99 protein-coding genes, 1 tRNA gene and 12 pseudogenes (2 of these 112 only partly in view) are annotated in these 114,541 nt (G+C 72.1%); 76 read left to right on the top strand and 36 right to left on the bottom strand.

The window, feature by feature from the left end; translation table 11 throughout:
• The 5 genes from ACEXOX_RS06010 to ACEXOX_RS05990 all read left to right on the top strand — a co-directional run.
• Positions 1–190 carry the final stretch of a hypothetical protein gene (locus ACEXOX_RS06010; RefSeq protein WP_406519402.1) on the top strand. Its footprint begins 443 nt before the window's first position, so 190 of the gene's 633 nt are visible here — the last part of the coding sequence; the start codon falls outside the window, past its left edge; its stop codon occupies positions 188–190.
• An 83-nt stretch (positions 191–273) separates the two neighbouring features.
• Positions 274–546, top strand: coding sequence for a hypothetical protein (locus ACEXOX_RS06005; RefSeq protein WP_406519401.1), 273 nt, complete (start codon positions 274–276; stop codon positions 544–546).
• Positions 546–1,394, top strand: coding sequence for an N-acetylmuramoyl-L-alanine amidase (locus ACEXOX_RS06000; protein ID WP_406526248.1), 849 nt, complete (start codon positions 546–548; stop codon positions 1,392–1,394). The genes ACEXOX_RS06005 and ACEXOX_RS06000 overlap by 1 nt, the downstream gene beginning before the upstream one ends.
• An 11-nt stretch (positions 1,395–1,405) precedes the next feature.
• Positions 1,406–1,651, top strand: coding sequence for a holin (locus ACEXOX_RS05995; RefSeq protein WP_406519400.1), 246 nt, complete (start codon positions 1,406–1,408; stop codon positions 1,649–1,651).
• 4 nt (positions 1,652–1,655) lie between these two features.
• Positions 1,656–2,006, top strand: coding sequence for a hypothetical protein (locus tag ACEXOX_RS05990; protein WP_406519399.1), 351 nt, complete (start codon positions 1,656–1,658; stop codon positions 2,004–2,006).
• On the opposite strand, the gene ACEXOX_RS05985 is transcribed toward ACEXOX_RS05990, so the two are convergent.
• Positions 1,934–2,269 (bottom strand): hypothetical protein, encoded by a 336-nt coding sequence (locus ACEXOX_RS05985; protein WP_406519398.1) that lies wholly within the window; start codon positions 2,267–2,269, stop codon positions 1,934–1,936. The two genes, ACEXOX_RS05990 and ACEXOX_RS05985, sit on opposite strands and share 73 nt — an antisense overlap.
• A gap of 391 nt (positions 2,270–2,660) precedes the next feature.
• On the opposite strand from ACEXOX_RS05985, the gene ACEXOX_RS05980 reads away from it, so the two are divergent.
• Entirely contained in the window at positions 2,661–2,969 is a 309-nt protein-coding gene (locus ACEXOX_RS05980) for a hypothetical protein (RefSeq protein ID WP_406519397.1), read from the top strand.
• A 125-nt stretch (positions 2,970–3,094) separates the two neighbouring features.
• On the top strand, positions 3,095–3,718 hold the full coding sequence (locus tag ACEXOX_RS05975) for a hypothetical protein (RefSeq protein WP_406519396.1): 624 nt from the start codon (positions 3,095–3,097) through the stop codon (positions 3,716–3,718).
• A 134-nt stretch (positions 3,719–3,852) separates the two neighbouring features.
• Here the strand turns inward: ACEXOX_RS05975 and ACEXOX_RS05970 are convergent, their stop codons facing one another.
• A complete protein-coding gene (locus ACEXOX_RS05970) occupies positions 3,853–4,077 on the bottom strand; it encodes a hypothetical protein (RefSeq protein ID WP_406519395.1) in 225 nt (74 codons plus the stop codon).
• Between the two features lie 246 nt (positions 4,078–4,323).
• On the opposite strand from ACEXOX_RS05970, the gene ACEXOX_RS05965 reads away from it, so the two are divergent.
• Positions 4,324–4,728: a DUF6221 family protein gene (locus ACEXOX_RS05965; protein ID WP_406519394.1), complete on the top strand. Its 405-nt coding sequence runs from the start codon at positions 4,324–4,326 to the stop codon at positions 4,726–4,728.
• Here the strand turns inward: ACEXOX_RS05965 and ACEXOX_RS05960 are convergent, their stop codons facing one another.
• From ACEXOX_RS05960 to ACEXOX_RS05950, 3 genes are read right to left on the bottom strand one after another with little or no spacing between them, the layout of a single operon-like run.
• Positions 4,729–4,932: a hypothetical protein gene (locus ACEXOX_RS05960; RefSeq protein WP_406519393.1), complete on the bottom strand. Its 204-nt coding sequence runs from the start codon at positions 4,930–4,932 to the stop codon at positions 4,729–4,731.
• Positions 4,933–4,941: 9 nt separating this feature from the next.
• Entirely contained in the window at positions 4,942–5,091 is a 150-nt protein-coding gene (locus tag ACEXOX_RS05955; RefSeq protein WP_406519392.1) for a hypothetical protein, read from the bottom strand.
• Positions 5,092–5,131: 40 nt separating this feature from the next.
• Positions 5,132–5,398 (bottom strand): GntR family transcriptional regulator, encoded by a 267-nt coding sequence (locus ACEXOX_RS05950; protein ID WP_406519391.1) that lies wholly within the window; start codon positions 5,396–5,398, stop codon positions 5,132–5,134.
• Between the two features lie 150 nt (positions 5,399–5,548).
• On the opposite strand from ACEXOX_RS05950, the gene ACEXOX_RS05945 reads away from it, so the two are divergent.
• The 3 genes from ACEXOX_RS05945 to ACEXOX_RS05935 all read left to right on the top strand — a co-directional run bounded on the left by ACEXOX_RS05945 (position 5,549) and on the right by ACEXOX_RS05935 (position 7,813).
• Positions 5,549–5,977, top strand: coding sequence for a hypothetical protein (locus ACEXOX_RS05945; RefSeq protein WP_406519390.1), 429 nt, complete (start codon positions 5,549–5,551; stop codon positions 5,975–5,977).
• Between the two features lie 223 nt (positions 5,978–6,200).
• The gene (locus tag ACEXOX_RS05940) at positions 6,201–6,443 is read left to right on the top strand and encodes a hypothetical protein (RefSeq protein ID WP_406519389.1); all 243 of its coding nucleotides are present in this window, start codon (positions 6,201–6,203) and stop codon (positions 6,441–6,443) included.
• A 518-nt stretch (positions 6,444–6,961) separates the two neighbouring features.
• Positions 6,962–7,813, top strand: coding sequence for a nucleotidyltransferase domain-containing protein (locus tag ACEXOX_RS05935; protein ID WP_406519388.1), 852 nt, complete (start codon positions 6,962–6,964; stop codon positions 7,811–7,813).
• Here the strand turns inward: ACEXOX_RS05935 and ACEXOX_RS05930 are convergent.
• The 4 genes from ACEXOX_RS05930 to ACEXOX_RS05915 all read right to left on the bottom strand — a co-directional run bounded on the left by ACEXOX_RS05930 (position 7,786) and on the right by ACEXOX_RS05915 (position 10,499).
• A complete protein-coding gene (locus tag ACEXOX_RS05930; protein ID WP_406519387.1) occupies positions 7,786–8,088 on the bottom strand; it encodes a YciI family protein in 303 nt (100 codons plus the stop codon). The genes ACEXOX_RS05935 and ACEXOX_RS05930 overlap by 28 nt on opposite strands.
• Positions 8,089–8,246: 158 nt before the next feature.
• Positions 8,247–8,768, bottom strand: coding sequence for a hypothetical protein (locus tag ACEXOX_RS05925; RefSeq protein WP_406519386.1), 522 nt, complete (start codon positions 8,766–8,768; stop codon positions 8,247–8,249).
• 319 nt (positions 8,769–9,087) lie between these two features.
• Entirely contained in the window at positions 9,088–9,303 is a 216-nt protein-coding gene (locus ACEXOX_RS05920) for a ferredoxin (protein ID WP_406519385.1), read from the bottom strand.
• Between the two features lie 5 nt (positions 9,304–9,308).
• Positions 9,309–10,499, bottom strand: a complete 1,191-nt coding sequence (locus ACEXOX_RS05915) for a cytochrome P450 (protein WP_406519384.1) — start codon at positions 10,497–10,499, stop codon at positions 9,309–9,311.
• Between the two features lie 312 nt (positions 10,500–10,811).
• Here ACEXOX_RS05915 and ACEXOX_RS05910 point away from each other — a divergent pair, with 312 nt between their 5' ends.
• Positions 10,812–11,411, top strand: coding sequence for a TetR family transcriptional regulator (locus tag ACEXOX_RS05910; RefSeq protein WP_406526247.1), 600 nt, complete (start codon positions 10,812–10,814; stop codon positions 11,409–11,411).
• Between the two features lie 146 nt (positions 11,412–11,557).
• Complete coding sequence (locus ACEXOX_RS05905) at positions 11,558–12,286, top strand: endonuclease V (RefSeq protein ID WP_406519383.1); 729 nt, start codon at positions 11,558–11,560, stop codon at positions 12,284–12,286.
• A gap of 78 nt (positions 12,287–12,364) precedes the next feature.
• Here the strand turns inward: ACEXOX_RS05905 and ACEXOX_RS05900 are convergent, their stop codons facing one another.
• Positions 12,365–13,582 carry a saccharopine dehydrogenase family protein gene (locus ACEXOX_RS05900; protein ID WP_406519382.1) on the bottom strand — a complete coding sequence of 406 codons (1,218 nt, stop codon included), beginning with the start codon at positions 13,580–13,582 and terminating at the stop codon, positions 12,365–12,367.
• A gap of 358 nt (positions 13,583–13,940) precedes the next feature.
• Here ACEXOX_RS05900 and ACEXOX_RS05895 point away from each other — a divergent pair, with 358 nt between their 5' ends.
• Positions 13,941–14,915 carry a dihydrodipicolinate synthase family protein gene (locus ACEXOX_RS05895; protein ID WP_406526246.1) on the top strand — a complete coding sequence of 325 codons (975 nt, stop codon included), beginning with the start codon at positions 13,941–13,943 and terminating at the stop codon, positions 14,913–14,915.
• Positions 14,912–16,423 carry a sialate:H+ symport family MFS transporter gene (locus ACEXOX_RS05890; RefSeq protein ID WP_406519381.1) on the top strand — a complete coding sequence of 504 codons (1,512 nt, stop codon included), beginning with the start codon at positions 14,912–14,914 and terminating at the stop codon, positions 16,421–16,423. The genes ACEXOX_RS05895 and ACEXOX_RS05890 overlap by 4 nt, the downstream gene beginning before the upstream one ends.
• Here ACEXOX_RS05890 and ACEXOX_RS05885 read toward each other — a convergent pair.
• Entirely contained in the window at positions 16,408–16,839 is a 432-nt protein-coding gene (locus tag ACEXOX_RS05885) for a protein-tyrosine phosphatase family protein (RefSeq protein ID WP_406526245.1), read from the bottom strand. The two genes, ACEXOX_RS05890 and ACEXOX_RS05885, sit on opposite strands and share 16 nt — an antisense overlap.
• Positions 16,840–16,896: 57 nt before the next feature.
• Positions 16,897–17,634 (bottom strand): MgtC/SapB family protein, encoded by a 738-nt coding sequence (locus tag ACEXOX_RS05880; RefSeq protein ID WP_406519380.1) that lies wholly within the window; start codon positions 17,632–17,634, stop codon positions 16,897–16,899.
• 369 nt (positions 17,635–18,003) lie between these two features.
• Between ACEXOX_RS05880 and ACEXOX_RS05875 the strand changes: the two genes are divergently transcribed.
• The 4 genes from ACEXOX_RS05875 (at position 18,004) to ACEXOX_RS05860 (ending at position 23,979) form a co-directional block, all read left to right on the top strand.
• On the top strand, positions 18,004–19,221 hold the full coding sequence (locus ACEXOX_RS05875; protein ID WP_406519379.1) for a CaiB/BaiF CoA transferase family protein: 1,218 nt from the start codon (positions 18,004–18,006) through the stop codon (positions 19,219–19,221).
• Between the two features lie 58 nt (positions 19,222–19,279).
• Positions 19,280–20,422, top strand: coding sequence for an acyl-CoA dehydrogenase family protein (locus ACEXOX_RS05870; RefSeq protein WP_406526244.1), 1,143 nt, complete (start codon positions 19,280–19,282; stop codon positions 20,420–20,422).
• 118 nt (positions 20,423–20,540) lie between these two features.
• Positions 20,541–21,755 (top strand): acetyl-CoA C-acetyltransferase, encoded by a 1,215-nt coding sequence (locus ACEXOX_RS05865; RefSeq protein ID WP_406519378.1) that lies wholly within the window; start codon positions 20,541–20,543, stop codon positions 21,753–21,755.
• Positions 21,756–21,789: 34 nt separating this feature from the next.
• Positions 21,790–23,979, top strand: coding sequence for a 3-hydroxyacyl-CoA dehydrogenase NAD-binding domain-containing protein (locus tag ACEXOX_RS05860; RefSeq protein ID WP_406519377.1), 2,190 nt, complete (start codon positions 21,790–21,792; stop codon positions 23,977–23,979).
• Positions 23,980–24,134: 155 nt separating this feature from the next.
• On the opposite strand, the gene ACEXOX_RS05855 is transcribed toward ACEXOX_RS05860, so the two are convergent.
• Together ACEXOX_RS05855 and ACEXOX_RS05850 are read right to left on the bottom strand one after the other, a co-directional pair.
• The gene (locus ACEXOX_RS05855) at positions 24,135–25,529 is read right to left on the bottom strand and encodes an ATP-binding protein (RefSeq protein WP_406519376.1); all 1,395 of its coding nucleotides are present in this window, start codon (positions 25,527–25,529) and stop codon (positions 24,135–24,137) included.
• Between the two features lie 89 nt (positions 25,530–25,618).
• Positions 25,619–26,350: a MerR family transcriptional regulator gene (locus tag ACEXOX_RS05850; RefSeq protein WP_406519375.1), complete on the bottom strand. Its 732-nt coding sequence runs from the start codon at positions 26,348–26,350 to the stop codon at positions 25,619–25,621.
• 232 nt (positions 26,351–26,582) lie between these two features.
• Between ACEXOX_RS05850 and ACEXOX_RS05845 the strand changes: the two genes are divergently transcribed.
• Positions 26,583–26,960, top strand: a complete 378-nt coding sequence (locus ACEXOX_RS05845; RefSeq protein WP_406519374.1) for a hypothetical protein — start codon at positions 26,583–26,585, stop codon at positions 26,958–26,960.
• Positions 26,961–27,415: 455 nt separating this feature from the next.
• On the top strand, positions 27,416–28,786 hold the full coding sequence (locus ACEXOX_RS05840) for an amino acid permease (RefSeq protein WP_406519373.1): 1,371 nt from the start codon (positions 27,416–27,418) through the stop codon (positions 28,784–28,786).
• Positions 28,787–28,876: 90 nt separating this feature from the next.
• Here the strand turns inward: ACEXOX_RS05840 and ACEXOX_RS05835 are convergent, their stop codons facing one another.
• From ACEXOX_RS05835 to ACEXOX_RS05825, 3 genes are all read right to left on the bottom strand, one after another.
• Entirely contained in the window at positions 28,877–30,436 is a 1,560-nt protein-coding gene (locus ACEXOX_RS05835) for an MFS transporter (protein ID WP_406519372.1), read from the bottom strand.
• Positions 30,437–30,567: 131 nt separating this feature from the next.
• Complete coding sequence (gene sph, locus ACEXOX_RS05830) at positions 30,568–31,611, bottom strand: sphingomyelin phosphodiesterase (protein ID WP_406519371.1); 1,044 nt, start codon at positions 31,609–31,611, stop codon at positions 30,568–30,570.
• 149 nt (positions 31,612–31,760) lie between these two features.
• Positions 31,761–33,278: a M1 family metallopeptidase gene (locus ACEXOX_RS05825; RefSeq protein ID WP_406519370.1), complete on the bottom strand. Its 1,518-nt coding sequence runs from the start codon at positions 33,276–33,278 to the stop codon at positions 31,761–31,763.
• Positions 33,279–33,524: 246 nt separating this feature from the next.
• Between ACEXOX_RS05825 and ACEXOX_RS05820 the strand changes: the two genes are divergently transcribed.
• The 3 genes and pseudogenes from ACEXOX_RS05820 (at position 33,525) to ACEXOX_RS05810 (ending at position 38,739) form a co-directional block, all read left to right on the top strand.
• Positions 33,525–35,489 carry a Xaa-Pro dipeptidyl-peptidase gene (locus ACEXOX_RS05820; RefSeq protein WP_406519369.1) on the top strand — a complete coding sequence of 655 codons (1,965 nt, stop codon included), beginning with the start codon at positions 33,525–33,527 and terminating at the stop codon, positions 35,487–35,489.
• Between the two features lie 118 nt (positions 35,490–35,607).
• Entirely contained in the window at positions 35,608–36,921 is a 1,314-nt protein-coding gene (locus tag ACEXOX_RS05815; protein WP_406519368.1) for a M14 family metallocarboxypeptidase, read from the top strand.
• 110 nt (positions 36,922–37,031) lie between these two features.
• A pseudogene (locus ACEXOX_RS05810) lies at positions 37,032–38,739 on the top strand (BCCT family transporter).
• Between the two features lie 138 nt (positions 38,740–38,877).
• Here the strand turns inward: ACEXOX_RS05810 and ACEXOX_RS05805 are convergent.
• Entirely contained in the window at positions 38,878–39,843 is a 966-nt protein-coding gene (locus ACEXOX_RS05805; RefSeq protein WP_406519367.1) for an FAD-dependent oxidoreductase, read from the bottom strand.
• A 229-nt stretch (positions 39,844–40,072) separates the two neighbouring features.
• Here ACEXOX_RS05805 and ACEXOX_RS05800 point away from each other — a divergent pair, with 229 nt between their 5' ends.
• The 3 genes from ACEXOX_RS05800 (at position 40,073) to ACEXOX_RS05790 (ending at position 43,974) form a co-directional block, all read left to right on the top strand.
• Complete coding sequence (locus ACEXOX_RS05800; protein WP_406519366.1) at positions 40,073–41,110, top strand: oxidoreductase; 1,038 nt, start codon at positions 40,073–40,075, stop codon at positions 41,108–41,110.
• A gap of 320 nt (positions 41,111–41,430) precedes the next feature.
• Positions 41,431–43,545: an FUSC family protein gene (locus ACEXOX_RS05795; protein ID WP_406519365.1), complete on the top strand. Its 2,115-nt coding sequence runs from the start codon at positions 41,431–41,433 to the stop codon at positions 43,543–43,545.
• 201 nt (positions 43,546–43,746) lie between these two features.
• Positions 43,747–43,974 carry a hypothetical protein gene (locus tag ACEXOX_RS05790; protein ID WP_406519364.1) on the top strand — a complete coding sequence of 76 codons (228 nt, stop codon included), beginning with the start codon at positions 43,747–43,749 and terminating at the stop codon, positions 43,972–43,974.
• Positions 43,975–44,086: 112 nt separating this feature from the next.
• Here the strand turns inward: ACEXOX_RS05790 and ACEXOX_RS05785 are convergent, their stop codons facing one another.
• From ACEXOX_RS05785 to ACEXOX_RS05775, 3 genes and pseudogenes are all read right to left on the bottom strand, one after another.
• Positions 44,087–46,537 (bottom strand): Tex family protein, encoded by a 2,451-nt coding sequence (locus ACEXOX_RS05785; RefSeq protein ID WP_406519363.1) that lies wholly within the window; start codon positions 46,535–46,537, stop codon positions 44,087–44,089.
• Positions 46,538–46,805: 268 nt separating this feature from the next.
• The gene (locus ACEXOX_RS05780; protein WP_406519362.1) at positions 46,806–47,543 is read right to left on the bottom strand and encodes an SAM-dependent methyltransferase; all 738 of its coding nucleotides are present in this window, start codon (positions 47,541–47,543) and stop codon (positions 46,806–46,808) included.
• 123 nt (positions 47,544–47,666) lie between these two features.
• Positions 47,667–48,538, bottom strand: a pseudogene (locus tag ACEXOX_RS05775) (SCO6745 family protein).
• A 146-nt stretch (positions 48,539–48,684) separates the two neighbouring features.
• Between ACEXOX_RS05775 and ACEXOX_RS05770 the strand changes: the two are divergent.
• A pseudogene (locus ACEXOX_RS05770) lies at positions 48,685–48,984 on the top strand (DJ-1/PfpI family protein); the annotation flags it as partial.
• Positions 48,985–49,152: 168 nt separating this feature from the next.
• Entirely contained in the window at positions 49,153–49,791 is a 639-nt protein-coding gene (locus tag ACEXOX_RS05765) for a DJ-1/PfpI family protein (RefSeq protein WP_406519361.1), read from the top strand.
• Positions 49,792–49,880: 89 nt separating this feature from the next.
• On the opposite strand, the gene ACEXOX_RS05760 is transcribed toward ACEXOX_RS05765, so the two are convergent.
• Entirely contained in the window at positions 49,881–51,968 is a 2,088-nt protein-coding gene (locus tag ACEXOX_RS05760) for an AAA family ATPase (RefSeq protein WP_406519360.1), read from the bottom strand.
• Positions 51,969–52,106: 138 nt separating this feature from the next.
• Here ACEXOX_RS05760 and ACEXOX_RS05755 point away from each other — a divergent pair, with 138 nt between their 5' ends.
• Positions 52,107–52,502: a hypothetical protein gene (locus ACEXOX_RS05755; RefSeq protein WP_406519359.1), complete on the top strand. Its 396-nt coding sequence runs from the start codon at positions 52,107–52,109 to the stop codon at positions 52,500–52,502.
• 21 nt (positions 52,503–52,523) lie between these two features.
• On the opposite strand, the gene ACEXOX_RS05750 is transcribed toward ACEXOX_RS05755, so the two are convergent.
• Positions 52,524–53,276 (bottom strand): enoyl-CoA hydratase/isomerase family protein, encoded by a 753-nt coding sequence (locus ACEXOX_RS05750; protein ID WP_406519358.1) that lies wholly within the window; start codon positions 53,274–53,276, stop codon positions 52,524–52,526.
• Positions 53,277–53,331: 55 nt separating this feature from the next.
• On the opposite strand from ACEXOX_RS05750, the gene ACEXOX_RS05745 reads away from it, so the two are divergent.
• From ACEXOX_RS05745 to ACEXOX_RS05730, 4 genes and pseudogenes are all read left to right on the top strand, one after another.
• Positions 53,332–55,011: an ABC-F family ATP-binding cassette domain-containing protein gene (locus tag ACEXOX_RS05745; protein ID WP_406519357.1), complete on the top strand. Its 1,680-nt coding sequence runs from the start codon at positions 53,332–53,334 to the stop codon at positions 55,009–55,011.
• Positions 55,012–55,068: 57 nt separating this feature from the next.
• Positions 55,069–55,142 (top strand) — tRNA-Met (locus ACEXOX_RS05740).
• Positions 55,143–55,315: 173 nt separating this feature from the next.
• A pseudogene (locus ACEXOX_RS05735) lies at positions 55,316–55,983 on the top strand (HdeD family acid-resistance protein).
• Positions 55,984–56,154: 171 nt separating this feature from the next.
• Positions 56,155–56,619, top strand: coding sequence for an ATP-binding protein (locus ACEXOX_RS05730; RefSeq protein WP_406526243.1), 465 nt, complete (start codon positions 56,155–56,157; stop codon positions 56,617–56,619).
• Here ACEXOX_RS05730 and idi read toward each other — a convergent pair.
• Entirely contained in the window at positions 56,594–57,205 is a 612-nt protein-coding gene (gene idi / locus ACEXOX_RS05725) for an isopentenyl-diphosphate Delta-isomerase (protein WP_406519356.1), read from the bottom strand. The two genes, ACEXOX_RS05730 and idi, sit on opposite strands and share 26 nt — an antisense overlap.
• A 56-nt stretch (positions 57,206–57,261) precedes the next feature.
• A pseudogene (locus ACEXOX_RS05720) lies at positions 57,262–58,208 on the bottom strand (cation diffusion facilitator family transporter).
• A 512-nt stretch (positions 58,209–58,720) separates the two neighbouring features.
• On the opposite strand from ACEXOX_RS05720, the gene ACEXOX_RS05715 reads away from it, so the two are divergent.
• From ACEXOX_RS05715 to ACEXOX_RS05700, 4 genes are all read left to right on the top strand, one after another.
• Entirely contained in the window at positions 58,721–58,930 is a 210-nt protein-coding gene (locus tag ACEXOX_RS05715) for a cold-shock protein (protein WP_406519355.1), read from the top strand.
• 321 nt (positions 58,931–59,251) lie between these two features.
• Complete coding sequence (locus ACEXOX_RS05710; protein WP_406519354.1) at positions 59,252–60,673, top strand: DEAD/DEAH box helicase; 1,422 nt, start codon at positions 59,252–59,254, stop codon at positions 60,671–60,673.
• A 46-nt stretch (positions 60,674–60,719) separates the two neighbouring features.
• On the top strand, positions 60,720–61,121 hold the full coding sequence (locus ACEXOX_RS05705) for a hypothetical protein (protein WP_406519353.1): 402 nt from the start codon (positions 60,720–60,722) through the stop codon (positions 61,119–61,121).
• Between the two features lie 50 nt (positions 61,122–61,171).
• Entirely contained in the window at positions 61,172–61,483 is a 312-nt protein-coding gene (locus ACEXOX_RS05700; RefSeq protein WP_406519352.1) for an SCO5918 family protein, read from the top strand.
• 111 nt (positions 61,484–61,594) lie between these two features.
• Here ACEXOX_RS05700 and ACEXOX_RS05695 read toward each other — a convergent pair whose 3' ends face one another.
• Positions 61,595–61,954, bottom strand: coding sequence for a hypothetical protein (locus ACEXOX_RS05695; protein WP_030023841.1), 360 nt, complete (start codon positions 61,952–61,954; stop codon positions 61,595–61,597).
• Between the two features lie 416 nt (positions 61,955–62,370).
• Here ACEXOX_RS05695 and ACEXOX_RS05690 point away from each other — a divergent pair, with 416 nt between their 5' ends.
• The 17 genes and pseudogenes from ACEXOX_RS05690 (at position 62,371) to ACEXOX_RS05610 (ending at position 82,818) form a co-directional block, all read left to right on the top strand.
• Positions 62,371–64,164, top strand: a complete 1,794-nt coding sequence (locus ACEXOX_RS05690; RefSeq protein ID WP_406526242.1) for a DUF5941 domain-containing protein — start codon at positions 62,371–62,373, stop codon at positions 64,162–64,164.
• Positions 64,161–64,910, top strand: coding sequence for a sugar phosphate nucleotidyltransferase (locus ACEXOX_RS05685; RefSeq protein WP_406519351.1), 750 nt, complete (start codon positions 64,161–64,163; stop codon positions 64,908–64,910). The genes ACEXOX_RS05690 and ACEXOX_RS05685 overlap by 4 nt, the downstream gene beginning before the upstream one ends.
• A complete protein-coding gene (locus ACEXOX_RS05680; protein WP_406519350.1) occupies positions 64,898–65,959 on the top strand; it encodes an iron-containing alcohol dehydrogenase family protein in 1,062 nt (353 codons plus the stop codon). Before ACEXOX_RS05685 ends, ACEXOX_RS05680 begins: the two co-directional genes overlap by 13 nt.
• Positions 65,937–66,715 (top strand): annotated as a pseudogene (locus ACEXOX_RS05675) (CDP-alcohol phosphatidyltransferase family protein). The gene ACEXOX_RS05680 and the pseudogene ACEXOX_RS05675 overlap by 23 nt, the downstream one beginning before the upstream one ends.
• A gap of 14 nt (positions 66,716–66,729) precedes the next feature.
• Positions 66,730–67,602 carry a glycosyltransferase family 2 protein gene (locus ACEXOX_RS05670; protein ID WP_406519349.1) on the top strand — a complete coding sequence of 291 codons (873 nt, stop codon included), beginning with the start codon at positions 66,730–66,732 and terminating at the stop codon, positions 67,600–67,602.
• 79 nt (positions 67,603–67,681) lie between these two features.
• Complete coding sequence (locus ACEXOX_RS05665; RefSeq protein WP_030023849.1) at positions 67,682–68,611, top strand: ABC transporter permease; 930 nt, start codon at positions 67,682–67,684, stop codon at positions 68,609–68,611.
• Entirely contained in the window at positions 68,604–69,401 is a 798-nt protein-coding gene (locus ACEXOX_RS05660; RefSeq protein WP_030023851.1) for an ABC transporter ATP-binding protein, read from the top strand. Before ACEXOX_RS05665 ends, ACEXOX_RS05660 begins: the two co-directional genes overlap by 8 nt.
• 424 nt (positions 69,402–69,825) lie before the next feature.
• Positions 69,826–70,770, top strand: a complete 945-nt coding sequence (hpnC, locus tag ACEXOX_RS05655; protein ID WP_406519348.1) for a squalene synthase HpnC — start codon at positions 69,826–69,828, stop codon at positions 70,768–70,770.
• Positions 70,771–70,778: 8 nt separating this feature from the next.
• On the top strand, positions 70,779–71,744 hold the full coding sequence (gene hpnD / locus ACEXOX_RS05650) for a presqualene diphosphate synthase HpnD (RefSeq protein ID WP_406519347.1): 966 nt from the start codon (positions 70,779–70,781) through the stop codon (positions 71,742–71,744).
• A 133-nt stretch (positions 71,745–71,877) separates the two neighbouring features.
• Positions 71,878–73,322, top strand: a pseudogene (gene hpnE, locus ACEXOX_RS05645) (hydroxysqualene dehydroxylase HpnE).
• Complete coding sequence (locus tag ACEXOX_RS05640; RefSeq protein ID WP_406519346.1) at positions 73,319–74,440, top strand: polyprenyl synthetase family protein; 1,122 nt, start codon at positions 73,319–73,321, stop codon at positions 74,438–74,440. Before hpnE ends, ACEXOX_RS05640 begins: the two are co-directional and overlap by 4 nt.
• Positions 74,441–74,564: 124 nt before the next feature.
• Positions 74,565–76,592: a squalene--hopene cyclase gene (shc, locus tag ACEXOX_RS05635; RefSeq protein ID WP_406519345.1), complete on the top strand. Its 2,028-nt coding sequence runs from the start codon at positions 74,565–74,567 to the stop codon at positions 76,590–76,592.
• Entirely contained in the window at positions 76,592–77,281 is a 690-nt protein-coding gene (locus ACEXOX_RS05630; RefSeq protein ID WP_406519344.1) for a 1-hydroxy-2-methyl-2-butenyl 4-diphosphate reductase, read from the top strand. Before shc ends, ACEXOX_RS05630 begins: the two co-directional genes overlap by 1 nt.
• 5 nt (positions 77,282–77,286) lie before the next feature.
• Positions 77,287–78,309: an adenosyl-hopene transferase HpnH gene (gene hpnH / locus ACEXOX_RS05625; protein ID WP_406519343.1), complete on the top strand. Its 1,023-nt coding sequence runs from the start codon at positions 77,287–77,289 to the stop codon at positions 78,307–78,309.
• Positions 78,310–78,313: 4 nt separating this feature from the next.
• Positions 78,314–79,506, top strand: a pseudogene (gene ispG, locus ACEXOX_RS05620) (flavodoxin-dependent (E)-4-hydroxy-3-methylbut-2-enyl-diphosphate synthase).
• 35 nt (positions 79,507–79,541) lie between these two features.
• A complete protein-coding gene (gene dxs / locus ACEXOX_RS05615) occupies positions 79,542–81,422 on the top strand; it encodes a 1-deoxy-D-xylulose-5-phosphate synthase (protein WP_406519342.1) in 1,881 nt (626 codons plus the stop codon).
• Between the two features lie 13 nt (positions 81,423–81,435).
• The gene (locus ACEXOX_RS05610) at positions 81,436–82,818 is read left to right on the top strand and encodes an aspartate aminotransferase family protein (RefSeq protein WP_406519341.1); all 1,383 of its coding nucleotides are present in this window, start codon (positions 81,436–81,438) and stop codon (positions 82,816–82,818) included.
• Here the strand turns inward: ACEXOX_RS05610 and ACEXOX_RS05605 are convergent.
• Entirely contained in the window at positions 82,815–83,489 is a 675-nt protein-coding gene (locus tag ACEXOX_RS05605) for a winged helix-turn-helix domain-containing protein (RefSeq protein ID WP_406519340.1), read from the bottom strand. The genes ACEXOX_RS05610 and ACEXOX_RS05605 overlap by 4 nt on opposite strands.
• 107 nt (positions 83,490–83,596) lie before the next feature.
• Here ACEXOX_RS05605 and def point away from each other — a divergent pair.
• A pseudogene (gene def / locus ACEXOX_RS05600) lies at positions 83,597–84,255 on the top strand (peptide deformylase).
• 48 nt (positions 84,256–84,303) lie between these two features.
• On the opposite strand, the gene ACEXOX_RS05595 reads toward def, so the two are convergent.
• Positions 84,304–85,113: a tyrosine-protein phosphatase gene (locus ACEXOX_RS05595; RefSeq protein ID WP_406519339.1), complete on the bottom strand. Its 810-nt coding sequence runs from the start codon at positions 85,111–85,113 to the stop codon at positions 84,304–84,306.
• Between the two features lie 362 nt (positions 85,114–85,475).
• On the opposite strand from ACEXOX_RS05595, the gene ACEXOX_RS05590 reads away from it, so the two are divergent.
• The gene (locus ACEXOX_RS05590; RefSeq protein WP_406519338.1) at positions 85,476–86,276 is read left to right on the top strand and encodes an SGNH/GDSL hydrolase family protein; all 801 of its coding nucleotides are present in this window, start codon (positions 85,476–85,478) and stop codon (positions 86,274–86,276) included.
• 115 nt (positions 86,277–86,391) lie between these two features.
• On the opposite strand, the gene ACEXOX_RS05585 is transcribed toward ACEXOX_RS05590, so the two are convergent.
• On the bottom strand, positions 86,392–86,880 hold the full coding sequence (locus ACEXOX_RS05585; protein ID WP_406519337.1) for an ATP-binding protein: 489 nt from the start codon (positions 86,878–86,880) through the stop codon (positions 86,392–86,394).
• A gap of 109 nt (positions 86,881–86,989) precedes the next feature.
• On the opposite strand from ACEXOX_RS05585, the pseudogene ACEXOX_RS05580 reads away from it, so the two are divergent.
• The 7 genes and pseudogenes from ACEXOX_RS05580 to ACEXOX_RS05550 all read left to right on the top strand — a co-directional run.
• A pseudogene (locus ACEXOX_RS05580) lies at positions 86,990–87,151 on the top strand (helix-turn-helix domain-containing protein); the annotation flags it as partial.
• Positions 87,134–87,855, top strand: a pseudogene (locus ACEXOX_RS05575) (DUF5753 domain-containing protein). The pseudogenes ACEXOX_RS05580 and ACEXOX_RS05575, both read left to right, overlap by 18 nt.
• A 3-nt stretch (positions 87,856–87,858) precedes the next feature.
• Positions 87,859–88,146 carry a DUF397 domain-containing protein gene (locus ACEXOX_RS05570; RefSeq protein ID WP_030023883.1) on the top strand — a complete coding sequence of 96 codons (288 nt, stop codon included), beginning with the start codon at positions 87,859–87,861 and terminating at the stop codon, positions 88,144–88,146.
• Between the two features lie 26 nt (positions 88,147–88,172).
• Positions 88,173–89,039 carry an SAM-dependent methyltransferase gene (locus ACEXOX_RS05565; protein WP_406526241.1) on the top strand — a complete coding sequence of 289 codons (867 nt, stop codon included), beginning with the start codon at positions 88,173–88,175 and terminating at the stop codon, positions 89,037–89,039.
• A 155-nt stretch (positions 89,040–89,194) separates the two neighbouring features.
• The gene (locus ACEXOX_RS05560) at positions 89,195–90,631 is read left to right on the top strand and encodes an FAD-dependent oxidoreductase (protein WP_406519336.1); all 1,437 of its coding nucleotides are present in this window, start codon (positions 89,195–89,197) and stop codon (positions 90,629–90,631) included.
• Positions 90,632–92,104: 1,473 nt separating this feature from the next.
• Complete coding sequence (locus tag ACEXOX_RS05555) at positions 92,105–93,304, top strand: MBL fold metallo-hydrolase (RefSeq protein ID WP_406519335.1); 1,200 nt, start codon at positions 92,105–92,107, stop codon at positions 93,302–93,304.
• Between the two features lie 192 nt (positions 93,305–93,496).
• Entirely contained in the window at positions 93,497–94,645 is a 1,149-nt protein-coding gene (locus tag ACEXOX_RS05550) for a barstar family protein (RefSeq protein WP_406519334.1), read from the top strand.
• Positions 94,646–94,880: 235 nt separating this feature from the next.
• Here the strand turns inward: ACEXOX_RS05550 and ACEXOX_RS05545 are convergent, their stop codons facing one another.
• The 4 genes and pseudogenes from ACEXOX_RS05545 to ACEXOX_RS05530 form a co-directional block, all read right to left on the bottom strand.
• Positions 94,881–95,321: a hypothetical protein gene (locus ACEXOX_RS05545; RefSeq protein WP_406519333.1), complete on the bottom strand. Its 441-nt coding sequence runs from the start codon at positions 95,319–95,321 to the stop codon at positions 94,881–94,883.
• 18 nt (positions 95,322–95,339) lie between these two features.
• A complete protein-coding gene (locus ACEXOX_RS05540; protein ID WP_406519332.1) occupies positions 95,340–95,696 on the bottom strand; it encodes a hypothetical protein in 357 nt (118 codons plus the stop codon).
• Between the two features lie 51 nt (positions 95,697–95,747).
• Positions 95,748–95,846 (bottom strand): annotated as a pseudogene (locus tag ACEXOX_RS05535) (hypothetical protein); the annotation flags it as partial.
• The gene (locus ACEXOX_RS05530) at positions 95,801–99,304 is read right to left on the bottom strand and encodes a hypothetical protein (RefSeq protein ID WP_406519331.1); all 3,504 of its coding nucleotides are present in this window, start codon (positions 99,302–99,304) and stop codon (positions 95,801–95,803) included. The gene ACEXOX_RS05530 and the pseudogene ACEXOX_RS05535, both read right to left, overlap by 46 nt.
• 345 nt (positions 99,305–99,649) lie before the next feature.
• Between ACEXOX_RS05530 and ACEXOX_RS05525 the strand changes: the two genes are divergently transcribed.
• The 7 genes from ACEXOX_RS05525 to ACEXOX_RS05495 all read left to right on the top strand — a co-directional run bounded on the left by ACEXOX_RS05525 (position 99,650) and on the right by ACEXOX_RS05495 (position 108,812).
• Entirely contained in the window at positions 99,650–100,177 is a 528-nt protein-coding gene (locus tag ACEXOX_RS05525; protein ID WP_406519330.1) for a hypothetical protein, read from the top strand.
• Positions 100,178–100,248: 71 nt separating this feature from the next.
• Positions 100,249–101,847, top strand: coding sequence for a S1 family peptidase (locus ACEXOX_RS05520; protein ID WP_406519329.1), 1,599 nt, complete (start codon positions 100,249–100,251; stop codon positions 101,845–101,847).
• A gap of 191 nt (positions 101,848–102,038) precedes the next feature.
• Positions 102,039–103,910, top strand: coding sequence for a lytic murein transglycosylase (locus tag ACEXOX_RS05515; protein ID WP_406519328.1), 1,872 nt, complete (start codon positions 102,039–102,041; stop codon positions 103,908–103,910).
• A gap of 78 nt (positions 103,911–103,988) precedes the next feature.
• Positions 103,989–105,869, top strand: a complete 1,881-nt coding sequence (locus ACEXOX_RS05510) for a trypsin-like peptidase domain-containing protein (protein ID WP_406519327.1) — start codon at positions 103,989–103,991, stop codon at positions 105,867–105,869.
• Positions 105,870–106,774: 905 nt separating this feature from the next.
• Complete coding sequence (locus ACEXOX_RS05505; protein ID WP_406519326.1) at positions 106,775–107,443, top strand: endonuclease/exonuclease/phosphatase family protein; 669 nt, start codon at positions 106,775–106,777, stop codon at positions 107,441–107,443.
• Positions 107,440–107,562: a hypothetical protein gene (locus tag ACEXOX_RS05500; RefSeq protein WP_406519325.1), complete on the top strand. Its 123-nt coding sequence runs from the start codon at positions 107,440–107,442 to the stop codon at positions 107,560–107,562. The genes ACEXOX_RS05505 and ACEXOX_RS05500 overlap by 4 nt, the downstream gene beginning before the upstream one ends.
• 32 nt (positions 107,563–107,594) lie before the next feature.
• On the top strand, positions 107,595–108,812 hold the full coding sequence (locus ACEXOX_RS05495; protein WP_406519324.1) for a trypsin-like serine protease: 1,218 nt from the start codon (positions 107,595–107,597) through the stop codon (positions 108,810–108,812).
• Here the strand turns inward: ACEXOX_RS05495 and ACEXOX_RS05490 are convergent.
• From ACEXOX_RS05490 to ACEXOX_RS05480, 3 genes are all read right to left on the bottom strand, one after another.
• The gene (locus ACEXOX_RS05490) at positions 108,713–109,249 is read right to left on the bottom strand and encodes a MerR family transcriptional regulator (RefSeq protein ID WP_406519323.1); all 537 of its coding nucleotides are present in this window, start codon (positions 109,247–109,249) and stop codon (positions 108,713–108,715) included. The genes ACEXOX_RS05495 and ACEXOX_RS05490 overlap by 100 nt on opposite strands.
• Positions 109,250–109,311: 62 nt before the next feature.
• On the bottom strand, positions 109,312–109,731 hold the full coding sequence (locus ACEXOX_RS05485) for a nitroreductase family deazaflavin-dependent oxidoreductase (protein WP_406519322.1): 420 nt from the start codon (positions 109,729–109,731) through the stop codon (positions 109,312–109,314).
• Positions 109,728–110,348 (bottom strand): MFS transporter, encoded by a 621-nt coding sequence (locus tag ACEXOX_RS05480; RefSeq protein WP_406519321.1) that lies wholly within the window; start codon positions 110,346–110,348, stop codon positions 109,728–109,730. Before ACEXOX_RS05480 ends, ACEXOX_RS05485 begins: the two co-directional genes overlap by 4 nt.
• Before the next feature lie 396 nt (positions 110,349–110,744).
• Here ACEXOX_RS05480 and ACEXOX_RS05475 point away from each other — a divergent pair, with 396 nt between their 5' ends.
• The 5 genes in view from ACEXOX_RS05475 to ACEXOX_RS05455 are tightly spaced (at most 2 nt apart) and all read left to right on the top strand, a layout consistent with a single transcriptional unit that may run on beyond the window.
• Positions 110,745–112,772 carry an ATP-binding protein gene (locus ACEXOX_RS05475; RefSeq protein ID WP_406519320.1) on the top strand — a complete coding sequence of 676 codons (2,028 nt, stop codon included), beginning with the start codon at positions 110,745–110,747 and terminating at the stop codon, positions 112,770–112,772.
• The gene (locus tag ACEXOX_RS05470) at positions 112,762–113,211 is read left to right on the top strand and encodes a roadblock/LC7 domain-containing protein (RefSeq protein WP_030023972.1); all 450 of its coding nucleotides are present in this window, start codon (positions 112,762–112,764) and stop codon (positions 113,209–113,211) included. Before ACEXOX_RS05475 ends, ACEXOX_RS05470 begins: the two co-directional genes overlap by 11 nt.
• Before the next feature lie 2 nt (positions 113,212–113,213).
• Entirely contained in the window at positions 113,214–113,624 is a 411-nt protein-coding gene (locus tag ACEXOX_RS05465) for a DUF742 domain-containing protein (protein WP_406519319.1), read from the top strand.
• On the top strand, positions 113,602–114,255 hold the full coding sequence (locus ACEXOX_RS05460) for a GTP-binding protein (RefSeq protein ID WP_406519318.1): 654 nt from the start codon (positions 113,602–113,604) through the stop codon (positions 114,253–114,255). Before ACEXOX_RS05465 ends, ACEXOX_RS05460 begins: the two co-directional genes overlap by 23 nt.
• A protein-coding gene (locus ACEXOX_RS05455) for a GAF domain-containing protein (protein WP_406519317.1) crosses the window boundary here: on the top strand, positions 114,252–114,541 show its beginning. 319 nt of this gene lie beyond the right edge of the window; 290 of the gene's 609 nt are visible here — the first part of the coding sequence; its start codon is at positions 114,252–114,254; the stop codon falls past the right edge of the window. The genes ACEXOX_RS05460 and ACEXOX_RS05455 overlap by 4 nt, the downstream gene beginning before the upstream one ends.

The following is a 114,541-nucleotide window of genomic DNA, read 5'->3' as shown; positions in this document are numbered from 1 at the left end:
CGCGGCCCGGCCCGGATCGCTGCGGACCGTGCCCGCCGCCTGCTCCGCGGTCACCTCGGACTCGCTGTCGCTGAAGCTGGACGCGCAGCCGGACGGCCACCTGAAAATCATCGGCACCACGGCCAGCAACGCCACCGAGCGCATCACCCCGCCGTGGATCAGCCTGAACGGCTTGTTCTACAGCCTCTGAGCAGCGCTTTTCTCGGCGCCGCGAAAATCTCCCCGCACTCCACGCCCCGCCGAGCCGGGGCCTTTCTCATGCCCGGAGGCCCCATGGCCCGGTACCGCAAGAAGCCCATCGAGGTCGACGCCGTCCGTTACGACGGCACCAATCGCGACGAGGTCGCCGCCTTCATGGGACAGACCGGCAAGGTCGAGGAGACCAAGCTGCCCGGCCCCGGCCGCGGCGTGCACGACGGCATCGTCATCCACACTCTCGAAGGCGACATGACCGCATCCCCAGGCGACTGGATCATCCGTGGCGTGCAGGGCGAGCACTACCCCTGCAGGTCGGACATCTTCGCCGCGACATACGAGGAGGCATGATGGCCACACCCCTGTCCGCTGCCGCGTTCCTCGCCGCACTCCGGGCTGAGGGCGTCAAGGTCGTCGAGGTCGGCAACTGGCGGACCCACAACCGGAACTCGAAGGGCGCGTGGGGCCCGGTCAACGGCGTCATCATCCACCACACCGTGTCCTCCGGGACCACGTCGTCCGTACAGTTCTGCCGCGACGGCTACAGCAGCCTGCCCGGCCCGCTGTGCCACGGCGTCATCGACAAGGCGGGCGTCGTACACCTCGTCGGCTATGGCCGCGCGAACCACGCCGGCGGCGGCGACCCGCGCGTCCTACAGCAGGTCACCGACGAGTCCTACGGCGCCGCCCCATCCCGCCCGACGAAGGGCAACACGAACGGCACGGACGGCAACAGCAGGTTCTACGGCTTCGAGTGCATCAACCGCGGCGACGGCAAGGACCCCTGGCCAGATGCCCAGCTCGACGCCATCGAGCGCGTCTCGGCCGCCATCTGCCGGGCGCACGGCTGGTCGGCCAAGTCGGCGATCGGCCACCTGGAGTGGTCCGCCGACAAGATCGACCCTCGCGGTTTCACCATGCCCGACATGCGCGCCCGGGTCGCCCGGCGCCTCGCCGGGAAGCCCGGCGGCACACCTACTACTCCCGAGGAGAACGACGTGACACTCAGCGACGAGGATATCCGGCGCATCTGGGCGCACGAGCTGATCAACCCGATCATCAAGGAGGGCGACAACACCCGGCAGGCCGGCACCTACGTGCGCTACGCCGACCACCGCCAGGTCACCCTCCTCGACCGGCTCGACCGCATCGAAGCCCTGCTGAAGAAGCTCACCGACCAGACCAGCACCGACAAGTGAGAGGCTCCGGCATGGCCACTAACGCACCCGTCGAGGCGAAGGTGAAGGCGGCCACCGCCACGACCTTCGTCGCTTCCCTGGTCCTCGCGGTCCTCAACGCCGTCTCCGCCGACAGCACCCTGCTGGACCCGCTGCCCGGCTGGCTGCAGGCCGTCATCGTCGCACTCGTGCCCACCGCGGTCACGTATCTGGCCAGCTGGCAGGCCCGGCACACCCCGCGTCCGGTCCCGAGTGAGCCGCCCGTCCAGGGACTCTGATGCCGTGCCCGACGAGCTGTCTGTGGGCGAACTCGGGCGCGCGGTCGGCGCCTTGCGCCAGGAGATCCAGGCAATGGGGCAGGGCATCAACTCCCGCCTGGACAAGGTCGTGTCCACCGAGGTCTACAGCCTGCAGTCCGCGTACACCGACCAGCGCATCACCGCCCTGAGCCAGGATCTGCAGAAGGCCGAGGACGCGCGGGAGGCGTTGGAGCGGGACTTTGAGCAGTACCGATTGGCGGAACGTGACCGGCGTGAGCGCGAACGGCAGGCGCGCCTCTATCAGATGATCGTGCCTGTGCTGATGGGCCTGATGGCCGCGGCGATCGCGGTGTGGGCGGTGATCGCGAAGTGAGCATCCAGCACAAGACCGCCGGACGGCTGCCGCGCGCCGAATGGCTTGCCGTGGTCACCGCCCTGCTGTTCTTCGGCGGCATGGCCTGGCTCGCCGTACAGGTCGTCGCACTGCACGGCGAGCTGCAGACCGCGAACGGGGCGCGCGACGCCCTCGCGCGGCAGGTCCAGGGGCTCGGCGCGAAACCGATCGCGGGCCCGCCCGGATCGCGCGGCACTGCCGGTCTCGTCGGCCCCCGCGGGCCCCAGGGGAGGCAGGTTCACCCGGACCCACCGGACGGCCGGGAGCCGCAGGAAAGAACGGCACCGACGGCGACGACGGTACGGACGGAGACAGCGCCACCGGAGCACCGGGCCAGCCCGGCGCCGCAGGCAGTCCCGGAGCGGACGGAGCGGATGGTGCCGTCGGCCCGACCGGTCCCGCCGGCATTCCGGGCGAGCCCGGACCGGCCGGACCACAGGGCGAGAAGGGGCAGCAGGGTGAGCCCGGCGAGCGGGGGCCCGCGGGCCCGGCCTGCCCGGACGGCTACAGCCTCCAGCCGCCCGCCGACGACCCCGACGCCCTGATCTGTCGCCGCGACGGGGCCCCGCAGCCCAGCCCGAACCCGACAACCCAGAGCCCGGCTATGGCTCCGGAACAGAAGCGAAGATAACCATGCCCGATCAGCCCGCCCCGCGGCCCGCCGAGCCGCGCGTCGACGAGACCGCGGGGGACATCGCCTCGCTGGTGCGACTGGGCGTCGTCGACCCGCCGCCCGCTCCGTCGCCGCCCGAGCAGCCGCGTCCGCCGCAGCCAGACCCGAGGCCCGCAGAGAACGCGGCCCTCATCGACGCCGCCCTGGCGGACATCGGAGTCGAGAGGACCGCGGCCGACGAGCAGGCCGTCACCGCCCTCGCCCGCCTCGACACGGGCACCGTCGACACCGTCACCCGGTGGATCAAGCACAAGAAGAAGGACAGGTGACCACGCCCCGCCCCTGCTCCGGCAGGCGGCGGGGCATTTTCGTGTCACAAGAGCGTTCCGCACCGTATCCCTTGCCCGCCCGCGTCGGTACGGTGCCGTCACGTCACCAGACACCCGGGGGAACCATGCGCATCACACCCGCTGTCACCGTCCTGGCCGCTGCCTGCCTATCCCTCACTGCCTGTGGCAGCAGCGGGGCTCCCGACGAGAAGGAGGGCAGCACCCCGCCCGCGGCCAGCGCTCCGCCGACGCCGCCAGAGGTCAAGGCGCTGGCGCTGGGCAAGACGGCGCACACCGCCGGGGCGGCCCACCCCGTCGAAGGGGACGGCGGTGGCGTCCTGGACATCACCCCGACCAGCGTTGTGTACGTACCGACCGGCACCGGCCAGACCCCAGTCAACGGGAGCTACGCCGTCGTGGCGTACAAGGCGAAGAGCGCCACCGCGGTCGCCGCGGCCGAGACCGTGCCGGCCGAGAACGCCGGCTGGCAGTGGATCGCACCGGATGGGCAGGCCGTTTCCACCATGGACGGTGACGCCACCAGCGTTACCCCCGACGGATTCCTCGGCTCGGGCGCTGTGGCACTGGGCAGCTACCAGTGGCGCAGCCAGGCGTTCGACCTGACGAAGGCCCAGCACGGCGGACAGCTCGTCTACACCGACGGAGAGGGCAAGACCTACCGCTGGACGATGCCCGCGAAAGACAGCGGGCCCGAGGCGGCGAAGCTGAAGAAGGCGCTCGCCGGGTAGCCAGCGGCACGCCGAAACGGCCGGTGAGGTGGGCTTTAAGTCCCACACCCCGAAGGGCGCTGCGAACGCTCACCGGCCGCGAGCACACCGTAGACCGGGGCGCCGGTCGCTGTCAGCCCCTTGCGCCACACCGTTCACGCGCTGCTGAGGCTCGGCCCGCCGTAGTCGTGCGGCCGGCCGCCGCGCCACTCCACCCATGCCGGGTCGTCGAGCAGGTGCTCGGCGTCGGGCAGCCCGGCCCGCCGCAAGAACTCGGTCACGTCCCGGTCGCTGTGCGCCAACCCGAGGATCGTGCCGTCGACACGCACCCGCCGCCCGCCCGTCGGTGACGGCTCCTGGATGACGATGCGCGCGGCCATGGAACCAGCCTGCGGGAGGGCGGGGCGGGGCGCATCTGCACGGAGCCCGCGAGAGTGCCATCGTTCTGCCAGACTCGGGCCAGGCCCCGTCGCGTTCCCCCGTGCGGCGGGGCCGCCCTCGTTGTCAGTGCCCGCCCGTACCCTCGACTCAACACATTCAATGTGTGCACTCATGCTGGGAGTGCTGCTCGAACCGCCCCGCCGGAACAGCGACCGCGCGGGGCGGACGGCTACCTGGAGGAACCCGTGGACCTGGTGCAGTTCCTGCGCGACCGGCTCGACGAAGACGAGGCGCCGGCGCGCGCTGCCCTGGGCGTCAACGTCCTGGCCAGCATGAAGCGCGGCAAGCCCGCTCCACGGTGGGTGCCCAGCCCGGATGGCGAAGCAGGGATCTGGGACACCAACGGCATCCCCCGGGTGAAGTTCGTGTGGGCGCGCGAGCGGGACCACATCATCCGCCACGACCCGGCCCGCGTCCTCGCCGAGGTCGAAGCCAAGCGGCAGGCCGTCGACCACTACGAGCAGGTGCGGACGCTAACCAAAGACCACGAGGCGTACATCCTCGCGGAGAGTGCAGTCCTTCGCCAGATCCAGTACATGGCCCTGCCCTACGCCGACCACCCGGACTACCGGCAAGAGTGGCGGCCGTAGCTACTCGCCGTCGGGCTCGGGGTGCCGCACCTTGCGCTTCAGCTCTCGCTCGACCTCGTACCGGCTCTCGCCGGTCGCCGCGGCGTGCGTGGTGATGGCGGCCTGAACGGCCTCGGCGGTGTCGGTGGTGAGCGTCCCGGCCTGGATCTCGGCCCAGGCGGCCGTCTCCAGCCTGATCAAATCGTCTGTGAGTTCGATAGCCACTGGCTGATACTACGCGGCCATGGCCAAATCCCCGCGCACCGCCGCCGCCCACGCCTCCAGCAGCGCCTCGTACTCCGCCTGCTCCTCCGGCCACAGCGGACGGTCGGCGCGCGCCGACATGAACGCGCGAATCGCCTCGTTCGCCTCGGTGGCCGTCATGCCGGGGATCTTACGGGCGGGCACTGACAGGCGCCCATCCCTATTCGCCAGTGGGCTGCTCCACGATGAACGTGCCCTTGGCTGGCAGCGTCACCGCGAGCCCGCGGTCCCGCAGCTCCTGGATTGCGCGGCGTGCCGTCCCGACCGCCACCCCGTACTCCTCGGCGAGATCCCGCTCGCCCTGCAGGCGGGCGCCTGGGCGCAGCTCGCCCGACGCGATCCGTCCGGCGATGTGATCGGCCACCTGTACGTACACGTAGACCGGCCGGGACGGATCCACCGGCGGCACCCCATGATCATCAGCCATGGCAGCACCGTAGACCGGCCCTGAGCTGCGCAGACCACCAGGTAGCGGCCTACCGCTCTATACCGCTTCATGAAGCGGTACAGTCATGAAACACCCCCGCGACCGCGCGAACGGCCCGGGGGCACGGACGACCCGAGCAGGCAGGTCATCATGGACGATCGTAGAGTCAGCAGTCTCCAGCCGACAGCGTCGCTTCCCGCCTGGATTCCCCGCGGCGCCGGCCTCAGAGTCATAACGGACATCTCCGCGCTCGACGCCGACGTCGTGTGCGTACCGCGACCAGTCGGCCAGCAGCTCCTCGCCGCACTCGGCCTCGGCTCCGGCGCCGTCATCGAAGACAATCACCGCAGCTGGCCGACGATGACCTGGCTCGTACCGCCCGGCACCGCCGCCGAGCGCCAGTTGCCGCCTTGGGACGGTGCCCGCCCCGACGGGCAGCTGTACGTACCCGGCCTCCAGCAGCGCAGCCAGCGCCTGTTCTGGCGTCTGCACCCCGAGGACCGGCCGCTGCTCACCGACCCCGCCGCGCTGCGCGACCTGATGCCTCGCGGTCCAGGTGGCAGCTCGCACGGCGCGTGACAGATTCACGCGGGGTGTAGATCGAGCGCACCAGGGGACTCGGCTCACACCTGGCGCATATGCCAGAGTGGTCGTTCACTCATCAACAGGTACTCGTTCAGATCTTGCGAGCCGGGCGCGAAGACGCAGCAGCTGGAGACGACACCAGAGAGCTACCACGGGGGCACTGGACAGGATGAGCATTGCAGTCAGAACCACACCGGCGTGTGGCGCGGGGGCGTGCATGACCCGTAGCGCCTACGTACTCAACCTCTACCAATGGGCCGACGGCGACTGCTTCCGGTGCGCCTCCCGCAACGTGCCCACGACGCTCCTGGGGGAGGTGCTCGCGCCTATCGGTGACGTCTACCAGATCAGGGCGTGCCAGACCTGCGTCCTTGAGATGGAAGAGGAGCGCCGCCGCCATGCTCAGCGTCATGGCCTGCCGTACCGTCCGGGCGGCTTGGGCGGGCCCTGCTCGCCGTAGACGTTCCACCCGCCGCCCCCGGCTTCCCGCCGGGGGCGGTTTCGTTGCGTAGACGTGCTGGTGGCGACGCAGTTTTCCAGGGAGCGCGCAGGGAGATCCACAGCGCAGGGAGCATACAGGGAGGTGTAGAAATCTCGCTACGTCTCAACCCATCCCACCTAGTCACCCGTCATCACACCAGGTGGGAGGCGTGTGATGGATGGGGGCGTGCGTAACCCCTGGTGCAGGTCAAACGTGTAGCCAGTTCCAGGGCTTCTGGCTCAACGGGGGGCGCTGGCCCACCCCGGTCCCGTAGCGGCGCGGCCGGCTGCCGGTGCGCAGCGGGCCGTCCGGCTTCCGTCCGGCCGTCCCGCGCGCGGAAAACCGCTGGTCCCGCTCCGGCCACGGCCCGTACGATCGGCCCATGGGCATTTTCGTCTGAGCAGACGGACGTGAGTTCAGAGCCACCGGCCCGGCGAAGGCAGCCGGGCCGGTGGCGTCCGTCCGTATGTCCGTACACCTGCTCAGGAGACACCACCATGCCGCGCACACCCGTCTCGTCCTGCCCCGCCCTCGACCGCCGCGTCGCGCGCCTGCGCGAGCTGGCCGAGGCCGAGCCCCGGCTGGAGGGCGTCCTGCTCTACGGCTCGTGGACCCTCGGTGAGGCCGACGCCCACTCCGACATCGAGGCGTACCTGTACGTCCGCGACGCGCACGCCGACACCTTCGACGGCCGGGACTTCGTCAGCCGTATCGCCCCGCTGAAGCTGGCCTACACCAACATGTACGGCATCCTGGCCGTCGTCTTCGACGACCTGATGCGCGGCGAGTTCCACCTCGTGGCCGCCGGGCCGGGCATCGACGAGGTGCCCACCTGGCGCGGCATGGTCCATCTGCCGGACCCCGGCGCCGCCGTCCTGCTGGACCGCGGCGGACGGCTGACCGCCGCGGCCCGCCGTCTTGCCGACCCCTGCCCGCCCGAGCCGGGCCCGACCGCGCAGCAGCTCACCGACGAGCTCACCAACTGGACGCTGATGCTCGCCCACGTCCTGAAGCGCGGCGAGACGGCCCGCGCACACGCCCTGATGCACTCGGTCGTCGCCCCGCAGCAGCTCCAGCTGTGCCGCCTGCTGCGTGGCTCCACCACACACTGGCTCACCCCCAGCCGCGCTCTGGAACAGGACCTGCCGGCCGCCGACCGCGACCGTTACACGGCGGCCACTGCTCCCGCCGTGCTCCCGGCCGTACGGACGGCGGCGCGGGCCGGCTGGCAGTGGAGCCGGGAACTGGCCGGTGAGGCGGCGGCGCGGTGGGGGACCGAGGTGCCGACCGCGCTGCACGAGGAGATCGGCGTGCTGCTCGCTCAGGAGGGCGGCAGCTGTTCCTTGTAGGGCTCCAGCTCCGGCGCCGTCGTGGTCGCCACGAACTCGGTGATCCGGTAGTCACAGACGCCCGCGATCGTGAAGGGGTCCTCCGCCACGATCCGCTCGGCCGTCGCCCGGTCCGCGACGGACGCGAGGATGACGCCGCCGTCGCGCGGCACCTTGCGTCCGGCGGCCAGGAAGTGCCCGGCCGCGTAGTGCTTCTTCAGCCATGCCACGTGGTCGGGCAGGGCGGCGTCGACGCGCTCCAGCGGCGCGGTGTAGGTCAGCTCAAGTACGAACATGAGTGCCATGGTAGGCAGTGACGATCACCATGCGGCCCGCAGCCCGCAGCCCCGTACGGCCGCCGGATGCTTGAGCCGCTGTGCCCCGCCGGGCCGGGAGGGGGGACCCGGCACGGGCACAGCGGCCCGAAGCGCCGTGGAACAAGGGAGCCGGGCGCTCAGGACTGGTTGTTCTGGCGGCGGCGCAGGAAGTAGGTGCCGCCGACCGCCGCGGTGGCCAGGACCGCGGCACCCGCGACGATCTCCGTGGTGTTGGAGTCCTTGCTGGTGCTGCCGACGCCCGTGTGCACCTTGCCGTGCGGCAGCCTGGCGTCCGTCTTGAAGGTGGTCATCCACTGCTTGCCGTCCGGGCAGTCGCCGTTGACGCCCCAGGACGTGTAGCGGCCCAGGTGATTCGGGCCGCCGGTCAGCTGGGACGCCACCCGGGCGGTACCGCGGTACGTCTTACCGTGCTTGTGGGTGCGGTGGAGCCAGATCGTGCCGCTGCGGAAGCCCTGCGAGGAGGCGGCGATGCGCTGGGCCTTGCCCGTGTCGCAGGTGACGGTGACGGTGACGGATCCGCCGGGACCGACGAGCTTCGGGCTGGTGGTGGCCACCGGCTTGGCGAGCGCGGCGCCGGTCGACAGGCCCAGAGCGGCGATGGTCAGGCCGGAAGCCGCGATGATGCGAGTGGAACGCATGGTTGATCCTCCGGCAGCGCGGAGGCGGCACGGGTGCGCCGCGGTGGATCGGATGGATCCGCGCTGACGCATTTGAGATAAGCCTCGGCGCGCCGTCCCCGCCCGGTGAGGCTTCGTCAGGTATGGTGCCTCCCTCCGGCGTGTCGGCCCGTACCGGTCGGCGTTGCGGCAGGTCATTGCGCCGACACGCGGTCGGCGATCTGCTCGCGCCGGGCGGGGACAGACGGGTGAGGGGTGGCCGCGCCGGCGTAGGCCGTTCGGGGCCGGTGGCGAACCACCCCGCCCGCGAACCGGCCCACCGGCCGTGCCGCCCGTCCCGTCACGGCCGCGGCCCCACCACCGTGTCCCCGTCCTGGATCAGGATCGCCATGGCCGGACAGGAGTCGGCCGCGTCCAGCGCGTCCTCGTTCTCGGCAATCTCCTCTTTCAGCGGCCGGGCGTGCGTCCCGTCCAGGACGAAGACGTCGGGGGCGATGCCGGCGCACATGCCGGACGCCATGCACTGCGACCCGTCGATCGCGACTTTCCAGGTCATCCGGCTCACCACCCCACCGGCATCTCGCGCGGGCCGCGGACCAGCATCTGGTCCTTCCACACCACGTCCCCCGCGAGGCGCAGCCCGGGGAAGCGGGTGATCAGGGCGATCAGCGCCTCCTGGAGCTCCAGCCGGGCCAGCGGCGCGCCGAGGCAGTGGTGCACCCCGTGCCCGAAGCCGAGGTGCTGGTTGCCGTCGCGGGCGATGTCGAGGGTGCCCGGCTCGTCGAACCGCAGCGCGTCACGGTTGGCCGCGCCCACGGCGACCAGGACCGGTTCACCCGCACGGACGAGCGTGCCGCCTATCTCGATGTCCTCGGTGGGGTAGCGGGGGAAGGCCGCGCCGCTGCCCAGCGGTACGAAGCGCAGCAGTTCCTCGACGGCGCTCTTGACGAGCGCGGGTTCCGCGCGAAGCCGTGCCAGTTCGCCGGGGTGGTCCAGGAGCGACAGGACGAAATTGGGGATCTGGGTGGCCGTGGTCTCGTGTCCGGCGACCAGGATGCCGACGCACAGGTCGATCAGCTCCAGCTCGGAGAGCCGGTCGCCGACGTCCCGGGCCTCGATCAGCCGCGTCATGATGTCATCCCGCGGCGTGACGCGGTGATCCTCGATCAACTTCGCCATGTAGGCGCGCAGTTCCTCCCGGTTGGCCTCGAACTCCTCGGCCGTCAGGGAGCTGGTGGACAGCGCCGCGTCGCTCCACGTACGGAACTTGGGCCGGTCCTCCTCGGGCACGCCGAGCATCCGGCAGATGACCGCGACCGGGATGGGCAGGGCGTAGCGGTCCACGAGGTCGACGGGCGGCCCCGCGGCCTCCAGTTCGTCGATCAGCTGGTGGGTCAGCTCCCGCACCCACGGCCGCAGCTTCTCCACCTGATGGACGGTGAACGCCTTGGCGACGAGGGTGCGCAGCCGGGTGTGGTCGGGCGGGTCCATGCTCAGGATCCCGCTGTTGCGCTGGCCTTCGGCCTGCCGCGGTTCGTCGTGGTCGAGCCCTTCCGCGCGGCTGAAGCGCCGGTCGCCGAGGACCAGCCGCGCGTCGGCGTAGCGGGTGGCGAGCCAGGCCGGTTCGCCGTACGCCATCTGTACCCGCAGCAGTCCCGGCTGGTCGCGGATCTGCTCGTAGGTGTCGGACAGGGCCAGTCCGTCGGGTTCGTTGAACGGGTAGGCAAGGGGCATCGTGTCGGCTGTGGTCACCGGGGCCTCCCTCATGTAAGCAGCTGCTTACAAAGTAGAGGGGTGTTCTTGGTACGGTCAACGGCCTTGCGTGATCTCCGGCTTGGCGGGGTGTCGGGCCCCGCGGACGCGAAAAGGGACGAGAGGAGTACGCCGATGGACGGGAACGAGCCGATGGCCGGGCCGGTGCCCGGTACGGACCACGCGCCGGACGTATTCGGTACGGACCACACGCCGGACGTATCCGGTACGGAACCGGCGTCGGACGTACCCGGCCGGGGCCACGCGCCGGCCGTACCCGGCCCGGACCGCGCACCGCACGCACCCGGCCCGGTGCCGGAAACGGGCGGCGCCACCCGACGCCGTGGGGCCCAGGGCACCCGCCTGCTGCTCTTGGAGGCGGCGGCCGCGCTGTTCGCCGAGCGGGGCTACGAGCGGGCGACCGTACGCGACATCGCGGAGCGGGCCGGAGTCAACCAGGCCCTGCTCTTCCGCTACTTCGGGTCGAAGAAGGCCCTGTTCGGCGAGGTGGTGGCGCTCGGCGGCCAGGAGCAGCTGCACAGCACACCGCCCGGCGAGCTGTTCGAGGCGGCGCTGCGCGGCATGCTCGGCCACCGCGGCGCGGACCCGGGGGACCGTGCCCTGGAGACCTTCCTGCGCTCCATCGGCGACAGCGACGAGATCACCACCGCCGTACGGGAGATGGGGGACGACTACGCGCGGGTGCTCGCCACGCTCAGCACCGCCGACGACCGCGGGCTGCGCGCCGACCTCGCCCTGTCGTGGATGCTCGGCATCGGCCTGATGCGGGTGGTCGTCGGCAAGCAGCCGCTGGCCGACGCCGACCCGGACGCCGTCTGCGCGCTGGTCACCGGCGCGCTCGGCACCCTGCTGGAGAGCCTGCCGAGATCGGCGCCGCCGCCGGCCGCGTGACCGGTTCCGGTACGGCACGCCCGCCGGACCCGTTCCAGGTCACCGGCCGGCCGGCCGCAGCTCGCGCCATTCCGGGGCCAGCACCGGCCGCCCCCTCCAGCCCACAGTGACTTTCCCGCCCGCTCGTTCGCTACCGTGGCCCCACCATGACGAACGACGCCGCGATCTCCCTCGATGACGAACTGGCCCACTGGCCCACCGACGAGGCCGGGGCGCTCGCGACCCAGGACCGGCTGCGTGCCCGGGTACGCAGCGCGCAGTCCGGGCCCGAGCCCGGCTTCGCCGGGACGGTCGTCGGGGTGGACGTCGCCTACGACGACGCACACGACCTGGTGGCCGCGGCGGCCGTCGCCCTGGACGGCGTCACCCTCGCGGTCGTGGAGGAGGCCACAGCGGTGGGCCGGGTCTCCTTCCCGTACGTGCCGGGGCTGCTGGCCTTCCGGGAGATCCCCACGGTGGTGGACGCCCTCCGCCGCCTCGGCCGCACGCCCGACCTGGTGGTCTGCGACGGCTACGGACTCGCCCACCCGCGCCGCTTCGGCCTCGCCAGTCACCTCGGCGTGCTCACCGGCCTGCCCACCATCGGGGTCGCCAAGAACCCCTTCACCGCGCGGTACGACCTGCCGGGCGAGGAACGCGGCGCCTCCTCACCCCTGCTCGACGGCACCACCGACGGCTGTGACGAGGTGGTCGGGCGGGCGCTGCGCACACAGAAGGGCGTCAAGCCGGTCTTCGTGTCCGTGGGCCACCGCATCGACCTCGACCGGGCCTGCGCGCACACCCTCCACCTGACGCCCCGCTACCGCATCCCCGAGACGACCCGGGCCGCCGACGCACTGTGCCGGCGCGCCCTGACGGAGGCGCGTGCCGGCTGACGGCCACCGGTCAGGCACCTCGCCGACCTCCTGTCAGGCAGCCCGCCAGCCCCCTGTCGGGCCGCCCGTCAGCCCCCGTCAGTCCGCCCGGCCCGCTCCCGACGTGGATTCGGCGACCACCCGGAACGTGATGCCCGCCCGCCGCAGCCGCCCGGTCAGGGCGTCACCCATCGCGACCGCCGTGGTCACCTGCCCGGACGTCGCGGGCAGGTCGTCGAAGGCCAGGCTCAGCGCCGACTCCGCGAAGATCTTCGCCGTCTCGTCGTAGCCCGGGTCGCCGCCCGAGACCTCCGTCAGGACGCGCCGGCCGCCGCCCTCGCCGACGAACCGCACGGAGAACGTACTGCGCGCCCGGCGCTCCTCGTCCGGCCCCGCGCCCGGGGCCAGCCGCGCCGACAGCCAGCGGCGCGCGGGTGGCACCTGCGCGACCGCGCACGCGGCGCCCGCGCCCAGCACGCCGCCCACGGCGACCGGCAGCCACTTGACGGCGGCGAAGTGACGGTAGGTGAAGTCGGGCCCGTACCGCTCCAGTCCGGCCGCCGAGCGCGCGACCACCTGAGGGTCGAGCGTCGGCAGCGGCACGGCCCACGCCCGTACGACGCCGTCGCGGTACGGCCGTCCGAGTGGCGCCCGTACGGTACGGTCCGCGGGCCGCCCCTCCAGACGCTGCCGGTCGCGGGCGGCGCGCACCATACCGAGCGGACGCGAGGCCGCCGTCAGCGCGGAGGCCAGCGTGCCTCCGGAGACGGAGCCGTTGCTCCGTATGAAGCCGTCGACGCGCAGCGGCACACCGGACGGCAACTGGCCGACGGTGAAGTGCACGCCGAGGTCGGGCGGTACGCAGTCGAAGCCGCAGGCATGCACGAGGCGGGCGCCGGACGCCCGCGCCGCCGCGTCGTAGCGCACGTAGGTCCGGTCGACGAACTCCGCCTCACCGGTCAGGTCGGCGTAGTCCGTACCCGCCTCCGCGCACGCGGCGACCAGCGCGTCCCCGTAACTGAGGTACGGACCGACGGTCGTGGCGAGCACGCGGGTGCTCGCGGCGAGGGTGCGCAGCGAGCCGGGGTCCTCGGTGTCGGCACACAGCAGGGGCAGATCGGCACAGGCCGGATCGGTCCGCGCCAGGTCGTCCCGCAGCCGGTCGAGCTTCCCGCGGTCGCGGCCGGCCAGCGCCCAGCGGCAGCCCTCGGGAGCGTGCCGAGCCAGGTAGGCGGCGGTCAGCCGGCCCACGAATCCGGTGGCGCCGAACAGCACCAGGTCGTGGGGTCGAGCCGCGGTGTCCTGCCGTGCGCCCACGCATGCCTCCGCATCGGTTCCCCGGCCGTGGCGCCAGCCGGTGCGGCGCCACGCTAGGCAGCGGCCGGTCTCCCGTCAACGAGGAGCCCTGCGCAGGCGGTCTTGACACGCCAGGGCGGCTGGTCCACATTCACCCGCACGTCCGCCACCATGGGACGTCCGACGTCCGGAATGTTCCTGGCCGGGCGGCCGTGGCTGTCCCGGATCGCCGCACGGTCCCGATCGGCGGTCACGGTCCCGAGCGGCCGGACGGTCCTGACTGACCGTCACGGTCTTAACCGGCCGCAACGGCGCGGCGCAGCCGCGACGGTCCCGGCCAGGCCGCGCCCCCCGCACGGCACGCGGCACGAGCAGAAAGCTGGTCACCGATGCTCCCTCCCGCGCAGCCCCCGCGCCCCGCCCCGCCCGCCTCCCCACACCGCTCACCGGCGTCGTCCCGCCGCTGTGCACCCCGCTGACCCCGGACGGCCGGGTCGACACCCGCTCACTGGCCGCGCTCGCCACCCGGCTGGCCGGTGCCGGGGTGAGCGGGCTGTTCGTCCTCGGCTCCAGCGGCGAGGCCGCTTTCTTGACCGACGCGCAGCGCCGCACCGTCATCGAGACGGTGGCCGAGGCGGCCGGGGGACGGCTGCCCGTACTGGCCGGGGCCATCGACATGACGACCGCCCGGGTCCTGGACCACGCCCGCGCCGCCCGGAGCCTGGGCGCCGACGCGATCGTGGCCACCGCGCCCTTCTACACCCGCACCCACCCCGCCGAGATCGCCGACCACTTCACCCGGGTACGCGAAGGCGCGGACCTGCCGCTGTTCGCCTACGACATCCCGATGGCCGTGCACACCAAACTGTCCGCCGACACCGTGGTCACGCTCGCCCGGGACGGTGTGCTGGCCGGCCTGAAGGACAGCAGCGGCGAGGACGGGGCGCTGCGACGCCTCCTGGTGCGCGTCCGCACCCAGGTGCCGGACTTCTCCGTACTCACCGGGTCCGAACTGACCGTGGACGGCGCCCTGCTGGCGGGCGCCCACGGCGTCGTCCCCGGCCTCGGCAACGTCGACCCGCACGGCTACGTACGACTCCACGAGCACGCCGCGGCGGGCCGCTGGCGCGAGGCCGCCGCCGAACAGGACCGGCTGGCCGCCCTCTTCGCCCTCACCGACGCGGGCGACCCGGCGGTGATGGGCCGCAACTCCTCCGCCCTGGGCGCCTTCAAGGCGGCCCTGCACCTCCAGGGCGTGATCGACTGTCCGGCCACCGCACCGCCCCAGCTCCCGCTGGACGAGGCCGCCGTCGGCACGGTCCGGCGGTGTCTGGAAGAAGCCGGACTGCTGTGAGGGCGCGCCCCGCGCAGGGCCCCCGGCGCCGGGCGCGGCGCCCGCCCTGGTACCGGCAGGTGACGCCCCGCCAGTGGAAGGCGATGCTGGCGGCCTGGGTGGGCTATCTCCTGGACGGCTTCGACTTCGTCCTGATCACCCTGGTACTGACCGAGATCGCCGACACGTTCGGACTGAGCACGGCCGGTGCGGCCTCCCTGGTGTCCGGCGCGTTCATCACCCGCTGGCTCGGCGGGGCACTCCTCGGCGCGGCGGGCGACCGGTACGGGCGCAAGGCCGCGATGATCGCCAGCATCCTCCTGTACTCCCTCGGCACCTTCGCCTGCGGCTTCGCCTGGGACTACACCAGCCTGTTCGCCGCCCGGCTGGTCATCGGCATGGGCATGGCGGGGGAGTACAGCGCCAGTGCCACGTACGTCCTGGAGAGCTGGCCCGCGCCCTTGCGCAACCGGGCCTCCGGCTTCCTCATATCCGGCTACGCGGGCGGCACGGTCCTGGCCGCCCAGCTGTACCAGTGGGTCGTGCCCCACTGGGGCTGGCGCTGGATGTTCTGGATCGGGGTGCTGCCCGTACTGGTGGCGCTCTGGGTCCGCAGGTCGCTCCCGGAGGCGGGCGACTGGAGCGCCGAGGTGGAAGCGGCCGGAGCGCGTCCTCGCCCCTTCGGTCCGCTGTTCGCCGGACGCGCCAGACGGCGGCTCAACTTCTTGCTCGCGGCGGTCGCGTCCGCCGCTCTCTTCTGCGTCTTCACCCCGGCCGGGGTGGGACACGTTCCCTTGCTCGCGGCGCTCGCCGTGCTCTGCCTGACCGCCTTCGCCGTCCAGCTCGGCGGGCGGCGCGGCTGGGTGCTGTACGTGTCCCTGACGTTCACCGTGTTCTGCGCGTTCCTGTACAGCTGGCCCGTCCAGGCCCTGCTGCCCACCTACCTCAAGACCGAACTGGGGTACGCGCCCGCCCAGGTCGCGGACGTGATGTTCTACGCCGGTTTCGGGGCGATGGCGGGCTGCTGGCTGGCCGGTTTCATGGGGGACCGGTTCGGCACCCGACGCGCGTACGCCGGGACGCTGCTGCTCTCCCTCGGGTTCGTCTTCCCCGTGTTCGCCGTTCAGGACAGCCTCATCGGCCTGGGGGTCCTGCTCTTCGGGCTGCTCGCCCTGAGCCAGGGCATCTCGGGCATCCTGCCCAAGTACCTCGCCGGGCACTTCCCGACCGCGGTCCGCGCGGCGTCGCTCGGCTTCGTCTACAACGTTGGCGCGCTCGGCGGGGCGGTCGCCCCAATGCTCGGCGCCCGGCTCGCCGAGGGCATGTCACTGGGCCGGGCGCTGGCCGTCCTCACCTTCGGGCTGACGCTGGTGGTCATCGTCCTGGTGGGCGGTGACGTACCGGTGCGGCTCGCGCGCCTGCTGCACCGCGGCACGGTGGGGGACCATCTGGTGCCCGCCGGGTCCGGGGCGGATACGGATGCGGGTGCGGGTGCGGCGGGTGGGTCCGGCCGTCAGTGCCCGAAGTGACGTACGTAGCGCCGCTGCCAGGGTGTCTCGACGGCGCGGTGGTCGTAGGAGCCGCGGACGAAGTCCACCGCCTGGGCGGCCGGTACCCCGTCCAGTACGGCGATGCAGGCGAGGGCCGTGCCGGTACGGCCGCGGCCGCCTCCGCAGGCGACCTCGACGCGTTCCGTCTCCGCGCGTTCCCAGACCTCGGCGAAGAGTTCACGTGCCCGGGCGCGGTCGCTCGGCAGCCGGAAGTCGGGCCAGCGCAGCCAGCGCGCCTCCCAGGGGACCTCGGGCGGCTCCTTACCGAGCAGGTACACGGCGAAGTCCGGTGCCGGGCCCGGCGGCAGCGGGCGGCGCAGGCCGCGGCCCCGGACCGTGCGTCCGGAGGGCAGCCGGAGCACCCCCGGGTCGGTGTCCTGCCAGACCGTGCTCACCACGCCGCCTCCCCGGTTCCCTGTCCGCTGTTTCCGGCTGTCACTCCGTACGGTCTGTCACTCCGTACGGTCCGACTCCCGCCCCAGGGACACCCCGCGCACGCCGTCCAGCTCCGTCAGCTGTTCCACGAGCGGGTGCGCCGAGCCCGGGCCCTCCAGCCGGAGCAGCACCTCGGCCGGCACCTGGTCGTCCGAGCCCGTCTCCACCTGGACGTCGGTCACCTGGAAGCCGCTGCTGGTGCACATCTCCAGCATCCGGCCCAGCAGGCCGTGCTGTGCACGGTAGCTCAGGCGCAGTTCGACGCGCTCGATGAACGGCGCACGCCGCCGCCCCGAGAACAGCTTCGGGAACCCGCGGACGACGAGGAAGTGGACCAGGGTCGCGCCCAGGGCCAGCAGGGGCAGGCCGCCGCCGCAGGCCATGCCGATGGCGCAGGTCAGCCAGATCGTCGCGGCGGTCGTCAGGCCCCGTACCGCGTCCTTCTTGACGAAGATCAGGCCGCCGCCGATGAAGCCGATGCCCGAGACGATCTGCGCGGCCACCCGGGACGGGTCCAGCGCGACGCCGTCCGTGCCCAGCAGCGCGTAGAAGCCGTGGACCGACACCTCCATGAAGAGCGCGCTGCCCACACCCACGAGGGTGTGGGTGCGCAGCCCCGCGCTCTTCTGCTGGACCTGCCGCTCCAGCCCGATGAGGGAGGACAGGACCAGCGCCAGCGCCAGTTCGGCGAACTGGCGGAGGCCCTGACCATGGCTGACGTCGAACAACGGGGATGCGAGGTGCGTGTGAGGCATTCGGCCATTGTCCCTCCGTGACCGGCTTACGGGCCGTTGTCAGTGGTCGCCGCTAGCGTGGTTCTCATGGCGACCGGTGACCGGTCGCACGATGACCGGCGGACGGCCGGTCCGGCGCGGGAAGGGGTGGTGGCGATGGTGCGGCGGTCCATATCCGTGTACGGGTCCATCGCCGGTCCCGACGGGGAGCGCGCCGCTGGTGAGGTGACGCGTGAAGGCCCGTGGCGGCGGTGGGAGTTGACCACCACCGCCACGGGCTTTTTCCGTACCGGTCCGTTGCCGTGGGGGCTTGTGGAAAGTGGAACACGTTCTTAACATCGCGAGTGTTACATCAGAAGTGTCACAGTGCTGCGGAGCTCAGGGGGCCCGATGGCAGGGACAGGGAACGGCCCGCTGAGCGGGGTGCGCGTGGTGGAGCTGGCCGGTATCGGGCCCGGCCCGTTCGCCGCGATGCTCCTGGCCGACCTCGGCGCCGACGTGGTGCGCGTCGACCGGCCCGGCGGCTCCGGCCTCGGCGTCGACCCGGCCTACGACCTCACCAACCGCAACAAACGCTCCGTGCTGGTGGACCTGAAGTCCGCCGCGGGCCCCGGCCAGGTGCTGGCCCTCGTGGAGCGCGCCGACATCCTGATCGAGGGGTACCGCCCCGGCGTCGCCGAGCGCCTCGGCATCGGCCCGGACGCCTGCCTGGAGCGCAACCCCCGGCTGGTGTACGGCCGGATGACCGGCTGGGGCCAGCAGGGACCGCTGGCCGGGACCGCCGGACACGACATCGGCTACATCGCCGTCACCGGCGCGCTCGGCATGATCGGCCCGCCCGGAGGCCCGCCCGCCGTCCCCGCCAACCTGCTCGGCGACTACGCGGGCGGCTCCCTCTACCTGGTCGTCGGCGTCCTGGCCGCGCTCCGGCACGCCCAGACCGACGGCGGCCGCGGCCAGGTCGTGGACGCGGCCATCGTCGACGGCACCGCCCACCTCACCGCGATGATCCACGCCATGCTCGCCGCGGGCGGCTGGCAGGACCGCCGCGGCGCCAACCTCCTCGACGGCGCGGCGCCGTTCTACGGCACGTACGAGACCGCCGACGGCGGCCACATGGCGGTCGGCGCCCTGGAGCAGCGCTTCTACGGCGAGTTCGTCCGGCTGCTCGGCATCGAGGACGAGGCGCCCGCCCGCGACGACCTCGCCGCCTGGGAAGATCTGCGGGCCGCCATCGCCGCCCGCTTCAAGACCCGTACCCGTGCGGAGTGGACGGCCGTCTTCGAGGCGTCCGACGCCTGCGTGGCGCCGGTCCTCTCGCTGCGCGAGGCCCCCGGCCATCCGCACCTCGCCGCCCGCGGCACCTTCGCCGACCACGGCGGCATCACCCAGCCCGCACCGGCCCCGCGCTTCTCCGCCACCCCCGGCACGATCCGCCGGCCGCCGGCCCAGCCCGGCGCCGACACCGTCGACGTGGCCCGCGACTGGGACGTCCCGGCGCTCACCGACCGCCGCGACCCGGCGTCCGGGCCAGGCCGCGGGACGGCCTGGCCGGACGGCACCCGGGCCGCCGACGCCGGTTCCGGCCCCTCAAGGGCGGACGGCTGATGGACACACCCCTGACCCACCGCCGGCCCCGAGGAGGCACCCCGCGATGACCGCGCAGCTGGAACGCCGGATCTTCACCGAGGACCACGACGCATTCCGCCGCACCGTACGGACCTTCCTCGACCGGGAGGTCCTGCCGCACTACGACCGGTGGGAGCGGGACGGCATCGTCAGCCGCGACGCCTGGCGCGCGGCGGGCAAGCAGGGCCTGCTGGGCCTGGCCGTCCCCGAGGAGTACGGAGGCGGCGGCAACCCCGACTTCCGCTACGCCGCCGTACTGGCCGAGGAGTTCACCCGGGCCGGCGTCGCCGGGCTCGCGGTCGGCCTGCACAACGACATCGTCGGCCCGTACCTGACCCAGCTCGCCACCGAGGAGCAGAAGCGCCGCTGGCTGCCCGGTTTCTGCAGCGGTGAGACGATCACCGCCATCGCCATGACCGAGCCGGGCGCCGGCTCCGACCTCCAGGGCGTCCGCACCACCGCCGAGGACCGCGGCGACCACTGGCTGCTGAACGGTTCCAAGACGTTCATCTCCAACGGCATCCTCGCCGACCTGGTGATCGTCGTCGCCAAGACCACCCCCGAGGGCGGCGCGCACGGCCTGAGCCTCCTGGTCGTCGAGCGGGACATGCCGGGGTTCGAGCGCGGCCGCAACCTGGACAAGATCGGCCAGAAGGCGCAGGACACCGCCGAGCTGTTCTTCACCGACGTACGGGTGCCCAAGGAGAACCTCCTCGGCGAGCTGAACGGCGCGTTCGTCCACCTGATGACCAATCTGGCGCAGGAGCGGATGGGCATCGCGGTCGCCGGGATCGCCGCCGCCGAGCACCTGCTGGAGATCACCACGCGGTACGTGAAGGAGCGCGAGGCGTTCGGCCGGCCGCTCGCCAAGCTCCAGCACATCCGCTTCGAGGTGGCGGAAATGGCCACCGAGTGCGCCGTCACCCGCGAGTTCCTGGACCGCTGCGTCGTGGACCACTCCGACGGCAAACTCTCCGCCGTGCACGCCTCGATGGCCAAGTGGTGGGCCACCGAACTCCAGAAGCGCGTCGCCGACCGCTGTCTGCAGCTGCACGGCGGGTACGGCTACATGAGCGAGTACCCGGTCGCCAGGGCCTTCACCGACGGCCGTATCCAGACCATTTACGGAGGCACCACCGAGATCATGAAGGAGATCATCGGCCGCTCGATCCTCGGCTGACCGGACCGCCTCCGGCCTCCGCAGCCCGCGCCACGAATCCACCCCCGAACCCGCTCCGGACCTCCCACCCCACACCCCGCCGCTACCCCCGAAACGCCAGCTGGAAAGGCTGCTCACCGTGACTTCCGAAGCGTACGTGTACGACGCGATCCGCACCCCGCGCGGCCGCGGCAAGGCCAACGGCGCGCTGCACGGCACCAAGCCGATCGACCTCGTCGTCGGCCTCATCCACGAGGTGCGCAGCCGCTTCCCCGGCCTCGACCCGGCCGCCGTCGACGACATCGTGCTCGGTGTCGTCGGGCCGGTCGGCGACCAGGGCTCGGACATCGCCCGGATCGCGGCGATCGCCGCCGGGCTGCCCGACACCGTCGCGGGCGTCCAGGAGAACCGCTTCTGTGCCTCCGGCCTCGAAGCGGTCAACATGGCCGCCGCCAAAATCCGCTCCGGCTGGGAGGACCTGGTGCTCGCGGGCGGTGTCGAGTCGATGTCGCGGGTCCCGATGGCCTCCGACGGCGGCGCCTGGTTCGCCGACCCGATGACCAACTTCGACACCGGCTTCGTCCCGCAGGGCATCGGCGCCGACCTCATCGCCACCATCGAGGGCTACTCCCGCCGCGACGTCGACGAGTACGCAGCCCTCTCCCAGGAGCGCGCCGCCGCGGCCTGGAAGGACGGCCGCTTCGCCCGCTCCGTCGTGCCCGTCACCGACCGCAACGGCCTCGTCGTCCTCGACCACGACGAGCACCTGCGGCCCGGCACCACGGCCGACTCGCTGGCCGGCCTCAAGCCGTCCTTCGCCGCCATCGGCGACATGGGCGGCTTCGACGCGGTGGCCCTCCAGAAGTACCACTGGATCGAGAAGATCGACCACGTCCACCACGCGGGCAACGCCTCCGGCATCGTGGACGGCGCCGCGCTGGTCGCCATCGGCTCCCGCGAGGTCGGCGAGCGCTACGGCCTCACCCCGCGCGCCCGCATCGTCTCCGCCGCGGTCTCCGGCTCCGAGCCCACGATCATGCTCACCGGCCCCGCCCCCGCCTCCCGCAAGGCCCTCGCCAAGGCCGGGCTCACCATCGACGACATCGACCTGGTCGAGATCAACGAGGCGTTCGCCGCCGTCGTACTGCGCTTCGTGGCGGACATGGGCCTGTCCCTGGACAAGGTCAACGTCAACGGCGGCGCCATCGCCCTGGGCCACCCCCTCGGCGCCACCGGCGCGATGATCCTGGGCACCCTCGTCGACGAACTGGAGCGCCAGGACAAGCGGTACGGCCTGGCCACCCTCTGTGTCGGCGGCGGCATGGGCATCGCCACCGTCGTCGAGCGCGTCTGACCCTCGTCCGCACCCACCACGGAGTACGCACCCCATGAGTGAATCCACCACCATCCGCTGGGAACAGGACGAGACCGGCGTCGTCACCCTCGTCCTCGACGACCCGGACCAGTCGGCCAACACGATGAACGAGGCCTTCAAGACCTCGCTGACCGCCGTCGCCGACCGCCTGGAGGCCGAGCGGGACACCGTACGCGGCGTCATCTTCACCTCCGCCAAGAAGACCTTCTTCGCCGGCGGCGACCTGCGCGACCTGATCGCCGTCACCCCTGAGCACGCCGAGCGGGCGTTCGAGACGGGCCAGGGCATCAAGCGCGACCTGCGCCGCATCGAAACCCTCGGCAAGCCCGTCGTCGCGGCCATCAACGGCGCGGCTCTCGGCGGCGGTTACGAGCTGGCGCTCGCCTGCCACCACCGCGTCGCCCTCGACACCCGCGCCACCAAGATCGGTCTGCCCGAGGTGACCCTCGGCCTGCTTCCCGCGGCCGGCGGCGTGGTCCGTACGGTCCGGCTGCTGGGCATCGCCGACGCGCTGCTGAAGGTGCTGCTCCAGGGCACCCAGTACAACGCCACGCGCGCCCTGGAGAACGGCCTGATCCACGAGGTCGCGGCCACGCCCGAGGAGCTGACCGGGAAGGCGCGCGCGTTCATCGACGCCAACCCCGAGGCCCAGCAGCCCTGGGACGTCAAGGGCTACAAGATCCCCGGCGGGACCCCGGCCCACCCGAAGTTCGCCGCCAACCTCCCCGCCTTCCCGGCCAACCTGAAGAAACAGCTGAACGGCGCCCCCTACCCGGCCCCGCGCAACATCCTCGCGGCAGCCGTCGAGGGCTCCCAGGTCGACTTCGAGACCGCGCAGACCATCGAGGCGCGGTACTTCGTCGAGCTGGTCACCGGCCAGGTCTCCAAGAACATGATCCAGGCGTTCTTCTTCGACCTCCAGGCCGTCAACTCCGGCGCCAACCGCCCCAAGGACATCGCGCCGCGCACGGTCGAGAAGGTCGCCGTCCTCGGCGCCGGCATGATGGGCGCCGGCATCGCGTACTCCTGCGCCAGGGCCGGGATCGAGGTCGTCCTCAAGGACGTCTCCCTGGAGGCGGCCGAGAAGGGCAAGGCGTATTCGGCGGGCCTGCTCGCCAAGGCGCTGAGCCGCGGCCGGACCACCGAGGCCAAGCGCGACGAGCTGCTCGCCCGCATCACCCCCACCGCCGACCCGCAGGACCTGGCCGGCTGCGACGCCGTCATCGAGGCGGTCTTCGAGGACACCGCCCTCAAGCACAAGGTGTTCCAGGAGATCCAGCACATCGTCGCCCCCGATGCGCTGCTGTGTTCCAACACCTCCACGCTGCCCATCACGGGCCTCGCCGAAGGCGTCGAGCGGGCGGCCGACTTCATCGGTCTGCACTTCTTCTCGCCGGTCGACAAGATGCCGCTGGTGGAGATCATCAAGGGTGGGCGGACCGGCGACGAGGCGCTGGCCCGCGCCTTCGACCTGGTACGCCAGATCCGCAAGACCCCCATCGTCGTCAACGACTCGCGCGGCTTCTTCACCTCCCGCGTCATCGGCCACTTCATCAACGAGGGCGTGGCGATGGTCGGCGAGGGCGTCGAGCCGGCCTCCGTGGAGCAGGCCGCGGCCCAGGCGGGCTACCCGGCCAAGGTGCTCTCCCTGATGGACGAGCTGACCCTCACCCTCCCGCGCAAGATCCGCGACGAGACCCGGCGGGCGGCCGAGGCGGCCGGCGGCACCTGGCCGGAGCACCCGGCCGACACCGTCATCGACCGCATGGTGGACGAGTTCGGGCGGCCGGGCCGCAGCGGCGGCGGAGGCTTCTACGAGTACGGCGAGGACGGCAGGCGGGGCGGCCTGTGGCCGGGCCTGCGCGAGCACTTCACCCAGGCCGGCACCGAGATCCCCTTCCGCGACATGCAGGAGCGGATGCTGTTCGCCGAGGCGCTGGACACCGTGCGGTGTTTCGAGGAGGGCGTGCTCACCTCCGTCGCGGATGCCAACATCGGCTCCATCCTGGGCATCGGCTTCCCCGGCTGGACCGGCGGCGTCATCCAGTACATCAACGGCTACGAGGGCGGCCTGCCCGGGTTCGTCGCCCGCGCCCGCGAGCTCCAGGCGGCGTACGGGGAGCGGTTCGCGCCGTCCGCGCTGCTGCTGGAGAAGGCGGCGAAGGGGAGAAGTTCAGCGACGCGTGAGACGCGTGGGACGTGAGACGCGTGGTGGTGCGGGCGGCCCGGGGCCGGTCCGCACCACCACGGACCCGGCCGGTCGGTCCCACCCGGCCGGTCGGACCTGCCCGGCCGTCAGCCCCGCCTAACTGATCGGCCCTGGCTGATCGGACCCGCCCGCCCGGCCGCTCAGTCCCGTCAGTCCCGTCTGAGGCGCCACGCCGCACGGGAACCGGCCCGGTCCGGCACCGGCTCGATCTGCCCGGCGTCCCGCAGCCGGTGGAAGACCCGCTTCATCCGGTTCTCGGAGGCGATACCGGTGATCCGGCGCGCGATCCGGTTGGGGATCTCCGGGTTGGACCGCAGGTACTGGAGCACCAGTTCCTCGGGCCGGGCCAGCGGCGTGTGCTCCAGCACCACGACGAACGCGTTGTCCTCCACGAAGAACCGCGGCTCCCTGAGCTTCGCCGCCTTCATCGTGCTCAGTACGGTGTCCAGCCCCTCGCCGATGTCCTTGTTCGGCGGGTCCGGGTACTTGTTCAGCAGCCGCACGATCGTCGGGTTGCGCGCGAAGCGGTCCGTGAACAGGGTGTCCGGCGTCATGTGGCCGGGCAGCCGGCCCGGACTGCGGACCTCCACCCGGTTGTCGAAGACCGAGATCAGGATGTCGTCGGAGAGGTTGTAGTCCCGGTGGATCACCGCGTTGACGATGATCTCCTTCAGCGCCTCCGGCGGATAGGCCATCGGCGACAGGGCGCCGTCCGGGCCCAGCACCGGCACCGACTGGATGATCCGGGTGACCGCCGCCAGCGTCCGGTCGATCAGCAGCCGGGCCGGCCCGTCCACCGTCGTCGGCGCCGACTTCAGGTGCCGGCGGTCGGGGACCTGCTCCCCGGTCTCGTACCGGGCGATCTTCACCGAGCACTTCTTCGGTACGACGACGGGCGGCTCGGCGGCGAACAGGACGGCGCCGGCCACGGTCGCCGGCGATCCGCCGCGGTCCACCAGGCGCTGGCGGCGCAGGAACCGTTCGGCGGAGGTGCTCGGGCTGTACCGGCCGAGGAAGACGTGCAGTTCGTCCTCGTCCCGCAACTCCTCCAGGGTGTAGTCGCGCAGCAACTGGTCCTCGTAGGAACGGGCGCCCTTGGACAGCGACAGATCGGTGATCTGCGTCCCCTTCAGGCGCCGTGACTGGGCGCCCCTGCGCTGCGGCACCTCGCCGCGCGCCGTCCGGTGCACGTCCGGGCTCTTGTGGACCGTGACCAGGCAGGCCCAGCCCAGCTCCGGGTGCCCGTCCACCCGCAGGAACTCGATGTCGTACGGAACCGGCGGCTCCACCTGGTCGACCATGGCCTGCTGGACGAAGTTGGCGTCCTCCAACGAGGCGAAGCCGCGCCACCGCGCCAGCCCGCGCCCGCTGCGCGGATCCTCGATGCCGACGATGAACTCCCCGCCCTCGGCGTTGGCCAGGGCGGCCGCGATGACCTGCACGACCGCCCCGCCGGCGCGGCCGCTCTTGAACTCCCAGAAGTGGCTCTCCTGCCGGGCGAGAATGTCCGCCGCCTCGGCCCGGGAAATGCTGCGCCCCTCCACCCACGGCCTCGTCTCGCTCGTCGGGCTGTGCCGCACCGCCGGTCACCCCCGCCGGACCGGTACCCACGTCATGCCCGCCGGGCGCGGGATCACTCCTCGGCGTAGGTCGCCCGCAGCTCCTCGCGCATCGACCGCTGGAAGGCCGTGACCAGCGCCTGCACCACCATCGGCTGCATGTGCGCGGAGAGCGACTTCATGGACTCCACCTGCTCGGGGTCCGACTCGCGTGCGCGGTAGGGGCCCCAGACCTCGTCATGGAAGAGCCGGGTCAGCTCGCGCGCCGCTGAGCGCGTGTGCTCCTGCACGACAGTACGGGCGGCGAGCAGCGTCTCCAGCGCCACCGGTACGTCCAGCAGCCGGATGCCCAGGTGGAGGACGGCCGGGTCGACCCGGAACGCGTCGGGGTCCCCGGTGCGCTCCAGGACGTCCATCGCCGCCAGCCGGCCGATGTCGTCCTCGCTCAGCGCTCGGCCCGCGCGGCGCTCCAGCTGGGCCCGGGTCGCCTCCTCGGCGGAGTCCGGCGACCAGGAGGCCACCAGCGCGCGGTGGATGGCGAGGTCGTGGGCGCTGAGGTCGTCGGGCAGCCGGGCCAGGTAGCGCTCGATGGCGGCCAGCGTCATGCCGTGGTGCTGGAGTTCCTCGATCAGGGCGAGCCGGGAGAGGTGGGCGGCGCCGTACCGGCCGACGCGGCGCGGGCCGATCGCGGGCGGGGGCAGTAGCCCCCGGGTGCTGTAGAAACGGACGGTGCGCACGGTCACGCCCGCGCGGGCGGCCAACTCGTCGACGGTGAGTGTCGGTTCTTCCCCGGCCCCGGTGGCCATGGCGCGCCTCACTTCCCTCGCTGCGTCCGCGCGGGTGCCCGCGCCCCCTGCGCCCGCCGCGTCCGTGCCGCGGCCGACCGTGTTCAACAGTATTGCTGTCTCACCGGCCTTGTGAAACCTTCCGGGGCCTGGCGGGAGTGAGGTGCGCGGGTGGGTGACCGTGCGCGGTGGACCGCGGGTCTGCACGCTTTGGGGCGGACACGCGTCTCCACGGTCCTGGGATCATGGGCGCATGTCCCGCCTGCCCATTGAGCGCCGTCCGCTGACCGTGTCCGAGCGAGCCGTGCTGGAGCACATCCTCGCCGCCGACTTCGCCGGAGCGTACGAGTTGCGTGGCCAGCTGGACCGGACGGATGTCGTGGCCCGCTGGGGGCCCGGATCGGTGAGCGTCGACCTGCGGGTCCGGGAACCGGTGCGGTGCGCGGCCATGCCCTCCGAGCTGGTGCCCGTCGACGCGCACGTCCACGACCGGTACGGCGAGTACCTCGGTGAACTGCTGGTGTGGACCGACAAGGGCGCCAGCCTGGCAGCGCTGGAGTACGCCTGGATCACGGACGAGATGCCGGAGTCTCTGCCGTCCACGGACCAGGTGCTGGTCACGGTGCGCTGACCCGCCTGCTCCCCGGCGGCGCCCTCCCGGCGCCTGCGCCGCGCTCTCGACTCGGCGGCGGTTTCCAGCCAGCGCAGACCGGAACGCGACGGTGCGCGTCGCTCTCCTGAGTGAGGAGTGATGACCGGAGCGTGGCGGAATGCGGGGCTCATCGACGTGACCCCGACAAGCCATTCCGGTCATAACCGGACGGATTATTGATGGCTCATACATGCTGTGATCCAGCACACAGACGAGGGGGCGGCTCTGGGGGAAGGTGTGCCGTCGGCCGGACTCGCGTGACCCGTGGGACCGGTGACGGCTCCATCGCCTGCCCGAAAGCGAGATGAACCAGCTGTGAGCACGGAAACCGTCCAGGAAGACGCCCACAGGCCACCGGACGGGGGAAGGCCTCGACCGCCCAGGACGCGGGAGACGCCGGATACAGCAAGGGCCTCAAGGGCCGGCACATCAACATGATCGCGATCGGCGGGGCGATCGGCACCGGCCTGTTCCTGGGCGCCGGCGGCCGGCTCGCCTCCGCCGGACCCGCGCTCGCCGTCGCGTACGCGGTCTGCGGCCTGTTCGCGTTCTTCGTCGTACGGGCCCTGGGTGAACTGGTGCTGCACCGCCCGTCCTCGGGCTCCTTCGTCTCGTACGCGCGGGAGTTCCTGGGGGAGAAGGGCGCCTACGTCGCGGGCTGGATGTACGTCGTCAACTGGTCCACGACCGGTATCGCCGACATCACCGCGATCGCCCTCTACACCCACTACTGGAGCCTGTTCACCGACGTACCGCAGTGGGCCATGGCGCTGATCGCGCTCGCGGTGGTGCTGGCCGTCAACCTCATCTCGGTGAAGATCTTCGGCGAGATGGAGTTCTGGTTCGCGATCATCAAGGTCGCGGCCCTGGTCGTCTTCATGTTCATCGGCATCTTCCTGCTGACCACCCAGCACCCGGTGGGCGGCGAGACGCCCGGCCTGAACCTGATCACCGACCACGGCGGCTTCTTCCCCAGCGGCCTGCTGCCCGTGGTGGTCGTGCTCCAGGGCGTGGTCTTCGCCTACTCCGCCGTCGAACTGGTCGGCGTCACCGCGGGCGAGACCAGCGAGCCGGAGAAGGTCGTGCCCAAGGCCGTGAACTCGATCATGTGGCGGGTCGGTGTCTTCTACGTCGGCTCGGTCATCCTGCTCGCGCTGCTGCTGCCGTGGAACAAGTACACCGGCTCCGAGAGTCCCTTCGTGACCGTACTGTCCAACGTGGGCGTACCGGCCGCGGGCGACGTGATGAACCTCGTGGTGCTCACCGCCGCGATGTCCAGCCTGAACTCCGGCCTGTACTCGACCGGCCGCATCCTGCGCTCGATGTCGATGGCGGGCTCGGCGCCGAAGTTCGCCGCCCTGATGAACCGCAACCAGGTGCCGTACGGCGGCATCATGCTCACCTCGGCGGTGTGCGTGCTGGGCGTCGGCCTCAACTACCTGGTGCCGGGCAAGGCGTTCGAGATCGTGCTGAACATCGCGGCGCTCGGCATCATCAGCACCTGGTGCACGATCATGCTCTGTCACATGGTCTTCGTCCGGCGCTCCCGCGCGGGCCTGGTCGACCGCCCCCGCTTCCAGCTGCCGGGCACGCCCGTCACCGACATCGTGACCATCGTCTTCCTGCTGGGCGTCGTCGTCCTGATGGCCTTCGACAGCGAGGGCGTGGGGCAGCAGACCGTGATGCTGGTGCCGGTCATCGGCGCCGCGCTGTTCGGCGGCTGGTTCGCGGTCCGCGGCCGGGTGAGCCGGATCGCGGCCGAACGCGAGGCGGCGGCCGGCCGGGCGACGCTCGACAAGGGGTGACCGCGAGTCCGTAGAACACGGTGAAGGGCGGTCGCGCGCAAGCCGCGCGACCGCCCTTCACCAAGCGGACGATTCAGCCGCCTGCCCCTCTCACCGCTCGTCCGTCCCTCTCGCCGCTTCCGCGGCCTTGTCGAGTCCGGCCCGCGCGCTGCGGTCGGCGGCCCGCCGGATCACGGTCGTCAGCACCGTGACCACACAGGTTAGGGCGACCGAGACCACCGTGGTCCACATGGCGGCACGCGCGTACCCGGCGGCGGTCGGCGCGCTGCCGGCCAGGGCGAAGAAGGCCGCGCCGATGACCGCGACACCGGCGGCCCCGCCGAACTGCTGGGCGGTGGTGAGGACCCCGGCGCCGATCCCGGCCCGCTGCGCGGGCACCCGCACCAGCGAGGCGCCGATCAGCTGCGGGAAGGTGAGCCCGTTGCCCACCCCGGCCACCGCCATCGTGACCACGACCCAGGGCAGCGCCCCGCGGTCCGGCAGGAAGTGGAGCACGAGGGTGAGCGCCGTCAGGCCGGCCACCGTGACGACGCTGCCCAGTTGCAGTATGCGCAGGCCGAAGCGCTGCACCAGCGGACGGCTGAGCAGCGAGCTGGCCGCGAAGCAGACGCCGGTCGGCGCGAAGGCCAGCCCGGCCCCGAAGGGCCCCAGCCCGAAACCGCCCTGGAGCAGCAGCGTCAGGGTGAACATCACGCTCGCCCAGTACGCCATGAAGGCCGCCCCCGTCACCACCCCGGCGAGGTAGGACCCCTCACGGAACAGTGTGAGGTCCAGGACGGGCGCACCGCCCCGGGCGGCCAGGGACCGTTGCCAGAACACCGTGGCCGCGCCCACCGGCAGGGAGGCCGCCAGACAGAGCCAGGTCCAGACCGGCCAGCCGGCGGTCCGGCCCATGGCGAGCGGTACGAGCACCAGGCCCAGCGTCAGCGCCACGCCGCCCGCGCCGGCCAGGTCCAGCCGGGCCCGGCGCCCGGAGCGCACCGAGGGCAGGAACCGCAGGGCCAGCAGGGCCGCGACCACGCCGATCGGCACATTGATCAGGAACAGCACCCGCCAGCCGAGTCCGAGGATGTCGGCGTCCAGCATCAGTCCGCCGAGCACCTGCCCGGCGACCGAGGCCGTGCCGCCGGCGACGCCGTACCAGGCCATCGCCCGGCCTCGGGCGTGCACCGGGAACGTGGCGGTGATCGTGGCGAGCACCTGCGGCACCATCACGGCCCCGGCGAAGCCCTGGAGGAGGCGGGCGCCGACCAGCTGGGCCGGGCTCACCGCGATGCCGCACAGCAGCGAGGTGACGGCGAAGGCGATCAGCCCGACGATGAACGTACGCCGGTGCCCGAAGAGGTCACCGAGCCGGCCGCCAGTGATCATGCCGCTGGCGTACGCGAAGGCGTAGCCGCCGACGATCAGTTCGAGGGCGGCGGGCCCGGCGTGCAGGTCCTTCTCGAACGAGGGGGCGGCGACATTGACGACGAAGAAGTCGAACTGCGCCATGAACCACGCGGACAGCAGGACGGCGAGCAGCGGTCCCGGACGCGGGGCGACGGCGGTCGTGGGGAGGGCCGCGCGGAAGCGGCCCGTGGATCGGCTGATAACTCGGTCACGACAGCATCCTGGACCCCCGGTGTCCAGGAAGGCAAGTGGCGCCAAGGTTCTTTGCCCCTTACATAAGGTCCGCTCGCGCGGGGTCCGCTTGTACGAGGTCCGCTCGCGCGAGGACCAGTTGCCCGAAGTCCGCCCGCCGACCCGCCATGAAGGACCGCCCCGGCCGGAGCCCCGGCCTACTTCGAACGCTGAGCGGCCACCACGGGGTAGTGGTCCGAGAGGTTCGTGTACGTGTAGTCCTTGCCCCAGCTCGACACCGTCCAGGGGGCGGACCGCTCCGCGACGACCTCGTTGGACCAGCCGGCGGGCCGGGCGTGGCCGCGGCGGTGCAGGACGTGGTCCAGGTCCTCGCGCGGGTCGTCCGGGTAGCGGTACGCCGCGACGGAGTTCTCCCGGGTGTCGAAGGAGTACGGGTGTCCGGTGCGCGCGTCGGCCGCCACGAGACCGGCGTCGGTCAGCAGGGAGGCGAATTCGGGGCTGCGCTTGTCCACGTTCAAGTCCCCGGCGACCATGACCTGTTCGTCCGCCGGGATGTGCTTCGCGTCCAGGAAGGCGTCGATCTCCTTGAACTGCTTCGCCCGGACCGCCGCCGCTTCGCCCGCCTTGCAGCCCGGGTCGGTCGACTGGGCGTGGGTGCCGACCACGTGCACCGTGGTACCGCGGACGTTCAGCACCGCATAGGCGAAGCCCTTGTTGGACCAGTAGTCGGCACCGCAGGCGTCCTTGAACACGTACTGTTCCTTGCGGAGCAACGGCCACTTGCTCAGCAGGGTGACCCCGCCGTCCTCCGGAGTGGCGGCCGAATAGGCGCCGCCGGTGGCGTCCCAGCCGCTCTTGCCACGCCCGACCACCGGCGTCTGGTGCGGATACTGGGCCGCCGCAGCCGACTTGAGCGCGTCGGAGGACGTGTTGTCGAAGGCTTCCTGGAGGACGACGACGTCCTGGCCTCGGAAGAACCCGGCGGCGGGAATCGCCTTGGCCCGGTGGTCCTGGCCCCAGACGGGGTAGAGGCTCTTGCTCATCAGGAAGACGTTGTACGAGAGCACGTTCACCGCAGGCACCGCAGGCACCGCAGGCACCGCGGCCGCGGGCCGGGCCGCCGGCGGCTGGGCGGCCGACGCCGCGGGGGCCATGGCGCAGCACGCCGTGACGGCCGTTCCGGCGGCCAGTGCCGTGGCGAGGGCGGCGGTGAGCGGACGGTGTGGCGGACGGTGCGGCATACGGACTCCTGGTGGCGTGCGGCGGATGACCCGCCGAACATCGAACCAGGCGCACTTACTTCTGAGTAACTATTGGGTGGCGCGGAGATGGAGGGGACGTGGCACGTGCGGCGGGGCCCGGCGCACACCGCGCCGGGCCCCGCTCCACGTCAGTGCTGGTGACCGTGGTCGTGGTCGTGCACGGTGTTCGTGGCCTGGATCGACTTCCAGGACTTCGGCTGCGCCGGTGCCTTGGCCGGGGCGGTCGACCGGGCGCCGAACGCCTTCTTCGCCGCCGGGGCCGCGGGCTTGGACGGCTGGAAGAGCCAGGTGTCGAACAGTCCGGCGAGCGGCTTGCCGGTCTTGCGCTCGGCGTACGTCACGAAGTCCTGTACCGAGGCGTTGCCGTACTTCTTGTCGGTGGGCCAGGACTTCAGGAGCCCGAAGAACGCCCGGTCGCCGACCTCGTTGCGCAGGGCCTGCAAGGTGAGCGCGCCCCGGTCGTACACGGCGCCGTGGAACTGGTTGTCCGGGCCCGGGTCGCCCGGCTTGACCTTCCAGAACGGGTCGTCGGCCGGGTGCTGGGCGTACACGTAGTCGGCCAGCTCCTGACCGGTGCCCTCACCCTCCTTCTCCGACCACAGCCACTGGCTGTAGCGGGCGAAGCCCTCGTTGACCCAGACGTCCTTCCAGTCCTTGACCGAGACGCTGTCGCCGTACCACTGGTGCGCGATCTCGTGCACCACCACGGAGACGTTGGTGCCGTTGGCGAACGCCTCCTTGCCGTAGAACGGGCGGGTCTGCGTCTCCAGCGCGTACCCGGCCTTGACGTTGGGGACGTAGCCGCCGACGGAGTTGAACGGGTACGGGCCGAAGACCGACTCCAGCCACTCCGTGACCTCGGTGGTGCGCTCGATGCTCGCGCGCGCCGAGCCCTCGTACGAACCGAGGTCCTTGCTCACGGCGTTGATCACCGGCAGACCGCTGGCCGTGGTGTCCTTGGTGACGTCGAACTTGCCGACCGCCAGCGTGGTCAGGTACGGCGCCTGCGGCTTGTCCGAACGCCAGTTGTAGCGCGTCCAGCCGAGCTTGGAGGTCTGCGACAGCAGGACGCCGTTGCTGAGCGCCTGGTTGCCGTCCGGCACCGAGACCGAGATGTCGTACGTCGCCTTGTCGGTCGGGTGGTCGTTGCTCGGGAACCACCACACGGCGGAGTCCGGCTCCTGCGCGATCACCCCGCCGTCCGGCGTGCGGTGCCAGGCGGAGTAGCCGTCGATCTTCAGCTCGGACGGCTTGCCCGCGTAGCGCACGACGACGCTGATGTCCTTGCCCTTGGGCAGCGGCGTGGCCGGCGTGATCTCCAGTTCGTGCTTGCCGGAGGTGGCGAAGGACGCCTTCTTGCCGTTGACGCGTATCTCGCTGACCTTCAGGCCGAAGTCGAGATTGAAGCGGTTCAGGTCCTGGGTGGTCTTGGCGAGCAGCGTCGCCGTGCCCTCCAGCAGGTCCGTCTTCGGCTGGTACTTCAGCCGCAGGTCGTAGTGGGAGACGTCGTACCCGCCGTTGCCGCTCTCGGGGTAGTAGGAGTCGCCCGCGCCCGGAGCGCCGGGTGCGTAACTGGCCGCGGAAGCCGGGATCGCCAGCAGCAGGCTGAGGGCGGCCGCACCCGGAACGATGAGTCTGTGACGCACGAAATCCTCCAGCTTGTCAGGGGAGGTGGGCCTGGTGGGCCCAACAGATCCTCAGATGTTCAGACCTTATGTACCGGGGGCCCGCCCGTCATGTCCATGGCCGCATCTGACACATGACCGACATCAGGACGTCACAGGTCGCTCCTGCTCACCGTGCGGCACGGCACCCCGCGGACACCGCTCCGTTCCCGCCCGCCACCCCGCGCACTCTTACGCACAGGAGTTCCCCCGCGCTACCGTCCGCCCGTGACCCCTAGCGCGCGGTTCCCCCGCATCCCCTGGAAAGCGCTCGTGGCGGCGGTGGCCGTCGCCCTGTTGACCACGCTCACCGGCCCGGCGTCCGCCGCCCAGGCATCCTCCGGTGGCTCCAGACCCGTGTACTCCTACGACCGCGCGATACGCGAATCGGTCTGGGTGGACACGAGAATCGACGGCGACTCGGACGGACGCACCGACCGGGTCGCCGTCGACATCGTGCGGCCGCGCGAACCCGCGCAGCAGGGCCGCCGGGTCCCCGTGATCATGGACGCCAGCCCCTACTACTCCTGCTGCGGACGTGGCAACGAGAGCCAGAAGAAGACCTACGACAGCGCCGGACGGCCCGTGCAGTTCCCGCTGTTCTACGACAACTACTTCGTGCCGCGCGGCTATGCGGCGGTCCTGGTCGATCTGGCGGGCACCAACCGCTCGGACGGCTGCGTGGACGTCGGCGGACGCTCCGACATCCAGTCCGCGCGCGCCGTCGTCGACTGGCTCAACGGCCGGGGACGCGCCTACGACTCCCGTACCGGCGGCAAACGCGTCACCGCCGGCTGGTCGAACGGCAACACCGGCATGATCGGCAAGAGCTGGGACGGCACCATCGCCAACGGCGTCGCCGCCACCGGCGTCGAAGGCCTGAAGACCATCGTGCCCATCGCCGCCATCTCCTCCTGGTACGACTACTACTTCGCCAAGGGCGCCCCGCTGTACGGCTCGGGCCCCGACCGGCTGGCCGACTACGTCAACAGCCCCGAAGCGCGCCTGCGCTGCGACGCCGTGCAGAAGAAACTCGCCGAGGGCGCCCCGCGCACCGGCGACTGGACCCGGCTGTGGACCGAACGCGACTACGTCAAGGACGCGGAGAACGTCACCGCCAGCGTCTTCGCCGTCCACGGCATGCAGGACCTCAACGTCCGCACCAAGCACTTCGGCCAGTGGTGGGACGCGCTCGCCGACAACGGCGTCGAGCGCAAGGTCTGGCTCTCCCAGACCGGCCACGTCGACCCGTTCGACTTCCGCCGGTCCGCCTGGGTGCCCACCCTGCACCGCTGGTTCGACCACTACCTGATGGGCTACGACAACGGCATCGACGACGAGCCGATGGCCGACATCGAACGCGCCCCCGACCGGTGGACCACCGACCGCGTCTGGCCCGCCGCCGGAACCTCGGCCACCACCGTACGGCCGCGCAACGGCAACGCCCCGGGCGTCGGCGACCTCGGCACCCGGCGCGCGCCGCACGGCGCCACCGAGACCTTCACCGACGACCCGCGCCTGAACGAGGAGGACTGGTCCGCGCAGATCGACACCTCCACCCCCGCGAAGGCCGGATTCACCACCAAGCCCCTCGCCAAGCCGCTGCGCCTGTCCGGCTCCGGCAAGGTGACCGTCACGGCCACCCCCAGCACCAGCACCGCCCACCTCTCCGCCGTGCTGGTGGACCTCGGGCCCGACACCATCCGCAACTACGGCGCGGCGGGCGAGGGCATCACCACCCTCGCCGACCGCACCTGCTGGGGCGCGAGCACCACCGGTGACAGTGCCTGCTTCAAGGAGACGAAGGCCGACACGGTGAACGTCGGCCACACCGTCTTCAGCCGCGGCTGGGCCGACCTGGGCAACTGGGCCGACCCGGGCAAGGGCCGCCCGCTGACGCCCGGCAAGCCCTACACGATCACCCTCGACCTGGCCGCGAGCGACCACGTCGTCCCCGCCGGGCACCGGCTCGCCCTGATCATCGCCGGGACGGACGCCGGCCTGATCGACCCGCCGTCCACGACTCCGCGCCTGACCCTCGACCTCGCCCGCACCGCCGCCCGCCTGCCCGTCGTCGGCGGTGGCAAGGCGCTGGCCGCGGCCACTGCGGGGACCGGCGCGGCGCGGATCGCACCGGCGCCGAGGCACGGCGTGGAACCGTCCGTACCGAGCCGCATACCGCAAGCGCGCTGACACGACTACGGGGCCGGGCCGTCATGGTCCGGCCCCTTCGTCTCCGTACGTGTGCGTCCGTACCCGGCAGTACCCCTCCACCGTTCGCCCCACCGTCCGACACCGGAGGCACCCCCTCGTGACATCCCTCTCCCGCGGCCTCGCCTTCGGGGCGCTGGCCGGCGCGCTCACCGCGACCCTGCTGGCCGCACCGCCCGCCGGGGCGTCCGGCCCGGACCTGCCCCGCACCGGCTTCGAGACCAGCAAGGGCGCCCGCTGGACCACGCAGCCGGAGGAGCAGGACTTCCTGACCGCCGTGGACCGGGCGAGCGACCGCGTCCGTACGGACCGGATCGGCACCACCGCCCAGGGCCGCCCGCTCCAGCTCATACGCATCGGCGCACCGGCCCCGAAGAGCGCGGCCGACGTGCGACGCGGCAACGCGGTGCTGCTGATCTGCTCACAGCACGGCGACGAGCCGTCCGGCCGCGAGGCGTGTCTGTCCACCGTCCGCGACCTCGCCTTCGCCGGGGACCGGGCCACCCGTCGCTTCCTGGAACGCACGAGTGTGCTGGTCGTGCCGACCGCCAATCCGGACGGCCGGGCCGCCGACACCCGCGGCAACTCCGACGGCGTGGACATCAACCGCGACCATCTCGCCCTGAAGACCGCCGAGGCCCGGGCGCTGGCCGCCGTGCAGCGCGACTACCGCCCGGATGTCGTCTACGACCTGCACGAGTACGGGCCCACCGTGCCCTACTACATGAAGGACCTGCTCTCCCTGTGGCCCCGCAACCTCAACACCGCCCGCGCGGTGCACCGGGAGTCCACCGTCCTGTCCGAGAAGTACGTACGCCCCGAAGCCGCCGGTGCCGGCTTCAGCACCGGCATCTACGGCATCTGGACCGACCCGGAGACCGGCGACCCGGTCAAGCAGGTGGCCGGTGACGGCCAGGAGCGCATCCTGCGCAACACCGCCGGGGTGAAGAACTCCGTCGGGCTGCTCGTGGAGACCCGGGTCGACGCGCTGACCGACGCCGAGAAGGCCGACCCGGCGCTGAACAACCGCCGCCGGGTCGCCTCCCAAAGCGCCGCGCTTGACGGGCTCTTCGCTTTCGTCGGTGCGCGTCGGAGCCGGATCGAGTCCGCCACGGCCCGCGCCCGGCTGGCCGGTTACGCCGACCGGGGGCCGGTCTACCTCGGCGGCGCGGACAACGAACCGCCCGCCGCCGGGAAGATCCTGGGCGACCCGCCGTGCGCGTACCGCCTCGACGCCCGGCAGTACGACCGGTTCAAGGACGAACTCGCCCTGCACGGCGTGTCGTCGTACCGGACCGGCACGGGCGGCGCCGTGGTCCCGCTGCGCCAGCCGCTGCGCGCCCTCGTCCCGCTGCTGCTGGACGGCCGGGCCGATCATCACCTTACGGCCGCGACTCCGCTCAAGGGCTGCTGAACGGGTTCCACCGTGTGGTAGGGGGTAACGGGTAGGGAAAAACTGGCCCATTGAAAGGTCGACACGTGTCGGAAACAGACCAGGACACGGGCGGCGGGGGAGGTGCGACGGTGGAGGCGGAACTCCCCGGCGCACCGCACCGCACCGGCCCTCCGCAGACCGACCGCGTGGTCTTCGGCGTCACGGCGCTGCTCACCCTCGCCTTCATCGTCTGGGGCGCCACCTCCACCGAGTCGCTCAAGAGCGCCTCGACGACGATGCTGAACTGGATCATCGAGAACGGCGGCTGGGCCTTCGTGCTCTCCGCCTCCGGCTTCGTGGTCTTCGCCATCTGGCTGGCCGTGAGCAAGTACGGACGGATCACACTGGGGAAGGAGGGGAGGAGCCGGAGTTCCGTACGGTGTCCTGGGTCGCGATGATGTTCAGCGCGGGCATGGGCATCGGCCTGATGTTCTACGGCGTCAGCGAGCCGCTGGGGCACTTCGCCACCCCGCCCCCGGGCACCGACCCCAAGGACGCCGCGCAGGCCATGGACACCGCGCTGGCCACCACCCTGTTCCACTGGACCCTGCACCCGTGGGCGATCTACGCGGTCGTGGGGCTGGCCATCGCGTACAGCTGCTTCCGGCGGGGGAGAAGGCAGACCATAAGCGCGGTGTTCACCCCGTTGATCGGCAAGCGCCGGGCGAACGGCTGGGGCGGCCAGGTCATCGACATCCTCGCCATCTTCGCCACCCTCTTCGGCTCCGCCGCGTCCCTGGGGCTCGGCGCGCTGCAGATCGGCAGCGGCATCAAGGTGCTCGGCTGGATGGACAAGGTCAGCACCACCCTGCTCGTCGTCGTCATCGCGGTGCTGACCGTGGCCTTCGTCCTGTCGGCGGTCTCCGGCATCGCCCGCGGCGTCCAGATGCTGTCCAACATCAACATGGTGCTGGCGCTGATCCTGGCCGTCTTCCTCTTCGTCGTCGGGCCGACCATCCTCATCCTGAACATGCTGCCGACCTCCATCGGCACCCTCATCGGCGAACTGCCGCAGCTCGCCGGCCGTACGGAGGCCAGCAGCGGCGACCAGGTCGGTGACTGGCTGCGCGGCTGGACCGTCTTCTACTGGGCGTGGTGGATCTCCTGGACGCCGTTCGTGGGCATGTTCATCGCCCGCATCAGCCGCGGGCGCACGATCCGGCAGTTCATCGGCGGGGTGATCCTCGTGCCGAGCGTGGTGAGCCTGCTGTGGTTCGCGGTGTTCGGCAGCTCGGCGATGCACCTCCAGGACGGCAAGAAGCTCTCCGGCGAGACCACGCCCGAGGGGCAGCTCTTCGACGTGCTGCACCAGTACCCGGTAGCCACCGTCACCAGCATCCTGGTCATGATCCTGGTCGGGATCTTCTTCGTCTCCGGCGCCGACGCCGCGTCCATCGTGATGGGCACCCTCTCGCAGAAGGGCTCCTTCGAACCGACCCGGCTCGTGGTGGTCTTCTGGGGCGTGGTCACCGGCGCGGTCGCCGCGATCATGCTGCTGATCGGCGGCGGGTCGGACGACGCGCTCACCGGACTACGGGATCTGACGATCCTCGTCGCGGCGCCCTTCACCCTGGTGATGATCGCGATGTGCTGGGCGCTGATGAAGGACCTGCGCCACGACCCGCTGATCGTCCGCGGGCAGAAGGGGAGGAAGTCGTCGGACTGGCCGTCATCGCGGGCCACGAGCGCTACGACGGCGACTTCGAGATCCGCATCGGGCCGGGCAACGGCAACGACACCGCGCCGTCCGGAACGGCCTCCGCGGCGGCCCCGGCCTCCGAGGAGGGCAAGCCGTAGCATCCGCCGCGCGGGAGCGGGCACGGGAGAGAGCACCTGGCCCCGCCGCGCGGAAGCGGGCACCGGGGAGGGCAAGCACTGCCCCCGCCGCGCGCGAGTGAGTACCGGGGGAGGGCCGGCGGGAGACCGGCCCTCCCTTCACGCCGTCCCGCCGCCCGCCAGCCGTACCACTTCCTCCGCGCACCCCCACGCCACCGTCACACCCGCACCGCCGTGCCCGTAGTTGTGCACGCACAGCGCGCCGCCCGGCAGCCGCTCCGCCTCCAGCCGTACGGCGGTACGCCCCGGACGCAGGCCCACCCGGTGCGCCAGGACACGGGCGTGCGCCAGCTTCGGGTGGACGCGCGCGCAGCGCTCCACGATCGCGCGGGCGGTCGCCGGGTCCGGCTCCCGCGACCAGGCGCCCTCGCGTGCCGTGCCGCCGAGGACCACCCCGTACGGCTGCGGCAGGATGTACGTCGTGCTCTCGGCGTGCGCGTCGGCCGACCCGAACCACTCCTCGACGCCCGGGTTCTCCACGATCACCAGCTGTCCCTGCACGGGCTGCACCGCCAGGTCCGGTACCAGCTCGCGGGCGCCCAGCCCGGAGCAGTTGACGACCGTGCCGGCCTCCCGCCCCGCCTCCGCGAGCGAGGTGAACGGCCGCCGCTGCACCGCGCCGCCCGCCTGCGCCAACCGCCGTTCCAGGTACCGCAGATGGGACGGCATGTCGACCAGCGGTGTGGTCGCGCGCCAGCCCGCGCCCCAGCCCGGCGGCAGTTCGTCCGGCGTGGCCCGCCGCAGCCCCGGCACCGCCGCGTGCCAGCCGTCCGGCTCCGCGTCCCCGGCGTCGGCCATCGTGCCGGTCACCAGCCGCACGCCGGTCTCCGTCGGGCGCGCCGCCAGCTCGGTGAGCCGGTGGAAGGAGTGCAGCGACCAGGCCACCGCCCGCTCCTCGGGCCGTACCCGGTAGGGCCAGCACAGGCCGCCCGCGACCGCGGAGGTGGTGTCCCGGGCCGGGTCACGGCTGACGACCCGCACCGCGCGCCCGCGCTCCGCCAGCCTGACGGCGGCCGTCAGGCCGATCACCCCGCCGCCGATCACGATCACATCGCTCGTCGTCATGCCTGGACGCTATCCGCTGCGCCCGCCGGGGGCGACGGGTGCGGCGGGGCGGCCGGGATGCGGAACGGCCGTCGTCGCCCGGCCGCCCGCCGGGACGCGGACGGTGGCCGTCATCCGGAACGGCGGCAGCGGCATCCGGGACCGCGGCAGCGGTATCCGGAACGGTCCCCTCCCCGTCAATTGCCCGGCGCCGGGCTCTGATCGGCGGTTACGTGGGGATACTCAGGACATGTCTGCGCACTACGCGACTTTCGGACTGGCGCCCGCGACGCGCGCCGGAGCAGTACTGTCCAACGGTGCGTACGAGGTCCACCGCGACTTCTGGGACTTCATCGTCGACGGCAGACCGCTCCTGCTGCGCCTGGCCGACCTCGACGCGGTCTCCCCGCTCGCCGCCGACCTCGGCCCATCCCTGTTCACCGCGCACGTGCGGCGGCTGCTCCTGGAGGAGGACGCCCCGCTCGCCGACGGGCGCTACGTCCTCTACGGCTGCCCGGAGTGCGAGGGACTGGAGTGCGGCGCGGTGACCGCCGTCATCGAGCGCGACGGCCCGGACGTCGTCTGGCGCGACTTCGCCTGGCAGACGGGACACACCGCGGACCTGCGGCGCGACGGCTATCCGGGCATCGGCCCGTTCCGCTTCCACGGGGCGCAGTACCGGGCCGCGCTGGAACACCTGCTGTCCGACGCCGGCCCGGAGCGCGGCGCGGCGGCCTCCCGGCGGGTCCTGCTGGTCGGCCGGCGGGTCGCGCTGCCCGCCCGGCTGGCCGCGGCCCTGCGCGGCACCGGCATCGGCGCGGAGATCACCCGGGACGCGGCGGGCGCCTCGCCGGACGAGTTGCGTTCGTACGGGGCGGTGGCCTTCGGCAGCGCGGTGGGGGAGGCGGAGCGGGCCGCCGTGCGCGCCGCGTTCGCGGCCGCGGGCTCCTCGGCGGTCTTCGTGGACCTGCCGGTGCCGGTCGTCCCGCTGCTCGTCGCCCGCATCGAGCAGGCGCTGGACCGGTGTCCGCAGGACCAGCGGCGCCTGCTGCGGCTGGCCGCGGTCCGCGGCGAGGTCACGGTCGAGACCGCGGTGCCGTGCCGGATCGGCATCACCGCGTACCGCGTGGACCGCCTGTCGCGGACGCGGACGGCGGAGCTGTTCGCCGGGCAGATCGAGGCGGGCACGCACCGGCTGGCGGTGGACGCGCGGGCGACGAGGGGGACGGCGTACGTCGTCGCCCGGACGAGCGGAAGCGTGCTGGTCGCGCCGGTGACGGGGGAGTAGGCGGGGAGCGGACGGGAAAGCGGGCGAGGCGGCCGGCGGGGTACGGGTCCGGTACGGCTGAATGTGATCTTGACATCCCCGTAACCCGCACGTCCCGGTGCGTACGAAGAGGACCTTAAGCTGGATGTCAGCACCGTCGGCCGATGACGCCCCTCGGACATTCCGCCCCGCACCCGTCCCGGGTACTCCGTGTGCCCCACCCTCCGTAAGCCCCTCTGCTCGTCCCTCTGCCCGTCCTTCTGTCGGGCAGTACGTACCGCTCTGCGCGGGTACGTACCTCTATGCCCGCCGCTCTCGTCATCCGCCGTTCAAGGAGGCCCATGCCCCGCGCTCCGCGCGCCGTGCCCACCTGGCTCGCCCACCCCCTGCGCTGGCAGCGGCTGCCCGTGCCCTGGGCCGCCGTGGTCCGTGGAGCCCTGTGCGCGGGCCCGCTGCTCGCCGCGGGCGTGGCCACCGGCCACCCGGCCGCCGGAGTGCTGGCCGGCCTCGGCTCCATGCTCGCGGGCGTCAACGACCGCCCCGGCACCCGCCGCCGCGGCGTCGTGCACATCGGCCTGCCCGCCCTCGCGTCGTCCTTCGGCATGCTGATGGGCGCCACACTCCAGACCGTCGGCGCGGGCTGGTGGGTGGTCCCCGCGCTGTTCGCCGTGGGCTTCGTCTCGGGCGCGGGCAGCGTCGCCGGGCCGGTGCGCTCCAACGCGGGCATGCAGATGCTGGCCAGCACCGTCCTCGGCGCGGGCATGCCGCTGTCCGGCGCCCCGTGGCTCAAGGCCCTCTACCTCCTGGCCGGCTGCCTGTGGCTGCTCCTGCTGCGGCTGGTCTTCCACCCGCCCCGCCCGGTCGGCGGGCCGCTCAGCGGTGAGCGGGCGGCCGTCGCCACCGTCTTCGACGCGCTCGCGGACGCGCTGGAGGCCGTCGGCGGGCCCGGCGCCGAAGCGGCCCGGCGCCGCCTCACCGCCGCCCTCGACCGGGCCGACGAGGCCCTGCGGCTGCGCCGCCTGCTGCGCCGCCGCCCCCGCGCGGACGAACGGCTGCTCGCCGAGCGGCTGGCCGCCGGCACCGCGCTGTGCGAGGCCAGCGTCGCGCTGCTGTGGGAGGCCCAGCCGCTGCCGGACCGGGTCGCCGAGGGCCCGCGCCGCTTCGCCGAAGCGCTGCGCACCGGCCGGCCGCCGGGCCGGCTCGCCGCGCCGGAGACCAGCTCCCCGGCGCGCGGCGCCTTCGACCGCGCCCTCCTGGACGCCGCGGTGGTCTTCGCCCGTACGGAACCGCTGGACGCCGCCGGGGCCGACGGCGGGCCCGCGGCGATCTCCGGAGCCGTACCCGTGCGGACGGAGACGGGGACGGGGACGGGGACGGGGACGGAGACCGATACGGGGACGGATGGGCAGGCCGAGACGCAGCCGAGGGACGAAGAGCGCGGCACGCCCACCACGGAACGGCCCGCGCCCCGCCGCCCCTCCCTGCGCGACCGGACGCGCACGCTCATCGCCCCCCGCGCCCGGCCCGGCCGGAGCCTCCTCGGGCCGGCCGGCCGCGACTACGGCCTGCGGGTCGGCCTGTGCATCGCCGTGAGCGCGGCGGCGGCCCTCGCGCTCCGCGCCGACCACTGGTACTGGCTGCCCGCCACCGTCACCTTCCTCGTCAAGCCCGACCTGGGCCCGCTGTTCTCCCGTACGGTCAACCGCTTCGCCGGGACCGTCGCGGGCGTGCTCGTCTTCGCGGCGGCGGGGACGCTGCTGGACGGCTGGTGGTGGCCCGCGCTCATCGCCGGCGCGGGCGGCGCGCTGCTGCCGTTCGCCACCCGCCACTTCGCGCTGCAGACCGTCGCGATCACCCTGATGGTGCTGTCGTTCGTGCACGTCAGCGGCGACCCGCAGGCCGCCCTGGAGCGGATCGTGGACACCTCGGCCGCCTGCGGCATCGTGCTCGTCGTCGGCCACCTGCCGCGGCTCGCCGACCCCCGGCGCCGCGTCGGACACCGGGTCACCGCCGCGCTGCGCACCACCGGCGCGTACCTGGGCGAGGTGCTCAGGACCGAACCGGGGCACGACCGGGGCGAGCGGCTGGTACTGCGCCGGGAGGCCTACCGGGCGCTCGGCGAGGCCCGCGCGGCGGCCGAGACCGCGGCCGCCGAACTCGTCGCGGCGCGCGGCCGCAACCCCGACTGGCTCACGGTCGTCACCGCCGCCGAACGCATCGTCGACGCGGCGACCGCCTGCGCCGTACGGCTCGACCACGGCGCCCGCCGCCCGACCCGGCAGGAGGCACACCGGCTCTCCGAGGCGCTCACCGCGATGGCGGACGCGCTGGAGGACCCGGGCCGCCCCGGCCCGCCCGCGCTCGCGGCGCAGATCCCGCCCGTACCGGGCTGCGCGACGCTGACGGACGTGGCCGCCGAGCTGGAACGGATGCGCGGCTTCGCGGGCGCGGCCTGAAACGGTACGGCCTGAGACGGTACGGCCTGAGACGGCGCCCAGCGGGTAGGCGTGCCGCCGACGGGCGCCGGTACGGCCGCCGCCACCCGCTTGGCACGCCGGGCATGCCGACGTCGCCGGGCCGGTGCCCTACTGGAGGAGCCGGGCGCCACCGCCGCGGCGCCACCGAACCGTCGATTCCAGCGTGAGCCGGGAGCCAGCATGGGTGACATGTCGAAGAACCGCCCCGAACGGGAGCGCAGGGCACAGCGCGCGGCGCAGGAGAGCGCCCCCGCCGCACCGGACCGCGGTGCCGGGGAGGCCGCCGGCATCGGGGAGAGCTACCTGTCGCAGGAGGACGGCCGCTGGGTCAGCCACGTCGGGAAGCCGGAGACCGGAAGGCCCCGCAAGGGCCCCGGCCCGGTACCGCGTACGGACACGCCCGAGTGACCTGAAAGCCTGAGTGCTCCGAGCGCCCGAGTGACCTGAAAACGAGTGACCTGAACGCCCGTGCGGCCGGTACCGGCCTGAACCGGTACCGGCCGCACGCTGCTCAGCTTGCTCAGCGCCCGCCGCGCTCCTTGCCCAGGAGGCCGGCCCGGCGCAGGGCGTCGGCCATGGCGCCGTTCGCCGGGGCCGCGTCGCGCGAGCCGCCGCGGCGCTCGTTGCCGCCCTGGCGCTGCCGCGGGGTGCCGCCGCGCCGCTGCTGGCCGTCCCGGTCGCCGCGGCCTTCCCGGCCGTCGCGCCGGCCGTCGCGCGGGGCGCCCGTACGCTGTCCGCCGTCGGTCGCGCCGCCGCCCTTGCCGGGCTCGTCGTCGAGGCGCAGCGTCAGCGAGATCCGCTTGCGCGGGATGTCCACGTCCAGCACCTTCACGCGCACGATGTCGCCCGGCTTGACCACGTCGCGCGGGTCCTTGACGAAGGTCTTGGACATCGCGGAGACGTGCACCAGACCGTCCTGGTGGACGCCGATGTCGACGAAGGCGCCGAAGGCGGCGACGTTGGTGACCACGCCCTCCAGAAGCATCCCGGGTTGCAGGTCGCCGATCTTTTCCACGCCCTCCTTGAAGGTGGCCGTCTTGAAGACCGGGCGCGGGTCGCGGCCCGGCTTCTCCAGCTCCTGGAGGATGTCGGTGACGGTCGGCAGCCCGAAGGAGTCGTCCACGAAGTCGGCCGGCTTCAACGCGCGCAGCACCGCCGTGTTGCCGATCAGCGAGGACACCTCGCCGCCCGCCGTCTTCACCATCCGGCGCACCACCGGGTACGCCTCCGGGTGCACGCTGGACGCGTCGAGCGGGTCCTCGCCGTCGCGGATGCGCAGGAAGCCCGCGCACTGCTCGTACGCCTTCGGGCCGAGCCGCGCCACGTCCTTGAGGGTCTTGCGGGCGCGGAACGGGCCGTTGGCGTCGCGGTGCGCGACGATGTTCTCGGCCAGCCCGGAGCTGATGCCGGACACCCGCGACAGCAGTGGCGCCGAGGCGGTGTTGACGTCCACACCGACACCGTTCACACAGTCCTCGACCACCGCGTCCAGCGACCGCGACAGCTTCACCTCGGACAGGTCGTGCTGGTACTGGCCGACCCCGATCGACTTGGGGTCGATCTTGACCAGTTCGGCCAGCGGGTCCTGGAGGCGGCGCGCGATCGAGACCGCGCCGCGCAGCGACACGTCCAGCTCCGGCAGCTCCTGCGAGGCGAACGCGGAGGCGGAGTACACCGAAGCGCCCGCCTCGGAGACCATCACCTTGGTCAGCTTCAGCTCGGGCTGCGCCGCGATCAGGTCGGCGGCCAGCTTGTCCGTCTCGCGGGACGCGGTGCCGTTGCCGATGGCGATCAGCTCGACGTCGTGCTCCCGGGCCAGCCGCGCCAGCGTGGCCAGCGACTGGTCCCACTTCTGCTGCGGGACGTGCGGGTAGATCGTCTCCGTCGCCGCCACCTTGCCGGTCGCGTCCACGACGGCGACCTTCACGCCCGTACGGAAGCCGGGGTCCAGGCCCATCGTGGCGCGGGTGCCGGCCGGCGCCGCCAGCAGCAGGTCGCGCAGGTTGGACGCGAAGACCCGTACCGCCTCGTCCTCGGCGGCCTGCCGAAGCCGCAGCCGCAGATCGATGCCGAGGTGCACCAGGACGCGAGTGCGCCAGGCCCAGCGCACGGTGTCCTTGAGCCACTTGTCGGCGGGACGGCCGCGGTCGGTGATGCCGAACTTGTGGGCGATGGACTGCTCGTACGCCGTGGTGCCCTCGACCGGCTCGGTCTCCGGCTCCAGCGCGAGGTCGAGGATCTCCTCCTTCTCGCCGCGCAGCATCGCCAGGATCCGGTGCGACGGCAGCGCGGTGAAGGGCTCCGCGAAGTCGAAGTAGTCGGCGAACTTGGCACCCGCCTCCTCCTTGCCCTCCCGCACCTTCGCGGCGACCTGACCCCGCGTCCACATCCGCTCGCGCAGCTCGCCGATCAGGTCGGCGTCCTCGCTGAACCGCTCGGTGAGGATGGCCCGCGCGCCCTCCAGGGCGGCGGCCGGGTCGGCGACGCCCTTGTCCGCGTCCACGAACGCCGCGGCGGCCGCGGCGGGCTCCACCGACGGGTCCTCCAGCAGGCCGTCCGCCAGCGGTTCGAGACCCGCCTCGCGCGCGATCTGCGCCTTGGTGCGCCGCTTGGGCTTGTACGGCAGGTAGATGTCCTCCAGGCGGGCCTTGGACTCCGCGCCGCGGATCTGCGCCTCCAGCGCGGCGTCCAGCTTGCCCTGCGACCGGACGGACTCCAGGATCGCGGTACGCCGCTCCTCCAGCTCCCGCAGGTAGCGCAGCCGTTCCTCCAACGCGCGCAGCTGCGCGTCGTCGAGCATTTCGGTTGCTTCCTTGCGGTACCGGGCGATGAAGGGCACGGTCGAGCCGCCGTCGAGCAGTTCGACCGCGGCCTTCACCTGCCGCTCCCTGACGCCGAGCTCGTCGGCGATCCTCGCTTCGATGGATCCGATGGTCCCGGACGCCCCGTTGGCCTCGGTGGATGCCGTCACGTTGTTTCCTGCCCCGCCTTCCAGCGTTTGCTTGAGCCTGCATTGTGCAGGTTGGCGGGCTTCACTGTCGCGCGACCCGGGCCGCCGCGGCGAGGTGTGAGAAGCCGCACGCACGGGGGAGCGGTCCGTACGGGACGTGTGGATACGTACGGGACGGGCGGGGCGGGACGTACCGCATACCGGGCGCCGGCGGGCCGTCCGGAAGGACTCGGCGGCCGGGCGTGTCCGCGCGTGCGGGGCCGGCTACCGGCCGTCGGCCAGCGGTCGGTCAGCCGTCGGTACGGCGCAGCACCAGACTGACGAAGCCCCAACTGTCCCGGTAGGCGCGCAGCCACTCCGTACGGTGGGCGTCGGCCGTCGCGAGCGCCTCGGCACGGTCGGGGCCGTCGGGCTGGTCCAGTGCCCACGAGGCCAGCGATCCGGTCCAGGACCACTCGTAGTCGTCCAGTTCCCGGCGGGTGCTGACGTGCCCGTGGACGGGGGTCCACCCGGCGGCGGCGACGCGTTCCAGAGTGGTCGGCAGGTCGGCGAAGTCCCCGAGCATCCCGACGGCCTCCGGGGACGGCGTACGCTCCCAGAACCCGTCACCGGCCAGGACCCGGCCGCCGGGAGCCAGGTGTCGCCGCGCCGCGGCCAGGGTGGGCAGCAGGCCGCCGAAGGCGTGTGCGGCCCCGACGCTGAGCACCAGGCCGAACGGGTGCGGGGAGCGGAAGTCCGTGACGTCCTCGGCGTGCAGGACGAGCCGGTCCGCGACACCCCGCCCGACCGCGGCCGCACGGGCGTGAGCCAGGGCTTCCGTGGCGACGTCCACGCCCTCGGCCCGCAGCTCCGGCCACCGGGCCAGCGCGCGGAGCAGCCACTCCCCGCCCCCGCACCCGAGGTCGAGCACGCGCTCGTCGCCGCGCGGCAGGCCGTGTCCGAGCAACTGCCGCACCGACTCGTCGTCGAGCGGCGCCGCGATCGGGTGGCCGGTGTGGGCGATCCGGGAGATCCGTTGACGGTCCATCGGCGCAGCCTGGCAGCGGCGGCCCGTCCCGCGCACCTCGTTTTCCGTGCGCGGGACGCCGTACGGGCCCACGGCGGTGGCGGAGCAACTGCCGTACGGTTCCCGTGCGTCGGGCCGGGCGGCTCAGCGCTTGCCGAAAAGTTCCTTGGGGAACGCGCCCGCCGCCATCGCGGCCTGAGTGAAGCCGGCGGCCAGCTCGGTGAGCCGGGCCACGTCGGCCGCGCCCAGGTGCTCGTACGGCGCCAGGTCCAGCCGGTCCGTGGTGTCCTCCAGGTCCGCGCGCAGCTTGGCGCCCGCCTCGGTCAGCGCGCCCGCCGCGTCCAGGATGCCGCGCCCGCGCAGCCCTCCTCGGCCGCCTCCCACTGCTCCAGCGACCAGCCGCGGGTCGCCAGGAGCCACGAGCGGTCCGCGCCGCGGTCGGTGGCGGTGTGCGTCACCAGCGCCTCCAGGCCGTTCAGCCCGGCGTTCAGCAGCGCCACCAGGTGGCCGTCGCCGCGGTGCTCACGCAGCAGCGTCGCCGCGTGCCAGTAGGCGAGGTGCGGGGCCTCGGGGACCGGGAGGTCGGCGTGCGCGGCGTACAGCGGCCGGGCGTGGCGGGTGCAGCCCTCGGTGGCGCGCAGCGCCAGCCGGGCCGCCTCGGCCATCTCCGGCGACTCCACCACGGCGTCGCCGAGCAGCCGCCGCAGCGTGCTGTCGACCGCCCGCAGTCGCGCGGCCAGCACCTCGGCGGGCGGCACGACGGACCAGACCTGCGGTATGTGCTGGGCGACCAGGTCGTACGCGAAGTTGTAGAAGGTCGCGGTGACGGTGCCGGGGCCCACCGCGCCCATGGCCGCCGCGCGGCTGGCGAAGTAGGCGGCGCCGCGGTCCTCGACGCCGACGGCCGCGAGTTCGGCCGGCAGGTCCGGCGAGAAGTAGACGGTCGAGTGCAGCGGGTTGACGACGTGGTGACAGCGCCGGCCGGCGCGCTCGGGGAGCGAGGTCGTGGAGGTCATGCCCGCAGATTACCGACCCGTTGGTATGGAGGGGAGGGCAGGCCCGACGGCGCGCCGGTCCGGCACCGCTTCCGGCGGCCGCCGATGGCCGTGAAGGTGGGTTGTTCGACATTGCCGTCATCCCCGCACCCGCCCAGGATGGGCCCATGGAACAGCGCGATGTGCTGGTCGTCCTCTTCGAAGGCGGGCAGAGCCTCGATGTCATCGGCCCCCTGGAGGTCTTCACGGGAGCCGCCCTGCGCGCACCCGGCGCGTACCCGGTCCGTACCGCCTCGCCCGACGGCACCCCGGTCCGTACGTCCAGCGGACTGACCGTGACCCCCGGCCTCCGGCTGTCCGACGCCACACCGCCGCACACCCTCCTCGTGCCCGGCGGCCGGGGCACCCGGGCGCCCGACCCCCGGCTCGTCTACTGGCTGCGCGCGAACGCCCCGCAGGCGATGCGCCGCGCGTTCACCCGCCCGCTGGGCGCCGCCCCCGCCGAATACCGCCGCCGCTTCCGGCCCGCCTCCCCGCCACCGTTCGGCTGACCGGCCCGGCTGCTGTCCGCCGAGGCTCCCCCGCAACGCATGCGTCTCATGCGTCCAATGCATCGAATATGTCGAAAGGCCCCCATGCAGATCGCGATCCTCCTCTACGACCGCTTCACCGCCCTCGACGCCGTCGGCCCGTACGAGGCCCTCAGCCGCATCCCGGGCGCCGAGACCGTCCTTGTCGCCGAGCGCGCCGGAGAGCACCGCAACGACACCGGCACCCTCGCCCTGACCGCCGACGCGGTCCTGTCCGACGTCACCGCCCCGGACGTGCTCGTCGTGCCCGGCGGCCCCGGCCAGGCCGCGCTGATGGACGACGGCCCGCTGCACGACTGGATCCGCGCCGTGGACACCCGCACCACCTGGACCACCTCCGTCTGCACCGGCTCGCTGATCCTCGCCGCCACCGGGCTCCTCAAGGGCCGCCGCGCCACCTCCCACTGGCTCGCGCTGGACCAGCTGCCGTCCCACGGCGCCGCACCGACCGGCGAACGCGTCGTCTTCGACGGCAAGTACGTGACCGCCGCGGGTGTCTCCTCCGGCATCGACATGGGCCTCGCGCTGGCGGGCCGGATCGCCGGTGACACCTGCGCGCAGGCCATCCAGCTCGGCATCGAGTACGACCCGCGGCCGCCGTACGACGCGGGCTCGCCGGAGAAGGCCCCGGCCGGGGTCACGGCGGCGATGCGGGCCCGGAGCCGGTTCGTCCTGGAGGGCTGACGCGCCCGGCAGGCGGCCGTATTCCTCAAAGGTTGTGCGCATCAGGAGTCGTACGCATCAGAGGCCGTACGCCGCGAGGGCCGTGCGCCTCAAGAACCGGCCGCCCCGCCACCCTCCAGCTCCTCCTGCCACAGCAGTTCCGTCAGCCGGCCGATCCCGGCCGCCAGATGCCGCCGGTACGTCGTCATCGGCAGCCGCAGCCGCAGCAGCTCCGCGGCGCGCGCCTGGGTGCCGGCCGGGCGCAGATACGTGTGGTGCAGCGCCCGGAACGCCCGGCGGTCCGGCGGCGACTCCTCCAGCGCTGCCGCCGCCGAGCGGATCGCTTCCCGCAGGGCCGCCACCCGCTCCCGCGCGCCCGTCCCGTCCGCCGCGCACCGCCCGGCCACCAGCCGCGTCTCCAGCAGCGGCGAGTCCCGCAGCCCGTCCGGCCGTGCGAACTCGCGCAGCGCGTCCCGTACGGCCGCCGCGAACGCCTCCCGGTCCAGCACCCGCAAGGGGGCCGACGGTACGGGCGGGGCCACGGCGAACGGGTCCCCGGACCGCTCCCGCTCGGTCAGCATCGCCAGCCACGCCAGCCCCGGCACCCGCCGCCAGTCGTGCACGAACATCCCGAACCGGCGCCCGCCGGACGTGAAGTCCGCCGCGGGCAGCCGGGCGAAGTCCATGTACGCGCAGTCCGGCTCCCAGAACTCCGGGTCGGCGAACGGCAGCAGCGTCACGGCGGGCTGGCGGCCGGTGAGGTAGTGGTGCGTCAGGCGCAGCGTGATCAGCGTCTGCACGGGGGAGACGTCCTGGTACTCGTCGCGGCTCATCCAGAACCGGACCAGCAACGCCGTCTCGTCGCCGCGCAGTTCACCGTACGTGTCCAGCCAGCGGCAGGCGGCCCGTACCGCCGGGTCCTCCGGCGCGCCCGGCGGGGGAGCGCCGCCCAGCTCGATCAGCGTGTAGAAACCCGCCGCCACCCCGTCCGGACCGCGCACGGTGTACGTCTCGGCCTCCGGACGCCGCGACCACTCGTGCACCAGCCGCGCCGCCTCGATCCCCTCGTGGATCGCGGCGACCGTGCACGCCTCCACCAGCTCGCCCCCGGTGACCGGCCCCGGCGAGACGGTCAGCCGGTCCAGCCAGGCCGCTCCCGCCGCCCCGCGCGCCACCGGCTCCAGCAGCGGACCGACGACCGGGCTGTCCCGGTGCAGGTAAGCGAAGTCCGCGAGCACCGCCTGCTGCCGCCCCCGCTCGTCCTCCCGCGTGAACAGCCGCTGGTAGTACGCGCTGGCCCGGCGGTGCAGCGTCGCCCTGCGCTCCGGGTCGCGCCAGCGCAGCTCCGCGTCCAGAGCGTCCCGTACCAGGTCGTGCGGATGCACCCCACGGGCCCCGCTCTCCACGGCGGACAGCCCGCACAGCCAGTCGAAGTACGGCCGGGCGTCGGGCACGTCCAGCAGCGCGGCCAGCAACGGCTCGGTCGTCGAGAGCACCTGCGAGGACGCTTCCAGCGCCGTACGGTGCAGCGGCGTGGGCACCGCTTCCAGCAGGCTGGCCAGCAGCGCCCGCACGACCTGCGGCGACGGCTCGGGCCCGGCCGCCTCGCCGCCGAGCGCGGCGACGTCCGCCACCAGCGCGAGCGCCAGCGGGTGCCCGCGGGTGAAGGCCAGCCCCTGCTCCTGCACGGCGGGCGGGACACCGCGCCGGGTCAGCAGCTCCCGGCTGTCCGCCTCGTCCAGTACGTCGAGCGGCAGCAGGCGCAGCAGCCCCTGCCAGGCCGGGTCCAGACGCCAGGACATCGGCGGCGCCGTCCGGCAGGCCAGCGCGACCAGCGCGTCGGCGGGCAGCCGGGGCAGCAGCTCACGGTGCACGGTCTCGCGCGCGGTCCGCGCGTCGTCCAGGCCGTCGATCAGCAGCACCAGATCCGGCCGGTCCGGAATGCGCTCCGCCAGCTCCTCCTCGTAGGAGCGCACCCCGGACGCCTCCAGCTGGACGACGGACCGCCCGGCGCGCCCGGCGAGCCGCGCGAAGTGGTGCAGCAGCGTGGTCTTCCCGATGCCGCCGGGGCCGTGCACGTACACCACCGCGCCGCGCCCGGCCGCCAGCAGCTCGCGGAAGGCCGCGGTCTCGGCACGGCGGCCGACGAAGCCCTCTTCGCGCGCCGTCGCGAGCCGGTCGCTCAACCGGTCGGTCACCCGTCAAGTATGTCGCCGAGGTGGCCGGAACGGACCCGCGTCGGACAGGAAACGGACATCCGACGGGCTGCCATCCGGCCGGCCCCCGCCCGTAGCTTCCTGGTGTCGGTCCATCCGGCGACTCGGGGGCGAAAGCAGATGAACCGCAGGATCACCGCTGTCATGGGAACGGTGTGCGTCGGGGCCGCGGCCGCCGGGCTGGCCCTGTCGGCCGACGGCCCGGCCGCCGCCGCGCGGTTCCACGACGGCACGCTGCACCCGGGGGAGCAGCGGTGCGTGCAGCAGTCCGCCCAGCACAAGGTACGGGCGGACGGCAAGGCCACCGGCCAGGGCGCGAAGTTCACGCTCCAGTACCAGGGCGCGACCGTACCGGGCACCGGCTCGCCCGGCCTGGTTACCGCGCACGGCGCTGAGCTGCGCGACACCTGGGCCGGCTGGCCGGGCGCGGGCGGCTACACCGCCTGCGTCACCAACAACGGCACGGCCGACACGAACGTGCGTCTGACGCTCACGACGGACGGCGAGGTGGGATGACCCGTCTCCCCGTGGCCCGTGTCACCGCGCCGTCCAGGTGAAACGCGGCGTCCGGCGTTCGAGGAAAGCGGCGACACCCTCCGCGGTGTCGCCGCTTTCACCTGCCTGCGCCTCCCAGTGGGCCACCCGCTCCGCGTCGGCGGGCCCGTCCGCGAACTCCTTCGCCGCGGCCTGCGTCAGCTGCGACCGGCTCGCCAGTACGGCGGTGAAGTCCGCCACCCGCTTGTCCAGCTCACCCTCGGGCAGCACCTCGTCCAGCAGCCCGGTCCGCAGCGCCCGCGCACAGTCGATCAACTCGCCCGAGAACAGCAGGAACTTGGCGGCCGACGGGCCCACCAGGCGCACCAGCCGCCGGGTCGCGGAGGCCGGGTAGACGATCCCCAGCTTCGCGGGCGTCACCCCGAACAGGGCGCCCTCCTCCGCGAACCGCAGGTCGCACGCGGCCGCCAGCTGGCAGCCGCCGCCCACGCAGTACCCGCGTATCGCCGCCAGCGTCGGCTTCGGGAACGCCGCGAGCGCTTCTTCCGCGGCCGTCGCCAGCCCCTTCCCCGCCCCCGCAGACCCGCGCAGCGACCCGATGTCCGCACCGGCGCAGAACGTGCCGCCCGCCCCGGTCAGCACCAGCACCCGTACGGCACGGTCCGCCGCCAGCCGCTCCAGCAGCGGCGGCAGCTCTCGCCACATCTCCGTCGTCATGGCGTTGCGCTTGGCGGGGTGGCTGAGGGTGACGGTCGCTGTGCCGCCGCTGACGTGGGTGACGATGCCCGGTTCCATGCCCCGGATATTAGAGCGACGGCCCAGCGGCGGGCCCGATACGATCAGCGGCCTGATGTCTGCAACCGCCGCCACCCTCGTCGCCAAGTCCCTCGCCGCCGGCCACGGCGAGCGCGTCCTGTTCTCCGGCCTCGACCTGGTCGTCGCCCCCGGGGACGTGATCGGCCTGGTCGGCGCCAACGGCGCCGGCAAGTCCACCCTGCTGCGCCTGCTGGCCGGGCTCGACACCCCGGAGGAGGGCCGGCTGACCCTCAGCCCGCCCACCGCCACCGTCGGCCACCTCCCGCAGGAGCCGGACCGGAACGGTGGGGGCACCTCCCAGACGGAGTCTGGGGGAGAGTCCGTACGCGCCTTCCTCGGCCGCCGCACCGGCGTCACGGCCGCCCAGGCCGCCCTGGACGCCGCCACCGAAGCCCTGGTCGAGGAACGGCCGGGCGCCGACGACGCGTACGCCACCGCCCTGGAGCGCTGGCTCTCGCTCGGCGCCGCCGACCTCGACGAACGCGCCGCGGAGACCGCCGGACAGCTCGGCCTGGCCGTCGGCCTCGACCAGCCGATGACCTCCCTGTCCGGCGGCCAGGCCGCCCGCGCCTCCCTCGCCTCACTGCTGCTCTCCCGCTACGACGTCTTCCTGCTGGACGAGCCCACCAACGACCTCGACCTGGACGGCCTGGCCCGGCTGGAGGAATTCGTCACCGGCCTGCGCGCCGGCACGGTCCTGGTCAGCCACGACCGCGAGTTCCTGACCCGCACGGTCAGCCGCGTCGTCGAACTGGACCACGCGCAGCAGCAGGTCAACACCTACGGCGGTGGCTACGCCGCGTACCTGGAGGAGCGCGAGCGGGCCCGGCGCCACGCCCGCGAGGAGTACGAGGAGTACGCGGACACCAGGACGGGCCTCGAAGCGCGCGCCCACACCCAGCGCAGCTGGATGGAGAAGGGCGTCAAGAACGCCCGGCGCAAGGCCACCGACAACGACAAGATCGGCCGCAAGTTCCGCGCCGAGTCCACCGAGAAGCAGGCCGCCAAGGCCAAGCAGACCCAGCGCATGATCGAGCGCCTGGAGGTGGTCGAGGAGCCGCGCAAGGAGTGGGAACTGCGCATGGAGATCGCCGCCGCGCCCCGCGCGGGCGCGGTCGTGGCCACCCTGCGCGGTGCCGAGGTGCGGCGCGGGGACTTCCGCTTCGGCCCGGTGGACCTCCAGATCGACTGGGCCGACCGGGTCGCCGTCACCGGCCCCAACGGCTCCGGCAAGTCCACCCTCCTCGCCGCCCTGCTGGGCCGGCTGCCGCTGGACGCCGGACACGCCGCGCTGGGCCCCGGCGTCGTCGTCGGCGAGGTCGACCAGGCCCGCGGCGCCTTCCTCGGCGACGAACCGCTGGCGGAGGCCTTCCGTACGGCCGTACCGGAGATGTCCCCGGCCGACGTACGGACCCTGCTCGCCAAGTTCGGGCTCAAGGCGGCCCACGTACTGCGGCCCGCCTCGACGCTCTCCCCGGGCGAGCGGACCCGCGCCGCCCTCGCCCTCCTCCAGGGCCGCGGCGTCAACCTGCTGGTCCTGGACGAGCCGACCAACCACCTCGACCTGCCGGCGATCGAACAGCTGGAGTCCGCGCTCGCCTCCTACCGGGGCACGCTGCTGTTGGTCACCCACGACCGCCGGATGCTGGAGGCGGTGGACACCGGCCGGCGCATCGAGGTCGAGGGCGGGCGGATCACGGAGCGCGTCGGGTAGGGGCGGCGCCCGGCGATTTGGCGTACGGCCCGGCGCCCCGTAGTGTGGGCATCACGACGCGGGGTGGAGCAGCTCGGTAGCTCGCTGGGCTCATAACCCAGAGGTCGCAGGTTCAAATCCTGTCCCCGCTACTTCCGCAGCAGGCCCGGTGCTTTCCACAAGCACCGGGCCCGCTGTCGTGTGTGTGCTGCCGTCGGGCTGCTGTCGTGCGTGTACTGCCGCCGGGCCTGCTGTCGTGCGTGCGCTGCCGTCCGGCCTCGAAAGAGGTATACCGGGACAAAGGCGTCCGTGAGGAGGGACCGTGATGCTCGGCAGAAGCAGATCCTCGAAGACCTCGGCGGCCGCGCCGCCGCCGGGGACGCAGGCGGCGGGGGAGCTGAAGCGCAGCTTCGGGCTGCTGGCGGTGCTCGGTGCGATCCTGGTGGTCGCCGGTCTGGTGGGCCTCGTGTACGTCGGTTTCGCGACGCTCACCTCGATGCTGCTCTTCGGATGGCTGCTGCTGATCGGCGGCGTGGTCGGGCTGCTGCACGCGATCCAGTCGCGGGGCACCAGCTTCTTCTGGCTCGCGGTGATCGTGGCGGCGTTGAACATCGCCGCGGGGGTGGTCGTCATCCGGCAGCCGGAGGTGGCCGCGGCGGGCCTGACGATGTTCGCGGCGCTGCTGTTCCTTACCGGCGGGGTCTTCCGGCTGGCCGGCGGTGCGGTCGTGCGGGGGCCGCAGTTCGGCTGGACGCTGGTGCAGGGGCCTTCGGCATCCTGCTGGGTGTGCTGGTGCTCGGCGACTGGCCGCACAGCAGCCGGTACGTGATCGGCTGCTTCTTCTCCCTCGCCCTGCTCTTCGACGGGCTGGGGCTGATCGCGATGGGCGTCGGGGGGCGGCGGATCGTCGGTATGGTGGCGGGCGGGCGCGGCCCGGGGACGGGTGCACCGGACGCCACCGGGCGCCCACCGGCCTCTTCCGGCAATCCTTGAACAGGCAACAAAAAGGTCAGGGTCGGTCGCAGGTCTGATCGCCGATTACGGATTCGGTCAGAAGGCGTCGATAGAGGCTGACTTGTGTTCAGCGGGCCGGTCCTGACCAGCTCACGACCAACACTCGGAGGGTGAGGACGCCTTCCGGCCCCCGGCCGAACCCCCGAGGAGCTGACCGCCGCGCGCGCATACGAAGGTGTCTGGCGCTTCACCGCACCGACACTGGAGTCGTCGGTGCCCCAGGCACGCCACGCGGTACGGGACCTGCTCGCCCGGCAGGGCGCGCCCGCGGCCGGCGAGACCCTGGACGCCCTGCTGCTGATCGTCTCCGAACTGGCCACCAACGCCGTGCAGCACGCCGCGCTGCTCTCCCCCGAGATCACCGTCGAGGTCACGGTCGGCGCCGACTGGGTCCGGGTCGCCGTGGAGGACGACCACCCGTACCGCCCCAAGGCCGTCGAGGCGAACGAGAGCGACGTCGGCGGGCGCGGCCTGTGGCTGGTCAAGATGCTCACGGCCGAGGCGGGCGGCAAGTGCGACGTCGAGCACACGGCGAGCGGCGGCAAGGCGGTCTGGGCCGAACTGCCGCTCGCCCCGCCGGCGGGCGGGCCTACCAGCCCGCCGCCGGTCCGGTGAGTTCCCGTACGGCGGGCCGGGCCGCGTCCAGCACGGTCATGAACCACGCCGAGAACGGCGCCCGCTCGTGCCGCTCGGCCAGCTCCTGAGGCGTCACGAACGCGATCTCGCCGACCTCCTCGGGGTCCGGCTCCGGCACGGCCTGCACCAGCCCCACGAACAGGTGGTTGTACTCCTGCTCGACCAGGCCGGACTCCGGGTCCGGATGGTTGTAGCGGACCGTACCGGCCTCGCCGAGCAGCGCCGGGGCGACCCCCAGCTCCTCGGCGGTGCGCCGGGCCGCCGCGGCGAACGGCGTCTCACCGGGGTACGGGTGGCCGCAGCAGGTGTTGGACCAGACGCCGGGGGAGTGGTACTTGCCCAGGGCCCGGCGCTGGAGCAGCAGACGCCCCCGGTCGTCGAAGAGGAAGACCGAGAACGCCCGGTGCAGCAGGCCGGGCGGCTGGTGGGCGGCGAGCTTCTCCTCGGTGCCGATCGTCGTGCCGTCCTCGTCGACAAGCTCCAGCAAGATCGGTTCGGCGGCGCCCTCCGATGGGTTCACCGCCGTGGTCCCGGCGGTCTGTCCGTTGGCAGGTGTGATCGGCATGCCCATCCTTGTCGTCGGTCTCCTCGCTGCTCAAGTCTGCCCTAGCCGCGCCCGCATCATGGGCACAGTCGCGCCTCGTGCACCGCGAGACCGCCCGGCTCCAGCTGGAAGGTGCAGTGCCCGACGTCGAAGTGCCCGCTCAGGCAGCCGCGCAGGGCGTGCAGCATCCTCTCCTGGCCCGCGGTGTCCAGCACGTCCGGTGCGACGACCACGTGGGCCGAGAGCACCGGCATCCCGGACGTGATCGTCCAGGCGTGCAGATCGTGGACGTCCTCGACGCCCGGCAGCGCCAGCAGATGTGCCCGTACCTCTGTCATGTCCACTCCCTTGGGGGCGGACTCCAGCAGCACGTCCAGGGACTCGCGGAAGAGCTTCCAGGTACGCGGCACGATCATCAGTCCGATCACGACGGACGCGATCGGGTCGGCCGCCGCCCAGCCCGTGACCGTGACCAGCAGGGCCGCCACGACGACCGCCACCGACCCCAGCGCGTCCGCCGCCACCTCCAGGAACGCGCCGCGCACATTGAGGCTGTCGCGCTGCCCGCGCATCAGCAGGGACAGCGACACCAGGTTCGCCACCAGGCCGACGGCGCCGACGACCATCGCCGTACCGCCCTCGATCCCGACCGGCTCGAAGAACCGCGGCACGGCCGTGACCAGCACGTACCCGCCGACGCCGAACAGCAGCAGGGCGTTGGCCACCGCGGCGAGGATCTCGGCGCGGGCGAGACCGAAGGTGCGCTGCGGCGACGGCGGCCGGTTCGCGCAGCGGATCGCGATCAGCGCCATCGTCAGGCCCACCACGTCCGTGGCCATGTGGCCCGCGTCGGCGAGCAGCGCCAGCGAGCCGGTGACCGCACTGCCGATGATCTCGGCGACCATCACGGTCGAGGTCAGCGCCAGCGCCCCGCGCAGCCGGCCGCGGTACGCCGCGGCCGCCGTGCCGCCCCCGCACCGCCCGCGGCCGGCCGGCCGGATCCGTGATCGTGCCCTGCGCCCATGCCGTACGTCTCCCGTCCGAGATGCCGCCTGAACACCGCCCGGCCGAAACCGTCGGCTCTAGCAGTGAACTACGGGTGGGGGTATGTGGCAACGCGAAGCTGAACACCGTTGTCGCTACTCTGACCTGCGGGTTTTCGCCTGCCGCTGCCGCTGGGAATACGTCCTTGCCGGATCGGTTTCCGTGAGGTCTTCCGCACGCTCACCATCACCGCATTCACCGTGCGCCGTCACTTGCTATCTATTACGGCCGGATGAGGGTTTGGCGTGCCGCGTGAGGAGTGTTTCTGCCGACGCAAGTACAGTGCCGTCAGAAGCCGGACGCGCGCCGTTCCCGCGTGCTAGTGTCGATCTCAGTTGCAGTCGTGGTTCCCAAAAACTTCACCGCTTGCGCCGTTGTTCAGCTACGGCAAGCGTTTTGATTTCCGGATGCTCTCCGGGCGGGGCATCATCGCGGCGACCCGGTGTCCGTGGATCGCGGGTGCCGGCGTACTGCCCCACGAGGAGGCATGGCATGGCGTCCGGCACTGTGAAGTGGTTCAACGCGGCCAAGGGTTTCGGCTTCATCGAGCAGGACGGCGAAGGCGCCGACGTGTTCGCCCACTTCTCGAACATCGCCGCCGAAGGCTTCCGTGAGCTGCTCGAGGGCCAGCGGGTCACGTTCGACATCGCACCGAGCCAGAAGGGCCCGACGGCCGAGAACATCGTTCCCGCCCGACGCTGACGCACACTTCGAAGCCGGGGCCCGCATCCATCGGGGTGCGGGCCTCAGCCGCAGGCATTTCCCTCAGTGATGCCACCGGTGGGACAAAAATCGCCCCCCAGCTCTTCTCCGAAGGTGTACGCCTTTCCCGGGCCGCACCTGTCGACGTCCGGGATCTCGCGCCCATATGACGTCACCAATTTAATTTTCTGCACCTGTATCGAATTCACTGCATGACAGCTTCGCTGTTGCATTACATTTCGGCCCGTTCTTGCGATCCCCCGCGCTGTACTTCCGCTGCGGGAATTCCTTGATACGTGCCGTATCAAGGAAGGTTCCCCGATGAACCCCACACGTACGAACGACCGCACCTCCCGCCCCCGCCGCATCGGCGGCCACGGTCGGCGGACCGCCGCGCCCTCGGGCGAGTTCGCCCTGCCGAAGACGGTCACTCCCGCACTGCCCGCGGTCGAGACGTTCGCCGACCTCGACATGCCCGCCCAGCTGCTGGCCGCGCTGACCGCGCAGGGTGTGACCGTCCCGTTCCCGATCCAGGGTGCGACCCTGCCCGACACTCTCGCGGGCCGCGACGCCCTGGGACGCGGGCGCACCGGATCCGGCAAGACCCTCGCCTTCGGCCTGGCCCTGCTGGCCCGCACCGCCGGCCGGCGCGCCGAGCCCCGCCGGCCGCTGGCCCTGGTCCTCGTCCCGACGCGTGAGCTGGCCCAGCAGGTGACCGACGCGCTCGCCCCCTACGCCCGCTCGGTGCAGCTGCGCCTGGCCACCGTCGTCGGCGGAGTGTCGCTCGGCAGGCAGGCCAACGCGCTGCGGGGCGGCGCCGAAGTCGTCGTCGCCACGCCGGGCCGGCTCAAGGACCTCATCGACCGCGGTGACTGCGGGCTCGACCAGGTCGCGACCACCGTCCTGGACGAGGCCGACCAGATGGCCGACATGGGCTTCATGCCCCAGGTCACCGCGCTCTTGGACCAGGTCCGCCCCGAAGGCCAGCGGATGCTGTTCTCCGCCACCCTCGACCGCAACGTCGACCTTCTGGTCCGCCGCTACCTCACCGACCCGGTCGTCCACTCCGTCGACCCGTCCGCCGGTGCGGTCACCACGATGGAGCACCACGTACTGCACGTGCAGGGCGCGGACAAGAACCGTACGACCACCGAGATCGCGGCCCGCGACGGCCGGGTGATCATGTTCCTGGACACCAAGCACGCCGTCGACAAGCTCACCACGCACCTGCTGAACAGCGGGGTACGGGCAGCCGCACTGCACGGCGGCAAGACCCAGCCCCAGCGCACCCGGACCCTGACCCAGTTCAAGAGCGGGCACGTCACCGTGCTCGTCGCCACGAACGTCGCCGCCCGCGGCATCCATGTCGACAACCTCGATCTGGTCGTCAACATCGACCCGCCGACCGACCACAAGGACTACCTCCACCGCGGCGGCCGCACCGCGCGGGCCGGCGAGTCGGGCAGGGTCGTCACCCTCGTCACCCCCGACCAGCGCCGCGGCATGAGCCGTATCATGACCGCCGCCGGGATCGTGCCCCGGACCACCCGGATCCATCTCGGCGAAGAAGAGCTGAGCCGGATCACCGGTGCCCAGGCGCCCTCCGGCATCCCCGTCACGATCACCGCGCCGGTGACCGGGCGACGCAAGCGCAGCGCACCCTCACGGGGCCGGCGCAGCCCTGCCTCGGCTGCCCTGCGCGGGTCGACGCGGCGGACCTCCTTCGACGCGGCGGCGGCCTAGGAACCTCATGATCAGGAAACTGGCCCATCACTGTAGGAGGCACCTTTTGACGCTGGTCCGGATGCAGCCCCGCTCGACGAACGTCACTCCCGCACACCAGACCGCGGCAGACGCCATGGACGCAGGCGCACTGCAGGCCTGCGACGACATGACCATCGAAGTCGCTCTGTCCGTCATGGCCGGCGCCCGCACCGGGCACCTGGTCGTCTGCGACATCGACGGCCTGCGCACCCAACTGGTCACCCGGGCCCAGCTCACCGCGGTCCGTCACAGTCCCGCGTACACCGACCGGATCCGACTGCGCGACATCTTCGGCGGTGGGCCGCTCACCTCACCCGTGGCCACGGTCGCCGAAGCCGAGCACGCGGTGCCGGGCCGTCGGCTCGCCGCGGTGCGGGTCGCCGAAGACCAGGGCAGCGTTCGGGGCGTCCTCGCTCTTGCCCACTGAACCGCCTCACCGGCGGTGGAATCATCCCCTTCTTCTCCCTGTGAGGCATCATGCGCTGTGTCATCGCCCGCTTCCCGTTCGACCTCACCAAGAGCGGTGTCCTGGAATCCATGAAGGGCGTCAAGCCCGAACAGGTCATCGGTGAGTCCGTGATCATCGGCCGCCGCACCTACCCGGTCAAGCAGGTCGGTCAGGTCATCACGCGCCAGGACCGCCGCGATTTCAGCGTTGGTGAAGTTGTCCGGGCCATGACTCGGCTCGGCTTCACCTGTTCCGACCTCCCCCAGGCCGCCGCGCCCAAGGTTGGCCTCACCCCGTTCCAGCGGGCTTCCGCGGAGCTCGGCGCCCCTGCCGCCGTCTGACCGGCGGGCAGACGCGAGCCGCCACCGGAACAGCGGTGAGGGTCCGGCCGGCAGGTGCCGGCCGGACCCTCACCGAGTGCCGTGCGGTCCGTCAGCGCGCGGCGTCGTACCTCACTGGTCGGAGTAGCTGAAGTCGCCCACGGTCCACGCGCTGACGTCATCGATCGCCACGCGGTACATCCCGCCTGTCTCCGGGATCCCCACCGTGCCCTGCAGAATCCGCGCCACATGGAAGTGCAGATGCGTGGGGGCCTTTTCCTCACACGTCGTGGCGGTGAAGGCGGCAGAGAACTCGTGGAGACGGGCCGAGTCCGTCAGGACCTCGGACACCCGTTGCCTCCAGACGGCTTCGGGAGCCAGCCGCCCCGTGATGACAGCACCACCGGCTACCACAGTCAGAATCATCTGGTTGCTCTGCCCGGACTCCACCAGGGCCGCGACATCGACAAGCAGCTCATCAGGCTTCGACATGAGGAACGATTCTAATCAACGCCGCTCGGTCCGCCTGATCGGCGGGGCTGGTGCGACGTACATGATCGAGCTCGTGGACGAGGACGGCGCGGATGTCGCCCGCCTCCGCCCACCCCCACCCTCCTCCAACAATCCCCCCACACAGGACCAGCCCTGCCATATCCGGCACGGCATCCGGGTGTCAGTTGTTCCCGGGTGCGTTGATCCACCATGATGATCGCGGCAGGCGCAGCCCGCGGTCACTCGATCGTGCGGTGAATGCGCGGTGAACGGCCGCATCCGGCGATCCGATAGCCTCTGCCGACGTGCCCACCCGCCCCTGGGGGCCCAGGTGTGCCACGCCTGCTGCCCGGGTAGTCCGTATCGAATGCGGACCGACCGGCGCGGCCTCGCCAGCTTTCAAGGAGTGAGTTCGTCTGTCGACCGCCATCCTCACCGGTCCGCCGGTCGCCGGGTCGCCGCTCGAAGCCGCCCTGCGCTCGCTGGGTTTCGACGTCCGTACGGCGGACGGTGCCGCGGCCGTGGCCGACGCGCTCGCCGCGGTCCCGGCCGACGAACGCGTCGCCGTGGTCGACCCCCGTTTCGTGGGTCACCTGCACAGCCTCCGGCTGGCGCTGACCGACCCGCGCTTCCCGGCCGCCGCGGTGCCGGGCGCCGTCACCGCGCAGCCCGAGGCACGCGCCGCGCTCCAGCGCGCCGCCACCGCGGTCCCCGCCGGGCCCGGCACCCGCTACCGCGTGGACGTCCTGCCGGACGCGCTCGCCGAGACCCTGGAGGCCGGGGACGCCGCGTTGCAGCGCGTCGAACTGGGCAGCCTGGTCGCCACCGTCCCGCTGACGCCCGCGGAGCGCGCCACGGCCGAGGAGGCCGTCGCCGCCGTCGACGACGAGGCCGTACGGCTGCGTACCGCGGTCAAGGCCCGCGACGGGTTCTTCACCACCTTCTGCATCAGCCCGTACTCCCGCTACATCGCCCGCTGGTGCGCGCGCCGCGGCCTGACCCCCAACCAGGTCACCACGGCGTCGCTGCTCACCGCGGTGATCGCGGCGGGCTGCGCGGCCACCGGCAGCCGCGGCGGCTTCATCGCCGCCGGACTGCTCCTGATCTTCTCCTTCGTCCTGGACTGTGCCGACGGGCAGCTCGCCCGCTACTCGCTCCAGTACTCGACGATGGGTGCCTGGCTCGACGCGACCTTCGACCGCGCGAAGGAGTACGCGTACTACGCGGGTCTCGCGCTCGGCGCGGCGCGCGGCGGCGACGATGTGTGGGCGCTGGCTCTGGGGGCGATGGTCCTCCAGACCTGCCGGCATGTCGTCGACTTCTCCTTCAACGAGGCGAACCACGACGCCACCGGCAACACCAGTCCCACCGCGGCCCTGTCCGACCGGCTCGACAGCGTCGGCTGGACGGTCTGGGTGCGCCGGATGATCGTGCTGCCCATCGGCGAGCGCTGGGCCATGATCGCCGTACTGACCGCCTTCACCACCCCGCGCATCGTCTTCTACGCGCTGCTCGTCGGCTGCGCCCTGGCCGCCTGCTACACCACGGCGGGCCGGGTGCTGCGCTCGCTGACGCGGCGCGCGCGGCGGACCGACCGGGCGGCGGCCGCACTCGCCGACCTCGCGGACTCCGGGCCCCTTGCCGCGCTGTTCGCCCGGGGCGGCACCGGCGGTGCCTTCACCGCCCCCGTGCTGGCCTTGCTCGGCGCCGGCTGCCTGCTGACCTGGGTGATCTTCCAGGACGAGCCGGTGACGTGGACGACCGTGGTCGTCGCGGTCATCTACGCCCTCTTCTCCGGCCAGGCCGTCGCCCGCCCCCTCAAGGGCCCGCTCGACTGGCTCGTGCCGCCGCTGTTCCGTGTGGGCGAATACGTCGCCATCCTGGTGGTGGCGGCCCGCTCCGACGCCGACCAGGCGCTGCCCGCGGCGTTCGGCCTGGTGGCGGCGGTCGCCTACCATCACTACGACACCGTCTACCGCATCCGCGTCGGCACGGGGGCCCCGCCGCGTTGGCTGGTGCGGGCGGCCGGCGGGCACGAGGGGCGCACACTGCTCGTCGTCCTCCTGGCGGCTCTGCTGCACGGCTCAGGTTTCACAATCGCGCTGACGGTCCTGGCACTGGTTTTGGCGCTGCTGGTGCTCGTGGAGAGCATCCGCTTCTGGGTGTCCTCCGGAGCACCCGCCGTACACGATGAAGGAGAACCCGCATGATCGGCCTCGTGCTGGCCGCCGGCGCCGGACGGCGTCTGCGTCCCTACACCGACACCCTGCCCAAGGCACTGGTGCCGGTGGACCCCGCGGGAGAAGGGTCCACGACCATCCTGGACCTGACGCTCGGCAACTTCGCCGAGATCGGCCTGACCGAGGTCGCGATCATCGTCGGCTACCGCAAGGAGGCCGTGTACGAGCGCAAGGCGGCGCTGGAGGCGAAGTACGGCCTCAAGCTCACGCTGATCGACAACGACAAGGCCGAGGAGTGGAACAACGCCTACTCCCTGTGGTGCGGCCGGGACGCGATCAAGCACGACGTGATCCTCGCCAACGGTGACACCGTGCACCCGGTCTCCGTCGAGCGGACGCTGCTCGCCGCCCGTGGCGAAGGCCGGAAGATCATCATGGCGCTGGACACGGTCAAGCAGCTCGCCGACGAGGAGATGAAGGTCGTCGTCGACCCCGACAAGGGCGCCCGGAAGATCACGAAGCTGATGGACCCCGCCGAGGCCACCGGTGAGTACATCGGCGTGACCCTCATCGAGGGCTCGGCCGCCGAGGAACTCGCGGACGCGCTGAAGACCACCTTCGAGCGCGACCCCGACCTGTACTACGAGGACGGCTACCAGGAGCTGGTCAACCGCGGCTTCAAGATCGACGTGGCACCGATCGGCGAGGTCGCGTGGGTCGAGATCGACAACCACGACGACCTCGCGAAGGGCCGTGAGATCGCATGCCGGTACTGACCCGCCTCATTCCGTCCCCGGTCGTCGTCGACATCAGCGCCGGCGCACTGGACGACCTGGCGGGCCTGCTGGCCGATCAGCGCATCTCCGCGTCCGGGAAGCTCGCCGTCGCGATCAGCGGCGGCTCGGGCGCCCGGCTGCGGGAGCGGCTGGCCCCCGCGCTGCCCGGCGCCGACTGGTACGAGGTCGGCGGCGGCACGCTGGACGAAGCGATCAAGCTCGGCGACGCCATGAAGAAGGGCCACTACGACGCGGTCGTGGGCCTCGGCGGCGGCAAGATCATCGACTGTGCGAAGTACGCGGCGGCCCGGATCGGCCTGCCGCTGGTCGCCGTCGCGACGAACCTGTCGCACGACGGCCTGTGCTCGCCGGTGGCCACCCTGGACAACGACGCGGGCCGCGGTTCGTACGGCGTGCCCAACCCGATCGCCGTGGTGATCGACCTCGACGTCATCCGCGAGGCCCCGGTCCGCTTCGTCCGGTCCGGCATCGGCGACGCCATCTCCAACATCTCCGCCGTCGCGGACTGGGAGCTGTCGCACCGCGAGACCGGCGAGGACATCGACGGACTGGCCGCCGCCATGGCACGCCAGGCCGGCCAGGCCGTGCTGCGCCACCCCGGCGGCGTCGGCGACGACGGCTTCCTCCAGGTGCTGGCCGAGGGCCTGGTCCTGACCGGCATCTCGATGTCCGTGGCCGGCGACAGCCGCCCGGCCTCCGGCGCCTGCCACGAGATCAACCACGCCTTCGACCTTCTCTTCCCCAAGCGGGCGGCGAGCCACGGCGAGCAGTGCGGCCTCGGCGCCGCCTTCGCCACGCACCTGCGCGGGGACCAGGAGACCTGCGGGCTGATGATCGAGGTGCTGCGGCGGCACGGCCTGCCGGTGACGCCCGGCGAGATCGGCTTCAGCGACGAAGAGTTCGTCGAGGCCGTCGCCTACGCGCCGCGGACCCGCCCCGGCCGCTACACGATCCTCGAACACCTCGACCTGTCCACCGACCAGATCAGGGACGCATACGCCGACTATGCACAAGCCGTCCGTAGCTGAACTCCGCCCGGTCGTGCACCCCGCGGGTGTCAAGGACCGGCGCAGCGGTGAGCACTGGGCCGGTCGCCTGTACATGCGGGAGATCTCGCTGCGCTGCGACCGGTACCTGGTGAACACCAGGATCACGCCGAACCAGCTGACCTATGTGATGACCCTCTTCGGCGTCCTCGCGGCCCCGGCCCTGCTGGTGCCCGGGATCTGGGGGCCGTCCTCGGGGTGCTGATGGTCCAGCTCTACCTGCTGCTCGACTGTGTCGACGGCGAGGTGGCCCGCTGGAAGAAGCAGTTCTCGCTCGGCGGGGTGTACCTGGACCGGGTCGGGGCCTACCTCACCGACGCCGCCGTACTCGTCGGCTTCGGGCTGCGCGCCGCCGACCTGTGGGGCTCCGGACGGATCGACTGGCTGTGGGCCTTCCTGGGCACCCTGGCCGCCCTCGGCGCGATCCTGATCAAGGCCGAGACCGACCTGGTCGGCGTCGCCCGCCACCAGGGCGGACTGCCGCCGGTCAAGGAAGCGGCGTCCGAGCCGCGCTCGTCCGGCATGGCGCTGGCCCGCAAGGCCGCCGCCGCGCTCAAGTTCCACCGGCTGATCCTCGGCATCGAGGCGTCGCTGGTGATCCTGGTCCTGGCGATCGTGGACGCGGCCCGGGGCGATCTGTTCTTCTCGCGGCTCGGCGTCGCGGTGATGGCCGGTATCGCGCTCCTCCAGACGCTGCTCCACCTGGTGTCCATCCTCGCCTCCAGCAGGCTCAAGTGACGGGGGCGCGAGCGATGAAGGTCGGCGCTGTCGTCCTGACCATGGGCAACCGCCCCGAGGAGCTGCGCGCCCTGCTCGACTCGGTCGCCAAGCAGCACGGCGACCCGGTCGAGGTGGTGGTCGTCGGCAACGGTTCGCCGCTGCCGGCCCTGCCCGAGGGCGTACGGACCGTGGAGCTGCCGGAGAACGTCGGCATCCCCGCCGGGCGCAACGTCGGCATCGAGGCGTTCGGACCGGGCGGCAGCGAGGTGGACGTGCTGCTGTTCCTGGACGACGACGGGCTGCTGGAACGGGCGGACACCGCCGAACAGTGCCGCGAGGCGTTCGCCCGCGACCAGAAGCTCGGCATCATCAGCTTCCGCATCGCGGACCCGGATACGGGGGAGACGCAGCGTCGGCACGTGCCGCGGCTGCGCGCCTCCGACCCGCTGCGGTCCTCCCGGGTCACCACCTTCCTGGGCGGCGCCAACGCGGTCCGTACGAAGGTCTTCGCAGAGGTCGGCGGGCTGCCCGACGACTTCTTCTACGCCCATGAGGAGACCGATCTGGCCTGGCGGGCCCTGGACGCGGGCTGGATGATCGACTACCGGGCGGACATGGTGCTGCTGCACCCCACGCACGCCCCCAGCCGGCACGCGGTCTACCACCGTATGGTGGCCCGCAACCGGGTCTGGCTGGCCCGCCGAAACCTTCCGGCCCCGCTGGTTCCGGTCTATCTCGGTGTCTGGTTCCTGCTCACCCTGGCCCGGCGGCCCTCGCGGCCCGCGCTGCGTGCCTGGCTGGGCGGCTTCAAGGAGGGCTGGGCCACGTCCGGTGGTCCCCGGCGCCCCATGAAGTGGCGTACCGTGTGGCGCCTGACCCGGCTGGGCCGCCCTCCCGTCATCTGACAAGCTCGGATCTGAGAGCATCAGGCGCGAACCCGGGGCACGGCCCCGGCAGCGCACCTTGAGGACGAAAGTGTCAACAGTGAGCGAGACTACGCACGACAGTGCGGTCGCCATGAGTGCCCCGCCATCATCCGACGACGGGCTGTCCCGTGCCGAGCTGGCCCGCAAGTACGGGCTCACGCAGAGCGGGGCGCGGCCCAGCCTGCCGGAGTACGTGCGGCAGCTGTGGGACCGGCGGCACTTCATCCGCGCCTTCTCCAGCGCGAAGCTGACCGCGCAATACAGCCAGGCGAAGCTGGGCCAGGTGTGGCAGGTGGTGACGCCCCTGCTGAACGCGCTCGTCTACTACCTCATCTTCGGCCTGCTGATCGGCACCAGCCGCGGCGTCGAGGACTACGTGCCCTTCCTGGTCACCGGCGTCTTCATCTTCACCTTCACGCAGAGCTCGGTGATGGCCGGCACCCGCGCGGTCTCCGGCAACCTGGGACTGGTGCGCGCCCTGCACTTCCCGCGCGCCTGCCTGCCCATCTCGTTCTGCCTGATGCAGCTCCAGCAGCTGCTGTTCTCGATGGGTGTGCTGGTTCTCATCCTGCTGGGGTACGGGCAGGTGCCCACCTGGTCGTGGCTGCTGGCGATCCCGGCGCTGGTACTCCAGTTCGTCTTCAACACCGGACTGGCCATGGTCATGGCCCGCCTCGGCAGCAAGACGCCCGACCTGGCGCAGCTGATGCCGTTCATCATGCGGACGTGGATGTACGCGTCCGGCGTGATGTTCAGCATCGACGTGATCCTCAAGGAGAAGGCGGTCCCCGCCTTCGTGCACGTCCTGCTGGACTGCAACCCGGCCGTGGTCTTCATCGACCTGATGCGTTTCGCGCTGATCGACAGCTTCACGTCGGACAAGCTGCCCCCGCACGTGTGGCCGCTGGCCGTCGGCTGGGCGCTGGTGATGGGCGTCGTCGGCTTCGTGTACTTCTGGAAGGCTGAGGAGCGGTACGGCCGTGGCTGAGCAAGAGGACGCCGTACAGACGGCGGACGGGAACCGCGTCCCCACCGTGATCGCGGACGACCTGCACATCGTGTACCGGGTGTACGGCACCGGAGCGGGCAAGGGCAGCGCCACCGCGGCCCTGAACCGCATCATCCGCCGCAAGCCCTCCGGCGGGGTGCGCGAGGTGCACGCGGTCAAGGGCGTCAGCTTCACCGCCTACCGCGGCGAGTCGATCGGCCTGATCGGCTCGAACGGCTCCGGCAAGTCGACCCTGCTCAAGGCCGTCGCCGGCCTGCTGCCCGCGGAGCGCGGCCGGGTCTACTCGCACGGCCAGCCGTCGCTGCTGGGCGTGAACGCGGCCCTGATGAACGACCTGACCGGCGAGAAGAACGTCGTGCTCGGCGGGCTGGCGATGGGCATGTCCCGCGAGCAGGTGCGTGAGCGCTACCAGGGGATCGTCGACTTCTCGGGCATCAACGAGAAGGGCGACTTCATCTCGCTGCCGATGCGGACGTACTCGTCCGGCATGGCGGCCCGGCTGCGCTTCTCCATCGCGGCGGCCAAGGACCACGACGTCCTGATGATCGACGAGGCGCTGGCGACGGGTGACCGGGCGTTCCAGAAGCGCTCCGAGGCCCGCATCCGCGAGCTGCGCAAGGAGGCCGGTACGGTCTTCCTGGTCAGCCACAACAACAAGTCGATCAGGGACACCTGCGACCGGGTGCTGTGGCTGGAGCGGGGCGAGCTGCTGATGGACGGCCCGACCGACGAAGTGATCAAGGCGTATGAGAAGGAGTCGGGCAAGTAGCCCGCAGCGCGCTGTGCGGCCCCCGCGAGTCCGGCTCGCGGGGGCCGTTGGTCGTCGCGGGCCGGGCGCGGAAGGCCGTGCGCCGGTCCGGAGATCGTCAACAACTGGTCAACTCGGCCGGTTACAGGAACAGTTCACGGCGGATGGATGTTGACCGGATCGTTGCTTCGAGGTTCGGTACCCCCTCGGACGCCGGAGAGATGTACGGCGTAAGCTGTACGGGTACTGAACAGCACAAGTGGCACAAGTCGGGCAGAGCGTACCCGTCCTGGCGACCGGGAGTCGGATCGGGTGGGTCGCGCCATGCGGCGTGTCCGAAATGGGATGTTTTGGCTTGGCGGTGTAGAACGGGAGGCGTGACGGCAATGGCTACTGGAACTCTCCGGCTCCGAAACGCGCCGGGCAGCCTCCGGTGAGCCGAGGGATGGCACGGGCACGCGACGTCCTGGCCCGGCCCCGGACGCCGGGCGGCGGCCGGGACGACGCGCAGTCGCGCACCGTCACGGACCAGGCCGCGCACGAGAACTTCCCGGTGGCGCCGTTCTTCCTGCCGCGCGCCTGGCGCCGGGACCTGATGGCCGTCTACGGCTTCGCCCGCCTCGTGGACGACATCGGCGACGGCGACCTGGCGCCCGGCGGCGGTGACGCGGCCCGGCTCGGACTGGACCCCGAGCGGGACGCGGAGGACACCCTCGCCCTGCTCGACGCGCTGGAGGCGGACCTGTACCGCGTCTTCAGCGACCGCGCCCCCGGACCACTGCACCCCCTGATGCGCCGCCTCGGCCCCACCGTGCGCCGCTGCGGCCTGACCCCCGAGCCCTTCCTCGGCCTGATCGAGGCCAACCGGCAGGACCAGCGGGTCGGCCGCTACGCGACCTACGGCGACCTGCTCGCCTACTGCGAGCTGTCCGCCAATCCCGTCGGCCGGCTCGTCCTGGGCATCACCGGCACCGCCAGTCCGGAGCGCGTCCGGCGCTCGGACGCGGTCTGCACCGCGCTGCAGATCGTCGAGCACCTCCAGGACGTCGCCGAGGACCTGGGCCGGGACCGGGTCTACCTCCCCGGCGAGGACATGAAACACTTCGGCGTCACCGAGGCGGATCTGGCCGCTTCGACAGGGAGCGCACCGGTACGCGCGCTGATCGCGTACGAGGCGGAACGCGCTCGTGAACTGCTGAATGAAGGCACCCCGCTGGTGGGTAGCGTCCACGGCAGGCTCAAGCTGCTGCTCGCCGGCTTCGTCGGCGGCGGACGCGCCGCACTCCGGGCGGTCGCGGCCGCCGACCACGACGTACTCCCTGGACCGCCCAAGCCGACCAAGCTCAGCCTGCTGCGCGAGGTGGGGGCGACATTGCGAAGAGAGGGGTGAGTCGGACCGTGGAGGACTTCGCACACGCGTCCGCGCCGGTGCTCGCTGCATACCGCTACTGCGAGGCCGTGACCGGGCAGCAGGCACGTAACTTCGCCTACGGCATCCGGCTGTTGCCGGCCGACAAGCGGCAGGCCATGTCGGCGCTCTACGCCTTCTCGCGCCGCGTCGACGACATCGGCGACGGCCCGCTGGCGGACGGCGCCAAGCAGCAGCGGCTGGAGGAGACCCGGGCCCTGCTCGCCCGTATCAAGGACGGCGCGGTCGACGAGGACGACACCGACCCGGTGGCGGTCGCGCTGTCCGACGCCGCCCGGCGCTTCCCGATCCCGCTCGGCGGACTCGACGAGCTGATCGACGGCGTCCTGATGGACGTACGCGGCGAGACGTACGAGACCTGGGACGACCTGAAGGTCTACTGCCGCTGCGTCGCGGGGGCGATCGGACGGCTCTCCCTGGGAGTGTTCGGCACCGTACCCGGCGCACCGGACACCGCACGCGCCGCCGAGTACGCCGATACGCTCGGGCTGGCGCTGCAACTGACCAATATCCTGAGAGACGTTCGCGAGGACGCCGGAAACGGCCGTACGTATCTTCCTTCCGACGACCTCGCCAAGTTCGGCTGCTCGGTGGGCTTCCACAGTCCGGTACCACCGCCCGGCGCGGACTTCACCGGACTGGTCCACTTCGAAGTCAGGCGTGCCCGTGCCCTGTTCGACCAGGGTTTCCGGCTGTTGCCGATGCTCGACCGGCGCAGCGGGGCCTGCGTCGCCGCCATGGCCGGCATCTACCACCGCCTCCTGTCGCGGATCGCGGCCGACCCGGAGGCCGTGCTGCGCGGCCGGGTCTCGCTGCCCGGCCGGGAGAAGGCGTTCGTGGCGGTGCGCGGCCTGTCGGGTTTCGACGCGCGGGCGATCGGCCGCCGGCAGGCGGCCCGGGCGGCGGGACGGCCGCCCGTGAGGAGGCGCGGATGACGGTCCGGGAGACGGGCCGGGCCGGCGAGCCCTGCTCAGGGCCCGTACGGCGGGCGAAGCGGTGGGCAACCCTCCGCCGGGCCGCTGCGTCCCTGACGACAGTATTCAGGGAGGGCGCATGACATCGGGACCGATGGGGCCCGACCGGCACGATGCACAGGAAGCAGGCCGTCCCGATGGGGCGGCTGCGGTGGTCATTGGGGGCGGTCTGGCCGGCATCACGGCGGCGCTGGCGCTGGCCGACGCCGGACTGCGGGTCACCCTCGTCGAGGGCCGGCCCAGGCTGGGCGGCCTGGTCTTCTCCTTCCGCCGCGAGTCCGCGGCGGGGGAGCTGACCGTCGACAACGGGCAGCACGTCTATCTGCGCTGCTGCACCGCGTACGACTGGTTCCTCGACCGGGTGGGGGCCGCGCCCTGGTGCCCCTCCAGGACCGGATGGACGTCCCGGTGCTGGACGCCGACGGCCTGCGGCTGGGGCGGCTGCGGCGTACGGCCCTGCCCGTGCCGCTGCACCTGGCGAAGAGCCTGGCCATGTACCCGCACCTGTCGCTCGCCGAGCGGGCGAACGTGGGCCGCGCGGCGCTGGCCCTGAAGAAGCTCGACCCCGAGGACCCCGCGCTGGACGGCGTCGACTTCGCCTCCTGGCTGGCCCGGCACGGCCAGTCGCCGCGCGCGGTCGAGGCGCTGTGGGACCTGGTCGGCGTCGCGACGCTCAACGCGCGGGCCGGTGACGCGTCGCTGGGTCTGGCCGCCAAGGTCTTCAAGACGGGGCTGCTCTCCGACAACGGCGCCGCCGACATCGGCTGGTCACGGGTGCCGCTGGGCGAGGTGCACGACACGCTCGCGCGCGAGGCCCTGGAGAAGGCGGGCGTCCGCGTCGAGCTGCGCACCCGCGCGAGCGCCCTGGCCCGTGCCGAGGACGGCACCTGGCAGGTGACGGTGGAGAACGGCCCGCACGGCCGCGAGCAGCTGACTGCCAAAACGGTCGTGCTGGCCCTGCCGCAGCGCGAGACGCACGGCCTGCTGCCCGAAGGCACCCTCGACGGCCAGGACCGGCTGCTGGACATCGGCACGGCGCCGATCCTGAATCTGCACGTCATCTACGACCGTCCCGTGTTGAAGCAGCCTTTTTTCGCGGCCCTCGGCTCGCCGGTGCAGTGGGTCTTCGACCGTACGGAGGCCTCCGGCCTCGCCGCGCTGCCCGGCGGGGCCCGCAGCCAGTACCTGGCCGTGTCGCAGTCCGCCGCGCAGGACGACATCGACCGGCCGGTGGCCGAGCTGCGCGCACGCTATCTGCCGGAGCTGGAACGGCTGTTGCCCGCCGCGCGCGGCGCCGGCGTCCGCGACTTCTTCGTCACCCGCGAACGCACCGCGACGTTCGCCCCCACCCCGGGCGTCGGCCGGCTGCGGCCCGCCGCCCGTACCCAGACCCCCGGCCTGTACCTGGCCGGTGCGTGGACCGCCACCGGGTGGCCCGCGACCATGGAAAGCGCTGTTCGCAGCGGCCTCGGCGCCGTTCGCGAGGCACTCACCGAACTCGGCTTCCCCCAGGGCCAGTTGCCCCAGGAGGTGGCATGACCACGAGTACGAGCGCTCGCACGAGCACGAGCACCGGAAACAGAGGAGAAACCGTGAATCCGGCTTCCCCAGCTATCGACACCGAGAGCGTCACCGCGCTGCTGGAGCGCGGGCGGCAGCTCGCCACTCCCGTGCTGCGTGCCGCCGTGGACCGGCTCGCGCCTCCCATGGACACCGTCGCCGCGTACCACTTCGGCTGGATCGACGCCGCGGGCCGGCCCGCGACCGGGGACGGCGGCAAGGCCGTACGCCCCGCGCTCGCGCTGCTGTCTGCCCAGGCCGCCGGACAGCCGCCGGAGGTCGGCGTGCCCGGCGCCGTCGCCGTGGAACTGGTCCACAACTTCTCGCTGCTGCACGACGACCTGATGGACGGCGACGAGCAGCGCCGCCACCGCGACACGGTGTGGAAGGTGCACGGCCCGGCGCAGGCGATCCTCGTCGGCGACGCGCTGTTCGCCCTCGCCAACGAAATACTGCTGGAACTGGGCACCGTCGAGGCCGGCCGCGCCACCCGCCGCCTCACGACCGCCACCCGCAAGCTCATCGACGGCCAGGCCCAGGACATCTCCTACGAGCACCGCGAGCGGGTCACCGTCGAGGAGTGCCTGGAGATGGAGGGCAACAAGACGGGCGCGCTGCTCGCCTGCGCCGTCTCCATCGGCGCCGTCCTCGGCGGCGCCGACGACCGTACCGCCGACATCCTGGAGCGGTACGGCTACCACCTCGGCCTCGCCTTCCAGGCCGTCGACGACCTGCTGGGCATCTGGGGCGACCCGGAGGCCACCGGCAAGCAGACCTGGAGCGACCTGCGGCAGCGCAAGAAGTCACTGCCGGTCGTCGCCGCCCTGGCGGCCGACAACCCGGCCGCCGAGCGGCTCGCCGGGATCCTCGCGGCGGACGCGAAGAAGAGCGAGGACGAGATCGCCGACTTCACCGAGGAGGAGTTCGCCTCCCGCGCGGCCCTCATCGAAGAGGCCGGCGGCCGCGAGTGGACCTCCCAGGAGGCCCGCCGCCAGCACACCACCGCCATCGCCGCACTGGACGAGGTGGACATGCCCGCACCGGTCCGCGCGCAGTTCGTCGCGCTCGCGGACTTCGTCGTCGTACGAGAGAGATGATCACTATCGAACCGATCTAGTTCGCAGTCGCCGGCCGGTGCCTTCCCCGCTCCGACGCGGGCCCGGCGCCGGCTGACGGAATCCCTGAGCACGCTTCACAGAGTTCACTGCCGAAGGGGAAACCATGCCAGCGACGACCGACGGAAGCACCGGGGCGCTGCCGCCCCGTGCCCCCTCGGCCGGCGAGACCACCGCCGAGACCACCGCAGAGAACACCGAGAACGGCCCGGCCGCCACCACGGACACGGCCGCCACCGCCCGCCGCGCCGCGGCCCGCGCCACCGAGTACCTGCTGTCCGTGCAGGACGACGCGGGCTGGTGGAAGGGCGACCTGGAAACCAATGTGACCATGGACGCCGAGGACCTGCTGCTGCGGCAGTTCCTGGGCATCGGCGACCGGCACACCACCGAGGCCGCCGCCCGCCACCTCCGCGCCGAGCAGCGCGCGGACGGCACCTGGGCCACCTTCTACCGAGGGCCCGGCGATCTGTCCGCCACCATCGAGGCGTACGTCGCCCTGCGGCTGGCCGGCGACGCGCCGGACGCCGTCCACATGGCCCGGGCCGCCACCTGGATCCGCGAGCACGGCGGCATCGCCGCCTCCCGCGTCTTCACCCGCATCTGGCTGGCGCTGTTCGGCTGGTGGAAGTGGTCGGACCTGCCCGAACTGCCGCCCGAGCTGATCTACTTCCCGAAGTGGTTCCCGCTCAACATCTACGACTTCGCGTGCTGGGCGCGGCAGACGATCGTGGCACTGACGATCGTCTCGGCCCTGCGTCCGGTACGGCCCGCGCCGTTCGCCCTGGACGAGCTGCACACCGACCCGGCCCGCCCGAACCCGCCGCGGCCGCTCGCCCCCGTCGCGAGCTGGGACGGGATCTTCCAGCGGCTGGACAAGGGCCTGCACGGGTACCGCAAGGTGGCCGTCCGGAGGCTCCGCCGCTCGGCGATGAAGGCCGCGGCGAGCTGGATCGTCGAACGCCAGGAGAACGACGGCTGCTGGGGCGGCATCCAGCCGCCGGCCGTCTACTCGATCATCGCGCTGCATCTGCTGGGGTACGACCTGGAGCACCCGGTGCTGCGCGAGGGCCTGAAGTCGCTCGACCGTTTCGCCGTGTGGCGCGAGGACGCGGACGGCGCGCCCGTCCGCATGATCGAGGCGTGCCAGTCCCCGGTCTGGGACACCTGCCTCGCCGCCATCGCGCTCGCCGACGCCGGGCTCCCCGCCGACCATCCGCAGCTGGTCAAGGCGGCCGAATGGATGCTCGCCGAGCAGATCCGCCGGCCGGGTGACTGGAGCGTCCGCAGGCCGCAACTCCCGTCCGGAGGCTGGGCGTTCGAGTTCGAGAACGACAACTACCCGGACATCGACGACACCGCCGAAGTCGTCCTCGCGCTGCGCCGCATCCAGTACCCGGACCCGGAGCGGGCCGACGCAGCAGTGCGGCGGGCCGTGCGCTGGAGCCTGGGCATGCAGTCCAAGAACGGGGCCTGGGGTGCCTTCGACGCCGACAACACCAGCCCGTTCCCCAACCGGCTGCCGTTCTGCGACTTCGGCGAGGTGATCGACCCGCCGTCGTCCGACGTCACCGCGCACGTCGTGGAGATGGCCGCCGACCTCGGCATGACGCACGACCCGCGGGTACGGCGCGGCATCCGCTGGCTGCTGGCCGAACAGGAGCCGGACGGCTCGTGGTTCGGCCGCTGGGGCACCAACTACATCTACGGCACCGGCTCGGTGCTCCCGGCGCTGGCCGCCGCCGGCATCCCTGCCTCGCACCCCGCGGTCCGCCGCGCCGTGCGCTGGCTGGAACGCGTCCAGAACGAGGACGGCGGCTGGGGCGAGGACCAGCGCTCCTACCAGGACAAGGCGTGGGCGGGGCGCGGCGAGTCGACCGCCTCGCAGACCGCGTGGGCGCTGATGGCGCTGCTCGCGGCGGGCGAGCGGGAGAGCGCGGCGGTCGAGCGCGGGGTGGCCTGGCTGGCCGCGACGCAGCGCGCCGACGGTTCCTGGGACGAGCCGTACTTCACCGGTACGGGTTTCCCCTGGGACTTCTCGATCAACTATCACCTGTACCGGCAGGTCTTCCCGCTGACGGCCCTCGGCCGTTACGTCAACGGCGGACCGGCCGGCGCGTCCCAGGGGGCTTGATGCGCAGGTCGCGCAGCGCAGCCGCCGCCCACGGCGGCCAGGCGGCCGGGCCGCAGGGCCAGCCGCCGCTGCTGGTCGCCTGCGCGCTCGGTATCGAGCGGCTCGCGCTGCGCGGCGGCGACCGCGGCGGCGCGAGCGCGCCCGCCGTGATGCTGCGTACGGGCATGGGCCCGCGCGCGGCGTCGGACGCCGTCACGCACGCGCTGCGCGACGGTTCCGTCACGGCCCGGGCGCCGGTCGTCGCCACCGGCTTCTGCGCCGGTCTCGTCCCCGGGATGCTGCCGGGGGACGTGGTCGTCGCGGAGTCGGCCCGCGGCCATCTGCCCGGCGCGCCGGATGTCGCCTGTTCCGACAACGGTCCGCTGCTGCGGGCCCTGAAGGAGCGCGGCGTGACGGTGCACACCGGCCTGCTGCGCGGCTCCGACCACGTCGTACGCGGCGCGGAGCGGGCCGGGCTGCGGGCCGGGGGCGCCGTCGCGGTGGACATGGAGTCCGCCGCGACGCTGGCGGCCGCGACGCGGGACGGCGAGCGTCCGGTTGCGGCCGTCCGGGTGATCGTGGACGCTCCAGAACATGAACTTGTCCGAATCGGCACTTTACGCGGTGGAATGTCGGCCTTTCGTGTGCTGCGCTCCATCCTTCCTGTCTTCTTCGAATGGCACCGTTCTTTGCTGCTCCCCAGGAGGTGAGCCAGATGGCCATGCCGCTCCGTCAGTCCATCAGGGTCGGTACGTATCTCTTTGAACAGAAAGTGCGCAAGCGGGAGAAGTTCCCGCTCATCGTGGAGCTGGAACCTCTTTTCGCCTGCAACCTCAAGTGCGAGGGCTGCGGAAAGATCCAGCATCCGGCCGGTGTGCTCAAACAGCGGATGCCGGTCGCGCAGGCGGTCGGCGCGGTGCTGGAGTCCGGCGCGCCGATGGTCTCCATCGCGGGCGGCGAGCCCCTGATGCACCCGCAGATCGACGAGATCGTGCGGCAGTTGGTGGCCAAGCGGAAGTACGTCTTCCTGTGCACCAACGCCATGCTGCTGCGCAAGAAGATGGACAAGTTCACGCCCTCGCGTTACTTCGCCTTCGCGGTGCACATCGACGGGATGCGCGAGCGGCACGACGAGTCGGTGGCCAAGGAGGGCGTCTTCGACGAGGCGGTGGAGGCGATCAAGGAGGCCAAGCGGCGCGGCTTCCGGGTCACCACCAACTCCACCTTCTTCAACACCGACACCCCGCAGACCATCATCGAGGTGCTCGACTTCCTCAACGACGACCTCCAGGTCGACGAGATGATGCTCTCGCCCGCCTACGCCTACGAGAAGGCCCCCGACCAGGAGCACTTCCTCGGCGTCGAGCAGACCAGGGAACTGTTCAAGAAGGCCTTCGCGGGCGGCAACCGGCGCCGCTGGCGGCTCAACCACAGTCCGCTGTTCCTGGACTTCCTGGAAGGCAAGGCGGACTTCCCCTGCACGGCCTGGGCGATCCCCAACTACTCGCTCTTCGGCTGGCAGCGCCCCTGCTACCTGATGAGCGACGGGTACGTCCCCACGTACCGGCAGCTGATCGAGGAGACCGACTGGGACAAGTACGGCCGCGGCAAGGACCCGCGCTGCGCCAACTGCATGGCGCACTGCGGCTACGAGCCCACCGCCGTCCTCGCGACGATGGGCTCCCTCAAGGAGTCCCTGCGCGCCGCCCGTGAGACCGTCGCGGGAAACCGCGGGTGACGTGATGGGTACCGGAGAGCCTCCCGGAGGCACCGCCTCCGGGACCGCCGTCGCCCTGGGCCTCCCCGAGGTGCCGGCCCGGCCGCTGGCGCAGCGGCGCGTCTCGCGCCGTATCCAGGTCGGGCCGGTGCCGGTGGGCGGCGGCGCCCCCGTATCGGTGCAGTCGATGACCACGACGAACACCTCCGACATCGGCGCGACGCTCCAGCAGATCGCCGAGCTGACCGCGTCCGGCTGCCAGATCGTCCGGGTCGCCTGCCCGACCCAGGACGACGCCGACGCGCTGCCGGTCATCGCGAAGAAGTCGCAGATCCCGGTGATCGCGGACATCCACTTCCAGCCGAAGTACGTGTTCGCCGCGATCGACGCGGGCTGCGCCGCGGTCCGGGTCAACCCGGGCAACATCCGGCAGTTCGACAACCGGGTGAAGGAGATCGCCAAGGCGGCCTCCGACGCCGGGGTGCCGATCCGGATCGGCGTGAACGCCGGGTCGCTGGACAGGCGGCTGCTGGAGAAGTACGGGAAGGCCACGCCCGAGGCGCTGGTGGAGTCGGCGCTGTGGGAGTGCTCGCTGTTCGAGGAGCACGGCTTCCGGGACATCAAGATCTCGGTCAAGCACAACGACCCGGTGGTCATGGTCAACGCGTACCGCCGGCTCGCCGCGCAGTGCGACTACCCGCTGCACCTGGGCGTGACCGAGGCCGGCCCGGCGTTCCAGGGCACGATCAAGTCGGCGGTGGCCTTCGGGGCGCTGCTGAGCGAGGGCATCGGCGACACGATCCGGGTGTCGCTGTCGGCGCCGCCGGCCGAGGAGGTCAAGGTCGGCCTCCAGATCCTGGAGTCGCTGAACCTGCGCCCGCGCCGCCTGGAGATCGTCTCCTGCCCGTCCTGCGGCCGTGCCCAGGTGGACGTCTACAAGCTCGCCGACGAGGTGACCGCGGGCCTGGAGGGCATGGAGGTGCCGCTGCGCGTCGCGGTCATGGGCTGCGTCGTCAACGGGCCGGGGAGGCCCGCGAGGCCGACCTGGGGGTCGCCTCCGGCAACGGCAAGGGCCAGATCTTCGTCAAGGGCGAAGTGATCGCCACCGTACCCGAATCGAAGATCGTCGAGACCCTGATCGAAGAGGCCATGAAGATCGCCGCAGGTATGGCGGCCGAAGGAGTGGTGCCCGGCACCCCCGACGTCACCGTCAGCTGAACCCGCAGAGCTGTACCCATGGAGGGGGACCGAGCATGTCGATGCTGGAACAGATCCGCGACCCGCACGACCTCAAGGAGATTCCCGGGGAAGCCCTCGGCGCACTCGCCGAGGAGATCAGGCAGTTCCTCGTGCACGCGGTGGCGCGGACCGGCGGCCACCTCGGGCCCAACCTGGGCGTGGTGGAACTGACCATCGCCCTGCACCGGGTCTTCGACTCGCCCGCCGACCGCATCCTGTGGGACACCGGACACCAGTCGTACGTGCACAAGCTCCTGACCGGCCGCCAGGACTTCTCCAAGCTGCGCGGCAAGGGCGGACTGTCCGGCTACCCGTCCCGCGAGGAGTCCGACCACGACGTCATCGAGAACTCGCACGCCTCCACCGTCCTGGGCTGGGCCGACGGCCTGGCCAAGGCCAACCAGGTGCGCGGCCGCGCCGACCACGTCGTGGCCGTCATCGGCGACGGCGCGCTGACCGGCGGCATGGCCTGGGAAGCGCTCAACAACATCGCCGCCGCCAGGGACCGCCCCCTCATCATCGTCGTCAACGACAACGAGCGCTCCTACGCGCCCACCATCGGCGGCCTCGCCGACCACCTCGCCACCCTGCGCACCACCGACGGCTACGAGCGCTTCCTCGCCTGGGGCAAGGAGATCGTGCAGCGGGCCCCCGTCGTGGGCCGCCCGCTGTACGAATCGCTGCACGGCGCCAAGAAGGGCTTCAAGGACGCCTTCGCGCCGCAGGGCATGTTCGAGGACCTGGGCCTGAAGTACGTCGGCCCGATCGACGGCCACGACATCGCCGCCGTCGAGTCCGCGCTGCGCCGAGCCGCCCGCTTCCACGGTCCCGTCCTGGTCCACTGCCGTACCGAGAAGGGCCGCGGCTACCGGCCCGCTCTGGAGGACGAGGCGGACCGCTTCCACACCGTCGGCGCCATGGACCCGCTGACCTGCGCCCCCGTCGCGCCGCCCGGCCCGCCGTCGTGGACCTCGGTCTTCGGCGACGAGATGGTCAAGATCGGCGAGGAGCGCCCGGACGTCGTCGCGATCACCGCGGCGATGCTCCAGCCCGTCGGCCTCGGCAAGTTCGCCGCCGCCTTCCCCGACCGTACGTGGGACGTGGGCATCGCCGAGCAGCACGCGGCGACCTCGGCGGCGGGCCTGGCCACCGGCGGCCTGCACCCGGTCTTCGCGGTGTACGCGACCTTCCTCAACCGGGCCTTCGACCAGGTCCTCATGGATGTCGCGCTGCACAAGTGCGGCGTCACCTTCGTCCTCGACCGGGCCGGGGTGACCGGCACCGACGGGCCGAGCCACAACGGCATGTGGGACATGTCGATCCTCGGCGTCGTCCCGGGCCTGCGGATCGCCGCGCCGCGCGACGCCGACCAGCTCCGCGCCCAGCTGCGGGAAGCGATCGACGTGGACGACGCGCCGACCGTGCTGCGCTTCCCGAAGGAGTCGGTGGGCGAGCCCGTACCGGCGCTGGAGCGGATCGGCGGGGTGGACGTGCTGCGCCGTGGCGAGCGGGAGGACGTCCTGCTCGTCTCGGTCGGCGTGCTGGCCCCGGTCTGCCTGGAGGCGGCGGACCTGCTGGCGGAGCGCGGCACCGGCGTCACGGTCGTCGACCCGCGCTGGGTCAAGCCCGTGGACCCCGCGCTCGTCCGGCTGGCCGCGACGCACGCCGCGGTGGCCGTCGTGGAGGACAACAGCCGCAACGGGGGAGTGGGGTCGGCGGTCGGCCAGGCGCTGCGCGACGCGGACGTGGACGTACCGCTGCGGACCTTCGGCATCCCCGAGCAGTTCCTGGCGCACGCCAAGCGCGGCGAGGTGCTCGCCGACATCGGGCTCACCCCGGCCGAGATCGCCGGCCGGATCAGTGCCTCCCTGGCCCGTAAGGAGAACGACGCGTGACGGAGAACGGTTCGTGACCGGATTCGACCTGACCAAGCTGCTCGCCGAACGCGGCGCCGAGCGCTACGACCTGCACGCCAGGTACGTCAACCACCAACTGCCGCGGATGCTGCACACCATCGGCTTCGACAAGGTCTACGAACGGGCCGAGGGCGCCTACTTCTGGGACGCGGACGGCCGGGACTACCTCGACATGCTGGCCGGCTTCGGCGTGATGGGCCTCGGCCGGCACCACCCGGTCGTCCGGCAGGCCCTGCACGACGTCCTCGACGCCCAGCTCGCCGACCTCACCCGCTTCGACTGCCAGCCGCTGCCCGGCCTGCTCGCCGAGAAACTGCTGTCCCACACACCCCACCTGGACCGCGCCTTCTTCGGCAACAGCGGTACGGAAGCCGTCGAGACCGCCCTGAAGTTCGCCCGCTACGCCACCGGGAAACCCCGCGTCCTGTACTGCGCCCACGCCTTCCACGGCCTGACCACCGGCTCCCTGTCGGTCAACGGCGAGGACGGCTTCCGCGACGGTTTCGCGCCGCTGCTGCCGGACACCGGCATCGAGATGGGCGACCTGGACGCGCTGGAACGGGAGCTGCGGCGCGGCGACGTGGCGGCCTTCATCGTCGAGCCGATCCAGGGCAAGGGCGTCCACCCCACACCTCCCGGCTTCCTGCGGGCCGCACAGGAACTGCTGCACCGGCACAAGGCACTGCTGATCGCCGACGAGGTGCAGACCGGCCTGGGCCGCACCGGCGACTTCTTCGCCTACCAGCACGAGGACGGCGTGGAACCGGACCTGGTGTGCGTGGCCAAGGCGCTCTCCGGCGGCTACGTCCCGGTCGGCGCGACCCTCGGCAAGGACTGGATCTTCAAGAAGGTCTACTCCTCCATGGACCGCGTCCTCGTCCACTCCGCCAGCTTCGGCGCCAACGCCCAGGCGATGGCCGCCGGCCTGGCGGTCCTCACGGTCATGGAGGACGAACAGACCGTCGCCAACGCCCGCCACACCGGCGACCTGCTCCGTACGAAGCTGGCCGCCCTCGTCGACCGGTACGAGCTGCTGCACGACGTCCGCGGCCGCGGCCTGATGATCGGCATCGAGTTCGGCCGCCCCAAGTCCCTGAGACTGCGCGGCCACTGGACCATGCTCCAGGCAGCCCGCAAGGGCCTGTTCGCCCAGATGGTCGTGGTCCCGCTGCTCCAGCGCCACCGCATCCTCACCCAGGTCTCCGGCGACCACCTGGAGGTCATCAAGCTGATCCCGCCCCTGATCATCGGGGAGCGGGAGGTGGACCGGTTCGTGACGGCGTTCACGGAGGTGATGGACGACGCGCACCAGGGCGGCGGCCTGATGTGGGACTTCGGCCGGACGCTGATGAAGCAGGCGCTCCAGGCGCGTTAACGCGGACGCTTCGGGGCCTCGGTCAGCAGGGGGAACAGCCTGGTGACCGCGGCCACCGCGGCCGTACCCGCCGGGCGGGCGGCGGGTTCCCGGTTCCGTTCGCGGTACGGGGCCAGCAGGGCGCGGACGGCGGCGGCGAGTTCGGCCGTCTCCGCCGGGGTCAGGTGGACCACTTCGCTGAACGACGGGTCGTGCCGCCACTCGGGCGGTGCCTGGTCCCGGTGGGCCAGCCAGTGCTGGTAACTCTCGTCCTCCAGGTTGCGGGCGAGGACGTCGAAGCGCTCCGGGGCGGCTTGCCCGGCCGGGCCGGTCTGCTGGGCCTGCCCGGCCTGCCCGGCCTGTTCGAGCTCTTCGGGCTCCCGGGCCTCTCCGGGCCGCTCGTTCCGTCCCGCCGGTCCGGACGGGGTGTCCCAGCGGAGCCGCCACGGCCGGGCCCGTCCGCCGGTGTGCGGCACCTCCTCGATGAGGCCGTGCCGGGCGAGCTGGCGCAGGTGGAAGGAGCAGAGGCCGGAGCTGTGGCCCAGGCGGGCGGCGGCCTGTGTGGACGTGACGGTGCCGGCCTCGGCGAGCAGGTCCAGCAGGGCGATGCGTACGGGATGGTCCGGGAGTGACCGCCGGGCGCGGTGCGTCGGCGGTCCGGGGGAAGCCGCTCGGGGTTCTTCGTCGCTCACTTTGCAAAGGGTGCTACTTTGCAAAGCGTTCGGTCAAGCTGACCTGCCGACCGGCCGGGGATTCCGCCCCGGCCCTCCCAGGCATGCGCGGAAGGCGTTGATACTTCATGACTGTCGGTTTCGGTGACACCCCGCAGGACCGCCGGGTACGGGTGCAGGGCGAGCCCGTGGACGCGTACCCCGGCTCGCGCCGGAGGTGGAGCGGGGAGCGGTGCGCCGCATCACCGTGGTCGGCGAGGAGGTGCTGCACCGCCCGTGCCGGGAGGTCACCCGCTTCGGCACACCGGAGCTCGCCCGCCTGATCGACGACATGTTCGCCACCAACCAGGTGGCGGAGGGGGCGGGACTCGCCGCCAACCAGGTCGGCGTGGATCTCCGGCTGTTCGTGTGGGACATGATGGACGACTGGGGCGTGCGTCACGTCGGGCACATCGCCAACCCGGTCCTGGACGAGGTGCCGGCCGAGCACCGCAGGCTGGTCGAGGAGCCCGAAGGGTGTCTGTCCGTGCCCGGCCCCTACCGGGTCGTGCCCCGCCTGGACCGCGCCGTCGTGCGCGGCCGCGACAAGGACGGCAATCCCCTGGTGATCGAGGGCAGGGGGTACTTCGCCCGGTGTCTGCAACACGAGACGGACCACCTGCGCGGCCACCTCTACCTGGACCGGCTCGCCGCCCGGGAGCGCAAGACGGCGCTGCGGGAGATGGCGGAGGCCAAGGAGGAGAAGTTCGCCCGGCGTGCCGAGATGGCGGCACGCCTGGGCAAGTGACCACGCGGGTGGCCGGCCGCAGGAGGCGCGCGGCCGGCCGTGGGCGGCTCAGTCCTCCAGGAGCTGGAAGCGCAGCCGCTCGCGGGTCTCGGGGGACAGCCCCAGGCCCTCGCTGAAGTACGCCTCCGTCGAGCCCCAGGTCGTCTCGATGGCGTCGAGGGCCGCGGAAAGGTACTCGGCGCGGGCGTCGAAGAGCGGCGCCAGCAGCTCCATGACCTCGGGGGACATGCCCACCGCAGAGGTGTCGGAGCGGCGCACCTTGTACCGGCGGTGCGCGGCGTTGGACTCCAGGTAGTCGGCCTCGACGGCCTCCGGCTCGACACCGACCGCGAGCAGCGTCACGGCGACGGACAGGCCCGCCCGGTCCTTGCCGGCGGCGCAGTGCATGAGCGCGGGGACGCTGTCCTCGGCGAGCGCGTGCAGGACGCGGCTGTGGTCGGCGGTGCGGGTGGTGATGATGTGGCGGTAGGTCTGCGCCATCCGGCCCGCCGCCTTGCCGTCGCCCAGCGCCGTACGCAGGTGGCCCAGCTCGCCGTCGCGCACCATCGCCCAGAACTCGGCACCGTCGGCCGGGTCGGTCAGCGGGATGTTGACGTTCCGTACGCCGGGCAGCGCGACGTCGGGGCCCTCCAGCTTGATGTCGGCGGCGTTGCGGAAGTCGAAGACCGTGTGCAGCCCGAGACCGGCGAGGAAGGCGGCGTCCGCCTCGGTGGCCGCCGCCAGGTGCCCGCTGCGGAACAGCCGGCCCGTGCGCACCCGGCGCCCGTCCACGGTCGGCAACCCGCCCACGTCACGGAAGTTGCGTACCTCCGCGAGTTCGGCGTCGGTCGACGGGACCTCCGGGGTCTGCTGCGTCACGGGCGCTCCTCGGGATCGGTCGCCGACGCTGCTCGTCGACGAGGCGGGCCACTTCGACGATACGACATCGGTGCAGCCCGCAATCAGGCCGGTGACGGCCGGTTCCGCGGCGGTGCCGGAGCGGTGCGCGCGGCGCGCTCGCGGAGCGGGTGGCAGCTCCCTCCCCGCTCCCTCGCCGCTGCCTCCCCGTCCCCCGTCGTGCGGCCGCGCACACACCCCGACAAACGACCGAAAAAAGCCGTTTATCCTCCTCGATTTCTATTCCAACTTGATCAGAATTTGACCGGGTGGCATTAATCACCCCACGTCAACCCCTGGTTACGGTGGCGTAAGTCACTTCCCGGGGTGAAGTATGTCCTGACGTGGCAGACGATTCGAAGAAGATGAGCAGTGGCGCACTTGGCGCCATCGGGTCGTACGCAGCCGTCGGCGACAGCTTCACCGAAGGAGTCGGGGATCCCGGCCGTGACGGGGCGTACATCGGCTGGGCGGACCGGCTGGCGGTCCTGCTGTCGGACCGGCGCGCGGAGGGCGAGTTCCGCTACGCCAACCTCGCGGTCCGCGGACGCCTGCTGGACCAGATCGTGGAGGAACAGGTGCCGCGGGCCAAGGAGCTGGCCCCCGACCTGGTGACGTTCTGCGCCGGCGGCAACGACATCCTGCGGCCGGGCTCGGACCCGGACGCGGTGGCCGAGCGGTACGAGGCGGCCGTCGCCGACCTGCGGGAGGAGGTCGGGACCGTGCTGCTGTGCACCGGGTTCGACACCCGTGGCATGCCGGTGCTGCGGCATCTGCGCGGCAAGATCGCGACGTACACCGCGCACGTCCGGGCGATCGCCGACCGGCACGACTGCCCGGTCCTGGACCTGTGGTCGCTGAAGTCCGTGCAGGACCGGCGGGCCTGGGGCGACGACCGGCTGCACCTGTCGCCCGACGGGCACACCCGGGTGGCGCTGCGCGCCGCGCAGGTGCTGGGCCTCGACGTCCCGGCCGACCCGGACCAGGCGTGGCCGCCGGAGGCCGAGCGCACCGCGGCCGAGGCGCGCCGCGACAACATCCAGTGGGCGCGGGAGCATCTGGTGCCGTGGATCGGCCGCCGGCTGCGCGGCGAGTCCTCCGGTGATCACGTGGAGCCGAAGCGGCCGGATCTGCTCCCGCTGTAGCGGCAGCGGAAGCCGTGGAAGGGGAAGCGGCAGCCGCTGCGTCGGCAGCGCAAGCCGCGGGAAGAGAAGCGCCCGTGCCACACCGCCGCCCGCCGTTCAGGCGCGGGCGGCGGTTTCAGTGTGCGGTGGCGGGTCCGTAGGAAAGGTCGGCCCAGACAGTGCGGCCGCGGCCGGACGGGTCGGGGCGCACGCCCCAGCTCTCGGAGAGGGCGCCCACCAGGAACAGGCCCCGGCCGCACTCCTTGTCCACGCTGCCGGGCTGGACGTGCGGTGCCGAGTCGCCCCGGCCCTGATCGGTGATCTCCAGGCGCAGCAAGGCGCCGACGACCATCAGTTCGCAGTCGACCTTTTCGCTGTCGGTGTGCCGTACGGCGTTGGTGAACAGCTCCGACACCACCAACTCGGCGTCGTCACAGACCTGTTCTGCCGCGCCCCACTCGTGCAGCACGGCGATCACGCGTCTGCGCGCCTCCGGTACGGAGGTACGGCGGGCCGGCAAGTGGAACGCGTCCCGGAGACGCTCGGCGACGAAGCCGCCACAGCGCCCTAACGAAGGAGCGTTGTTGGAGGAAGCCACTCCGCAACTATGTGCGATGTTGGTCACCGATGGCAAGGATCAATGTGTAATTTGCAGAATCGCAAGCGCAGTCTGTTCGGTGTGCTGACGGCATGACACACTGCTGATCACTCATGTCTGTGGGAGGGGATCAGAAGTGGCGGAAGCACGGTCGGGTGGCGCACCGACCGTCCTGCGGGTGGTGCTCGGCAAGAGGCTGCAGGACCTGCGCGAGAAGGCGGGGCTGTCCTACGAGCAGGCGGCCGCCGCGCTCGATGTCACGCACGCCACCGTACGGCGCATGGAGAAGGCCGAGGTCGGCCTCAAGATCCCGTACGTGGAGAAGCTGCTGGCGACCTACGGCGTCACCGGCAAGGAAGAGATCGACGGCTTCCTCAAGCTCGCGCGCGAGGCCAACCGGCCCGGCTGGTGGCACAACTACCGCGACGTGCTGCCCGAGTGGTTCAGCGCCTACGTGAGCCTGGAGAGCGAGGCGAACCTCATCCGCGGCTACCAGCCCCACTACGTACCGGGGCTGCTGCAGACCGAGGAGTACGCCCACGCCGTGCTGCGCGCCGGTATGCCGCACGCGGCGCGGGAGGAGATCGACCGCGCGGTCGCGCTGCGCCTGGAGCGGCAGTCGCTGCTCACCCGCCCCGACGCGCCCATGCTCTGGGTGGTCATGGACGAGACGGTCTTCCGGCGCCCGATCGGCGGCCCGCGGGTGATGCGCGAACAGATCGCCCGCCTCGCCGAGGCCACCGCCCTGCCCAACGTCCGGCTGCAGATCATCCCGTTCGCCGCCGGACCGCACCCTCGATGTACGGGCCGTTCCACATCTTCCGCTTCCCGATTCCGGAACTGCCCGACATCGCGTACGCGGAGAACCTGGTGGGCGCCGTCTATTTCGACCAGCGCGACGACGTCTCGCAGTTCCTGGAGGCACTGGACCGGATGTGCGCGCAAGCCGCGCCGGCCCAGACCACCGAGGCCCTTCTGGGCGGCTTTCGCAAGGAGATCTGAACCATGGATCGCATACGCATCTACAACGGCATGCCCGCCACCGAGCTGGGCAGCGACGGCTGGCACAAGCCGTGGAGCGGCGGCAACGGCGGCGAGTGCGTCGAGGCGCTGCGACTGGGCGACGGACGGGTGGCGCTGCGCCAGTCCACCGACCCGGGCGGCCCGGCCCTGATCTACACCCACCGTGAGATCAAGAGCTTCATCGAGGGCGCGAAGGCCGGCGCCGCCGACTTCCTGCTCACCGCCGCGCCGTGCGGCTGCGGCTGCGGAACCGACCGGAGGACGGCGTGACGGAAACGGAGTTCTCCCGGGCCGTGATGGGCTCGTGGGACGAGGACGGCTCGCAGGGGCTGCAGGACGCGGCGGCCTTCAAGGCCGAGGAGATCGACACCAGCAAGCCGCACCCGGCCCGGATGTACGACTACTACCTGGACGGCCGGGACAACTACGAGGTCGACCGGGAAGCCGCGCAGCGCGTCATCGAGGCGCACCCGCAGGTGCGGCTGAGCGCCCGCGCCAACCGGGCGTTCCTGCACCGCGCGGTGCGCGAGGTGGTCGCCGGCGGCATCCGGCAGATCATCGACATCGGTACGGGCATCCCCACCTCGCCCAACACCCACGAGGTGGCCCGGGAGACGGCGCCCGGCGTACGGGTCGTCTACGTGGACAACGACCCGATCGTCGCCACGCACGCCGGGGCACGGCTGACGACCGCCGAGGACTTGGGTTTCGTCCTGGCCGACGTGCGCGACCCGCAGGCGATCCTCGACCACCCGACGGTGCGCGAACTGATCGACTTCGACCAGCCGGTGGCCCTGCTGCTGGTGGCCGTCCTGCACTTCGTCCGCGACGACGAGGGCCCGGCGGGGATCGTCGCCACCCTGGCCCGCGCGCTGCCCGCCGGCAGCGTGCTCGTCCTGTCGCACGCCACGGGCGAGCCGTACGAGGCGTACGAACAGGGCCGTACGGACGAACGGGCGCGGGATGGCGTGCTGGACGTCTACAAGAACGCGACCGCCACCCTGAACCTGCGGACCAGGAGCGAGATCGAGCCGCTTTTCGGACCGTTCGCGCTGGTGGAGCCGGGCGTGGTGCGGGTGCCGCTGTGGCGCCCGGACGGTCCGGCCCCGGGCCCGGCGGAGCTGAACGACATCATCTTCTACGGCGGGGTGGGCCGGAAGTAGGGACGCCCCGCCGCCGCCGTCGCGCGTCCAAGTGCGCAGGGGGTGATTGACAGCACCGCCCGGCGGTCCGAGGGTGAGAGTCCGTGCGAGACCGGTGGTGCGAGAGCCGCCCACCACACCTGAAGGGCCGCCCTGGCGGCAGGACGGGGGCAGCGGTGGAAGAGACCACCGGAACGGCTGGGGAGCGGCACGCGGTCGTCATCGGCGGCGGGCTCGCCGGAATGCTCGCGGTCACCGCCCTGCTCGGGCACGTGGACACCGTCACCGTCGTCGAACGCGACCGGTACCCCGAGGGACACGCCTTCCGTAAGGGCGTACCACAGGCCCGTCATCTGCACGTCTTCCTCAGCGGCGGTCTGCGGGCACTGGAGGAGCTGCTGCCCGGCACGGGCCAGGCGTTCACCGACGCCGGGGCCCGCACCCTCTACCCGCCGAGCGACCTGGTCACCCGTACCTCCGTGGGCTGGCAGCACCGCTTCGAAGAACGCCGCCACGGGTGCCTGTCGGTCACCCGCCCGGTTATCGACGGCGTCGTAAGGACCCGCGTGCTGCGGGCGGCAGCCGCGTCGGCGACCCGCCTGGAGGTGCTGGAGGCGACCGAGGCGGTCGGCCTGACCGGCGACGCGGGGCGGGTCACGGGAGTACGGGTACGGGTCCGGTCGGGCGGCGACCGCACCGGCGAAGCGGGCCCGGCCGAGCGGACCGTTCCCGCCGCGCTCGTCGTCGACGCCTCCGGGCGCAGTTCCAAGGCCCCGCAGTGGTTCGCCGAACTGGGCCGCCCCGCGCCACGCCAGGAGACCGTGGACGCCGGCATCGCCTACGCGACCCGGATGTTCCGCCCCACCGGCCCGGCCGGCGCCCCGGACATGGGCATCAACATCCCCGGCTGGCCCGGGAGTCCGCGCGGCGCGGTGTACGTACCGGTCGAGGACGGCACCTGGCTGCTGACCGCCGCGGGGGTGCGCGGCCACCACCCGCCCACCGACGACCAGGGCTTCGCCGACTTCACCGCCACGATCGGCGACCCGTACATCCACGGCCTGCTGCCGCACACCGAACCGGTCTCGCCCGTCTACGGCTTCCGTGACACCGCCAACCGCCGCCGGCACTACGAACGGCCCGGCGCCGTCCCCGAAGGCTTCGTCGTCGTCGGCGACGCCCACTGCACCTTCAACCCGATCTACGGGCAGGGCATGTCGATCGCCGCGCTGGACGCCCTGGCGCTGCGCCGCACCCTGGACACCGGGGGCGGCCTGCGGCCGGGGCTCGCGCGGCGGGCACAGCGCGCGGTGGCCCGCGCCACCGAGCCCGCCTGGATGATCGCCATCGGCGCCGACCGGCCGTACGCGAGTGGCGCGGACGCCCGCTCGGGCCTGGGTGAGCGGCTGATGTCCTGGTACGTGCAGCGGCTCATCCTCCGCTCCGTCGTCGACCCCGTCCTCGGCGCCGCGTTCCGCGACGTCTCCTGTCTGACCGTGCCGCCGTCCCGTCTGATGGCCCCGCGCACGGTGCTGCGGACCGTCCTGCTACCGCTCCGGCCCGGCGCCGACGCCCCGCCGACGGGCGTCGTACCGCTGCAACGGGCGGCCTGACGGCCCGTCAGGAGACCGCCGGGCGGCGGATCACTTTCCCCGCCCGGCAGGAACAGGCTGACCGCGCCGGTGGCCAGGGGAGCGAGGATGCCGAACGCCGGGGCCAGCACCTTCGGCAGCGAGACGTCCAGGCGCAGGAAAGCCACCAGCCGCGCCCGGCGCTCGATCCACTCCTCGGTCAGCTCGTCGGCCTCCGGGATACGGACCGTCGCCTCGACCAGCCGCCCGGCGACCGACCGCCACAACACCACGACCGGCAGGAAGACCAGCGCGAACATCACGCTGAAGAAGGCGCCGTAGAGCAGCACGGAGGACGCCGGGAAGCTCCTCTCGGGCACGCCGTACGTCAGCAGCGCGTTGCGCAGCGCGCCCGCGTCGACGACCGCGGTCGAGATGATCAGGCTGCCGCCGGTCAGGAAACGCACCGCGTCCCGCCAGCCGCGGTGCAGCTCCCGCAGCGCCCCCACCGGCGCCAGGACGTCCGGTTCGGTGGGCAGCCGGCGGCTCAGCCGCAGCAGCCGTACCTGGACGTCCCACAGCCCCACCGCGCCCGGCGCCGCCGCCAGCATTCCCAGGACGAGCAGCAGCGGAATGCGCCACGCCAGCCCGTCGAGCGGTACGGGCACGCTGCCGGGCGGCGTGAAGAAACGCAGGATGCCGAAGACGGCGCCCAGCAGCATGACGGCCCCCGCCACCAGCACCGCCACGGCCCGGGGCGCCGGCCGGTCGATCGGATGGCGCCAGCGCCGGTGCAGCGCGTACGACATCACGTACGCCACCGCCGCGTACAGCGCGATCGAGGCACCGACCAGGGCGCTCCACAGGTCGAACTCCAGGAGCGAGGTGAAAGCGCGTGCCTCCGGCGACTCGGCGGCACCGAACCGCCCGACGAGACCGGTGCCGAGCGCGGCGACGGCCAGCAGGCCGAGCGTGACCGTCAGGGGTACGGCCACCAGGCGCACCCCGGCCGGGACAGGTGCGGGGCGGCGCGCGCGACGGGCGGGGGAGGTCGGCCGGGGACAGTTCGGGCGGAGGCGGGCCGGTGGCCGGCAGGTCGTCCGCAGGCAGGGTGGGCGGCGCCGGGGCTTTGCCCTTCGTATCCGTATCCGTACCGGGGCAAGCCGCGGCCCCCGGCTGTCCCGCCACCCCCTGCGGCGGTAACGGTGCCGTGCCGTCCGCTGTCCCGCCGCCGAGGGGCGTACCGCCCGGGGCGTCTTCGCGTTCCGGTGGCTGCCCAGGCGGCAGCGTCTGGCTCATGCCACGACGGTAGGGCCGCGCGGCCCGTCATGGAATGCCGGGAGCGGCCGAGTGGTTCGGTATGCGCGGGGAACACGTGTCGTGTCCGGGCGCCGTGGTCTCCGCGGCGGAGGCCAGGGGCCCGGACGCCGGCGTGCCGGAACCCGTCAGCCCGGCGGTCCGTTCACCGCACGGCGACTCGTTGACAGCGCTACCGCTCCGATCCATGGAGGTGCCGTGCCCGGCTCTCGACCCCGCAGTGAGTCCTCGTCCGTCCCGCGTCCCGCAGAGCGGTTCGGGCTGCGCCGTCCCGCCGTCTTCGGCGCATGGCCCACGGGGGAGCGGCTGGCACGGATACAGAGATCACCGCAGTTCGCCGACGGCCAGTTCCGCAACCCCGTACCGACCCGGCAGATGGCGCAGGGCAGCGGGCTGGCCATGGCCCGCCGGCAACTGAGCCGCGAAGGCCGGCTGCGCCGTGCGCCGGTCGGCCGCATCCCCGTGCACCGGCCCACCGCGGCGGACTGGGGCGAGCCGCCCGCCTCCGGGCTGCGGCTGACGTGGTTCGGGCATTCGAGTGTGCTCGCCGAGATCGACGGACACCGGGTGCTGTTCGACCCGGTCTGGGGCGAGCGCTGCTCGCCGTTCACCTGGGCGGGCCCCCGGCGCCTGCACCCCGTACCGCTCCCGCTCCGGGACCTGGACCCGGTCGACGCCGTGGTGATCTCGCACGACCACTACGACCACCTGGACATGCCGACGGTCAAGGCCCTGATCCGTACCGGCACCCGCTTCGTCGTACCGCTCGGCATCGGCGCCGACCTCGAACTGTGGGGCGTGCCCGAGGAGCGCATCACCGAACTGGACTGGCACGAGTCGGCGGCCGTCGGCGGCCTGACGCTCACCGCGACGCCCGCGCAGCACTTCTGCGGCCGCGGGCTGCGCGGCCCGCAGCACACCCTGTGGGCGTCCTGGGTGGTGGCCGGTCCCGACCACCGTGTCTTCCACAGCGGCGACACCGGCTACTTCCCCGGCTTCGCCGACATCGGCGCCGAACACGGCCCGTTCGACGCGACGATGATCCAGATAGGCGCGTACAGCGAGTTCTGGCCGGATGTGCACATGACACCGGAGGAGGGGCTGCGCGCCCACGCCGACCTGTCCGGGGGCACCTCGTCGGGCACCCTGCTGCCGATCCACTGGGGCACGTTCAACCTCGCCCCGCACCCGTGGTCCGAGCCGGTGGAACGGACGGTCGCGGCAGCGCGCGCGGCCGGCGCGAAGGTGGCGGCGCCCCTGCCCGGCAAGCCCTTCGAACCGGCCGACGAGCAGATCGTGGACCCGTGGTGGCGGGCCGTGGCCCTGCCGCCGGTGCACGGGTGGCCGTCATGGCCCGCCGGGGCCTCGTCGGCCGATGCTTTCGAGGTGGTGCGGTAAGGGGGCGATATGGGTGGCGCCGTAATGCCGGCGCGGTAAGGCGAACGCGATAATCGGCGGCCGGCACGAGGGTGAATTCATCCGCCCGGCAGTCTGAAGTCGCCCGCTTTGGCAGTGTGATTCCTCCTGCACCGGCAGTGCTTCAATGGAGTTTCACCGATGGGTTCTGCCGTTCGCGGTTCAGGAGGAAGTATGCAGGTCGAGGACGGCCGCTGGAGCTGGGAACGCGGTTTCCCGTTGCGGTATCTTCTGGCGGCCGACGGTGGCGAACAGGTGTGGAGCCGATGCGCCGACGCCGAGGGGCTGTTCGCCGATCCGGTGCCTGCTCCGAGGGAACGGCTGACCTTTCTCGGCTGTGACCCGGCCGGACCGCTGCGGAACGCCGTCGAGCAGCCCGCGGGGGCGGTGGTCCGGCTGGGCGAGCTCTGCCTTGAGGTCGGGAACGAGAAGCGTCCGTTGGAGTGGTGGGGACTGAACGACGCGGACGTCGTCGACCGGCGCCCCAGCGGCAGCGACCCCGCCCTGGTCGACGTCGTCATCGAGGCCGGGGTGGAGGAGCCGGAGGAGGGGCGCGCCGAGCTGACCGGGCAGCGGCGGTTCGAGCTGTTCGAAAAGGACTCCCTCGGCACCTGCGAGGGAGTCGAGGGCCTGTACGTCGAACGGTACGGGGCGCCGGAGCAGCCGATGACGCTGATCGGCTGCGAGCCCACCGAACGGCTGCGGGCCGTGCTGGACGCGCCGGAGCCGGGGGCAGCCGCCGAGCTGTGGGCCCTGGACCGCTCCGGCCGCCCGATGACGTCCCGGATCCTGGCGCTGGAGGCCGGCGAGGTGCGCCCGTCCGTCCTCGGGGGCGACCTGCTCGACATCACGCTCACCGGCGGTGTCGACGATCCGCCCCCGCTCCTGGCCGGGCCGGTCTGGGAGGCCTGGTACGAGGGGGTGCCGGACGCGCTCAACGAGTGGGCCCGGTTCACGACCGAGGGCCGACACGAGTGGCTCAAGATCGCCTTCCGGAACCGGTCCAGGGGACGCGCCGACGAGTCGGGCGGCACCTACCACGTCGACGGCACACACGTCACGGACGGCTACGGACTGCACTGCGCCCTGGGCGAGGCGTTCCACGGTCCCGGCGGGTACTACGGCATGGACTGGCAGTCGTTCAACGACTGTCTCGGCGGCGGGGTCGGTGTGGTACCGCCCTTCACGCTGGTCTGGCACGACGCGGAGACCGCCCGCCGCGCACTGGCCGGGGCCGTGGAAGACCTTGAGGGAGGGCCCACCTACTTCGAGGAGATCGTGCAACGCCTCGAAGGGTACGGCGTCGTGGTCGAACTCCGATAGAACGACGGAGGGCCTTGCCGAGGGGAACTCGGCAAGACCCTCCGCTTCAGTCGGGGGAGGCGGTGTCAGCAGGTCTCACCCGGCCTGAGATCCGGCGTGCCCCCGTATGCCAACCGGAACGGCTGGCTCCGGAGACGTGGACCGTGACTCTGTCGCGCGTGTCTTGCGCTCGGTGAGGAATCATCGCCATGGCGTGGCCCCGCCGGCTCGGTGAGCCGGCGGGGCCCGCTGATGTTCAGGAAGACAGCGCCTGCCGCGCTACGGCGTTGTCCTCGTCCGGGAGCAGTCTCGACAACTCGTCGAAGAACGCCAGCCCGGCACGACGAACGGCGGTCAGAAACTCTTCCGACGCGGCGCTCGCCTTCCTGATTTCCTTGCCGACGGTGGCCGTGACCAGAATCCGGGAGCCCTCTTTTCGGAAAGAGAGTTTGATCGGCTGGTCCGGGAAATACGTTTCCGCGTAACCCGTCGACTGCACCTTCGGCACCATGTCGGAGATGTAGCACCAGAGGTCGTCGATGTAGTCCCACTCGTCCTGGCCGATGAGCTTTTGCCCGTAGACGGACAGCTCAAGGGCGCCCTCGACGTAGTCGGGGTCGGACGGCACCACGTCACAGTCACTCGCCCGTACGAAGGTGCCGTCCGGGACTCTGAAGAACGATTCGATGTCCACCACTGGTCTGAACTCCTGTTTCTACTCGTAGACAGGGTAGAGCTGGCCTACCCGGCCGCCCTTCTTCATGCCGAGCGTGTACTTGACACCGTTGACCGTGCCCGTGACCTGGTACTTGTGCTTGATGCCATTCTGAAGCAGGGTGACCCGGTTCTGATTCATGACCTCGCCGACCACGTGCTTGAGGTCGTCGACGGACAGCTTCGGGTCAAGGAACGACTGCTCCTTCTTGACGGAACCGTCCCAGTACTTGGGGTGGTGGCGCTTGAGGATGTGCTCCATGCCCTTCTTGTCGAGCTGGAACTCGTTGTCGCCGTACCGGAACCGCTTGGTGGTCCAGTCCCGCAGCGGGACAGGACACCCTCCCTTGTTGTGCACCAGGACCGCGGTCGAGCCGACCCGGACGTAGAAGGTGTGGATACCGCCGACCGTGAGGTTGAAGACACGCTGGGAAGCAGTCCAGGTGCGCGTGTTCGTGACCTCTACGTTTGAACCGTCCTCGGTACGCAGCAGCGCGCCCTTGCGAATGTCCCCGGCCTTGACCCAGGTGCCCAGGTTCTCGACCCAGAGGGGTGCCCGTCGGTCGCGTCGATGGTGCCGGTGGCGTTGCCCCGGGGACCGTCGGTGTCGATCGTCAGCTCGACCAGGTGCTTGGTGCCGTCGCCGACGATGACCTGTTCGACCGGCCGTGCTCCGCGCGCACCCGTCTCGGGGTCTGCGGCAAGGACCTGGTCACCCTTGTTGATGTCCTTGATGGCCTTGGCGGAGCCGTCAGCCATCACGACCGGTGTCTCGGGGGTGAAACTGTTGACCGGGCAGAATTTCGGGAGCCTGCCCTTCTTGCTGAAGGCAGCGTTCCAGAACTTCTTGCCCCACTTGGACAGCTTCGAGCCGGACTTGGCCGTGCCGACGCCGGGGACCATGCCGGCGCAGGACGCCGCAGCGTCGGCGACCTGGCCGTCCTTGGCGTACCAGCCGCAGTTGACGCCATTGGAAATGGTGCCCACCGGGCCGGGAATGGCGCCGCCGAGGTCGGCGGCGAAGTGCCCGAGGTCGGACCAGTTCAGGTCGTCCTCGTTGTCCGCCTCGGCCCGCTGCCGGAGGATCTCGTTGATCCTTTCCTGCCGTTCCCGGGCCTCCTTGTCCCGACGCTTGGCCTCCTCTTCAGCCTTCTTCTTCTGCTCGGCGATCTCCTTGGCCCCATCAGCGGCCTCCTGGGCCGCCTCGGAGTCCTTGCCCGCCTGGAGCGCGGACGCGCGCGCGTCGTTGGCAGCCGTCCAGGCCGAGTCGGCCGAGCCCCGGGCCATCGCAGCCGACGCCTCGGCACGGGCGGCGGAGTTGGACGCGTCCAGGGCAGCGCGCTTGGCGTCGGCCTCGGCAGCACGAGCCTTCCTGGCGGACTCGGCGGCCTGCCGGGCCGATGCCTCGGCCCGCTGAGCCGATTTCTTGGCGTCGTCCGCGTACTGCCGGGCCTGGCCTGCCGCCTTCTTGGCCTCTGCCGCGGCCTTGTCGGCCTCCGCAGCCGCGTTCTTCGCCCGCAGCGCGTACTCGTTGGCCTTGTGGGCGTTTTCCCGCGCCGTGGCGGCCACCCCGTCCGCCTCAGCGATGAGCCGCTCGATCTGCGCGTTGTGCGTAGCGGCCAGGCTGTCCTTGCGCTGGGCCATGTACTGACCCGCCTCGATGAAGGTGTGCAACAGTTGCGGCGGCCCCTCCAGAGCGATCTGGGCGGCGGCCTTGACCTCCGGACCGCCGTTGCTCAGGAGCTGCAGGGCCTGGATCCGCTCGTCCGCCGCCTGGGCGGTGTACTGGCCCTGGTGCAGGAAGGCCAGCAGCTTTTCGGGAGAACCGTCGTTGAGTGCGGCCTTGGCGGCCTCCTTCACCTGCGTGTCGCCGGTGCTGTTCAGCCGCAGTGTCTGGATGCGGTACTCGGCCGACGCCACCTGGTGCTGCCCGGTGCTCAGGAAGTCGCTGACTGCCTTGGCATCGCCCTGGAGCGCCTTCTCGGCACCCTGCTTGACGGCTTCGGATATGCCCTCGTCCGTCAGGCGTTCCGTGCGGAAGCGTTCGTCCTGCTCGAGAGCCTTCTTGTGGCCCGACTGTACGTACTTGCGCACCTCGTCGTCCGAGCCGGCCAGGGCGACCTCGGCGGCTGCCTGGCTCCAGGGGCCACCGGCCTCCATGACACGCAGGGCGACCTTGCGGCCCTTGGCGGCTGTGTCCTTGAGCGCGCTGCCGGCCTCGGCGGCCTCGGTGGCCAGGCGGTCGGCCTCGGCGTTGAGGTCCTTGAACTCCTTCAGCGTGGCGGCTTCGACGGCCTTGCGCTGATCGTCCTCGTCCTTGAGGTCCTTGGCCTTCGCAATTGCGGCGGCCGTACGGGACTTGAGCTCCTCTTCCTCGGTCTGCCGCACCAGCGCGTGGGTCTTGCGCGCCTGCGCCACGGCGTTGGTGGCCTCGGTGGCGGAGTCCTTGGCAGCCTTGGCGTGGTTCGCTGCCTTCTCGGCCTGCTTGTTGGCTTCCCCTGCGTGCTTGGCCGCGTCCTCGGCAGCGGCCGCGGCGTTGTTGGCATGTTTGGCAGCCGACCTGGCCGCGTTGCGTGACGCATACGCCTCACTCGCCGCCTGCTTCGCCAGGGCCGAGGAGCGGTTGGCCGCACGGGTGGCCTCGGCTGCGTGGCGGCGGGCCTGCGCCGCGGCGGCACGGGCTTCACCGGAATGGGCTCCGGCCGCGTCCGCGAAACCGCTCGCCTCGCTCGCCGCGGATGCCGCGGCGTCCGCGTTACGGCCGGCGCTCAGCGCCGCACCAGCGGCCTTGCTCGCTTCGTCCGAGGCGATTCCTGCCTGATCGGCGGCGTCGGCCGCCTTTTCGGCACCCTTGGCGGCGTCACGGGCCTGTTCAGCGGCCTCACGCGCGGCGGAGGCCTGGGAGGCGTCCCCCGCCGCGGCCGCGGCGGCGTTCTGGGCCCGGGAAGCGGCATTGGCCGCACCGGCCGCGGCGGCCGCGGCCTGGGAGGCGGCGTGTGCCGCGACACGAGCCGCGTTGTTGGCGGCGCGCGCGGCGCTGATCGCCTGCTGCGCGGCCAGCGCCGCAGACTTGGCCGCCTTCGCGGCGCGGCCGGCGGCGCTGGCCGCCTTCAACGAGTCCTTGCGTGCGGCCTCGGTCTCCCGCTTGGCCTCTTCCGCGGCCTCCTTGGCCAGCTTCGACGCCTCGATCGCGCGCTCGGAGGCCACCTTGGCGGCATCCGTTTCCCGCTTGGCCCGAGCGCCCGCTTCCTTGGCCTGCTGCGCCAGTTGCTCGACGGTCGCGCGTTCCTGGTCCCGGTCACGGGCGACGTACTGGCCGACCTCCAGGAACTCCTTGTAATCTTCGGCGGACCCCTCAAGGGCAGCCTTCGCGGCTTCCTTGGCCGCTGGGCCGCCGGTGCTCAGAATCTGCAGGATCTGGACCCGGTTGTCCGCCTTTTCCGCGGAGTAACGGGTCGTGTCCAGGAACTCGCGTACGTCGTCGGGCGTGCCGTTCAGTGCCGTCTTGGCGGCCTCCTGGATGTACCGCCCGCCCGTGCTGATCGCTTGCTGGGCCTCGATGCGCTGGTCTGTCTGAAGCGGCTTCTCCCAGCCGTCCTTCAGGAAGTTCCGCAGCGTTTCCGGATTGTCGGCCGACAGTGCCTGGGTGGCTGCGCCCCGCACATTGACGCCGCCCAAGGAGACGATCTGCAAGGCTTCGATGCGGTCGTCCTTGGCTTCAAGGAGAACCTGCTCCTTGTCCAGGAAATGCTGGACGTCCTCGTCGGTACCCAACAGGGCGGCTTCCGCAGCCGCCTTGACACCTGGCCCGCCCTCCTGCCACAACTTGACGATGCGGCCGCGAGGGGAATCCGGGATGGGATCGAGATCCTGATCCTCTGGCCATACGTCTGATTCTTCCGTCGCAAACGCGGGACTCGTCCCGACTGCCCCGCGACGATCGTCAGTGACAGCGCGGTCGCGCATACAGCGCGTATACCGAGCCGCCACTTTCCTCTCGCTCTCACTACACAACCCTTCAGGTTGTTCACGCGTTGCCGGCTTTCGGCGCGGTGAGCATAACGGCGTCGGAAACGTCGGATCTCTCTCGGGCGGTTGCCGGGGGTACGTCGGCGGTGCCGTCTCGGCCGCTGGTCAGTTCTGGTGGGCCGCGATGATGTGGGGAGCGAAGTCGGATTTGTGATCGCTTCGTTACCTATGGGTCGTAAATGGTTGGTCGGGATGTTCAGGTGATAAGTTCACGGCTGCTCTTTAATGGATTTCTCATGTGGCCGTCGTGCGGCGCCGCATGCCCCTCGGAAGGAACCCCTGGTGATAGTTAGCGCCCGCAAGAGGCTGGTCGTCGGCGTCGTCGGTGCCGTCACGAGCATCGCAGCGGTCTCCGCACTCGCCACGGCCCAGGCCGCTCCGCGCCCCGCGAGCGCCGGTGTGCAGCAGGCAGCGGCAGATGAAATGCCCTTCGCCGTCGAGGACTTCGGCTACCCGGGCGCGGACAAGATCCTGGCCGAGAAGGGCCTCAAGCTCCTCAAGGGTGACGGTCACATCCTTCTGACCGAGTGCTCCGGCGACTGGAAGATCAAGGTCGAGGCCAACAAGGCGTTCGACACCGTCTTCTACTGCTTCAAGGTGACCGGCAAGAAGGGGAACCTCACCATGGAGGTACCCGATGTGAGCGGTATCTGGACCGAGAAGCAGGTCGTCAAGGCCACCCTCACCTCTGAGGGTAAGAAGCAGACCGTCGTCACCAATGACGGCCCGAACCAGGTGAAGACGGTCGGTGTTGCCGATGTCCCCTCGGGCGGTAAGAAGGCTGACCTTCTTGAGCTTCGCGTCGGCTGATCGAGCGTTCCCAGACTGCCGCTGATCAACAGCGGCAGCCGACAATGACCACGGGGTTTGAGAAAAGGGATATGTACAACAGACGTGCCCGCGCCGGATGGCTCGCGGGAATACTCACCACCACTCTCGCGGCCGGCGTGCTGACCAGCGCCACCGCCCACGCTGTCGCGAATGCGTCCGTCGCCTCCGGCGATTACGCGTTCACCGCCAAGCTCGACATCGGTGACGGCAAGCGCAGTTGCTCCGGCGCGCTGGTCGACAAGCAGTGGCTGCTCACCGCGGCGAGCTGCTTCGCCGCCGACCCGGCCAAGGCGCCGCAGGTCGCCGAGGGCAAGCCCGCTTGGCCGACGACGGCCACCGTCGGCCGCACCGACCTGACCGGGTCGGGAGGCAGCGAGGTCCAGGTCGACGAACTGGTGCCGTACCAGGGCCGGGACCTGGTGATGGCCAAGCTCGCCAAGCCGGTCGCCGGCGTCACTCCCGTGACGATCGGCACCACGGCCCCGGTGGCGGGGGAGCAGTTGAAGGTTGCCGGGTTCGGCCGGACGGCGACCGCGTGGGTACCGACCAAGCTGCGTGCGAGCTCCTTCACCGTCGGTACGGTCCAAGACGGGAAGCTGGGCATCACCGGCAAGAACACGGCGGTGTGCAAGGGCGACACCGGCGGGCCGGCGGTGCGTGAGGCGGGCGGCCGCCTGGAGCTGGTGGGCATCAACAGTACGTCCTGGCAGGGCGGTTGCTTCGGCACGGATCCGGCGGAGACCCGCACGGACGCCGTGGACTCCCGGGTGGACGACCTGAACGACTGGGTCAGCAAGGTCCGTTACCGCAGCGTCTTCCCCAACGCGCCGTGGGGCAAGGCCACGCACGTCGCGTCGGGCTACTTCACCGGCGGTTCGGCCGGCGGCACCCGGCACATGGACCTGATCGTGCGCTGGACCGACGCCGAGATGACCCTCTACCAGGGCGGTGACGACAAGGACGCCAAGCACCCCTTCGTCGCCGAGTACCGGCTGGCCGCTCCGAACACCCCCAAGAAGAAGAGCACCTGGGACTACGCCCGGCAGATCACCGGGGCCGGCTTCGGCAACGGCTCGGACGGCCTGGTGGTGCGCTGGGTCGACGGCGAGGTGACGCAGTACACCCACGTGGACAAGAACGGTTTCCACGGGGAGAAGATGCTGGCCAAGAGCGCGGACTGGACCAAGGCCGCGCAGATCACCGCGGGGCGCTACACCGCCAACGCGCAGCGCGACGACCTGCTGGTCGTCTGGAACGACGGCCACGTCACGCTCCACCCCGACCTGGACACCAACGGCGTGAAGCCGGCGGCCCAGAAGGTCCTGGTCAAGGCGAACACCACGTGGCCGCACGCCACGCAGATCACCTCGGGCGAGTTCACCGGCAAGAAGACCGCGGACCTGCTGGTGCGCTGGTCCGACGGTGAGGCCACCATCTACCCGGGCATCAACACCGCCGGCCTGCACGGAGAGATCCAGATCCGCCCGGCCAAGTCGCCGTGGACCGGCGCGACCGTGGTCGGCGCGGGTGCCTTCGTGGCCAACGACCGGCCCAACGACGTCATCGTGCGCTGGGCCGACCAGTCCCTCGGCATCTACCCGGGCGTGGACGCCCAGGGGACGCACGGCGAGGTCAAGCTCGTCGGCTGAGGCACACCTCACCGCAGTCCGGCCGGCCGTCGTATCCGAGGGCCGGCCGGACCGCTGCCAGGGCCGCGGCCGCACGGCCGGTCTCCCGGCCCCGGTCGGGGCGTCCCGCTCCCACCGGTGCCCCTTCACGAGCCGGTGTCCACGACACCGCGCTCCTCGTACTTCTCCGCACGCCAAGGACCTGCCCGCCCGTGAAACCGTTCCCCACCCTGCCCACTCTGGTCGCGCGCCGGGTGCGTCAGAGCCTGTGTGCCTGCGCCCTGGCCGCCAGCCTCAGTGCCGCGGCGACACTCAGCCCTCTGGAGGCCGCCGGCCCCTCGCGCGCCGACGCCCGCCAGGCCGACGCCGGCCCGGGCAGCCCGCAGTCCCGGCACCGCGGCGACCCCGCCCTCGACCTGCCCAACCTCCTGCGGGACGGTCAGGGCAAGGAGCCCGACGCGGGAGACGCCGGTAAGGCGTCGCCGGGCACCGCGGGTATCCCTGCTACGGCGTTGGCTGCGTATCGCAGGGCGGAGGGGGTGGTGCGGGGGAGTCAGCCGTCGTGTCGTCTGCCGTGGCAGTTGGTGGCGGGGATCGGGCGGGTGGAGTCGGTGCATGCGTCTGGTTACGGGTTGCGTGGTGACGGTTCGACGGCGCGGCCGATTCGGGGGCCGCGGCTGGACGGGGTGGAGTTCGCGTTGGTCCGGGACACCGATGGGGGGCGGTGGGACGGGGATGCGGTGTTCGACCGTGCGGTGGGGCCGATGCAGTTCATTCCGTCGACGTGGGGGAGCTGGGGCGCGGACGGTAATGGTGACGGGGTCAAGGATCCGAACAACATCTTCGATGCCGCGTTGGGCACGGCCCGTTATCTGTGTGCGGGGGACCGTGATCTGAGCCGGGCTGCTGATCTCGACCGGGCGATTTTGAGTTACAACAATTCCCGTGCGTATGTGAATGCCGTACGCAAGTGGATGGACACCTATCGCGAGTCGGAGGTCGCGGAGACGCCGGACGACGCTCCCGCCACACCGCACCGGCCCGACCCGGCGGAGAGGGCATCCGACGTACGCCGGGCGCTCCGGCCCACCCGTACCGGCCAGCCGGCTCAACCGGACCGGAACCGGCCGCAGTCCCAGGTCTCCGGTGGCTCCAGTAACTCCGGCGGCTCCGGTAGCTCCGGCGGCTCCGGGGCGTCGAAGGGTGTTCCGTCGGGCCAGGAGACCGGCACCGAAGGCCGCCCGGTGGCACCCCACCGCCCGCCGCGCAAGCCGGAACCGGACCCGGTACCCGAGCCGGTCACGGACCACCACACCGTCGTACGGCTGGAGAGCCTCGGCGACCGGCACCTGGAGGCCGAAGCCGGTACGGCCGTCGGCCGGCAGCCGCAGGTCCGGGCCCTCGACGCGCACGGCCACCCCGTGCCCGGCGCCCGGGTCACGTTCCGCGGTACCGGTGTGCGGCCGGCGGGGGAGGCCGCCACCGTGACGGTGACGGCGGACCGGGAAGGCATCGCCACCGCCCCCGTCCTCCAGCCCGTCGACCGCCCCGGACGTTTCACGCTCACCGCGACGGCGCCCGGCGGCAGCGCGGCTGTCGACTTCACCGTCACCGTCCGGCCGCCCTCCTACCGTCTGGAGCTGTGGGACCCGGACCACCAGGATCATCACGACCACCAGGACCCGCAGCGCCCGCCGCTGTCGCTGCCTCCGCAGGCGGGTCCGGACAGCCTCCTCTCCGAGCTGCCGTCCGTGCGGGTCACCCGGAACGGCCGGCCCGCCGCCGGGCTGCGCGTCGCCGTGACCGCGCTGGCCGCCGCCAAGGACGAGAAGCCGGCACCCGCTCCCGACGGGCCGTCCTTCCGGGACGAGCACGACCGACCGGTGCGTTCCCTGCTGCTGCCTCCTGCGGACGCCGAGGGCCGTATCGCCCTGCCGCCCCTGCACACCGGGCCGCGTCCAGGCTCCTACATCCTGCGCCTGGCCATTCAGCCCGAAGACGCCCCGGCCGCTCCGTCCGGCAATGTCCTGGACCTTCCGCTGACGGTCACACCGGCACCGTCCACCGGGCCGCGCATTCCCTGACAGCCCTTCTGAATTCCCTGTCCGTACGCTGCTCGGCCGGATCGCCGGCCGAGCCCGCTTCTTCGCAAAGAGCACTCCATGAGACGCACATTCTGGCTGCGCGCCACCACCCTCGGCGTGGCTTCCCTGACCCTGGCCGGCCCCGGCATCTCCGCCGCGGCCGCCGTCGGCGCCACCCCGGCGCCCGCGGACCGCTCACCCGCCGTTTCCGCGGCCGCGCCGGACACGGCGCAGCCGACCGCGGGTACGCCGCTCCCGCCCTCCCCTGAACAGGTGCGTAAGGCGGAGGAGACCGAGCGGTACTGGACGCCGGAGCGTATCCGCAGTGCCGTACCGGTGGAGACGGCCGAGTCCGGGGCCAAGAGTGAGGGCGGTCAGCCCGCGCCCGGCGTGCGGCGCAAGCGGTCGGCGGAGCCGACCCACCAGGTGGCCGAGGGCATCACCACGGTCGGTGTGTTCCTGCTGCGCGGCAAGGACGGCAGCGCGACCCACAACCAGTTCTGCACGGCCAGCACCGTTGCCTCCGGCTCCAAGAGCCTGGTGGTCACGGCCGCGCACTGCCTCAAGGGCAACACCTCGCTACGCAACGCCGCCTTCGTACCCGGCTATCGTGCCGGGGGCACCAAGGCGGGCCAGGCCGGTGAGACGCCGTACGGCATTTTCCCCGTGCTGGACGGCAAGGTCTGGATCGACCACCGCTACCAGCAGAGTCCCGCCGATGACGACGTGGACTTCGCCTTCCTGCGGGTGGGGGCGAACGCCCAGGGCCAGTTGCTGGAGGACGCCGCGGGCCCCGGCAACACCCTGACCACCGTCGATTCCGCGCACCTGGCCCGCGAGAGCGTCACCGCCGTCGGCTACCCGGGAGGCCAGAAGACGCCGCTGTCGTGCACCAACGACACCCGCGCCTTCCAGGGCCGTTTCATGGAGATCCAGTGTGACGGCTACCGGTCGGGCGTCAGTGGCGGTCCGTTCATCGAGGACTTCGACGGGCAGCGCGGCAACCTGGTCGGTGTCATCGGCGGTTACAAGACCGGCGGGCAGTACGACAACATCTCGTACACCTCGCAGTTCGACGACGACGCGGCCTGGCTGTACCGGCAGGCCGCCGCCGACCTTCCCCTGGACGGGAAATACACCATGGGCGGGGCCGGCACCTGGCAGCACGCACGCCTCATGACCGCAGGCAGCTTCCATTCCGCGTCGGTACGCAACAACACCAGTGATCTGATCGTGCGCTGGTCGGACGGCGAGGTCTCGCTCTACCCGGGCAACGGTGCCTACGGTTTCGGCAAGGACGTGCAGCTGGCCAAGGACCCGGAGTGGAACAAGGCGGCGGTGATGACCGCGGGTGACTTCACCGGGGACGGCACCAGCGATCTTCTGGTGCGCTGGACCAACGGCAAGGTAACCCTCTACAAGGACGTCAACGAGACCAACAAGCTCAAGAACGCCATTCAGCTCAAGGCGCCGAACGGTACCTGGACGCAGGCGGTGGGAATGGCCGCCGGCCGCTTCGGCGGCGGCAACACCCGCAGCGACGACGTCGTGGTCCAGTGGGCCAACGGCCGCGTCACCTTCTTCACCAACGTCGACGCCAACGGCTTCCACGCCGAGTCCCGGCTGGCCGCCCCCAACGGCACCTGGCCGCACGCCCGCGACCTGGCGGCCGGCGACTTCCGCCCGGCCACCGGCGACCAGGACCTCTTCGTACGCTGGTCCGACGGCGAAGTCACCGCCTACGAGAACGTCGGCGCCAACCAGCTCAAGTCCGAACACCGGTTGAGCCCCGCCAAGTCGAGCTTCCGCTCCAGCGCCCTGGCCACCGTCGGTGCCTTCGGCGGTGACACCGCCCGCAACGACGTCGTTGTCGCGTGGCCCAACGGCCGCCTCACCCTGAACGGTGACACCACCACCACGTCGCTGGCCCGCGAACGCACCCTGGTGCCCGCCGCCTGACCAGCCCCCGGCCGTACTGTCGGGGGAGGGCTTCCCCGCCGTCGCCGACACGACGCAGCTCGCGTCGGAGGCTGCCAAGGCCCCGAACCGCGCGTACCGCAGAGCCGGGCACCGAGAGGTGCCCGGCTTTCGTGCGCGAGCAGGCGCGCCGCAGCCGGCCCCGTCCAGGAGACGTTGACAGGGACGCGCTGACTTGTACGTAGAATCCGCTTTTCTGCGTCCGAATCCCCATGGACGCAGACCGAACCAGGAAGAAGAGGAGGCCGTGTGCGTCGGCTCATATCGTCGCCGGCCGCGCTGTGCGGGCTGCTCGCCGTCGCGGCAGCCCTGCCCGCGACAGCGGCGCAGGCCGCCGGGAGCGCGGACACCGACAGGTCCGCGGGACAGCGGTGGGCTCTGAAGTCCCAGGCGAACGGCAGGTACGTCACCGTCGAGGCCGGCGGCAGCGGGAATCAGCAGGGCAAACTGCGGGCCCAGGCCGACCAGGCCGGATCCTGGCAGCACTTCACGCTGCACACCGGTGACAAGGGCGACACCGTGAGCCTGCGCTCCGATGCGACCGGTCTGTTCGTCAGCGCCGAGGTCAAGGACGCGGGAAGCCACAGCGGGATGCTGCGCAACCGCGGGACGAAGATCGGCGCGTGGGAGAAGTTCCAGCCGGTCCCGCAGTCTGACGGAACGTTCGCGCTGAAGTCGCAGGCGAACGGCAAGTACGTCAGTACGGAGGTCAACGGGACCGGCGCCGACCAGGACCTGCTGCGCGCCCGGTCCGACCGGGTCGGCGCCTGGGAGCGCTTCGCCTTCGAGCGGGTCGACCGGGGCAGCCCGATTCCGGCCCCCGCCGCTCCGCGCGCGGACCAGGTCAACGTCATGACCTGGAACGTCTGCGGCAACAACAACACCCAGTGCGGCAACGCGCACACAGGCGCCGACAAGCTGGCGGCCGAGATCGCGTCGCGGCTGCGCCCCTTGCCGACGGCCCGCTGCCGGACGCGGTGTTCTTGCAGGAGTTCTGCGAGAAGCACGCCAAGCCGGTGGAGGAGAAGCTTGAGCAGACGACCGGCCACGGCTGGAACGTGTTCTTCGCGCCCATCCACTACAACGCGGGTGCGCTGAAGGCCCAGAAGCAGTGCGACACCGCCGGGGACGTGGACCGTGGCTCCTACGGCATCGGGCTCGCCGTGCCGCACGAAAGCTCCTGGTTCCAGCGGTACGACCTGACCTCCCCGGACACCAACATCCGGGGCGGCAGGACGGAGCAGCGTACCGCCCTGTGCGCCGCGCTGCCGAGCCGCGCGCTGCTGCTGTGCACCACCCACTTCAGCGCGGGCGGACCCGCTTACGACGACGCGGACGGCAGCTTCCGCCGCGCTCAGGCGGGCGAACTGCTGCACATCGTCGACCAGCCCGGGTACCGCACCGTGTTCGGCGGCGACCTCAACGTGGTGCCGCCGGACGCCGCCAAGGGGAGTCCCGCGACGTGCTGGAGCCCGTGTACGCGCGGTACCGGGAATGTGCCCAGCTCGGGAATCCCGGTGCGCCGCGCGACGGCCGGCCGACCATCCGCGACATGAAGATCGACTACATCTTCGCCCCGAAGAACGCCCCCTTCACCTCCTGCGCCCTGTCCCCGCAGGCCGGTCCCTCCGACCACCACACGCTGTACGGCACCATCGCCCTGCCCGCAGCCTGACCCCGACCTGACGACGAATCGAGAGACGAACCGTGCACCGCAGAATCTCGCGCCCGGCATGGCTGACCACCGTCACCGCCACCGTGGTCGCCGCCGGCGCGCTCACCGCCGCCCCGGCCCAGGCCGTCGTCGGCGAGCCCGCCGCGGACAAGGCCTACCCCTTCACCGCGAAGCTCGACATCGGCGACGGCGAGCGCGCCTGCTCCGGCGCCCTGGTCGACGCCCACTGGATCCTCACCGCGGCCGGCTGCTTCGCGGACGACCCCGCCCAGGCCGCCGAGGTCCCCGCGGGCAAGCCCGCCCGTAAGACCACCGCCACTCTCGGCCGCACCGACCTGACCACCCCGACAGGGCAGGTACGGGAGATCGTCGAACTCGTCCCGCGCGCCGACCGCGACCTGGTCCTCGCCCGGCTCGACAAGCCGGTCACCGACATCACCCCGGTCGCCCTCGACACCTCGGCGCCCGCCGCGGGCGAGGAACTGCGGGCCGCCGGCTACGGCCGTACCAGGACCGCGTGGGTGCCCGACCGGCTGCACAGCGGCGCCTTCGGCGTCGACTCGGTCGGCGACGGCCGGATAGGCATCACCGGCAAGGAGGGCGCCGCCGTCTGCAAGGGCGACACCGGCGGCCCCGTCGTCCGCGAACAGGGCGGCCAGTACCGGCTCGTCGCCGTCAGCAGCCTGTCCTGGCAGGGCGGGTGCCTCGGCACCGACGCGGCCGAGACCCGCACCGGCGCCGTCGCGACCCGGGTCGACGACGTCAACGCGTGGGCCAGTACCGTCGTCCGCAGGCTGGTGCTGAAGTCCGTCGCGAACGGCAAGTACGTCACCGCCGAGATCAACGAGACCGGCAACCAGCAGGGCAAGCTGCGGGCCCGCGCCGACAAGGTCGGATCCTGGCAGCGGTTCACGCTGACCGACAACACGGCGGACGGCACCGTGAGCTTGCGGTCCGAGCCGAACGACCTGTTCGTCAGCGCCGAGGTCAAGGACACGGGCAACCACAGCGGCATGCTGCGCACCCGCGGCACCACCATCGGCTCCTGGGAGAAGTTCCTGCTGGTGCCGCAGCCCGACGGCACCTTCGCGCTGAAGTCGAAGGCGAACGACAAGTTCGTCAGCACCGAGGTCGACAACACCGACGGTGACTACGGCCTGCTGCGCGCCCGTTCCGACCGCGCCGGCGGCTGGGAGCGCTTCACCGTCGAGCGGGTGGACGCGATGCGGACGGCGCCGACCGCCCCGTAGCCCCGCTCCGGGAGGTCCCGCTCCGGGAGGTCCTGCTCCGGACAGCCCGCCCGGCCGGCCGCACCGGCCGCGGCGGGCTGCCCGCGGAGACCGGTGAGCCGGTCGAGGAGCTGGTCGCGTACGGCCACGAGGTCGTCGATGCGTTCCTGGAGCAGGGACAGGCGCTGTTCGAACAGCTCGGCCTTGGCCGTGGTGTCGGCGCAGGTGTGCGTGTCGATCAGTTCGTCGCGCAGACAGCCGTCGAGGCGACGGAGATCGTCGGTGGTGAGGCCGCAGGCCAGGAGCCGTCGGATGTTCGCCACGGAGCGCACCGCCTCGTCCCCGTAGCTGCGATAGCCGTTCGCCGACCGGTCGGGGCGCAGCAGGCCCTGCTCCTCGTAGTAGCGCAGGGCCCGGGTCGTCGTGCCGGTGGCACGGGCCAGCTCCCCGATGCGCATGACGTCTTCCTCCTGACAGGTGTGTGCGCAAGGAAGCGTAAACCCAGCCGTGGGCGGCAAGGTCACCCGCGGCTGTCCCACCGGGTGAGCACCAGCACCGGGATGTGCCGCCCGGCCCGCTCCTGGAAGACCGCGAACTGCGGATCGGCCGCCACCTGCCGGGCCCACAGCCGCTCCCGTTCCGCGCCCGTGGCTTCCTGGGCACGCACCCGGTAGGTACGGGCGCCGACCTCTACCGTCGCCTCCGGGCGGGCGGCCAGGTTGTGGTACCAGGCGGGCGCGCTGGGCGCGCCGCCGTTGGAGGCGAAGACGGCCAGCCGGTCCTCACCGTCCCGCAGGTAGACGGCCGGGTTGGTACGCGACAGACCCGACTTCGCCCCAGTGGTCGTCAGCAGGAGCAGCGGCTGCCCTGCGAACACCCCGCCCACCCGGCCCTGGTTGGCGCGGAACTCTACGATGACGCGCTGGTTGACGGCGTTCACGCGGCCACCTCGCCGCGGCCTGACCCGGCCGGTGCGGGGGCGTGCGGCGCCCGGGCCAGAGCCAACAGCGGTCCGGCCGCGACAGCGGCGAGCAGGGCCACCGCGACGAAGGTGGCCCGCCACGAGAGCCACTGGCCGATCGCCGTACCGACCGGCAGGCCCGCGATCGTCGCGAGACCGAGGCCCAGGGAGACCCGGGCGGCGGCCGCCCCGCGCCGGTGCTCCGGCACCACGTCGGCGGTCGGCCCGAAGAACAGCGCCAGCAGTACGGCCGGCAGCCGTCGCCGCCGTACGGCCGTGGTGGTCAGGGCCAGGACGGGGCCGCCCACGACGACCGTCAGGGCGAAGACGCTGACCAGCAGGCCGGCGGTCGGCAACGGCACACCGGCGTCCGCGGCGATCTCCGGCAGCAGCCCGGCGATCATCATCTCGCCGGTGCTGAGGACGAACGCGCACCAGGTCAGCAGGGCGAGAGCCCACGAGGGGCGGCCGATGGCGGTGTCCGGGGCGGTGGTGTCCGAGGGGGCAGTGCCCGAGGGGGCGGTGTCCGAGGCGCTGCCGCCTGACATGGCGGTGCCTGAGACGGTGGTGTCTGGGGCGGTGTCCGAGGTTTCCATGGCGACACCCTCGACCTTGACGTCGGCGTGAAGGTCAAGCCGGGCGGTGCTGTGGAGGCCTCGGCGCCGCGCACCCTCGGAGGCGGATCTTCCGCTTTTCGGTGGTGTGGTTGTCGCGCCGGGCCGCATCCACGCCCGCGAAGTTGGGCAGCCTCTCCCCGGAGGCGGCGCGGACGGCTTCGGTGGTCGCGCCCGCCACCCGGCCGCGTGTCGCGGGCTCCCCTCAACTGCGTTCGTGTGAACGGGAGTTCGTAAAGAAGCGTACGGGTATGCGAGCGTCCCCCTCGGGGGAGGTGGCGCGGGGTGGCGAAACGCCGAAGTGGGTCGGTATCCCACCCCCGTAACAACTAGCGTGCGTGCTCCGCGAACTGCCGACGGCCGATCCGGAGAACGCCGATGCCTGCTGCATATCCCCAGGGGCCCCCTGCCACCCAGGAGACCCCGGGTTCCCTGGGGCCCCTGGACCCTCACGGCCCCCAGGGGGCGGACCCCGTCCCGGCGGCCGCCCGGCGCCGGGAGCGGGAGGGCGGGCGGCACGGCCGGGCCGCGTTCCCGGAGACGGCCGCCGATTCGGCCGTACGGACCCGCCTGGTACGGCTCGCCGCCGTGCCCTGCCTCCTCGTCGCCGCCGTCTGCTCGGCCGCCACCGCCTTCGTCGTACGGGTCGGCGGCACCGGGCTGACCGGCCGCGAGTGGGCCGTACTCCTCGGCGCCTGCGTCCTGGTCTGCGTCATCGTCACGGCCGCCGGCACCGCGGCCAACAACGAGGCACGCGCCGCCGTCGCCCGCCACGCCCGGCTGCGCGAGGTGTGCGCCCGCGGCCGGCACGACCTCGACGACCTGCTGGACCGGGTCCGTCAGGGCGAGTGGCTCCAGTCGCGGGAGGGCGAACCGGCCGCGCCGCCCGCCGGGGACACCCTCGACCTGCTCGCCCACGAGGTGGCCGCGGTGGGCCGGGCGGCCGAGACGGCCGTCGTGGACGCGGTGGCCATCGCCCGCAGCCACGCCAGCGGCAACGAGCAGAAGGTCGAGGTGTTCGTCAACCTCGCCCGGCGCCTGCAGTCCCTGGTGCACCGCGAGATCGAGCTGCTGGACGAGCTGGAGAACCAGGTCGAGGACCCCGACCTGCTCAAGGGCCTCTTCCACGTCGACCACCTGGCCACCCGCATCCGCCGGCACGCCGAGAACCTCGCCGTCCTCGGCGGCGCCATCTCCCGCCGCCAGTGGAGCCGCCCGGTCACCATGACCGAGGTGCTGCGCTCCTCCATCGCGGAGGTCGAGCAGTACCCGCGCATCAAGCTGGTACCGCCCATCGAGGGCACCCTGCGCGGCCACGCCGTCGCCGACGTCATCCACCTGCTCGCCGAACTCGTGGAGAACGCCTCCGTCTACTCCGCCCCGCACACCCATGTCCTGCTCCGCGCCCAGCTGGTCACGGCCGGCCTCGCCGTCGAGGTGGAGGACCGGGGCCTGGGCATGTCCACGGCCGAGCAGACCCGGATGAACGGACTGCTCGCCGACCCCGACCACGTCGACGTGGCCGAGCTGCTGAGCGACGGGCGCATCGGGCTCTTCGTGGTCTCCTCGCTCGCCCGGCGGCACGGCATCGTGGTCCGGCTCCAGGGCAACATCTACGGCGGCGTGCAGGCCGTCCTCGTCGTACCGAAGGGCCTGCTGGGACCGGAGTCCGAACAGCCGCGGGAGGGTGAGCAGTACGTGGACTCCGGAGAGATCACCCTGACGGTGTCCGAGCCGCCCTCCCTCCCCGTCGCCGACACCGCGGCCGGCCACCGGAGCACGTACGACGACGACTCCGCGCCCGCCTCGCCGCACGGGCCGCGCCGCAGGCTCGTGCACGCCGCGCACGGCGCGCCGGTCGCCGGGACGGCCGCCGGAGCGTACCCGGACGTCGCGTACGGCGAAGGGGCGTGGCCGAGCGCGGCCGGGACACCGCCCGCCGGCACGCGCGCCGTGCGCGCCTCCACCGCACCGGCCGGCGGCCCCCCACCGGCCGGCGCCCACCGGGCTCCCGGCCCCCACGACGGCGACGGCCCGCACACCGGCCCGCACCCCACCGCGCCCGGCGCCGCCGGCCCCGGCCCGGTCGTCCTGCCGCCCGCCCCGCCCGCCGCGGCGGACGACGGCACCCGGCCCCGCCTGCCGCGCCGCCGCAAGCAGGAGCACCTGGTGCCGCAGCTGCGCGGCGAGCCGATCCTGCCGTCGGCGGGCCGCCGCGACGACCGGCCCGAACCCGAGCACGACCCCGGCCTGATGGCCGCGTTCCGGCGCGGCATCAGCCTCGCCGACGACAGCTACGGCAGCCCTGCCGACCACGACGGTTACGACAGTTACCGGGCCGGCGCCGACGCCGGCCACGACAGGCCCGAACCCCGCCGAGGAGACGACCGCGACCATGGTGAGTGACGTGCACGCGCAGGCACATGCGCACCTGCAGGGAAGCCGGCACACCGACCTTTCCTGGCTGCTGACCGGACTCGTGAACCGCGTACCGCACGCGACCAGCGCCCTTCTGCTGTCCTCCGACGGCCTGGTCAAAGCGGCACACGGCTTCGACCCGGACAGCGCCGACCACCTGGCCGCCCTCTCCTCCGGCCTGTACTCACTGGCCCGCAGCGCCGGGGTGCGCTTCGGCAACGGCGACGACGTGCTCCAGGTCGTGGTCGAGCTGGAGACCACGTTCCTGTTCGTCTCCAAGGCCGGATCGGGCGCCTGCCTCGCGGTGCTGGCGGGCCGGGAGGCCGATGTGGCGGTCCTCGGCTACGAGATGGGGATGCTGGTCAAGAGCGTACGGCCGTACCTGGCGACGCCGGTGCGACAGCAGGCCCCGGCGGGTGGGCGCTGACCATGGGCGTACGGCGCCGCCGCAGACCGGGCCGGGAGATCCCGTGGCTGGACGACGAGGCCGGCCGCCTGGTCCGTCCGTACACGGTCAGCAACGGCCGTACCCGGCCGACCGCGCACTTCGACCTGCTGACCATGGTGATGGCCACCGGTCAGCGGCCCGTCACCTGCCAGGGCCCCGACTACGCCCAGGTGCTGGGGCTCTGCGGCGGGCCGGTGTCGGTCGCGGAGATCGCCGCGCACATACGCCTGCCCGCCGTGGTCACCAAGGTCCTGCTGGCCGACCTGGTCGACTGCGGGGCGCTCGCCGCCCGCGCGCCGGTGCCGGTGTCCGCCTGCGGGGCAGGTCCCCCGAACCGTACCGACCGAGCCCTGCTGGAGGCGGTGTTGCATGGACTTCGCAAACGGCTGTGACGCCTTGTCCGCCGATGCCCGGCTCCCGGCCGCCGCGGGCTCGTCCCCCGCGGCGCCCGCCGCCGACCCGTTCCCGCTGGCGCTGAAGATCCTGGTGGCCGGCGGGTTCGGCGTCGGCAAGACGACCTTCGTCGGCGCGGTCAGCGAGATCGAACCGCTCAGTACGGAGGAACTGCTCACCCAGATCAGCGTGGGCACCGACGACCTGGCCGGTGTCGAGGACAAGAACACCACCACCGTCGCCATGGACTTCGGCCGGATCACCCTCGGCCGGGAGCACGTCCTCTACCTCTTCGGCACACCGGGGCAGGAACGCTTCTGGTTCATGTGGGACGAGCTGTCCAACGGGGCCCTCGGCGCCGTCGTGCTCGCCGACACCCGCCGCCTGGACCAGTGCTTCGCCGCCGTCGACTTCTTCGAGCGGCGCGGCATCGCGTTCGTCGTCGCGGTCAACGAGTTCGACGGCGCGTACCACTACGGGCCGGACGAGGTGCGTACCGCCATGGACCTCGGCCCCGGCACCCCGGTCGTGCTCTGCGACGCACGCCAGTGCAGCTCCTCCACCCAGGTCCTGGTCTCGCTCGTCCAGCACCTGCTGACCCCCGCCCCCGCCACCCCGGAGCTCCCGTGACCCGTCCCGTCCCGCGCGCGTCGTACGCCTCCTACGACCCCACGCGTCATCTGCTGCTCACCCCGGAGGACCATGAGGCGCCGGCCCGCGTCGCCCGGCTGCGCGCGCTGGGCATCGGCGACGCGCCGCTGCCCGCCTTCGACGAGTTCGCGCGCAAGCTGGCCCGTACGACCCGGGCGCCCTACGCCATGGTCAACTTCATCGACGAGCACCGGCAGTACTTCGCCGGTCTCTACACGCCCGGCGGCGAGCAGGCGCCCGTCGAGCTGGGCCCGGCGCCGCCGAG

This window comes from Streptomyces sp. Ac-502, assembly GCF_045222935.1.
GTDB lineage: Bacteria > Actinomycetota > Actinomycetes > Streptomycetales > Streptomycetaceae > Streptomyces > Streptomyces monomycini.
This window is presented reverse-complemented; position numbering and strand designations above follow the sequence as displayed.

Coding starts and splice junctions, on each gene's coding strand:
- ACEXOX_RS06005 (WP_406519401.1), top strand. CDS start 274: ATGGCCCGGTACCGCAAGAAGCCCATCGAGGTCGACGCCGTCCGTTAC.
- ACEXOX_RS06000 (WP_406526248.1), top strand. CDS start 546: ATGGCCACACCCCTGTCCGCTGCCGCGTTCCTCGCCGCACTCCGGGCT.
- ACEXOX_RS05995 (WP_406519400.1), top strand. CDS start 1,406: ATGGCCACTAACGCACCCGTCGAGGCGAAGGTGAAGGCGGCCACCGCC.
- ACEXOX_RS05980 (WP_406519397.1), top strand. CDS start 2,661: ATGCCCGATCAGCCCGCCCCGCGGCCCGCCGAGCCGCGCGTCGACGAG.
- ACEXOX_RS05975 (WP_406519396.1), top strand. CDS start 3,095: ATGCGCATCACACCCGCTGTCACCGTCCTGGCCGCTGCCTGCCTATCC.
- ACEXOX_RS05970 (WP_406519395.1), bottom strand. CDS start 4,077: ATGGCCGCGCGCATCGTCATCCAGGAGCCGTCACCGACGGGCGGGCGG.
- ACEXOX_RS05955 (WP_406519392.1), bottom strand. CDS start 5,091: ATGACGGCCACCGAGGCGAACGAGGCGATTCGCGCGTTCATGTCGGCG.
- ACEXOX_RS05950 (WP_406519391.1), bottom strand. CDS start 5,398: ATGGCTGATGATCATGGGGTGCCGCCGGTGGATCCGTCCCGGCCGGTC.
- ACEXOX_RS05945 (WP_406519390.1), top strand. CDS start 5,549: ATGGACGATCGTAGAGTCAGCAGTCTCCAGCCGACAGCGTCGCTTCCC.
- ACEXOX_RS05940 (WP_406519389.1), top strand. CDS start 6,201: ATGACCCGTAGCGCCTACGTACTCAACCTCTACCAATGGGCCGACGGC.
- ACEXOX_RS05935 (WP_406519388.1), top strand. CDS start 6,962: ATGCCGCGCACACCCGTCTCGTCCTGCCCCGCCCTCGACCGCCGCGTC.
- ACEXOX_RS05930 (WP_406519387.1), bottom strand. CDS start 8,088: ATGTTCGTACTTGAGCTGACCTACACCGCGCCGCTGGAGCGCGTCGAC.
- ACEXOX_RS05925 (WP_406519386.1), bottom strand. CDS start 8,768: ATGCGTTCCACTCGCATCATCGCGGCTTCCGGCCTGACCATCGCCGCT.
- ACEXOX_RS05920 (WP_406519385.1), bottom strand. CDS start 9,303: ATGACCTGGAAAGTCGCGATCGACGGGTCGCAGTGCATGGCGTCCGGC.
- ACEXOX_RS05905 (WP_406519383.1), top strand. CDS start 11,558: ATGACGAACGACGCCGCGATCTCCCTCGATGACGAACTGGCCCACTGG.
- ACEXOX_RS05880 (WP_406519380.1), bottom strand. CDS start 17,634: ATGCCTCACACGCACCTCGCATCCCCGTTGTTCGACGTCAGCCATGGT.
- ACEXOX_RS05875 (WP_406519379.1), top strand. CDS start 18,004: ATGGCAGGGACAGGGAACGGCCCGCTGAGCGGGGTGCGCGTGGTGGAG.
- ACEXOX_RS05860 (WP_406519377.1), top strand. CDS start 21,790: ATGAGTGAATCCACCACCATCCGCTGGGAACAGGACGAGACCGGCGTC.
- ACEXOX_RS05850 (WP_406519375.1), bottom strand. CDS start 26,350: ATGGCCACCGGGGCCGGGGAAGAACCGACACTCACCGTCGACGAGTTG.
- ACEXOX_RS05845 (WP_406519374.1), top strand. CDS start 26,583: ATGTCCCGCCTGCCCATTGAGCGCCGTCCGCTGACCGTGTCCGAGCGA.
- ACEXOX_RS05840 (WP_406519373.1), top strand. CDS start 27,416: ATGATCGCGATCGGCGGGGCGATCGGCACCGGCCTGTTCCTGGGCGCC.
- sph (WP_406519371.1), bottom strand. CDS start 31,611: ATGCCGCACCGTCCGCCACACCGTCCGCTCACCGCCGCCCTCGCCACG.
- ACEXOX_RS05805 (WP_406519367.1), bottom strand. CDS start 39,843: ATGACGACGAGCGATGTGATCGTGATCGGCGGCGGGGTGATCGGCCTG.
- ACEXOX_RS05800 (WP_406519366.1), top strand. CDS start 40,073: ATGTCTGCGCACTACGCGACTTTCGGACTGGCGCCCGCGACGCGCGCC.
- ACEXOX_RS05795 (WP_406519365.1), top strand. CDS start 41,431: ATGCCCCGCGCTCCGCGCGCCGTGCCCACCTGGCTCGCCCACCCCCTG.
- ACEXOX_RS05790 (WP_406519364.1), top strand. CDS start 43,747: ATGGGTGACATGTCGAAGAACCGCCCCGAACGGGAGCGCAGGGCACAG.
- ACEXOX_RS05780 (WP_406519362.1), bottom strand. CDS start 47,543: ATGGACCGTCAACGGATCTCCCGGATCGCCCACACCGGCCACCCGATC.
- ACEXOX_RS05765 (WP_406519361.1), top strand. CDS start 49,153: ATGCAGATCGCGATCCTCCTCTACGACCGCTTCACCGCCCTCGACGCC.
- ACEXOX_RS05755 (WP_406519359.1), top strand. CDS start 52,107: ATGAACCGCAGGATCACCGCTGTCATGGGAACGGTGTGCGTCGGGGCC.
- ACEXOX_RS05750 (WP_406519358.1), bottom strand. CDS start 53,276: ATGGAACCGGGCATCGTCACCCACGTCAGCGGCGGCACAGCGACCGTC.
- ACEXOX_RS05745 (WP_406519357.1), top strand. CDS start 53,332: ATGTCTGCAACCGCCGCCACCCTCGTCGCCAAGTCCCTCGCCGCCGGC.
- idi (WP_406519356.1), bottom strand. CDS start 57,205: ATGCCGATCACACCTGCCAACGGACAGACCGCCGGGACCACGGCGGTG.
- ACEXOX_RS05715 (WP_406519355.1), top strand. CDS start 58,721: ATGGCGTCCGGCACTGTGAAGTGGTTCAACGCGGCCAAGGGTTTCGGC.
- ACEXOX_RS05710 (WP_406519354.1), top strand. CDS start 59,252: ATGAACCCCACACGTACGAACGACCGCACCTCCCGCCCCCGCCGCATC.
- ACEXOX_RS05700 (WP_406519352.1), top strand. CDS start 61,172: ATGCGCTGTGTCATCGCCCGCTTCCCGTTCGACCTCACCAAGAGCGGT.
- ACEXOX_RS05695 (WP_030023841.1), bottom strand. CDS start 61,954: ATGTCGAAGCCTGATGAGCTGCTTGTCGATGTCGCGGCCCTGGTGGAG.
- ACEXOX_RS05685 (WP_406519351.1), top strand. CDS start 64,161: ATGATCGGCCTCGTGCTGGCCGCCGGCGCCGGACGGCGTCTGCGTCCC.
- ACEXOX_RS05680 (WP_406519350.1), top strand. CDS start 64,898: ATGCCGGTACTGACCCGCCTCATTCCGTCCCCGGTCGTCGTCGACATC.
- ACEXOX_RS05670 (WP_406519349.1), top strand. CDS start 66,730: ATGAAGGTCGGCGCTGTCGTCCTGACCATGGGCAACCGCCCCGAGGAG.
- hpnC (WP_406519348.1), top strand. CDS start 69,826: ATGGCACGGGCACGCGACGTCCTGGCCCGGCCCCGGACGCCGGGCGGC.
- ACEXOX_RS05640 (WP_406519346.1), top strand. CDS start 73,319: ATGACCACGAGTACGAGCGCTCGCACGAGCACGAGCACCGGAAACAGA.
- shc (WP_406519345.1), top strand. CDS start 74,565: ATGCCAGCGACGACCGACGGAAGCACCGGGGCGCTGCCGCCCCGTGCC.
- ACEXOX_RS05630 (WP_406519344.1), top strand. CDS start 76,592: ATGCGCAGGTCGCGCAGCGCAGCCGCCGCCCACGGCGGCCAGGCGGCC.
- hpnH (WP_406519343.1), top strand. CDS start 77,287: ATGGCCATGCCGCTCCGTCAGTCCATCAGGGTCGGTACGTATCTCTTT.
- dxs (WP_406519342.1), top strand. CDS start 79,542: ATGTCGATGCTGGAACAGATCCGCGACCCGCACGACCTCAAGGAGATT.
- ACEXOX_RS05570 (WP_030023883.1), top strand. CDS start 87,859: ATGGATCGCATACGCATCTACAACGGCATGCCCGCCACCGAGCTGGGC.
- ACEXOX_RS05565 (WP_406526241.1), top strand. CDS start 88,173: ATGGGCTCGTGGGACGAGGACGGCTCGCAGGGGCTGCAGGACGCGGCG.
- ACEXOX_RS05550 (WP_406519334.1), top strand. CDS start 93,497: ATGCAGGTCGAGGACGGCCGCTGGAGCTGGGAACGCGGTTTCCCGTTG.
- ACEXOX_RS05530 (WP_406519331.1), bottom strand. CDS start 99,304: ATGCGCGACCGCGCTGTCACTGACGATCGTCGCGGGGCAGTCGGGACG.
- ACEXOX_RS05520 (WP_406519329.1), top strand. CDS start 100,249: ATGTACAACAGACGTGCCCGCGCCGGATGGCTCGCGGGAATACTCACC.
- ACEXOX_RS05510 (WP_406519327.1), top strand. CDS start 103,989: ATGAGACGCACATTCTGGCTGCGCGCCACCACCCTCGGCGTGGCTTCC.
- ACEXOX_RS05500 (WP_406519325.1), top strand. CDS start 107,440: ATGAAGATCGACTACATCTTCGCCCCGAAGAACGCCCCCTTCACCTCC.
- ACEXOX_RS05490 (WP_406519323.1), bottom strand. CDS start 109,249: ATGCGCATCGGGGAGCTGGCCCGTGCCACCGGCACGACGACCCGGGCC.
- ACEXOX_RS05480 (WP_406519321.1), bottom strand. CDS start 110,348: ATGGAAACCTCGGACACCGCCCCAGACACCACCGTCTCAGGCACCGCC.
- ACEXOX_RS05475 (WP_406519320.1), top strand. CDS start 110,745: ATGCCTGCTGCATATCCCCAGGGGCCCCCTGCCACCCAGGAGACCCCG.
- ACEXOX_RS05470 (WP_030023972.1), top strand. CDS start 112,762: ATGGTGAGTGACGTGCACGCGCAGGCACATGCGCACCTGCAGGGAAGC.
- ACEXOX_RS05465 (WP_406519319.1), top strand. CDS start 113,214: ATGGGCGTACGGCGCCGCCGCAGACCGGGCCGGGAGATCCCGTGGCTG.
- ACEXOX_RS05460 (WP_406519318.1), top strand. CDS start 113,602: ATGGACTTCGCAAACGGCTGTGACGCCTTGTCCGCCGATGCCCGGCTC.